Below are 113,208 nucleotides of genomic sequence, written 5' to 3'. Positions count from 1 at the left end.
CCGCGCTCGGCATTGAGATCGGCGACGACGACATTGGCGCCCTCCGCGGCGAGCGCGGTGGCGTAGGCCGCGCCGATGCCCTGTGCCGCGCCGGTGACGATCGCGGTGCGACCGGTGAAACGTGCCATGGTGATTCAGCTCCTGTGGATGGTGTGCGGTCAGGCGGGCGTGGCGACGAGCTTGGTCTCGAGGTATTCCTCGAAGCCGGCGACGCCCATCTCCCGGCCGATGCCGGAGTGCTTGTAGCCGCCGAACGGCGCGTCGGCGTGGTACCAGAGGCCGCCGTTGACACTCAACGTCCCCGTCCGCACGCCCGCGACCACGCGCTCGACGCGCTCGGGATCGGTGCCCCACACCGAACCCGACAGCCCGTAGGGCGATTCGTTGGCCAGCCGGATCGCGTCGTCGTCGCCGTCGTGCGGAATCACGACGAGCACCGGCCCGAAGATCTCCTCCTGGGCCACGGTCGCGGTGTTGGACAGTCCGCTGATGACGGTGGGTTCGACGAAGAATCCGCGTTCGCGATCGGCGGGCCTTCCGCCGCCGGTCTCGATCCGTCCGCCCTCGGCCTTCGCCAGCGCGAGGTAGCGCTCCACCCTGGCGCGCTGCTGCGCGGAAATGACCGGCCCGCAGACGGTTCCGGCGTTCGCCGGGTCGCCGGCGGCGAGCCCGGACAGCGTCGAGGCCGCGGCGGCGACGGCCGCGTCGTAGGAGGCCCGCGGTACCAGCAGCCGCGTGGTGAGCGCGCAGCCCTGGCCGGCGTGCACGGCCACGGTGAACGCGGTGTAGCTCGCGGCCGCCGCGATGTCGGCATCGTCGAGCACCACCGCCGCCGACTTGCCGCCGAGCTCGAGGAAGGTCCGCTTCAGGGTGGCCGAGGCGCTCGCCATCACCGCGCGGCCGGTCTTGGTCGACCCGGTGAAGGTGATCATGTCGACGCGGGGATCCTCGACGAGCCGCGCGCCGACACCGTGATCGGAGGAGGTGACGATGTTGAGCACGCCGGCGGGGATGTCGGTGTGTTCGACGATCAGCGGACCGAGCACGGCGGCGCACCACGGCGTGTCCGGCGCGGGCTTGAGCACGACCGTGTTGCCCGCCGCGAGCGCGGGCCCGAGCTTGGCCAGGTTGATCTGGTGCGGGAAGTTCCACGGCGTGATCGCGCCGACGACGCCGACGGCCTCGCGCCGGATCACCCGGCGACTGGCGACGCCCATCAGCTCCCTGGTGCCGAGATCCGTTTCCCACGCGTAGTTCTCGGCGAGATCGGCGGCATAGGACAGGTCGGCGATCGGGCCTTCCAGCTGCGGTCCGCTGGTGAGCATCACCGGGGCGCCGACCTCGGCGATCGTGAGCTCGCGCAGTTCTTCGAGGTGCTCGCCCATGACGTCGCGCAGCTGGCGCAGGCAGCGGGCGCGGAACGCCGGGTCGCGCGACCAGTCGGTCTCGTCGAAGGCCGTGCGGGCCGCGCCGATCGCGGCATCCATGTCCGCGGCGGAGGCGTCGGCGGCGTAGCCGAGGACTTCCTCGGTGGCCGGGTTGATCGTCGCGAAGACGCCGGAACCGCCGGGGGTCAGCTTGCCGCCGATCAGCAGGGGCGTGCCGTCGGCGGGGACGAGGCCGTTCATAGCAATGCTCCGATACTTGTCTGGACAGGTGTACGGAATATAGTTCGGGTTCCGGAACGGGCGCAAGGAAATCGGCGCCATTTGTCCGAACATCAGTCTGTAGTAGCATCCAGACACATGTCCGAAATCGCGCCTACCGGCATCGAAGCAACCCGACGACGCTTGACCGAGAAACAGGCCGATACCGTGGACCGCCTGACCGCCGCGGCGCTCGAGGTGCTGTCCCGCGAGGGCTACTCGGGCACGACGATCCGACTCGTCGCCGCCGCGGCGAGCGTGGGGACCGCCACCGCGTACACGTACTTCTCCTCCAAGGAACACCTGATCTCCGAGGTGTTCTGGCGCCGCCTGGTCGCCATGCCACCGCTGGACGAGAGCGCGGCCGACCCGACCTCGCGCGTGGTCGCCGTGCTGCGGCAGGTCTCGATGCTGGTGGCCGACGAACCCGCGCTGGCCGGCGCGGTCAGCAGCGCGCTGCTCGGCGACGATCCGGACGTGCGGCATCTGCGCCTGCGCATCGGCACCGAGATCCGCCACCGGCTCGCCGACGCGCTCGGTACCCGCGACCCGGAACAGCTGGCGGCACTGGAACTGCTGTACTCCGGCGCCCTGCTCCAGGGCGGCATGGGCCTGCTGTCGTATGCCGAGGTGGCCGATCTACTCGAAGCCTGCGCGCGCCGCCTGCTGGCCGATCCCGTGGCCTGACCGCCCACGATCGACGGAAAACCTTGTCCGGGGCGCGACACCCGTAGTACTGTCCAGACACATGTCCATCAATCGTCTGGACATCATTCCGGGAAGGATTCCCCATGACGCTGGCCATTCCGCGGCGCGTGTCCGGAGGCGAGGAAGACCACGGACATCTCACCGAGTTCCGCACCGACCCGATCGCCTTGATGCGCCGCGTACGCGCCGAATGCGGCGATGTCGGCACCTTCGAACTCGCCGGGCGCACCGTCGTGCTGCTCTCCGGCGCCGAAGCCAACGAATTCTTCTTCCGGGCCGGTGACGACGACCTCGATCAGGGCGCCGCCTACCCGTTCATGAAGCCGATCTTCGGCGAGGGCGTCGTGTTCGACGCGCCACCCGAACGCCGCAAGGAGATGCTGCACAATCAGGCCCTGCGCGCCGACCACATGCGCGGGCACGCGAGCACCATCGCCCGCGAGGTCGACCGGATGATCGCCGGCTGGGACGACGAGGGCGAGATCGACCTGCTCGAGTTCTTCGCCGAGCTGACCATCTACACCTCCTCGGCCTGCCTGATCGGTGTTAAGTTCCGCGATCAGCTCGATGCCCGGTTCGCGCACCTCTATCACGAACTCGAGCAGGGCACCGACGCGCTCGCCTATGTCGATCCGTACGCGCCGATCGAGAGTTTCGCCCGTCGCGACGCCGCGCGCGCCGCACTGGTGGAGCTGGTGCAGGCGATCATGGATCAGCGCGCGGCCGCGCCGCCGCCGGGCAAGGGCGAGCGCGACATGCTCGACGTCCTGATGTCGGTCCCCGACGAGAACGGCGCGCCGCGCTTTCCCGCGACCGAGATCACCGGCATCTTCATCTCGATGATGTTCGCCGGCCACCACACCACCTCGGGCACCGCGGCCTGGACCGTCATCGAACTGCTGCGCCATCCCGAACTGCTGCACGCCGTGCGGACCGAGCTCGACGAGCTGTTCGCCGACGGCGCCGAGGTGAGTCACCATGCGCTGCGCCAGATCCCGCGGCTGGAGGCCGCGCTGAAGGAGACGCTGCGCCTGCACCCGCCGCTGATCGTGCTCATGCGGGTCGCGCGCGGGGAGTTCGAGGTGTGCGGGCACAGGATCTCCCCCGGGGACATGGTGGCCGCGACACCCGCGGTGTCCAACCGGATCCCGGAGGACTTCCCCGATCCCGACGCCTTCGATCCCGGCCGCTATCTCGATCCGCGCCAGGACGACATCGTCAACCGGTGGACCTGGATCCCGTTCGGCGCGGGCAGGCACCGCTGCGTCGGAGCGCCGTTCGCGCTCATGCAGCTCAAGGCGATCTTCTCGATCCTGCTGCGGGACTGGGAGTTCGAACTCGCGCAGCCGTCGGACACCTATCGCAACGACCACTCGAAGATGGTCGTCCAGCTGCAACAGCCCTGCCGCGTCCGTTACCGTCGCAGGCAGCGCTGAACACCGAGGGCACCCGGCCGTCGGCATCGCCAGGAGGAACCGTGTCAGCGCCGTCGATACCCAGCGGATTCGATTTCACCGATCCCGCGCTGTGGGAAACCCGCAACCCCGTCCAGGAATTCGCCGAATTGCGCCGCACCGCGCCGGTGTGGTGGAACGCGCAGACCGACGCCCAGTCGGGCGGCTTCCGCGACGGCGGCTACTGGGTGGTCTCCAAACACGAGGACATCAAGGAGATCTCCCGCAATCCCGAGCTGTTCTCCTCGCAACGCAAGGGCTCGGTCATCCGGCTGCCCGGTGAGGTGACGCCCGAGCAGATCGAGCTCACGAGCGCGCTGCTGCTCAATATGGACCCGCCCAAGCACACCAAGATCCGGCGCATCGTCTCGAAGGGCTTCACCCCGCGCGCGGTGGAGGGCTTGCGCGCGGCGCTGACCGAGCGGGCGCACGACATCGTGCACACGGCCGCGCGGGCCGGCGGCGGCGACTTCGTGGAGCAGGTGGCGTGCGAGCTGCCCCTGCAGGCCATCGCCGAACTGATCGGTGTGCCGCAGGAGGATCGGCGCAAGCTGTTCGACTGGTCGAATCAGATGCTCAACTACGACGACCCCGAATACGGCGACGCCACCACCACCGACGCGTCCTCGGCCGCCGCGATGGACATCCTCGGCTATGCCTGGAACATGGCCGAGCAGCGCCGTGCCGAGCCGCGCGAGGACATCGTCAGCCGCCTCGTGCACGCCGATCTCGACGGCGCGGCGCTCGGCTCGGACGAGTTCGGGTTCTTCGTCATCTTGCTCGCGGTCGCGGGCAACGAGACCACCCGCAACGCCATCACCCACGGCATGAAGGCCTTCGTCGACCACCCGGAGCAATGGGAGCTCTATCGCACGCGGCGGCCGAGCACCGCGCCCGACGAGATCGTGCGGTGGGCGACGCCGGTGACGGTGTTCCAGCGCACCGCCACCGCCGACACCGAGCTCGGGGGACAGCGGATCCGGGCCGGTGACCGGTTCGGCTTGTTCTACAGCTCGGCCAATTTCGACGAGGACGCCTTCGCCGATCCGTTCCGCTTCGACATCCTGCGCGATCCCAATCCGCATCTGGGTTTCGGCGGCACCGGCGCGCATTTCTGCGTGGGCGCGAACCTGGCGCGGCTCGAGATCGATCTGATCTTCCACGCCATCGCGGAGGTGATGCCGACGCTGTCGCAGGTGACGGAGCCGCAGCGGTTGCGCTCGGGCTGGATCAACGGCATCAAGCATTGGCAGGTCGACTACGGAACCGGGGTGTCGTGATGCGGATCGCGTTGCTGTCGTATCGGAGCAAGGCCCACTGCGGCGGGCAGGGCGTGTACGTCCGGTATCTGAGTCAGGGTCTCGTCGACCTCGGCCACGAGGTGGAGGTGTTCTCGGGGCAGCCCTATCCCGAGGACCTGGACCCGCGCGTGCGGTCGACCGAGGTGCCCAGCCTTGACCTCTACCGCGACGACGACCCGTTCCGCACCCCGCATCCGCGCGAGATCCGCGACCGGATCGACCTGCTCGAGCTCGCCACCATGTGGACGGCGGGCTTCCCGGAGCCGCGGACCTTCAGCCTGCGTGCCGCCAGGCTGCTGGCCGCGCGCGTCGCGGATTTCGATGTGGTGCACGACAATCAGTGCCTGGGCTACGGTCTGCTCGACATCGCCGAGGTGCTGCCGCTCGTGGCCACGGTCCACCATCCGATCACCCGCGATCGCGCGGTGGACCTGGCCGCGACGCCGTGGCGGCGGCGGCCCTTCGTGTGGCGCTGGTACGGGTTCCTCGGCATGCAGCAGCGGGTGGCCAGGCGGATTCCGGATCTCATCACGGTGTCCACCTCGTCCGCCGACGACATCGCCGCGGACTTCGGGGTGGCGCCGGAGCAGCTGCGGACGGTGCCGCTCGGCGTGGACACCGCGTTGTTCCGGCCGCGCGCGGCCCCGCGGGTGCCCGGCCGGATCGTGGCGGTCGCCAGTGCCGACAAGCCGCTCAAGGGGATCGCGCACCTGCTGCACGCGCTGGCCCGGCTGCGTCACGGGCACGAGGTCGAGCTCCGGCTGGTCGCCAAGCTCGAGCCGAACGGCCCGACCGAGAAACTCATCGCCGAGCTGGGCCTCGCCGATGTCGTCACCCCCATCGGCGGAATGAGCGACGAGGAGCTGGCCGCGCTGCTGGCTTCGGCGGAGATCGCGTGTATTCCCTCGATGTACGAAGGGTTTTCGCTGCCCGCCGTCGAGGCGATGGCCAGTGGCACGCCGCTGGTCGCCAGCCGGGCCGGCGCCCTGCCGGAGGTCGTCGGCGACTGCGCCGCCCTGATCGCGCCCGGTGACGTCGACGCGCTCACCGACGCCCTCGCCGCGCTGCTGCGCGATCCGGACCGGCGGCACCGGATGGGCGCCGACGGCAGGCGCCGCGCCCTCGACCTGTTCAGCTGGTCGGCCGTCGCAGCGCAGACGGTGGCCGTCTACGACCGGGCGATCGACCGGTTCCACTCCCCCGACTCTCCCGACCCTCAGGAGGCTTCATGCTGACCGTCGACTTCGATCGCCTGGGCGTCGGCCCCGGCACGCGCGTGATCGATGTCGGCTGTGGCGCGGGGCGCCACGCGTTCGAGGCCTACCGCCGCGGCGCCGACATCGTGGCATTCGATCAGAACGCCGACGATCTGGCCGGGGTGGACGCGATGTTCGAGGCGATGGCCGACGCGGGCGAGGCGCCGGAGTACGCCAAGGCCGAGGCCGTGCGCGGGGACGCGCTCGATCTGCCCTACGGCGACGGCGCGTTCGACGTGGTGATCGCCTCGGAGATCCTCGAGCACGTGCCCGCCGACGACCAGGCGATCGCCGAGCTCACGCGAGTAGTGAAACCCGGTGGCGCGCTGGCGGTCACGGTGCCGCGCTGGCTGCCCGAGCGGATCTGCTGGGCGCTGTCGGACGAGTACCACGCCAACGAGGGCGGCCACGTGCGGATCTATCGTGCCGACGAACTCCGCGACAAGATCACCGCGCACGGCCTGCACCCGGTGCATCAGGACTACGCGCACGCGCTGCACGCGCCGTACTGGTGGCTCAAGTGCGCGGTGGGCGTGCGCGATGACGACAATCCCCTGGTCCGCGCCTACCACCGGCTGCTGGTGTGGGACATGATGTCCGCCCCGGCCCTGACCCGGACGGCGGAGCGACTACTGAATCCACTCGTCGGCAAGTCCGTCGCGCTGTACTTCACGAAGCCGGCGGTGCCGCGGTGACCGGCGACCTGCCGGTCGTGCCCGGCGTGCTCTCGGCGCGCGATGTCCGCCGCACCGCCGAAACCATCGCCGCCGCACAGGAACCCGACGGCGCGATCCCGTGGTTCACCGGCGGCCACACCGACCCGTGGGATCACATCGAATCCGCGATGGCCCTCACGGTCGCGGGGATGTGGGAGCAGGCGCGCGAGGCCTACATCTGGTCGGCGAAATCGCAACGCGCCGACGGCTCGTGGCCGATGCAGCTCCGCGCGGGCCTGATCGAGAACCACGACGCCGACGCCAACTTCTGCGCCTACCTCGCCACCGGCGTGCTGCACGCGCTCACCGTCACCGGTGACACGGAGTTCGCGGCCGAGCTGTGGCCGACGGTGCGGGCGGGCATCGACTTCGTGCTCGGTCTGCAACAGGGCACGCACGGTGAGATCCACTGGTCCGCGAACGAATCGGGGACTTCCGGGGAGGCCTTGTTCACCGGTTGCTCGAGCATCTTTCACAGCCTGGGCTGTGCGGTGACCCTCGCCGAGCGGATGGGTGACCCCCGGCCGGACTGGGTCCGCGCGCGACGCAGGCTCGGGCACGCCCTGCGGCACCATCCGGAAGCTTTCCTCGACAAGAGCCGCTACTCCATGGACTGGTACTACCCCGTGCTCGGCGGAGCCCTGCGAGGCGAGGCCGCCCGCGCGCGCATCGCACGGCACTGGGACGAGTTCGTGGTCGCCGACCTGGGCATCCGCTGCGTGTCCGACGCACCGTGGGTCACCGGCGCCGAGACCTGCGAACTGGTGCTCGCGCTCGATGCCGTCGGCGACACCGCCGGGGCCAGCGCACTGTTCACGAACATGCAGCACCTGCGCGATCCCGACGGATCCTATTGGACCGGACTGGTTTTCACCGATGGCAAGCGCTGGCCGGAGGAGCGCACCACCTGGACCGCGGCCGCGGTGATCCTTGCCGCCGACGCGCTCAGCCGCACCACCGCCGCCAACGGCATCTTCCGCGACGCCGTCGCGGACTGAACCGTTCAGTTGCAGGCGGCGGTGCGCTGCAGAATCCGCAACGAACCCGTCACCGACAATTCGGCGAACTTGCCACTGTCGAGGGCCCGGCGGTAGATGTTGTACGGCGCGCGACCACCGTCGGCGGGATCGGGGAACACATCGTGGATGGCGAGCAGACCACCGCCGGCCACCCAGTGCACCCAGTCGTCGTAGTCCCGTTGCGCGGCCTCCTCGGTGTGGCCGCCGTCGATGAACAGCATGGTCAGCGGGACGCGCCAGATGCGGGCGGCGGCCGAGGACGGTCCGACGATGCCGATCACGGTGTCGGTGAGCCCGGCCCGGATCATGGTGCGGCGGAAGGCGGTCACCGTGTCGAAGACGCCGGTCTCGGGGTCGACGAGCCCGGTGTCGTGATACTCCCAGCCCGGCTGATGCTCCTCGGAACCGCGGTGATGGTCGACGGTGAACACCGTGGCGCCGGTTTCCCGCGCGGCCGCGCCGAGGTAGATCGCCGACTTGCCGCAGTAGGTACCGATCTCGAGGATCGTTCCCGTCCCCGCGTAGTCGCGGGCGGCGGCGTAGAGCGCGCGGCCCTCGTCGGCGGGCATGAAGCCGGTGGCCTGCTCGGCCATCGTGAACAGCGCACCGGTTTCGGCGGAGATCTCGTCGACGGGTCGTCCCATGCCTCACGCTAACACAGCGACTGGAATACAATCCGGACTACTGTCCAGCACCTCGCGGGACAGCGCCATCACAGGAGGAATCTCGATGAAGACCCGCCTCAACTGCCCGTGCGGCACCCAGATCAACGCGACCGACGAAGACGATCTGGTCGCGCAGACCCAGGCGCACCTGGCCGAGAACCACCCCGACCACGACTACACGCGCGACGAGATCCTCTTCATCGCCTACTGAGCCGGCTATTTCGCCGGCAAGGTGTGCTGCAGGCCGCCCACCTCGGTGATCTGCCAGCCCGCGGCGCGGTCGATGGTGAGTGAGTAGGTGACGGTGGTCGCGGCGCCCTGGGGATTCTGGGCGCTCGTGGACACCACCGTGAAATACGCGTTGACCTTGTAGATCCCGCCGGACTCCGAGGTGACGGTCGCCGAGAGCGGCGTGGCCGTCGAGGTCCACTGCAGCGGCAGCAGGATCTGTTCGAGCTGGGGTGCGGTGGCGTCGAACTTCGCCGCCAGCTGCGGTGACGTCCCGGCGCGCAGGCGACCGAACCACGCGGCGACATCACGGTAGTCGATCGTCGAGGCGCCGACGCCGTAGTCGGTCGCGATCCGCTCGGCGTGCCGGTCGTCGGCCGCGCGGGCGTCGCGGTCGGCGATCGTCGATCTGGCCGAGAAGTACAAGGCGGCGAAGGTGACCGTCGCGACGGCGAGTACCCCGATGGTGGCGGCCACCAGCACGCTGGAGATGCGGAGGGACACCGTGCGCGGCGGCCGCTGGGCGGGCTCGGTGGTGGTGGGTTCCGCTGTCGCTGTGCTCATGCGCTTCCTTCACTGGCTATCTGACGGCGATGCGGAATCGCACGGTGCCGTCCGGGTCCACGCTCCGCAGGGCTTGGTCGATCAGGGTGCTGAGGTCGATCGCCGGCGCGCGGTACACCGCGTCGGTGACCACCGGGCCGAGGATCTGCTCGAGTGGCGCGATGCTCGGGCCGATCTCGGCGATCAGGTCGTTGAGGCGGGCCAGGAACGGCACGAGCCCGTCACCGGTGACGTAGTCGGTGAGCGGCCTGCTCTCCACCAGCGCCGAGCCCGATTCGACGATCGCGCTGAGCGTGACGCCGAACTCGCCGAACTTCGGTCCCGCGGCGCCCAGCGACGGTCCGAGCCAGGCCATGTCGCCGCCGAGGGCCTGGATGTCGGCGAACAGCCGCCGGACGAGGTCGGTGCGGCTGAGCAGCGTCGCCGCCAGCAGATTCGAGGACCGCTGCAGCGTCCGCATGGCCGTCTCGGTGTCGGTGAGCGCGCGGTCGAAGGTGTCGACCAGGCGCGCGATCGCCTCGGGCCGGACCTGCGCGAGCAGCTCGACCAGTTTCGCCGACAGCGCGGTGATGCTCATCGGCACGTGGATCCGGTCGGCCGGAACGACCTGTCCGTCTTCGAGATACGGCCCGGCGCCGGAGTTGGGAGCGAACGCGAGGTAGGGCTCGCCGAGCGCCGAGAGCTGTTCGATCCGGATGTCGCTGGCGAGCGGGACGCGATGGCGGCTGTCGATGCTCAGCCGCACCCGCACGCCACCGGCCTGTTTGCGCACGGAGTCGACCTGTCCGACCCGCAGTCCCGCCAGCAGGACCGGCGCGCGCGGTCCCAGCCCGCCGGAGGTGTCCAGATCCATCTCGACGGCGAGGAAGCGCTGCCGCGGGTCGAAGCCGAGCACCCCGACCGACATGTACCCGACACCGAGGAGCAGCACCGCCGCGATCGCCGACAGTGACAGTGCCGCACGCGGATTCATCGCACTGCCCCGATCATCCGCAGGGTGTCGACGATGCGGCCGGTGCGCTCGGCCGCGCTGATCGTGCTCGGGCCGAGGCCGACGTCGACGAGGTCCACCTTCGCACCGCGGGCGCCGAAGGGCACCAGCTTCGTGTTGATCAGGTCGACGAGGGTCTTCATGTTCGAGGGCGCCGAGGTGTCGAGCGGGCTGCTGCCGAACAACACGGGCACCACCGCGCGGGTGGTGGCGTCGAGCGAGGCGAGCAGCGGCCCGAGCCACTGCGCACTGGGGGCGACCGGACCGAGCGCGGTGAGCACGAAGATGACGCCGATCTGCGCGTTGACGGCGTCGGTGGTGTGGTCGACGCCGTAGGGCGTGAGGAGTTCGTCGAGCATGGGCAGGTTCTGCCGCATGCCTTCCTCGACCGTGGCCTCCATGCCGTCGAGCACGGCGTCGACCGAATCCAGGTTCGCGCCGAGGTCGGTCAGGTCGGCGCCGACCACGCCGGCGATCCGGGCCGTGTCGCGCGGATCCGCGGGCATGAGCCCGTTCGCCGTGCGGATGATGGTCTGGAAATCGGTGACGGCGCCGCTGCCGAGGAAGGTCGACAGGCTCGCCAGGATGTCCTCGATCGGCGGGGCCTGGGTGGTGTCGGCCAGCGGGATGGTCGCGCCGTCGGCGAGGGTGGCGCCGCTCGGCTCGGTGGGTTCGGTCAGGGCGATGTGGACGTCGCCGAGCGGGGTCTCCTGGCGCAGGACGGCGGTGGTGCCGACCGGCAACCGCACCGATTGCCGGATCTCGACATCGGCCACGGCGTATCCGGGTCGGGCGGCCTGGTCGGTGGTCGCGGCGACCGGGTCGACCAGGGTGACCCCGGTGAGCCTGCCCACCCGCACGCCCGCGGCGATCACCTTGGCGCCCTGGGGCAGATTGAGGACATCGGCGAACTCGATGCGCAGTCGGTAGGCCGGTCCGCCCGTTCCCGTTCCGGGGACCGGGAGGTCAGCGGGCCGGAACCCACAGCCGGTGCCCGCCACCATGATCAGGAGAACAAGCAGTCCGTGGACGGTTCCACGGCGCAGTCGGGTCATCGGGCGCTCACCCCCGCGAGGAGAACCGGCAGCGCCGGAATCGTCATGGTGCCGTCGGCGGCCGCCGCGCACCCCTGCCCGGTGACGGCGCGCACCGCCTCGCAGATCCCGGCCGAGTCCTGTTGGGGCAAGGCAATTCTCGGTGGCGCGTAGCCGATCGTCAGCTGCCCGCTGGCCGGGTCGACCGCACCCGCGAATCCGGTGGCGAGCGCGGGAGTCATGGCGATCACCTCGGCCAGCGAGGCGACGCCCGCCGCGATCATCCTGGACAGGTCGGGCACGGATTCCAGGGCGCGCAGCGCGGGCGAGCCGAACATCATGACCACGTCGTTGAGCTGGGGCAGCAGGTCGGCGAGGGTCGCGACGATCTGGATGATGGGCGGGAAGGCGATCGTGACGATGTCGTCGAAGGTCTGCGGCAGCCCCGCGACGGTGGTCTCCACCTGCGCCCACCCGCCGCGCGCCCGCTGGGCGAGTTCGGCGAGCGCGTCGAGCAGCTGCCCGAGGTGACCGATGGCCGCGTCCGGGGCGGCCAGCGCCCGGCTCAGTGCCAGGATCATGTCGTTGAGCTGCTGGCCGGTGCCCGCCGTCGCCGCGTCGATGGCGTCGAGCCCGGCGCCGAGCGCGCCGCGCTGCGCCGGGTCACCCGCGCCGTTGAGCTGATCGGCGAGGCCGGCGAGCGCGTCGAAGGTCTGCGACAAGCTCTTGGGCGTCAGCGTTCTGGTGATGCAGGCTCCCGGCGACCACCCTGGTCCCGCCGGTTCGGCGCCGATGAGTTCGAGGCGGCGATCGGCGATCAAGGTGTCGCTGACGGTGACCGCACCCACGTCGGGCGGGAGCTTGCGATCGGCGCGCACGGTGAAGTCGACCCGCGCGGTCGCGCCGACGACGGTGATCGCGGTGACCCGGCCGACGGGTACGCCGAGCACCGTCACCGCACTGCCCTCGTAGAGCCCGATGCTGTCGGGCATGTCGGCGCAGTAGCCGCGCGTCGCCGGATGGGGCGTGCTCCATCGCAGGCCGAGGGCACCCGCCAGGACCAGCGTGAGGACCACCGCGGCCGACATCAGTCCGCGCGCACCGAGTAGCGCTTTCATCAACATCCCCCACCCGGCAACGGAATACACACCGAGGGCGCCGGGATGGTCGCGCCGGACTGGTCGACGTCGATCCCGCCACCGGGCGCCAGCAACGGCGCCACCCGCTGCTGCAGGGCGCGCACGGCGTCCAGCAGCGCGCCGAGCCGCCCGCCCAGTTGTTCGAGCGCGGGAATCGCGTCGGCCAGCGGTTGCGCGCGCTGCTTCAGCGAGGCGTCCCAGGCCCGGCCCAGCGGCGTGAAGTCCCGCAGGACCACCGCCAGGTCCCGCAGGGACTGCGCCACCTGCACCTTGTTGGTCTGGATGATCTGCTCGAGCGTGCCGAGGGTGATCAGCAGCTTCGCCAGCACGTCGGCGTTCGCGTCGAGCGCGGTCAGGTATTCGTCGGCGATCGCCAGGGTGCGCGAGATGTCGGCGTTCTGCTCGTCCAGGAGGCCGACCAGATCTCCGGCCGCCCGCACGGCCGAGCGGACAGCGTCGGGACTCTTCTCGATCGAGGTGGACATGGCCGCCAGATCCCGGCGCACCGTGCTGCCGTCGATCCGCCGCACCGGTTCCACCGCGTCCTGGAAGGCCTGGGTCAGGTTGTACGGCACGATGACTCGCTCGCGCGGGATGACGGCGTCGCCGAGGGGGCGGGTCCCGGCCGGGAGCACGGCGACGTAGTAGCCGCCGACGAAGGTCAGCATCCGGATGTCGAGAGTCGTCTGATCGCCGAGGAAGGCGTCGGCGGCGACGGTGAAGTCCATTCGCACCCGGTCGGCCAGCAGCGTCAGTGCGGTGACCTTGCCGACGGGGATGCCGGCGAGGCGCACATCGTCACCGGGGCGGACCGACCCGGCCTGGGTCAGGTCGGCGGAATAGGCGCGCTCGGGCGAGGTTCCGGTGACGTACACCGCGCCGATCCCGACGAGCAGGACCACGGCGGCGCAGATGCCCGCGATCCCCCAGCGCAGGTCGCCGGCGCGAGGATCGCGCGTGGGACGCCGGAACCCGAACGCGCGCAGCGCTATCGGTGACACAGGACCACCCCCTGTCCGGCCAGCAGTACCCCCAGCGGTTCGGGTGCCTGGGTGGCGCCGTGCGAACAGACCAGGCCGGGCCCGGTCGCCGGAACGGCCTGGGCCAGCGCCTGGATCAACCCCGGCAGGTCGTCGAACGCGGCGACCGCGTCGACGGGGTCGGGGAAGGCACCACGCAGTGCGGCATCGAGGTCACGGCCGGGCTCACCGGTCACGCCGAGCACGGTGAGCATGCTGCGCAGCGGCTGCAGCACGGCCGGGATGCCGACCGCGAAATCGACCAGCCCGGGCAGTTTCTCGGTGATGGTGATGAACAGGTTGGTGAGATTGGTCAGCAGCGTCATCGCGTTGCCCGACTTGCCACCGAGGTGGTCGGCGACCTGGGCGAGGTTCGCGGCCAGTGTCGACAGCACGGCTTGCCGGTCGGAGGCGTGCCTGCTCAAGGTGTCGATCGCGGCCATGGCCTGGCCCAGGCCCGTGCCGTCGCCCTCGACGACGGCGAGGATGCTGGTCGCGAAACGGTTCAGGTCGTCGGGCGAGAGTTGCGCCAGCACGGGCTGCAGGCCCTTGAACAGCCGGGTGATGTCGAAGTCGGGCACCGTCTCCGCCGTGCCGAACACCGCGGCCGGGTCGCGGCGGTCGCCGAGCTCGGCCGGCTGCCGGATCTCCAGATACCGGAATCCGGTGAGGTTCTGGTAGCGGATCGCGATCGTGGTGCCGGTGTAGAGCGTCCGCTCCCGCAGCACCGTGAAGCGGACCCGCGCCAGCGCGCCGTCCAGTTCGACCGCGCGCACCTTGCCGACCTGCACCCCGTAGAGGCGCACGTCGTCGCCGGTGCGCAGACCGTTCGCGTCGGTGAACAGCGCTGTGTAGGTGTGGGTTTCACCGTCCACCGGACGTTCGATCACCCGCAGCACGCCGACGAGCACGATCCCCATCAGCGCCGTCGCCACCACCACCCGCAGCAGCAGGCCCCGTGTCGTCATCGGCGGCCTCCCTGTCCGAGCAGCCCGGCCAGCGGTCCGGCCAGGCCCGGTACGCCGTCCAGGTCGACCGCGGCGCGCAGGACCGGGCCCTGCGGGGTGTCGACGAAGGCGTTGTCGAGACGGCCGAGCAGCTCGCCGAGTTCGCCGCCGGTGCGCTCCGGCGTGCTGACCGAGCCCGCCACCTGGTCGAGGACGAGGGTGGTCATCGGCAGCAGCCCGCCGAAATGCTGCCGGGAGGTGGTCAGCAGCTCGGTCACCGTCGGCAGCAGCTGGTACTGGATGTCGGAGAACATCCGGCCGAACTTCTCGAGATTCTCCGGGGTTCCGAGGTAGTCGTTGGAGTATTCGGCGTAGAGCAGGGTCAGGCTCCCGGTCAGCATCGGCGGCAGACCGGTCAGCGCGGAACCGAACTGGTCGAACAGCAGCGACGGTGGCAGCCGCTGGGTTTCGGTGAACGAGCGCACCGTCGCGCCGATGGCCTCCAGCAGCGGGGTGAAGGCGGCGAGATCACGCGAGATCGTGCCGAGCAGGTCGGCGAGTTTCGGGGTGAGCACCTGATCGGTGAGCGCGCCGGTCGAGGTCAGCAGGGCCGAGAGGGTGGCGTCGCGCACGCGCTCGGCGTCGCGGCCCGTCAGGTCGACCGTCGCGCCCTCCGCCAGCGGAACGCCGCCGTCGCCGGGATGGAGCTCGACGGCGCTGATGCCGAAGAGGCTGCCCGGCGCGTAGTCCACCGTGAGCGCGTCCGACAGCCCGAACAGTTGAGAACCGCTCAGCGTCAGCCCGATTCGCTGGGTTCCGCGCCCGGCGGTGTCGATCGTCTCGACCGAGCCGACGCGGACACCGTCGAGCCGCACGTCGGTGCCCGGTGCGACGCCCGCGCCGACCTGCCCGACGAGCAGGGCGACACGGATCTCGTCGGCGGGTCGGTCCTCGGGCACCGCGCGCCAGACGGCGAGGCCGAGCACCGCCACCACGACGGCGATCGTGCCGAGCAGCCGGGCGCGACGCGGCCCGACCTCGGTGCCGGGCAGAGTGTAGGCAGGCATGGCATCACCCGGTGAAGGTCACGGGAGATCGGAATCCCCACAGCACGATGGTGGCGACCATGTCGAGGGCGATGATCGACACCAGGCTGGCGCGGATCGCGCGCCCCGACCCGATGCCGACACCCTCGGGGCCGCCGGTGGCGAAATAGCCCTGGTAGCAATGGATCAGCACGACGGCCACCGCGAAGACCATCACCTTCACGGTGGCGGCGAACACGTCCCAGCCCACCACGAACTGATCGAAGTAGTGGTCGTAGGTCCCCGACGGGGTGCCGTGGATCGTGGTGACGATCAGCGCGCACGAGGCATAGCTGAGGATCAGCGCGACGACGAAAGCCGGCGCGACGGCGATGATCCCGGCGATCACCCGGGTCGTCACGACGAACGGCACCGACCGGATGCCCAGCGATTCGAGCGCGTCGATCTCCTCGGAGATGCGCATGGACCCGATCTCGGCGGTCATCCGGCATCCGGCCTGCGCGGCGAACCCGATCCCGGCCGCGATCGGCGCGAGTTCGCGGGTCACGCCGAACGCCGAGATCAGGCCGCTGAGCTGGCCGAGCGAGAGCAGATTCAGCGCGCTGAAGGCCTCGATGCCGATGGAGGCGCCCATCGCCGCGCCGAGCAACAGCATCAGCGGCACCACCCCACCCCCGATGATCACCGAGCCACGACCCCAGGTCATGTCCGTCACCATGGTGATCGTCTGCCGTCGATAGCGCAGCAGGGTGTACGGCACCGAGGACAGCACCTGCCAGCCGAAACCGAGCGCGAAGCCCAGGGAATCGATCGGGCCGAACGGACGCACGCGAGCCCGCCGCAGCCGCCCCACCCAGCGCAGGCCGACCGGATAGTACGGGGCCGCCGTCATCACGCCATCCTCACCGGGAAGAACATCGTGACCACCTGGGTGATCACGGTGTTCAGCACGACCGCGGCCGCGATGGACATCACCACCGCCGCGTTGACGCCGTCGGCGACGCCGCGCGGCCCGCCGGTGGCCTCTAGCCCGCGCTGGCAGGCGATGACGACGACGAGGAACCCGAAGATCAGCGCCTTGATCAGCGAGACCCACAGGTCGATCGGCGTGGTGAAGGAGCCGAACGACTGCCAGTAGCTGCCGGGCGTGACCTCGAGCGCCGCCACCGCGACCACGAATCCGGACGCGACGCCGACACAGATGATCAGGATGTTGAGCAGCGGCGCCACCAGCATCATCGCGGCGATCCGCGGCACGACCAGCCGGCGGACCGGGTCGACCCCCATCACCCGCAGCGCGTCGACCTCTTCGCGGATGGTGCGCGCGCCCAGGTCGGCGGCGATGGCGGCCGCGCCGGCCCCACCGAGCAGCATCGCGGTGGCCATCGGCGCGCCCTGTTTGATGACGCCGAGTCCGCCGGCCGCGCCGATCATCGAATCGGCGCCGAGTTCGGACACGATATTGCCGACTTGCGCGGAAACGATGACGCCGAACGGAATGGCCATCAAAATACTCGGCACCACGGTCACCCGGATAAGAAACCAAGCCTGGGCGAGTGTTTCGTGAATCTGGAATCGGCCGCGAAAGGCATCCGCGGTGCCCAGTGCGATGGCGCTCGCGCCGATACGCAACGCGCGTCCGAGCGTGGCCACGCTGGAAAGGACCGTGACGGAGAAATTCTGGCGCAGAATGCGCGCGGCGCCGGCCTGGTCCGCACCCCCGTCGGGCGGTGCGAGTTCGCCGTCAACCCGTGCCATGCGGGTGACCGTACCATATGATCTAGACCACATTCCAGACACTGTTCCAGATTCATGACCAGCTTTTCGGCCCCCCGCGGAAGCGTCAGCGAGGGCCCCTTGCCGAGGCTTGAATATGTTCCGCACCAGCATCTTTGGCCACACCGAAGGAGGACGGCAATCGACGGAAGGAGACCCGGATCGTCGGCGAAAACGTTGTGCGGGGCGCATGTCGGTGGTACCGTCCAGACACATGTCCAGCTATGTGTCTCCCTCGGGTCGCTACCGTCCCGATGCTGTCGGGGACGTCCGATCGGAACCGGGGTGTTCGCGATGACCAGCGCCGCTGTCGAGCCCGTGCGCTTCGATCCGTACGATTACCGATTCCACGAGGATCCGTACCCGACATATCACCGGTTGCGGACCGAGGCGCCGCTTTACCACAATCCGGATCTCGATTTCTGGGCGCTGTCGCGCCATTCCGATGTGATCGCGGCATTCCGGGACAATCACCGGCTCTCGAGCGCGAATGGGGTGTCGCTCGATCCGGCGGCCTGGGGACCGCACGCGCACCGCGTCATGTCGTTCCTGGCGATGGACGATCCACGGCACATGCGCATGCGCAGGCTCGTCTACAAGGGCTTCACCCCGAAACGGGTGGCCGAGATGGAAGACCGCATCCGCGAGATCACCCTCGAACACCTCGAACCGGCGCTCGCGCGTGGGCGTTTCGATTGGATCGACGAGGTCGCGGGCAAGCTGCCGATGGATGTCATCTCCGAGCTGATGGGCGTGCCCGAGGCCGACCGCGCGGAGATCCGGCGCCTGGCGGACCTGGTGGTGCACCGGGAGGAAGGCGTCCTCGACGTGCCCGTCGAGGCGATCGAGTCCTCGATCACGTTGTACGGCTACTACGCCGACATGGTCGCCCAGCGCCGCGCCGCGCCCCGCGACGACCTCACCTCGGCCCTGCTCGAGGCCGAGATCGACGACGACACCCTCACCGACGAGGAGATCATCGGCTTCATGTTCCTGATGGTCGTCGCCGGCAACGAGACGACCACCAAGCTGCTCGGCAACGCGCTCTACTGGGCGGGCGCCGACCCCGCCGAATACGCGAAGGTCGCCGCCGACCCCGACCTGGTCGCGGACTGGGTGGAGGAGACGCTGCGCTACGACACCTCCAGCCAGATCGTCGCGCGCACCGCCACGGCCGACCTGGACTACCACGGCGGCACCATTCCGGCCGGAGCCAAGGTGCTGCTGCTGATCGGCTCGGCGAACCGGGATCCGGCGGCGTTCGCCGACGGCGACAGCTACCGGATCGACCGCAACGACGGCGGCGCGCTCGCCAGTTTCGGTGCGGGCGTGCACTTCTGCCTCGGCGCGCACCTGGCCCGGCTCGAGGCGACCGTCGTGCTCGGCGAGTTCGCGCGGCGCGTCGCGCGCTACGAGGTCGACCACGGCGGCATCGAACGCGTGCACTCGACCAATGTCCGTGGCTTCGCCCAACTCCCGATCACCGTAGAGGTCCGCTAGTGCCCCGATTCGAACCCCATCCCGACCGCAGGCCCGCGCTGGTGGCGGGTGCGTCCTCCGGTATCGGCGCCGCGACGGCCGTCGCGCTGGCCGCGCTCGGTCACCCGGTGGCGCTGGGCGCGCGCCGCGCAGACCGCTGCGAGGAGCTCGCCGCCAAGATCAGGGCCGACGGCGGTGACGCCTTCGCGCACCCGCTCGACGTCACCGATCCGGCGTCCGTCGACGCGTTCGTGACCGCCGCGGAAGCGGCGCTCGGTCCCACCGAGATCCTCGTCTCCGGTGCGGGCGACATCGAATTCGCGCTGGTGGGCGAGATGGATCCGGAGCGGTTCCTGCACCAGGTGCAGGTGCACCTGGTCGGCGCGCAACGCCTGATCCACCGGGTGCTGCCCGGCATGACCGCGCGACGCCGCGGCGATCTCGTGGTCATCAGCTCCGACTGCGCCGACAATCCGCGCCCGCGCAGCGGCGCCTACAGCGCGGCCAAGAACGGACTCGAAGCGATGGTCGGGCAGCTGCGAATGGAGTTGGAGGGCAGCGGAATCCGGGCCTCGCTGGTGCGGCCGGGCCCCACGCTGACCGGCATGGGCATGGACTCGACACCCGAGGTCGTCGGTCCGCTGCTGCAGGACTGGAAGGACTGGGGGTTCGCCCGGCACCCGTACATGCTCAAGCCCGAGCACCTGGCCGACGCGGTCGCGACCGTGGTCTCGGTGCCGCGCGGCGCGCACATGGTGCTGGTCGAGGTGCAGCCGGAGGCGCCGCTGCGGCCGCTGCCCGCCGGAGACGGGAGCGCGTCATGAGAATCGTGGTCGACGCCGACCTGTGCCAGGGGCACGCGGCGTGCCAGGACGAGGCACCCGCGGTGTTCTCGGTGCCCAAGCACGGCACGGTCGAGATCACCGACCCCACCCCCGACCCCGCGGAACACGACGCCGTCCGCGCGGCGATCCGCTGGTGTCCCACCCGAGCGTTGTCGATCGTCGACGGAGACGATGCCGACTCCACACCGAAAGGCACAGACTGATGGCAGGTTTCGAGCGCGCCGAACTCGACGAGATGGTCCGGCGCTGGGTCGTGGAGAACCAGCGGTGCGAGGAGAAGGGCGACTGGAAGCCCCTCGCCGAGATGTACACCGTCGACGCCACCTACGGCTGGAACTACGGGCCCAAGCAGGAATTCATGGCGGTCGGCCGGGAGGAGATCCGCGACCTGGCCCTCGGACAGGAGATGGCCGGGCTCGAAGGCTGGACCTATCCGTATCAGGAGTTCGTGGTCGACGAGCGCAGCGGCACCGTCATCGGGTTCTGGAAGCAGATCAACGAGCGCACCCGCGCCGACGGCAGGCACTACTCGCCCGAGGGCATCGGCGGCAGCTGGTTCCGGTACGGCGGCGAATTCCAATGGTCCTGGCAGCGCGACTTCTTCGACTTCGGCAATGTCTCCGCGATGTTCCTGGACATGATCACCGACAACGCGCTCTCCGCCGGGATGCAGCAGCGCATCGAACGCTCGGTCTCGCGCGATCCGCTGCCCGGCTGGTATCGCGTCGGCGAAGCACCGGCGTCGCTGTGGTGACACCGGTGAGCCGGTTCGCGGCGCTGACCCGGGAACAGCTGGCCGCGCTGATCCCGGAGTTGCTGCTGTGCGGTCACCTGATCGACCGCTCCGGCATGGCGCACACCATCGCCGCGTTCGGCCGGGCGGGGATGACCGAGGTCGCCATCGAGGAATGGCAGCTGGCCAGCCCCGTCTACACCCGCCGGATGCGGCGCGCGCTCGGCATCACCGGCGACGGCGTGGAGACCATCTTCAAAGGGCTGCAACTCGACATCGGGGCGCCGCCGCAGTTCATGGACTTCCGTTTCCGGGTCGACGACCACGATCACGGCCAGTTCTGGCTCGACCACTGCGGCGCGCTCGCCGATGTCGAGCCGATGGGCGAGGAATTCGTGGTGGCCATGTGCCACGACATCGAGGACCCCACCTTCGACGCGACAGCGCTGGCCACGAACCCGCACGCCCAGGTGCGCCCCGTGCACCGGCCGCCGCGCGAGCCCGCGGACCGTACTCCGGTGTGCGCGTGGACCGTTGTCATCGATCCCGCCCACGTGCCGCCACCGGTCCCCCGCCTGGCGCCGGTCCTGGCGGAATCCGCGGCCGCAGGCCTGGACCTGGCGGCGATCGATCCCGCCGAGGAGGGCAGGGGCGACTACACCGGACCGCTGCTCAGCGATCTGCGCTTCGCCGACTTCTCGCACTCGGCCCTGCGGCGGATGGCCGACGAGATCTGCCTGCAGCAGCATCTGCTGACGCTCGGCTTCCTGCTGGCGATCCGCGAACGCGCCGATGCCGAGACCGCGCTCGCCATCGGACGCAAACAGTTCACCGGGATCGCCGGGCTCACCTCCGAGCGGCTCGCCCGCTGCCTGCGCCTCGGCGACGATCCGGCCGATCTGGCGGCGGTCTTGCGGGTCCATCCCGCACTGAACCCGCTGGGCTACACCGGAATCGCGATAGAGACGACCGATTCCACGGTGCGCGTGCGGTTTCCGGCCGCGAGCGGCGCGCTCACCGACGGCGCGTGGCCCACCCTGCTGACACCGGCGGACCTGCGTCCGCTCGACGCGCTGATCCGCGGGGTGAACCCCCGCTTCGCCGCCCGGGTCGGCACGGTCGACGAGCACGGCTGGACCGCCGAGATCGAGCTGGCCGACCAGCCGTTCCGCGAGGCGTCGGAGGTGGCGGTGACCCGCTTCAGCACCGGCGCGAGCTTCGTTTTCGCCGACCGCGGCACCCCCTTGCCGCTCACCGTCGTGTGAGCGGATCGCCGAGAGATGGACTGACATGGCCACTACCTTCGCCGACCTGTTCGAGCACTCCGTCGACGCGATGCCCGACCGGGTGGCGCTGATCCAGGGCGAGCGCCGCACGACCTACCGCGAGCTCGACATCCGGGCCAATCGGCTGGCGAGCCAGTTGACCGCCCTCGGCGTGGGGCACGGGACCCACGTCGGCTTCCAGATGCACAACAGCATCGAGACCATGGAGACCCTGATCGCCTGCTTCAAGGTGCGGGCGGTCCCGATCAACGTCAACTACCGGTACGGGCCCGCCGAGCTGGCCTACGTCTACGACAACGCCGATCTCGACGTGCTGGTCCATCACGCGAGCTACGCCGACTCGGTCCGGGCGGCCCTCGCGCGCGCCCCGAGGGTGCGGCGGTCGATCTGCGTCGACGACGACCGATTCCTCGGTGCGCCCGATTCCGGCGCCCTGGCCTACGAGACCCTCGTCGAGACGGGAAAGCCGTTCCGTCCCACCGTGACCCGCAGCGCCGACGACCTGTTCATGATGTACACCGGCGGCACCACCGGCATGCCGAAGGGCGTGATGTGGCGCCAGGAGGACATGTGGCGGGTCCTGGGCGGCGGCGTCGACTTCTACAGCGGCGAGCCGGTGCGCGACGAATACCAGCAGTCCGAGGCGGGCGCCGCGGCGGTGCCCGCCACCTGGTTCGTGCTGCCGCCGCTGATCCACGCCGCGGCGATGATGCCCACCTTCACCGCGCTGTGGTCGGGCAACGCGGTGATGTTCGAACCGCGCTTCGATCCGGCCCGGGTGTGGCGGGCGGTCGAGGCCCAGCGGCCGCACGTCCTGGTGATCACCGGCGACGCGATGGCCCGGCCCCTGCTCGACGCGTTCGACGAGCGCCCGGTGGACGCGTCGTCGCTGCTGGTGATCGCCTCCGGGGCGGCGCTGCTGTCACAGCCGGTGAAGAACGCGCTGCTGGAGAAGTTCCCCACCACGATGGTCTCGGACTCGATCGGCTCGTCCGAGACCGGCTTCGGCGGTATCGGTTTCGCACAGAAGGACGACAACCCGGCCCGTGGACCCCGGGTGCAGACCGGGCGCGGCGCGGTGGTGGTCGACGCGGACGGCAGGCCGGTCGGCCCCGGCGAGGAGGGCTGGCTGGCCAAGACCGGATCGGTGCCGCTGGGCTACTACAAGGACCCCGAACGCACCGAGCGGCTGTTCAAGACCGTCGACGGCGCGCGTGTCGTGGTCACCGACGACCGCGCCCGCGCCGAGGAGGACGGGTCGATCACCCTGATCGGCCGGGGCAACATGGTGATCAACACCGGCGGCGAGAAGGTGTTCCCCGAGGAGGTCGAAGCCGTCGTCAAGGCCCACGAGGCCGTCTACGACGCCGTCGTGGTCGGGGTGCCGCACCCGCGCTGGGGCCATCAGGTCGGCGCGGTGATCTCGGCACATCCCGGCCGGTCGGTGGACTTCACCGCCCTGCGCACGCACACCCGCGCTCATCTCGCGGGATACAAAGTGCCCAAGCAGATCTGGGTGGTGGACAGCGTCTCGCGCTCGCCCAGCGGCAAGCCCGACTACCGGTGGGCCAAGGAGCAGGTGGCCGCACGCGCGGCCGACCACGCGGCCGACTGACGCCCCGGTGTGCCATCATCGACTAGAACGAGTTCTAGAAATGTCGCGAGGAGGCGAGCGTGGGTACTGTGCGATCGGTGCGGACGGGGCCGTTCCTCGTGCCCGCCGTGGACGAGATCCCCGGCGGCCGGATGCTCGAGCTCCCCGGCCGTGGGCGGACCTACGTCGTCGACATCCCCGGCCCGCCGGACGCGCCGGTGCTCGTCCTGCTACACGGCACCGCGTGTACCGCCGCGCTGAACTGGTTCCCGGCGCTGGAGACCCTCAGCGAGCACTACCGCGTCGTGCTGTTCGATCAGCGCTGGCACGGGCGCGGCATCCAGTCGCCGCGGTTCCGGCTCGAGGACTGCGCCGACGACGTGGTCGCGGTCGCCGACGCGCTGGGCGTGGATCGTTTCGTCTGCGTGGGCTATTCGCTGGGCGGCATCGTGTCGCTGCTCACCGCGCACCGGCATCCGGACCGGGTCGCCGGGCTGGTGCTGTGCGCGACGCCGTACCGCTTCCAGGAGAAGTGGCGTGAGCGGGCGTTCCATCGCGGATTCGCCTCGGTGGCCGAGGCGCTGGGCGAGTATCCGTACCGACGGGCCCGGCGGCTGACGCGCGCTCTGCCGGAAGTGCCGCCCGCGCTGGTGCCGGGACAGTTGCGCCGCTGGGCGATGGGCGAATTCCGCAGTACGAGCGGGTGGGCGCTGGCTCCGGTGCTCGCCGAGATCGGGACCTTCGACGCCACGTCGTGGCTGCCGGAGCTGCGGATGCCGACGGCGGTGGTCATCACGACCAAGGACCGGGCGATCCCGGTGTATCGGCAGATCGAGCTCGCCGCCGCGATCCCAGGGGCGAGTGTTCATCCGGTCGCGGCCGGCCACGCGGCGTGCGCTGTCGCGCCGCACCGGTTCGTTCCGGTACTGGCCGACGCGTGCCGCGCGGTCCTCACGCGGCGGTAGGTGCCTGACCTGTTCGACGCCGGTGGCGAACAGGTCGGTCGGGGCGAGTGGTCAGCCCTTGGCGCGAGCCGCGGCCAGCAGCTCGTCGATCACGGTGGGCACGGCGGCCGCGAGCGCGTCGACGTCGGGGACCAGATCACGGCAGGCGATGAAGCCGAAATCCAGGTCGCCACAGTTGGACAGCACGGTGACGGTGAGCCCCGCCCCGTGGAAGACCGGACCGAACGGATACATGCCGTCGACCCGCACGCCGAGGAAGTACAGCGGCATCGGCGGGCCCGGCACGTTGGAGACCACCAGGTTGTGCACGACCGGGTGCCGTTCGGCCAGCTTCAGCGACGAGTACACGCGGGAGGCGAGCCGGAAGGTGTTGGGCGGGGCGTACTTCGACCAGTCCTGCAGGAAGTCGGCGCCGATCAGGTCGTGTTCGGCCTTGGCCTCCCGGTTCGCCACGGCCAGCGTCTCGAGCCGTTCCACCGGATCGGCGAGATCGGTACCGAGGCGGCAGAACAGCGTCGAGACCTTGTTGATCCCCTCGGTGTGCCGGGTGGTCTCGTGCACCGACACCGGGACCGAGGCGATCAGCGAACGGTCGGGCAGCGCGTCATGATCGGCGAGGTAGCGCCGCAGCACGCCACCGACGACGGTGAGCACGACATCGTTGACCTTCACCCCGAACGCGGCCTTGATCTCCTTGATCGCGCCCAGGTCGGTCTTGGTGAACGAGATCGACCGCGCCGGGGTGATGGCCTGATTGAACGGCGTGCGCGGCGCGGAGAACGGCAGTTCCATTCCCGCCTGATCGTTGCGCCGCCGCTGCGCGAAACCGGCGACCATCCCGAGCGTCTTGGGCACCATGCCGAGCATGCCCGCCCTCGCTGGAAAGCGGACGGCCGCGCGCGCGGCGAGCTCGAGATCGCTCGGCACCGGTTCCGGGGTCCACGGCTCGGGTTCCGGGCGCGTCAGTCCGGGTTCCAGATCGCACAGGTGCATCATCATGTTCGTTCCGGTGATGCCGTCGACGGCCGAATGGTGGTACTTGCACAGCACCGCCACCTTGCCGTCGTCGAGGCCCTCCACCACCGACATCTCCCACAGCGGCCGGTTCCGGTCCATCGGGGTGCTCGCGATCTCGCCGAGCAGCTCGGCGAGATCGTCCATGCCGACCGGCGCGGGCAGTTCGACCCGGCGGAGATGGTTGTCGATGTCGAAATCGGCGTCGTCGACCCAGATCGGATGGTCCAGGTTGAACGGCACCTCGTGCACGCGGCGGCGCAGGTGTGGAATGAGCGGCAATCGCCTGCCGAGCTCGGCGCGGACGTTGTCGAAGGAGTAGGGCTGGTCGGCCGGGTCGAGAATCAGCAGTGCGCAGACGTGTAAATGCTGGGTGTCGGTCTCCAGATAGAGGAAGCTGGCATCCAGTCCGGTGAGTCGTTCCATAGCGGAATCTTACTAGAACACGTTCTAGTTTTGCTCGCCGAGCGGGCGTAACGCGACGACGCTCACAACTGGTACGCCGGTGCCGCCCAGGGGACTACGCCGCCCGCTCGTTCGTGTGCGCGAGAACCGCGGTGGCCAGTTCGCCCAGCACATCGCGGGGCAGAGTGTGACCCATGCCCGCGATCATCGACAGGCGCGCATTCGGGATCCGCTCGGCGATGAGCGCACCGTGACCCGGCTTCACCGGCTCGCATGTTCCTTCGACGACCAATGTGGGCGCCTCGATCCGGGGCAGCGCGTCCACCGGCTCGAAGTCGGGCGCGACGGCCGCGGCAAGCCGGTGATTGGCCACCGCGGACAGGTCGCGGGCGCGATCATGGATCCGCTCCTGCAGCGCGCGGGCCGCGTCCTCGTCGAACGGCAACTCGTCGCCGTGCAGCAGGCGCTGTTCGGCCACCATGCCCTTGATCCTCGCTTCCCGATCCGTCGGTTGCGGCGCGGCCATCAGGGTGCGATAGAAGGCGACGAACTCCGGCGTCGGCTCGGGCAGCGCACCCGCCGGCTGCGGCTCACCGAGCAGCGCCCGCATCAGCACCTGCCCCTCACCGGCACCCAGCGGCGACGATCCGATGACCGTCAGCGAGCGGACGCGCTCCGGCCGCTCGGCGGCGACGAACTGTCCGAGCAGCCCACCCGCCGAATGACACACCAGGTGCGCGCTGTCCATGCCGTGCGCGTCGAGCACGCGGTAGACGTCGTCCTTGATGTCGTGCCAGGTGTAGGGCGCCGCCGCGAAGTCGATCGTGTCCGACTGCCCGGTGTCGCGGTGGTCGTAGCGCACCACCCGTCGCCCACCGGCCACCAACCGCTCCACGAACTCCTCCGGCCACAGGATGCCCTGCGACATCGAGCCCATGATCAGCAGGATCGGCACGTCCGTCGCGGCACCGAATTCCTCGCTCCAGATGTTCACGTTTCGCATCGCGTCTCCCGCCGCCGTTGACCACTCCGTATGTAGTGATCAGAACGTAGTACTACACACGGAGTGGTGTCAAGCGCGAGATTGCCCCGGGACCACATCTACCCGGACAGCGCGTCCGCTGATTTCCTGGCCGGCTCGGGGTCCTCGGACCCGACCCATGCCGGCGGATCGAGGACAGTCGGTGACGGATCGACCGGCGGCCATGTCGTCCACGCGGCGGCCGAGCCGTGCCCTGCGAAGGATTTTCCCCAGTTCCACATCGTTGCGCTCCTCCCCCGAGCTGCTGTGCGGTATCACCAGGCTAGGCACCTTTTTCGCAGCGCACCAATGATTTTCGGTGCGCACCACCGCCGCACCGGCCGACCGACGAGGCTTCAGCCGTTCAGGAATCGCAGCAGCTCGGCGGTGACGACCTCCGGGTTCTCCTCGACGAGCCAGTGGCCCGCGCGCGGAACGTCCACGGCGCGGACGATGTTCGTCATCCGCGTGGCCGCGGTCGCGCGGACCGGATCGAGCTGACCCTGCGCCGTCATGAGCAGCGTCGGGATGTCCGTCGGCGCGGAGTCGATCGTGTCGCGGACGTCGCGGTCGAGCGTCCGGTACAGCTCGAAGCCGCCGGTGAGGCTCTCGGGTTCACCGTAGGTGCGCGCATACTCGTCGATGTCGGCGTCGGTGAACGGGGAGGTCCGCGCCGTTCCACCGAAAGCCGTTCCACCGAAGGAGACTTGGGGGTAGAACAGCGAAAGGTACTCGCGCACATCGTCGGCGACCACCGCTTCGGGGACCTCGCGCTGCGCATGGAAGGCGATGTGCCAGCTCATCGAACGGTAGGTGGCCGCGTCGACCGCGGGGCCGGGAAGCGGGAGGTCGAGGTAGCCGAGCCGGGCCGTGTCGGCGGGGAACCGGCTGGCGTACTGGTAGGCCACGGCGGCGCCGAAGTCGTGGCCGATGATCCGCGCGTCGCGTATGCCCAGCCGCTCGGCGACGAGAGCGTGGACATAGCGAGCCAGCGTGGCCTTGCTGTAGTCCGTCGGCGCGCCTGTGCTGTCGCCGAGTCCGGGCAGGTCGATGGCGTAGACAGTGTGCTTCTCGGCGAGCGCGGGCATGATCGGCCACCAGCCGTACCAGGTCTGCGGCCAGCCGTGCAGCAGGACGACCGGCGAGCCACTACCGCCGGTCACATAGTGCATCCGCACGCCGTCGACGTCGGCGAACTCGTGCCGGAAGGTCTGGTCGAACGCGGGGTCCCCGTGGGTCACCCGCGCGTACGCGGGCACCTCTTCCGCCGCGGTGGTGACGCAGGCCGCGGAACAGAGGGCGAGCAGGGCGACGAGGGCGGCGATTCCCGCCGCACGGACAGATCGAAGGGCGATGATCATCGGTTCTTCCTGGGGGTCGACAGCGGAGTCCGGGCCGCAAGCGTCACCCAGAACGAGCTGAAATGGCAAGATTTGTTGCCGATTCAGCAATTCGACGCTTTTCGCGGTATTCGCGAATGCCGTTGGGCGGGCGCGATGTTCGACAGGGGTTCAGCCTGTAGGGTTCGGTGATCGTTCCGGGAGGACCACCACCGCATGACGCAGTTTCAGCATCGAATCGACGCGATGACCGACGACTCGGGATTCCTCGGCCTCGTCGACCCGCACGCGTACACGTCGTTCGTGGGCGAGGACTGGACTCTGGAGTCGCTCTTCGAACGCGTCGAATCGGAGATGCGGCAGCGGAGGGTGCTGCTCTGGGGAACCGGCGGCGAGGAGCAGTGGCGGATCGACGTGTCGGATTCGCCGGTGGATCCGCGGCTACCGGTTCTCAGGCAGGTCGCCGGCCCCATCACCGTCACCCGCGGCGAGCTGGTCGTGGTCAATCTGGACACGGTCACCATGGCCGCCCAGTTCGCGGACTCCGCCGTGGACGACGACAAGGACATCTACGGTTCCGGGATCACCCTCCCCAACGGCGACTACCTCTGCACCATCAGTCAACTCACCGATCCCGAAGAGGAACGCACCCACGAAGGCCCCGACTTCCACCTCCAGCTGATGGCTGGGCGAACCGCACCATGGCTCGGCGTGCCATGGTCCGAACCGTGACGCTCGCGCTCGAGGCCTTGCTCACCCGCTGAAGCCCGCGCGATACAGATCGCGGAGCAGGGCGATCTCCGCGCCGTGGTGCAGCAGTTCACGGTGGGTGTGCAGAACGATCCCCGCGGTGGACCACTCGGACAGCATGCTGTCCGGTGGTCCCGCGGGTTCCGCCAGCCCCTCGTCACCGAGGCCACCGACACCCTCGATCCACGACCGGTACGCGTCGTCGAGTTGGCGCAGCGCGTCGGCGGCCGTACCGGCGTAGCGGTACGTCGCGAAGTCGACGGGTGGATGGCCGAAACGCTGCAGCCCCGCCTCGAGCAGAAAAGTCACGTGGCCCAGCCGCCACGCGATGGTGGTGACCGGCGCGGGCTCGGGCGGCGGGACGGCGAAGTCACTGGCGAACCCGTCGGCGACCGGGCGGACGGTCCACATGCCGGGGACCGGTTCCCAGAAGAACTCCGCGTCGGTCAGACCCTCGAAGCGAGGCCGCAGCTGCCGGGTCCAGTGCAGGTCGATTTGGCCTCGTATCTCGGCGTTCCAATCGATGCTCACCGCGTAGACCCTGTCGGGTGGGGCGGGTCCTGCCAACCGATTTTGGCGCGGTTACCGCGGCGCGGGCATACTGTGAGTGGCGGCCGTGTACACCTCCGGCCCGGGCGACGGGTCCCCGTCGGTCTGGTAACGCCCCATCCGCGGGAACCGCGATCGAACGCCCGGCGCCTTCCCGTCGTTCCCCATCAGACGTCTCGGCTGGATTCGCCGAGCGATCACCATTTCGCGAACAAACCCTCGGCCGATGACGCCATCGGCCTGCTACCCACGCCATCGATCGGAGTGAAAGTTCATGGGTACCACCAGGATCACCGACGGCAGCGAGCGCGCGCTGCTCGAGAACACGCTCGACCGCAATCGCGAGGCGCTCGTGGCGACCCTGCGCGGGCTGTCCGAGCAGGACGCGCGCCGGCGGCTCGTCACATCGTTGACGACCCCGATCTCGCTGCTCAAGCACGCCGCCGCGGCGGAGCGGATCTGGTTCCAGCGGTTCTGGGCGGGGCTCGACGCGTCCGAGTGCGACGGATATTCGGAGCGGGACGAAGGGACCTTCGCGGTCGCCGACGAGGAGACGGTCGCCGAGGTGATCGCCGAGTACGAGCGCGCCGGGCGGCGGTCGAGAGAGATCGCGGCCCGCTTCGCCCTCGACGACACCATCGACATTCCGGGCGAAGGCACCGTGAGCATGCGATGGACGCTGCTCGCCATGATCGAGGAATTCGCCAGGCACGCGGGGCACGGGGACATCCTGCGCGAACAGATCGACCGGACGACGTCCTGATCTCCTAGGGTGGCGGTAGTCGGTGTCGACGCTCGATATCAGGAGGATCCGGTGGCACGCGAACTGGTTTACACGGGCTTCATGTCGCTCGACGGTGTGGTCGATTCGCCAGGCGGCACCGCCGAGGGGCACCGCAGCGGCGGGTGGGTGATGCAGACCGAGTTCGTCCCCGAGGCGTTCTCACTCAAGGGCGAGGAGCTCGCCGACACCACCGCGCTGATGTTCGGCCGCCGCAGCTACGAGGCCTTCGCGCCGATCTGGCGTGACTCCGAGGATCACGCGGCCTACAAGGACCTGCCCAAATACGTGGTGTCGTCGTCGCTTTCCGACGATGACCTGATCGACGGCTGGGGCGAGATCACGATCCTGCGCGGCACCGAGGACGTCGCCGCGCTCAAGCGGACCGAGGGCGGCGCCGTCTACATCCACGGCAGCGCCGAACTGGCCAGGGGCCTGGCCGACGCCGACCTGATCGACCGCTACAACCTGCTGGTCTTCCCGGTGCTGCTCGGCGCGGGCAAAAGCCTGTTCAGTCACACTGATCGCCCCAAACAACAACTGCGCCTGCGCGATTCGGACAGCTACCGCAACGGTGTCACCAAACTGATCTACGACGTCGAGCACTGAGCGGCGCGTCAGCTCTCCGCGGCCGCGGTGATCTCGTCCAGCGACACACCCTTGGTCTCGGGCACCCGCCGATAGCAGAACACCAGCGACAGCGCCGAGACCGCCGCGAAGATCAGGAACATCGCCGAGGCACCCCACCGCTCGCCCAGTGGCGGGAACACCAGGGAGACAACGAAGTTGCCCGCCCAGATGATGAAGGTGGTGATGCTCATCGCGGTCGCGCGGATCGGCGCGGGAAAGATCTCCGACAGCAGCAGCCAGGTCGGCACGCCGACACCGACCTGGAACGACGAGATGTAGACGACCATCAGGGCCAACAGGATGTACCCGGTGGTGGAATTCTGTGTCATCCGCTCCACGAAGGCCATGCCGAGCAACGCGACGATCATGACTGCCAAGCCGAGGAACATGAGCGGCCGGCGCCCTCTCCGGTCGATCAGCGTCATGCCGATGAGCACGCCGAGCACCGCCCCGACGCCGATGCCGATCGAGGACGTGACCGCGGCGTTGTCGCCCATTCCGGCCGCCGTCAGCGTGGACGGCGCGTAGTACACCACGGTGTTGACGCCGACGAATTGCTGAATCACGGCCAGCCCGCACCCGGTGATGAACAGCGCGCGCACCTTCGGTTTCCTCAATTGCGCGCCGAGGCTTTGTTTCACCGCCGCGTCGGCGGCCGCGGAGTGTTCGATCTGCTGAATCGTCGGCTCGACATTTTCCGGATAATAGGAGCGGCGCAGCACCTTTCTGGCGTCGTCCTCCCGCCCTTTTTCCAGATACCAACGCGGCGAATCCGGCATGAAATACATGCCGGCCACGAGCGCGACCGCGGGAATCACCGCCATCGCCAGCATGAGCCGCCAATTCCCGGTCGGCGCGAGCGCCGCGTTGATGACGTAGGCCAGCAACTGCCCGCCGGCGATGGCCAGACTGTTCATCGACACGAGCCGACCACGATAGGTGGCGGGCGCGATCTCCGAGACGTACATCGGGACGACGAGCGAGGCGGTGCCGACCGCGACGCCGAGGAACAGCCGCGTGATGATCATGGCGGTGGGTCCGGGTGAGAGCGCCTGAGCCAGCCCCGCGACGAAGAACAGCACGCCGGCGAACAGCAGGGTGGCGCGCCTGCCCCAGCGATCGGCCATCCACCCACCGGTGATCGAGCCGATCGCCGCGCCCACCAGAAGCGAACTCGTGATGACACCGACCTGGGTCTGACTGAGGCCGAAGTCGGGTGTGAGGAAGACGAGCACGCCCGAGATGACGCCGGTGTCGTACCCGAACAGCGCCCCGCCGAGCGCGGCGATCCCGACGACGGTGAGGACGAATTTCTTGATTCTCGCGCGCTGGGCCACGCGTTCCGGTGAATCGTCCGGCGGCACCGGCGGCTCGGTCACCGGCGACACCGCGACCCGTTTCGTGTCCTCACGCACCACGCCCGTCGGCCGCACCGGCGAATCGCCGTTCGGCCGGATGAGATGGTCGGCCGGACCGCGGCCGCCACGCACCGACGGAATCAATCGGGGGGAATCGGTCATGTCCACACCTCCGCCGAACGGGTGCACCTCGATTCCTGCACTGTAATGGAGCGACCGCATCATCGGGTAACTCGATATTCGCCCGGAACTCGACCGCGCGGGGATCGACACCTATTTGGCGGTCATATCGTGACCATTGACGAGCCCGAATGCGCCATCCTGGAAGCACCGGCAGCCCGCGGTTGCCGGTCTTGCGGAGCGCGACACGGCGGAGATCGCCGATTGCCCGCCGCCACAGTTACCTATCAGCTATTTTCGCCGGGTGGCGACACTCATGATGCCGAGCGACCTCGACGCACCAGCCCTCTCCGTCGATCCAGCCGACGCGGTCGGCTGTTCGTACCACTGCGCCGATCGATATGTGGTGGGGCGGGAGAAGATTCGGGAATTCGCCCGCGCGGTGCAGGACGGTCATCAGGCCCACTGGAGCGAGTCCGCAGCCGGAGAGCTGGGCCATCCCGGCCTCGTGGCGCCACCCACGTTCACCTCCGTTCCGGCGTTCCTGGCGCAGATCGCGATGTTCGACCATGTCGCGCACGGATACGACATGAGCCAGATCATGCAGACCGACTACGTCGTGGCCTTCGGCAAACCCGTTGTCGCGGGGGACGAATTGACGTTCGCGGTGCATTTCGAATCGTTCCGGCGCGCTTTCGGCGGCGACATCTTCCGGTTCCGCTGCGAGGCCGTCGACGGCCACGGCGAGCTGTGCCTGACCACCTGGACCACGTTCGTCGGCAGACCCGACGTGGACACCTCGGCCGCCAGGGCCTGCGCGCACGTGATGATGCAGAACGTGCGTCAGGCGGCTCCCGCCCGACGAGCACACGCGCCGGCGGAAGCGCCACGCGAACCGCGGATCACCGCCGTTGCCAGAGGGCACATTCCGGCCGACGCGATCGCGGTCGGTGACGAACTCCCTACGCGCACAGCCACTCTCACCCCGGGTGATCTTGTCAACTACGCCGGCGTCGCGGGCGACCCGAACCCCATCCACTGGAGTCGCGATGCCGCCGCGGCGGCGGGGCTGAAAGCGCCTGTGGCCCAGGGCATGCTGACGATCGGCCTCGGCGCGGCCTTCCTCACCGCCTGGACTCGCGACCCCGGCGCCCTGCGGGAGTACGCGGTCCGTCTGACGAGCCCGGTCTACGTCGACGACGCGGGCGGGTCGATCGAGTTCACCGGCAGGGTGAAATCCGTCGACCGCGAGCGCCGCACCGCCACCGTGGCCCTGGCCGCGCACAGCGCGGGCAAGAAGATCTTCGGCCGCGCCACCGCGACGATCGGCCTCGGCGACTAGCCGGGCGCGGCGGAACCCGCGCGGGGAGACGACTGATCGCCGCGCGGCGGGACGCCGTCCATGATCTCGGTCCACCAGGTGTCGAGCGGGCTGGGTTCGGGCCAGACGACGGCGGGTTCGGCGGGAATGGTGAGGGGATGTCGATCGGTGGTGTGCATGGCGGTCCTCGGATGCCGGGTCGAACGGTGGCCGGACCGTCGCGGTCCGGCCACCTGGTCGAATAACTCCCTGGGGACTGATCAGGCGTTGATCGCCTGTGGCTCGCGGTGCCGCGAGATCTCGATCTTGCGGGGCTTGGCCCGCTCCGCGACCGGGATCGACAGTCGCAGGACGCCGTCGCGATAGTCGGCGCGGATTTGCTCGGTGTCCAGGCTCTCGCCGAGGAACAGCTGCCGGCTGAACACACCGCGCGGACGTTCCGCGGCGATCATGGACCGGTCGGCGTCGATCTCCGCGCGCGAGGCGCGCACGGTCACCACATTGCGTTCGACATCGAGATCCAGCGAATCCGGGTCCATTCCCGGCAGATCGAATTCGACGATGAACTCGTCACCGTCGCGCCAGGCGTCCATGGGCATGGCCGCCGGACGAGCCGCTGTGCCGAACACCTGCTGTGTCACGCGATCCAGCTCTCGGAACGGATCGGTACGCATCAACATGGTCGCCACCTCCAACTCACTCCTATCTCGGTAGGCTCCAAATCAGATAACCTGTGTCATCTGACATAGATATTATCTAGCACTCTACCTAGGAGAGTGCAAGTGTCGGAGACAAGTAACCTGACAGGAGAAGTACGGGAAGCGAAGAGAGGAACAGATGGTCTCCCCCTCCGACGGCCTGCCGACAGCCGGGCAGGCCGTGTACGCGATCTCGGTCGCCGCCGAGCTGGCCGGGATCGGTGTCCAGACGTTGCGCCTCTACGAGCAGCACGGCCTGATCACGCCGGCCCGCAGCGCCGGTGGCACGCGGCGATACAGCGGTGACGACCTGACCCGCCTGCATCGCATCACCACGCTCACCGGCGAGGGCGTCAACCTGACCGCGGTCGCCCGCATCCTCGAACTCGAGGACACGGTCGCCGCGCTGCGCGCCGAACGCGACCGGCTCCGCGCGCGCGGAAAGTAGCGCGCTAGGCGGGGAGTTCGATCAGCTCGGCCAGGCGCGCACGGTGGTGACCGGCGGTGCCGAAGGCGATCTGGTCGGCCTTGGCCCGCTTGAGGTACAGGTGCGCCGGATGCTCCCAGGTCATGCCCATGCCGCCGTGCAGCTGCACCGCTTCCTCCGCGGCGTGGACCGCGACCTCGCCGCAGTAGGCCTGGGCGACGCTCGCCGCCACGGGGAGGTCGGCGTCGTCCGCCGCGAGCGTGGCCGCGGCGTACCTGGCCGCGGCGGCGGCCGATTCGATCTCGGTGTAGAGGTCGGCGAGCCGGTGTTTGATCGCCTGGAAGCCGCCGACGACGCGCCCGAACTGGCGACGTTCCTTCAGGTAGGCGACCGTGTCCTCCAGACACCACCTGGCCACGCCGTACTGTTCGGAGGCCAGCAGCGCCGCACCGGCGGTGAGCGCACGGCGCACCGCGTCGGCGCCGTCGCCCGCCACGCGCCGCGCGGGGGCCGCGCGCAGCGTCAGATCCGCCAGGTGACGGCTCATGTCCAGGGAGACGACCGGCGCGAGTTCGGCGTCGGCAGCCGCGACCGCGTAGAGCGCGATGCCGTCGGGCCCGGCGGCGGGCACCAGCAGGACATCGGCTTCGAGCGCGCCCGCGACACTGGTCACCGTGCCGCTGAGCGAGCCGTCGGCGCCGAGGGTGAGGGCGGGAATCGGCTCGTCCGGCGCCAGCGACAGCGGCACCGCCAGCGCCGCGGTCCGCTCCCCCGCCGCGAGCGCGCCGAGCAGCGGATCGGCGGCGCCGAGCAGGGCGGTGGTGGCGACGACCGCGCTGGTGAGGAACGGCACCGGCGCGGCGAACCGGCCCAGTTCCTCGAGCACCACGGCGGCCTCGCGGGCCGAAGCGCCCGCGCCACCGAGCTCCTCGGGGACGAGCAGGCCCGCCAGGCCGAGGTCGACGGCGATGTTCTTCCAGAGCCCGGCGACCAGCGCGCGGTCGCCGTCGTAGAGCGCGGTGACCGCGGCGGGTGCGCAGTGCGCGGTCAGGACCGCGGAGACCACGCCGCGCAGCTCGTCCTCGACCTCGGTGTAGACCAGGTTCAGGTCGTTCATCGCGCGACCTCCTTCCAGGGACGGTCCTTGTCGGCCCGCGGTTCGGCGGGCAGGCCGAGGACTCGCTCGGCGACGATGTTGCGCAGGATCTCCGAGGTGCCGCCCTCGATCGAGTTGCCCTTGGCCCGCAGGTAGCGGTAGCCGGCGTCGCGCCCGTTGAAGTCGACGGACTCGGGCCGCACCATGGTCCAGTCGGAGTAGCGCAGGCCCTGCGCCCCCAGGAGTTCGAGCTCGAGGCCGGACAGCTGCTGCGCGCACTTGGCGAAGATCAGTTTCATGGCCGAACCCTCCGGGCCCGGCATCCCCTTGGCCAGCTTCTGCTGCAGGCGCGCGCCGGTCAGCCGGGCGACCTCGGCGTCGACCCACAGCCGCAGCAGCCGGTCGTGCAGTTCCGGGGTGCGCCGTTCGGGGTTCGCGCGCCAGGTGCGGGCGACCACGCCGATCATGCCGTCCTCACGCGCGGAGTCCTTGCCGCCGATGGCGACCCGCTCGGTGTTGAGCGTGGTGTTGGCCACGCGCCAGCCGTCGCCCTCGGCGCCGAGACGCTGCGTGTCGGGCACCCTGGCGTCGGTGAGGAAGACCTCGTTGAACTCGGCCTCCCCGGTGATCTGGCGCAGCGGGCGCACCTCCACCCCGGGCTGGGTCATGTCGATGAGGAAGAACGTCATGCCGCGGTGCTTGGGGATCGCGGCGTCGGTGCGGGCCAGCAGGATCGCGAACTGCGCCAGATGCGCGCTCGAGGTCCACACCTTCTGGCCGTTGACGACCCACTCGTCGCCGTCGCGAACCGCACGGGTGCTCACATTGGCCAGATCGGAACCGGCGCCCGGCTCACTGAACAGCTGGCACCAGATCTCCTCGCCGGTCCACAGCGGACGCAGGAACCGCCGCTTCTGCTCCTCGGTGCCGCAGGCGAGGATCGTCGGGCCCGCCATCCCGAGCCCGATGACATTGGCACTCGGATTGTTGTCCGGCGCACCGGCTTCGGCGAACAGGCGGTCGACCTCGGGCTGCCGGCCGCGCGACAGGCCGAGCCCGCCGAACCCGACCGGGAAGTACACCCAGGCCAGTCCGGCGTCGTAGCGGGCGCGCAGGAAGTCGAGGCGGTCGGTGGCGGCCGGGTCGTTGGCCGCGAGGAATTCCTCGATCCGCCCGGTCAAGTCGTCGAGGGTCATCGCGTCTCCCGCTGCCTGCTCAGCTCGCTCTTGGCGAGCGCGTTCTTGTGGACCTCGTCCGGGCCGTCGGCGAAGCGCAACGTCCGGATGCCGGCGTAGGCCGCCGCGAGCGGGAAGTCCTGGGACAGTCCGCCCGCGCCGTGGACCTGGATGGCCTTGTCCAGAATCCACTGCACGGTCGACGGGGTGGCGATCTTGATCGCCTGGATCTCGGTGTGCGCGCCCTTGTTCCCGACCGTGTCCATCAACCAGGCGGTCTTGAGCACCAAGAGCCGCAACTGTTCGAGCTTGACCCGCGACTCGGCGATCCAGTCGCGGATCACTCCTTGCTCCGCGAGTGGCTTGCCGAACGCGACACGCTGCTCGGCCCGGGCGCACATCAGCTCGACGGCCCGTTCGGCGATGCCGATCGCGCGCATGCAGTGGTGGATCCGGCCGGGCCCGAGACGGGCCTGGGCGATGGCGAAACCGGCGCCCTCGCCGCCGATCAGGTTGGCCGCGGGCACCCGGACATCGGTGAACGACAGCTCGGCGTGACCGCCGTGGTCGTGGTCGTCGTAGCCGAAAACCTCCATGCCGCGCTGGATTTCCAGGCCGGGAGTGTCGCGGGGAACCAGGATCATCGACTGCTGACGGTGCCGGCCGGCCGCGGGATCGGTCTTGCCCATGACGATGAAGATCTGGCAGTTGGGGTTCATGGCCCCGGTGATCCACCACTTGCGGCCGTTGAGGACGTAGTCGTCGCCGTCGCGTTCGATCCTGGTGGCGATGTTCGTGGCGTCCGACGACGCGACATCGGGTTCGGTCATCGCGAAGGCCGAGCGGATCCGCCCGTCCAGCAACGGTTCCAGCCACCGCTCGCGCTGGTGCTCGTCGCCGAAGAGCGCGAGCACCTCCATGTTGCCGGTGTCTGGCGCGGCGCAGTTGAGCACGGCGGGCGCCAGATGCGCACTGCGGCCAGTGATCTCGGCCAGCGGCGCGTACTGGGCATTGGTCAGGCCCGCGCCGTGTTCGCCGGGCAGGAACAGATTCCACAGCCCGCGGCGGCGAGCCTCGGCGCGCAGCTCGGCCAGCACGGGCACCGAGTCCCAGGCCCAGCGGTCGTCGAGCTGGGCGAGCTGCGCGGCGAACACGGATTCGGCCGGATAGATGTGGCTGTCCATGAAATCCAGCAGCGTGGCGCGCAATTCCTCGGTGCGCGCGTCGTAGGCGAAGTCCATCAGCGATGCTCCTTCAAGGCGGTACGGCCGGTGTCGAGCAGGGGTTCGACCGCGTCACCGAGCGCGTCGAAACCCGCGCCGACGGTCTGCCCGCGCAGGAAGCGGTAGTGGATGCCCTCGATGATCACGGCCAGTTTGAACGCGGCGAGGCCGAGGTAGAAGCCGAACCGGGACATGTCGCGGTCGCTGCGCGCGGTGTAGCGCGCGATGATCTCGTCCTCGGACAGGAAACCCGGGGCCGAGGTCGCGTCGGCGACGACGGCGTTGCGCCCGAGCTGGGCGGCCAGCCGTCCGTAGACGACCATCAACGCCAGGTCGGTGAGCGGATCACCGAGAGTGGCCATCTCCCAGTCGATCACGGCCGCCGGGCGGTCCCGGTCGTCGACGAGCACATTGTCGAGCCGGTAGTCGCCGTGCACGATCCCCACGGTCGATTCGGCCGGTACGTCGGCGGCCAGCAGCGCGTGCAGTTCGTCGGCCAGGGGCAGGTCACGGGTGCGCGAGGCGTCGAGCTGCTTCTTCCAGCGACTCACCTGGCGGGTGAGGAAGCCCTCCGGCCTGCCGAAATCGGCGAGCCCGACCGCGGCGGGGTCGACGGCGTGCAGGTCGGCGAGGGTGTCGACCAGTGCGGCCGACATCGCCTGTGTGCGTTCCGATCCCAGTTCGGCCAGTTCGGCGGCATGCCGGTACGGCCGTCCCGCGACCAGCTCCATCACATAGAACGGCGCGCCGATGACCTCGGCGTCCTCGCACAGCGCGTACATGGCGGGGACCGGCACCGAGGTCTGCCGCAGGGCCGCCATCACCCGGTACTCGCGCGCCATGTCGTGCGCGGTCGCCAGGACGTGGCCCAGCGGCGGCCTGCGCACGATCCAGGACGACGCGCCGTCACTCACCGTGTAGGTGAGGTTGGACCTGCCGCCCGCCAGCACTCGTCCGGTGAGGTCGGCGCCGACGCCGGGAACGGCCGCGCGCAGCCACGGACCGAGGCGGTCGAGGTCGAGCCCGGGCAGCTCGGTGCCGGTCGCCATCACGCCACCACGAGCGAGACGGTCTCGACCACGCAGACCGGCTTGTCGCCGCCCTCGCGCTCGATCACGACCTTCGCGGTGACCAGGTGCCCGCCCGCCCCCGGCGTGACCGAGACGAGCTCGACCCCGGCGCGCACCTTCGACCCGACCGGAACCGGCGCCGGGAAGCGAAGCTTGTTGGATCCGTAGTTGACGCCCATCTTGACGCCGTCGATCCGGTAGATCTCCGAGACCAGCATCGGCACCAGCGACAGGGTGAGGTAGCCGTGCGCGATGGTGGTGCCGAACGGCCCCTGCGCGGCCTTCTCGGTGTCGACGTGGATCCACTGGTGGTCACCGGTCGCCTCGGCGAAGGTGTTCACCTGGTCCTGGGTGATCGCGTGCCACTCCGAGTATCCGAGATGCGTGCCGACCACGGCTTCGAGCTCGGCCAGGCCGTCGAATGTCCTCATGCCTTGGGACCTCCGGCCACGTAGAGCACCTGTCCGGAGACGAACCCGGCGCCCTCGCTGACGAAGAACGACACGGCGTGCGCGATGTCGTCGGGCACACCGGTGCGCGCGACCGGGATCTCCTTGGCCGCGAAGGCTTTGAAGTCCTCGAACGGGACGCCGATGCGCGCGGCCGTGGCCGCGGTCATCTCGGTCTCGATGAAACCGGGCGCGATCGCGTTGGCGGTGACGCCGAACTTGCCGAGTTCCAGGGCCAGAGTCTTGGTGAAGCCCTGCACGCCGGCCTTGGCGGCGGAGTAGTTGGCCTGGCCGCGGTTGCCCAGCGCCGAGGTGCTCGACAGGTTGACGATGCGGCCGAACTCGGCCTCGGTCATGTACTTCTGGGCCGCGCGCGTCATCAGGAAGGCGCCGCGCAGATGCACGTTCATGACGAGGTCCCAGTCCTCGACGCTCATCTTGAACAGCATGTTGTCGCGGATGACCCCGGCGTTGTTGACCAGCACGGTCGGCGCGCCGAGCTCGGCGGCGACGCGCTCCACGGCCGCCTGGACAGCGGCTTCGTCGGCCACGTCGGCGCCGATCGCGACGGCGCGGCCACCGGCGGCCTCGATCTCCTCGACGACCGGCTTACAGGCGGCCTCGTCGAGGTCGACGACCGCGACGGCCAGCCCGTCGGCGGCCAGGCGGCGGGCCACGCCCGCACCGATGCCACGGGCCGCGCCGGTGACGATGGCGGTTCTGGTGGTGCTCATGGAATTCTCCTCTTGGGGATGGTGGTTCAGACGCCGCCGGTCAGCGTGACGCCGCCGTCGACGACGAGCAACTGGCCGGTGATCCACGCGGCGTCGGCGGAGAGCAGGAATGTCACCGCGCCGGCTACATCCTCGGGCACACCCAGCCGCTTCAGGGGGTAAGCGCTGGAAACTTCCTGCTCACGGCCTTCGTAGAGCGCGGTGGCGAACCTGGTCTTCACCACGGCGGGCGCCACCGCGTTGACGCGGATGTCCGGACCGAGCTCCACCGCCAGTTCCTGGGTGAGGTAGGTCAGCATCGCCTTGCTGGCGCCGTAGAAACCGATGCCGGGCGCGGGCTTGATCCCCGCCACCGACGACACGTTCACCACGGCACCGCCGTGCTCGCCCATCCACGCCTTGTGCGCCTGCTGGGTCCAGGCCAGCGCGGCCAGGCAGTTGACCTCGACGATCTTGCGCGCCGCGGCCAGGTCCAGGTCGATCATCGGCCCGTACACCGGGTTGATGCCGGTGTTGTTGACCAGCAGATCGGCGCTGCCGAACGTCGCGATCGCCTGGGCGAGCGTGTCTTCCTGATGCGCGGCATCGTCGGAGGGCCCGGCCACGCCGAGCGCGTACTCGGGACCGCCGAGCTGCGCGACCGCCTCGTCCAGGGCGTCCTTCTTGCGGGCGGTGATGACGACCTTCGCGCCGTCCTCGACCAGCCGCTGCGCGATGCCGAGCCCGATACCCCGGCTGGCGCCGGTGACGATCGCGGTCTTGCCCGCGAACCGGCCGGTCACGACAGCCGCTCCAGCACCATGGCCATACCCTGGCCGCCACCGACACACATCGTCTCCAACCCGAACTGCTTGTCGTGGAAGCGCAGCGAGTTGATCAGGGTGCTGGTGATGCGGGCACCGGTCATGCCGAACGGATGACCCACGGCGATCGCGCCGCCGTTGACGTTGAGCTTGTCCTCGGGAATGCCGAGTTCGCGGGCCGAGCCGAGCACCTGGACGGCGAACGCCTCGTTGATCTCGACCAGGTCGATGTCGTCGATGGTGAGACCGGCACGACGCAGCGCCTGCTTCGACGCCTCGATCGGGCCCAGGCCCATGATCTCCGGCGACAGCCCGGACACCCCGGTGCTGACGACCCGCGCAAGCGGTACCAGGCCGAGGTCCCTGGCCTTGGTGTCGGACATGATCACCAGCGCGGCCGCGCCGTCGTTGAGCGCGCAGCAGTTGCCCGCGGTCACGGTGCCGTCGGGCCGGAAGACCGGCTTCAGCTGGCTCACCGCCTCGAGCGTGACCCCCGCGCGGGGGCCGTCATCGGCGCTGACCACCGTGCCGTCGGGCAGCGTCACCGGGGTGATGTCGGTGGCCCAGAAACCGTTCGCGATGGCCTTCTCGGCCAGATTCTGCGAGCGCACACCGAACGCGTCCTGCTCGGCGCGGGTGATCCCGGTGTACTGGGCGACGTTCTCCGCGGTCTGCCCCATGGCGATGTACACATCCGGGAGCGAGGCGTTGGCGCGCGGGTCGGCCCACGGCGCGGCGCCGCCCTCGGCCCGCTGCGCCGTGCGCGCCACGGCGTCGGCGAAGACCGGGTTCTGGGTGTCGGGCAGGCCGTCGGCGTTGCCCTTGGTGAAGCGGCTGACGGTCTCGACGCCGGCGGAGATGAACACGTCGCCCTCGCCGGCCTTGATGGCGTGCAAGGCCATCCGGGTGGTCTGCAGGCTCGACGAACAGTAGCGGTTGACGGTCGTGCCGGGCACGGCGTCGAGTCCGGCCAGTACCGCGACCACCCTGGCGATGTTGAACCCGGATTCGCCCGCGGGCTGCCCGCAGCCGAGGACGAGGTCCTCGACCTCGGCCGGGTTCAGATTCGGCACCTGGGCCAGCGCCGCGCGCACCATCTGGACGGTGAGGTCGTCGGGGCGCATGTCCTTGAGCGAGCCCTTGCCCGCTCGACCTATCGGGGATCGCGCGGCGGCGACGATCACGGCTTCCGGCATGGAAACTCCTTTGGTAACTAAGCGCTTGCTTAGGTGTATGGTGCAGGAGATCACACCCGACCGTCAAGGGGTGCACTGTGACCCAGTCGTGTAATCCACGTCACCCACGCCCGCTGCGGGGCCGGCGCGTACCGCGCGGGATAATGGCCCCTGACATGACCGAGACCACCGAACCCCGCGGCGACGCGACCCGAGCCCGGCTCCTGGAAGCCGCCGTCGCGGCCTTCGCCGACAAGGGCTTCAACGGCACCACCACGCGCGACATCGCCTCGGCCGCGGGGATGAGCCCGGCGGCGGTGTACGTCCACCACAAGTCCAAAGAGGAACTGCTGTACCTGATCTCGCGGTCGGGTCACGAGGTGACGCTGAACCTCGTCATCGAGGCGGCGGGCTCGGATCCCGATCCGGTGACCGCGCTGCGCAACGTGATCCGCGCCTTCGCCGCCCACCACGCGCGCGGTCACACCAGCGCCCGCATCGTCAACTACGAGCTGGCCGCGTTGACGCCCGAACACCACGCCGAGATCCGCGCGATCCGCCAGCAGATCGACCGGGAGATCCGCGATCTGGTCGAGCGCGGTGTCGCCACCGGCGCCTTCGACGTGCCCGACACGCGGATGGCCGCGGTGGCACTGCTCTCGCTCGGCATCGACATCGCGCGGTGGTATCGCGACGAGGGCGCGTGGAGTCCCGAGGACATCGGCGACGCCTACGCCGAGATGGCGTTGCGGATCGTCGGCGCCCGCTGACGGTCCGTCCGGCCCTGTCGCGGACGGCGCGTGGATGGCACACCCCGTCCTGGTCGCTGATCCACGAGGCCATTCACGGTGCGCTGCCGCGGGATCGGTCACGCAACGATCGGGTGGGCCGGCTGCTGGCGGTGCTGCACGGTTCGCCGTTCGCGATGCTCGAGGTCAGGCAACTCGGTGCGGTCGCCCGCCGGTTCCGCGGCCCGATCCCCCTGCGCTGAACGGTTTCTCGCCGCTCAGCGGGCGGCCGAGCCCAGGGCGCCGACGATCGGGTCGTAGGCCCAGTTGAGCATGCGTTCGGCGTCGGCCTTGGCCTCGGCGCTGCTGTGGTCGGAGCTGTGCAGGACCACGCCGATCAGCGGGATGCCCGCGCGCACGGTCTCGAACAGCAGGCAGTGGCCCGCGGCGTTGGTGTTGCCGGTCTTGATGCCGATGGTGCCCGGGTATTCGAGCAGCAGGCGGTTGGTGGTCTGCCAGTGGTGCTCGCGGTTGGCCGGCCCGGCGGGGACGTGGAACTCGCGGGAACCGACGATCTCCCGGAAGGCGGGCAGGTTCATGGCGCGCACGCCGAGCGCGACGAGATCGGCCGGGGTGGAGAAGGTGGCGTGGTCGTGCGGGTACGGCAGGCCACTGGGGTCGGCGAAGTGGGTGTTGGCCAGACCCATGACCCGCGCGGTGTCGTTCATCCTGGCCAGGAAGCCGCCCTGACCTGGACCGTACGACTCGGCCAGCGCGTAGGCGGCGTCGCAGCCGGAGGGCAGCAGCAGCGCGTTGAGCAGCTGCCTGCCGGTGAGCACCTCGCCGGCCACCAGGCCCGCGGTGCTGCCGCTGTGCCCGGCGCAGTACCCGGCGGCTTCCTGGGGCACGGTCACCGGACGGTCGAGGTCGCCGCTGACGATCACGACCACGGCGGTCATCACCTTGGCGATGCTGGCGATCGGGACGCGGGTGTGCGCCTCGCGCGACCACAGCACCGTGCCGGTGACACCGTCGGCGAGCGCGGCGCCCGGGGCCAGCAGCCCCTCGGGTCCGGCCGCGGTCCACGGGAGCTGCGTGTGCCCGACGCCGGGCGAGGGAGCCGCGGCGGCGACGCCGTGACCAGCCGAGACGAGCAGAACACCGGCGACGACAGCGTGCAACACCCTGGCAAATGTCCGCATGGCGACATTCTGTCCTACGACTCCCCCGACCTGCGGGATTTGGCCGTGCCGATTCCCGCGCGTGGTCGTTCCGGAGCGCGCCGCCGTCTGCGAGACTGGCGGGGTGAGCGATGCCGGAGCGGGAAGCTATGTCGAGGCCGGGGAGTTCCGCCGCGACACCAACTACATCACCACGCGGATCACCGCCGACGGTCGCGACGGGTACCCCGTCGAACCCGACCGGTACCGGCTCGTCGCCGCGCGTGCGTGTCCGTGGGCCAATCGGACGCTGATCGTGCGCAGGTTGCTCGGCTTGGAACCGGTTCTGTCGCTGGGCCTGTGCGGACCGACCCACGACAAGCTCAGCTGGACTTTCGATCTCGACCCCGGCGAGGTCGACCCGGTTCTCGGCATCCACCACTTGCGCGACGCCTACCTGGCCAGGTACCCCGACTATCCGCGCGGAATCACCGTGCCCGCCGTCGTCGACATCCCGACCGGGCAGGTCGTCACCAACGACTACGCCCAGATCACCCTGGACTTCTCGACCGAGTGGACCGACTATCACCGCCCCGGCGCGCCGCAGCTGTATCCGGAGCACCTGCGCGGACAGATCGACGAGATCAATCGAGAGGTGTTCCGCGACATCAACAACGGCGTCTACCGGTGCGGTTTCGCCGGGGCGCAGGATGCCTACGACGCCGCCTACGCCCGGCTGTTCGCCGCGCTGGACCGCGTCGCGGAGCGGCTCGCCACGCAGCGGTATCTCGTCGGCGACACGATCACCGAGGCCGATGTGCGGCTGTTCACCACGCTGGTCCGGTTCGATCCGGTCTACCACGGCCACTTCAAGTGCAACCGCGCCAAACTCGCCGAGATGCCGGTGCTGTGGGCCTACGCCCGCGACCTGTTCCAGACGCCCGGCTTCGGTGACACCATCGACTTCGGCCAGATCAAGGAGCACTACTACGTGGTGCACCGCGACATCAATCCCACCGGCATCGTGCCGGCCGGACCCGACCTGTCGAACTGGCTGACCCCGCATCACCGCGAGGAGCTGGGCGGGCGCCCCTTCGGCGACGGCACTCCCCCGCCGCCCCCGGTGGTGACCGAACGCGTTCCCGCGATCGGCTGAGTCAGCGCTGGCGCCAGCTCAGCGGACCCGGCAGGTCGACGCTGTTCTTCCTGGTGCGGGAGTTCCAGGTCCACGGCCCGATCTTGATCCCCCACGAGGACAGGCCGGACTGGGTGAAATTGAACGTCAGCGGGCCGAAGGACTTGCGCTGACGGAACCTGATGGGCATACCGAGCCTTCCTGAATCGCTCCCCCAGGGTAACCGATCCGACTGTGGCGCATGCCCTTCACGCAGCCGTGATTATCTTTCCGAACAGGGGGCATGCCGTCGGAAGGACCCTTTTCGCCCGCAACGACAGGAGCCCGCGATGAACGACCCCGAGGAACGGTTCCCCGACCACGCCAGGACCATCCGCCCGCACGCGGGCGAGTCGATCGAGGATGTGCGCAACTGGCCCGGCCTGATCCTCGCCGGCATCGGCCTGGTGCTGCTCGCCCTCACCCTCACCGCTGCCGGATACGGCTTCGAGGGCTGGGCGATCATCGCCGGGATCGCCTGTGCGGTGTGCCTGCTGGCGGGCATCGGGCTGGTCGTGGCCGAACATCGGCGGGTGCAGAACCGCGCCGACGCGCAGTCCCCCCGACGTCAGTGAGGTGAGCCGGGGCCGAGGACGCGGCGATGGCGGGTGAGCCCCATCGTCACCGGATAGCCACCGCGCACCGGGTCGAAGGACTCACCCGCCACCGTCGGTCTTTCGGTGATGGCCGAGAGTACGCGCCAGCCCAGGCTCGCCCCGTCGATCGGGCGCGAGGTGAGGCAGACGGCGCTGAGCCGCATCCGCAGGCGGAACTCGTCGGCGGTGAGGTGCACGTGCAGCTGCGCGTCCGGCGTCGCGGCGAGCAACAGACCGGTGGCGGCCTCGTCGAGGGCGACCACGATGTCGTCGATCTCGCCGGCGGTGAAATGCGCGGTCTCCGCGAAGGTTTCGGCGATCTTGCGCACGAGCGCGAGCCGCCTCAGGTCTGCCTCGACTCGGAGGTGGATCGCCGGCGCTGCGGCCGAGACCACGATGAGCCGGTCCATCGAATCCACGAGGTCTCCTCCCCGCTGGTGGCGTCAGGAGAGTGCACCCTGCGCCTACCCGGGGGCGGCCGACCGAAACAATTCACTCGGTCGAGGCCTCGTCGACGCTGGTGTAGTACCGGAACAGCGGCCGCACTCCGACCAGGTCGAGCGCCCGCTGGACCTGCTGCCCGCCGCCGACGAGCCGCAGGTCGACCCCGCGCATTCCGATGGTCCGCTTCGCGGTGGCCAGCGACGCGGCCACCCGGATGCTCAGGAACGCGGTCCGCCGCAGATCCAGGATCACCACGCGAGCGCCGGAGTTGAGCGCGCCGTCGAGCAGCACCTGGAATTCGTCGCGGCGCGCCTCGTCGAGTTCACTGCCCCCGAGCAGCACCCAGCAGCCCGGACCCGTCCTGGTGTGGATGCCCAGCACCGGCTCGCCGTTCGGCGTGGTGGAGCGGCGGTACCAGCGCAGCCGACTCGTGTGTCGGCGATCGGTGGCTGCGGTCATCGGGTCTCCTGTGCGCACCGGGAACGTCCGGTTCGCCGGAACCCGGCTACGTCGAACCGAGCCCGGACACGAAACCGGGGTCGGCTGGAGTCTCAACCTGACCCAAGTCTCGCACGGGATCCCCCTGCTGTCACGCCGAGGTGACCGGCTCCGGTTCGGCGAGTGCCTGTTCCCGCAGGGAGGTCAGCGTCCGCGCGAGGATGCGCGAGACCTGCATCTGCGAGACGCCGAGCTTGGCCGCGATCTCGCTCTGGGTCATGTTCTCGTAGAACCGCATGATCAGGACCTCGCGCTCCTCCTCGGGCAGCGCGGCGATCAGCGGACGTACCGCGATCGCGTCCTCGGTGAGCTGATAGCAGGGTTCCTCGACACCGAGGGTCTCGGTGAGCGCGGGGGTCGCGTTGTCGCGGTCGTCGTCGGTGATGCCGTCGATGGAATTGGTCTGGTAGCCGTTGCCCGCGACGAGTGTCCTGGTGACTTCCACGAGGTCGACGTCGAGCTCCTCCGCCAGTTCGCGCGCGTTCGGGATGCGCCCGAGCCGCTGCGAGAGCTCCTCGGTGGCGGGGCCGATCCGCAGCTGGATCTCCTTGAGCCTGCGCGGAACGTGCACCGCCCAGGTGCGGTCACGGAAATGCCTGCGCACCTCGCCCATGATCGTCGGAATGGCGAAGGAGAGGAACGAGGACCCACGGGTCACGTCGTAACGGTCCACGGCGAGCACCAGCCCTACGCGGGCGGTCTGCTCCAGGTCGTCGAATTGTTCCCCGCGTCCGGTGAATTTGCGGGCGATGTGATCGGCCAGCGGCAGGCACAGGCTGATGACCTGTGCGCGCAGTTCGTCGTAGTTCGCGTCATCGGGTGAGGTGAGCCGCAGCTTCTCGAACCAGGGCTCGATGTTGTCGTAGCTGTCGCCCTGTGAATGTGTCCTTGCTTCTGTCCTTGCTTCTGTCATCGCCGGGTGCCTCGCTTTCCTGGCGGAGAGGGTCGGATGACCAAGGGGTACCCAACGGGAACCGATCCGATACCTCCGGCTGCCCCGCGAGGTCAGGCGGTCAGGATGCGGCGGGCCCCTGGAACCGCCGGATCCAGCCGAAGGCGACCGTGGTCGGAAAGCCGTCCAGGGCCGGGTCGAACTCGGCGTATTCGGTGCGCAAGGCGTCGGTCAGGGTGGCCACGACGTGCCAGCCGAACGCGTCCTCGTCGATGGCCTCCGGCGAGCGGGCCACCGTCCCGACCCTGGCACCCAGCGTGCCGTCGCCCACCGTGAAGGCGCAGTCGACCAGCGCGTCCGGCGCCGCGACCAGCACCAGCGCGGTCACCACCTCGTCGAGGGCCAACAGCAGGTCGGTCACCTCGTCGAGGGCGAAGCCGCCGATCAGCAGGATCGTCTCGGCCAGCGCGTGCGCCATGGTGAGCTGGTCCAGCTCCGCGGGCACCTGGAACCCGACGGTTCGCGTCCTGGGTGCGGTGTCGCGATCATCTGCCCACACGACGCCTCCCAGCTTCACCTCCACCGATCGCAGGCAGGTTACCCGGCGCGGTGGCCGCCATTCGTTTCCGGTCACTCATCGGGGGTTGCCGGTGGATTCCGGCTCATCCGGCGGTGTGCCCCGGAATTTCCGGACCAGCACCACCACCGCGACGACGATGACGAGTGCGATCAGCACGAGGATTTCCATATGCGCCGCTTACCCCAACCAGCCTGGGTCAATCGTTGTTTGGCTTCAGGAAATCGCGGTAGTCCCCCGTGGACGGCCATTCCTCGACGGGAGGTTCCACCGATGGGTTTTCCCGAACAACAGCAGAACGTGCCAGGTATCCAGTCGGCGATGACGCCGGTGCCGGATTGCGGCGAGGAAAGCTATCGCGGCTCGGGAAAGCTCACCGGGAAGGCCACGGTGATCACCGGGGCCGACAGCGGCATCGGCCGCGCGGTGGCCATCGCGTTCGCCAGGGAGGGCGCCGATGTGCTGATCTCCTATCTCGACGAGGACAGCGACGCCCAGGAAGTGGCCGATTGGGTGACCAAGGCGGGTCAGCGGGCGGTGCTGATGCCGGGTGACGTGTCCGATCCGGAGCACTGCCGCGCGATCATCGCGCGGGCCGTGGCGGAATTCGGCACCGTCGACGTCCTGGTCAGCAACGCGGCCTATCAGATGACCCACACGGATCTGGCCGAGATCAGCGACGCGGAGTTCGCCTATACGTTCGAGGTGAACGTGGCCGCCTATTTCCATCTGGTGCAGGCGGCGGTGCCGCACATGCGGCCCGGTTCCTCGATCATCGGTAGTTCTTCGGTCAATTCCGACATGCCCAACCCGACGCTGGCGCCGTATGCCGCGACCAAGGCCGCGATCGCGAACCTGTCGGCGAGTCTGGCGCAGATGCTCGGCGACAAGGGCATCAGGGTGAACAGTGTCGCGCCGGGCCCGATCTGGACACCGCTGATTCCGTCGACCATGCCGCCGGAGAAGGTGGCGTCCTTCGGCGACAACACTCCGCTCGGCCGCGCCGGTCAGCCCGCCGAGCTCGCCCCCGCGTACGTCCTGCTCGCCGCCGACGACGGCAGCTACATCTCCGGCGCCCGGCTCGCGGTCACCGGCGGCAGGCCCATTCTCTGAAGGGAGAACACATGAGCGACAGCGACATCCCTCCCGAATACACCCGTCCGCCGACTCCGCCCGACGAGGATCCCGACCGGCCGTGCGAGCAGGCCGGTCCAGCCCCGGATCAGGAGGGGCCGGAGCTGCGCGGTCCGACCGGCGCCCCGATTCCCGGCGACGCGAGCGTGCGCGCGCAACAGGGCCCCGCGCTGACCACCGCACAGGGACTCGGCGTGGCCGACACCGATCACGCGCTCAAGGCGGGCCCCCGCGGTCCGGTCCTGTTGCAGGACATCCATTTACGCGAGAAGATCACCCACTTCGATCACGAACGGATTCCGGAGCGGGTGGTGCACGCGCGCGGAGTGGGCGCGCACGGCGTGTTCGTGGCGAACGGCGCCGCCGCGGAACTGACCAGGGCGAAATTCCTCGGCGCCGACGTGCGGACGCCGGTGTTCGTCCGGTTCTCGACGGTGCTCGGCTCGCGCGGGTCGGCCGATACGGTGCGTGACACCCGTGGTTTCGCGACGAAGTTCTACACCGACGAGGGCGTCTACGATCTGGTCGGCAACAACATCCCGGTCTTCTTCATCCAGGAGGCGATCAAGTTCCCGGATGTGATCCACGCGGGAAAACCGCACCCGGACAGGGAGATTCCGCAGGCGCAGTCGGCGCACGACACGTTCTGGGATTTCGTGACCCTGCATTCGGAGGCGACCGCGCACACCTTCTGGAACATGTCCGACCGGGCGCTGCCGCGCTCGCTGCGGATGATGGAGGGATTCGGGGTGCACACCTTCCGGCTCGTCGCCGCCGACGGCACGACGAGTCTGGTGAAATTCCATTGGAAGCCCCGCCTCGGCGTGCATTCGATGCTGTGGGAGGAAACGCAGCTGACCGCCGGATTCGATCCGGATTTCCATCGTCGCGACCTCGCCGACAGCATCGAGGCCGGATACACCCCGGAATGGGATCTCGGGGTCCAGGTGTTCCCGGATACGCCGGAGCACGTCTTCGAGGGTATCGATCTGCTGGATCCCACGAAGATCGTGCCGGAGGAGATCGCGCCGGTGCGGGTGATCGGAACCATGCGCCTCACCGCCAATCCGGTGAACTTCTTCGCCGAGACCGAGCAGGTGGCGTTCTGCCCGAGCCATCTGGTGCCGGGCATCGAGGTGACCGATGATCCGCTGTTGCAGGGCAGGCTGTTCTCCTATCTCGACACCCAGATCAGCAGGCTGGGCGGGCCCAATTTCGCTCAGCTGCCGATCAACACCCCGCACACCGCGATCAACGACATGTTCCGCGACGGCATGCACCAGAGCGCGGTACATCCGGGAATCGCGCCGTACAAACCGAATTCGCTGGGCGGCGGCTGCCCGTACGCGGCGAGTTTCGCCGATCAGGCCTATGAGGAAACACCGACGCCCATCCCGCCGCCCGCCGCCACGCTGCGCACCTCGGCCGACAGCGCCGAGGCCGAGGTCTCCTTCGCCGATCACTTCTCGCAGCCGCGGATGTTCTATCGCAGCCTCACCGCCGGGGAGCGGCAGCATCTGGCCGACGCGTTCGCGTTCGAGCTCGGCAAGTGTTCGGAGCAGGCGATCCGGGCGCGCGGCGTGCAGATGCTGGCGAATGTCGACGGGGATCTGGCCGGGTACGTCGCCGGGCAGCTCGGCCTCGACACTCCGGCGGCCACCGTCGAAACCCGCGAGCTGGCGCCGAGTCCCGCACTGTCGCAACGACACGGCGCCTTTCCGGTGGACGGCCGTACGGTCGCGGTGCTGGTGGACGACACCGCCACCGAGGCGGCGATCGCGGAGGTGCGCGAGGCCTTGACGGGGGCACGGGTCCGGCCGCTGCTGGTGGCCGCACGGGCCGGGACGATGGGCGCGGTGCCGGTGGACCGCACCTTCGCCACCATGCGCTCGATCGAGTTCGACGGGTTGGTGCTGCTCGGCGGGCCGGTCGACCCGCGCGTCGACGTGCTGATCGCCGAGATGTGGCGGCACGGCAAGGCGATCGCCGCGATCGGCACGGCCGCGTCGCTGCTGCATCGCAACGGCGTGGACCCGGACGCGCCGGGGGTGACGGTGGGCGACGCGGGCATCGCCACCGACCGCTTGCTCACCCATCTCGGCGAACATCGCGCCTGGGCGCGGATCGAACCCGCGTCCTGAGCGCCGGACACCAGGAGGTCGATCCCATGGATCACAGCAGAGCGCCGCTCGTCGCCGCCGTGGCGGAGTACCACGATCTCGGCCGCTACGGTTTCACCCCGCCCGGGCACCGGCAGGGCCGCGGGGTCGACGGGCGGGTGCTCGCGGCACTGGGCGCCGACGCGTTCGCCTCGGACATCCTCGCCGCGCCCGGGCTCGACGATCGGCTGGCCCGCGGTGAAGTGCTTTCCGAGGCAGAGGAACTCATGGCCGACGCGGTCGGCGCGGAGGCCGCGTTCTTCTCCACCTGCGGCAGTTCGCTGTCGGTGAAGGCGGCGATGCTCGCGGTGGCGGGCGGGAACGACGGCGGCCTGCTGGTCGCCAGGGACAGCCACAAGTCGATCGTGGCCGGGCTGATCTTCTCAGGGCTACGCCCCCGCTGGATCACCCCGCGCTGGGATGCCGAGCGGCACTTCTCCCATCCGCCGTCACCGGAGCAGGTGGAACAGGCGTGGCGCGAGCACCCCGACGCGGCGGGCGCGCTCATCGTGAGCCCGAGCCCGTACGGCACCTGCGCGGATCTGCGCGGCATCGCCGAGGTGTGTCACGCACGCGGCAAACCGCTCATCGTCGACGAGGCGTGGGGCGCGCATCTGCCGTTCCACCCCGACCTGCCCACCTGGGCGATGGATGTGGGCGCCGATGTCTGTGTGGTGAGCGTGCACAAGATGGGCATGGGGTTCGAGCAGGGATCGGTGTTCCACGTCCAGGGCGATCTGGTGGATCCGCAGCGGTTGCGCCGCTGCGCCGACCTGCTGATGACGACCAGCCCGAACGTGCTGATCTACACCGCGCTCGACGGATGGCGCAGGCAGATGGTCGAATTCGGGCACGATCTGCTCGGCGACGCGCTGGCACTGGCCAAGCGCGCCAGGGCCGATCTGGACGAGATCGGCGGCTGCGAGGTGATGCACGACGTCCTGCTGGGTGTAGAGGCCTCCCACGACCTGGACCTGCTGCAGGTGCTCGTCGACGTCTCCGGAACGGGCGCCACCGGCTACGACGCCGCCGACTGGCTGCGCGCGCACCGCAACATCGACCTCGGGCTCAGCGACCACCGGCGCGTGCTGGCGACCCTGTCCTGCGCCGACGACAACACGACCGTCGACGCGCTGGTGGACGGCCTGGCGCTGTGGCGGGCGGGACTGCGCGACCCGTCGCCGCCCGAGATCCGGCTGCCCGCGCCGGAGGACTTGCAGCTGGACACGGTGATGCTGCCGCGCGACGCGTTCTTCGCCCCCACCCAGGCAGTGCCCGCCGAGTCGGCGGCGGGCCGGATCGCCGCCGAGCAGCTCACCCCGTACCCGCCCGGGATCCCGGTGATCGTGCCGGGTGAACGCATCGACGCGGCCGTCGTGGAGTACCTGCGCACCGGGCTGGCGGCCGGGATGAACGTGCCCGACGCGAGCGATCCGACCCTGGAGACGATCCGGGTCGTCGCGTGAATCCTGTTTGCCCCCGGCGGGTCCGGGTAACGCCGTCGTGGGTCCCCCAGACGGCCCACGGTCACCACGTGACCGAGCAGCTGACGGGAAGGAATGCCATGAGCTTGGCGGACAAGGCGAAGAACAAGGCCGAGGAGCTCGCCGGTAAGGCCAAGGAAGCCGCCGGCAAGGCCACCGACGATCGCGACCTCGAGAACGAGGGCCGCGGCGAACAGGCCAAGTCGAACCTGAAGGACGCCGGCGAGAAGGTGAAGGACGCCTTCCGCGACTGACCGGCGCGCAGGGGCGGGCGGTGCTGTACCGCCCGCCCCGCGGCGTGTCCGGGGCCGGGTCAGGGCCCCTGCGGCTCCGGGAGGGACAGGGTGGCCAGCGCGATGACCAGGGCGATCGCGGCGACCGCGGCCATCATGGTGATGCTGCCGGTGAGGGTGTGGGAGCGGAAGAAGAGGGTGGTCAGGACGGTGAGGCCGACGGCGTTGCCGATCTGTTCGACGGTGGGCAGCACACCGGAGGCTTCGGCCATGTGGTCGGGGGTGAGTCCGGAGAGCATGATCGGCTGGAGCTGGATGCCGAAGACGCCGACGCCGACGCCGGACAGGAAGACCGGGCCCGCCGTGAGCAGCGCGCTCATCGCACCGGAGGTCAGGGACAGGTAGACCGCTCCGGCCGCGAGACACCCGCCGTAGAGCGCCATTCCGGCCGCGAGGGCCCGAATACCCCAGCGCCGCACCAGGATCAGTGAGGCGAGCGCGCCGGTTCCCGCGCCGAGGGCGAACAGCGTCATCACCAGGCCGGTTACCAGCGGCGTGTAGCCGAGCACGTCCTGCATGGTGACGGAGGCGGCGAAGACGAAGGCCGTGAACAGGCCGAAGAAGGCGCCGACGAGGACCGACCCGAGCCGGAACCGCCGGTCGGTGAACAGGTCGAGCCGGATCAGCGGATCGGTGCGCCGCCGCTGGTGGACAACGAAAACCGCGGTCAGCGCGAGCCCGGCGCCGATCAGCACGATCAGCCCGAATCGCCAGCCGTGCTGCTGGATCTCGGCGAGGGCGTAGATGAGCGCGAACAGTCCGGCCGCCGAGAGCACGGCGCCGCCGAGGTCGAGTTTCCTGCTGCCGCCGGAGCGGCCGACGTGCAGGAAGCGCCATGCCAGGGCGAACGCGAACATCCCGATGGGCAGGTTGATCAGGAAGACCGAGCGCCACCCCCACCCGCCGAGATCCAGGGTGAGCAGCACGCCGCCGACGATCGGCCCGAGCATCCCGGCGAAGCCCGCGACGCCGCCGTAGAGCGCGAACACCAGCGGATGACGCTCGCGCGGAAACCCGGCGGTGAGAATGGCGATCGTCTGCGCCGCCATCCCTGCGCCTGCCGCGCCCTGCACGACCCGGGCGAGCACGAGTTCGGTGGCGTCACCGGCGATTCCGCACCACAGCGACGCCGCCGTGAACGCGGCGACCGAGGCCAGGAACATCGTCCGCCGCCCCACCATCGCGCCGATCCTGGCGGCGGTGAGCAGGGTGCAGGCGAAGGCCAGCGAGTAGCCGGAGACGACCAGCAGCTGCGCCGAGCGCGACGCGCCGAGATCCGCCGTGAGCTCCGGGAGCGCGGTGTTGACGATCGTCACGTCGATCATCTGCATGAACACCGCGATCAGGCAGGCCGCGAACGCCAGCCACGCCGCGTACTCCGCGCGCACCTGCGCCCGCACGGTCGCGATGCTCATGCGCTGAGCTCCATGACCGCGCGCGGGGCGCTCAGCGACAGCTGGGTGGGAAAACTCATCCGCACGAGCCGATGCGGAGCCTCCTGCTCGAAATGCGCGACGAACGGCGGCAGGACGCTGCCGATCACCTTGTCCAGCAGGGAGTTCACCTGCGCGAATCCCGGCCGCATCCGCACCTGCCAGCAGGGCACGCTGCCGGCCGGGACCTCGACGGTGCTCTTCTTCTCCACGCGCGCGAGCAACGGCCAGTGCACCGAGAACGCCAGCCACACGCTCACCGTCTCCACCAGGCCCTCGGTGAAGTCGAGGCCGCGCAGCAGCGTCAGGCCACCGGCGATCGGCATCACGTTCAGCGGGAACGGCGCGGGCAGACCGCCGAACTGGAGGTGCACGGTGTCGACGAAGTTCGCCTCCTCACGCGAGACCACGGTCGGCCCGCACCGCGTTTCCGCGCGGTACTGTTCGGCCCGCAAGCGGCCGCCGATCCGGCCGAAGCGCTGTTCGATGGTCATGGCCAGGTCGGTGTCGCTCAACGCGCGCCCGTGCGGGCGGGTGTCGAGCGTGGTGCGGTAGCCGCCCTTCTCACGGGTGACCAGGTGGGTCATCTCGAATCCCGGTGCCTCGCCGAGGAGTCCGACGGTGTAGACCGACTTCTCGCCGTCGGGGATGAACGGATCACGGAACGCGGTCTGCACTACTGGTCCTCCTGGTCGGGTGTGGCGGCGATGGCCAGGAACATCGCTCGCACGGCGGCGAGATAGCGCTCCACCGAGTCGTGCGCGACGGCGGTGTCGGGGAAGATGACGCTCAGCGACGTCCCGCTCGGCAGCCGGTTGATCCAGATCAGCGCCTCCTCCGACGCGGCCCGGTTCGCGTACACCCCGGCGCCGATCTCGTCGAAGAATTCGTGGCCGACGAAGTCGCGGGCGTCGATGAACGAGATCATCGGGGTCACCCAGCCGGGCTCGGCCTTGATCTCCGAGTCGGCCGGGAGCAGGTCGAGCACCCGGTGGAAAGACGTGGGCGCCAACAGGAGACCGTTCTCGTAGGCGCGCTGGGCGAGGCCGAGCACCCGCGTGGCGGGCGTGCGCGGGCCGAGGGGGAAGGCCACCGGCACCAACGTGACGTACCAGCCCACGGAGGCGTTCTCGGCCGCCGAGGTGCGCGTGCTGATGGGCGTCATGCCGAAGTAGTAGTCGGCGCCGGTGAGTTCGCGTTCGGCCAGCGCGGCCGCGGCGAAGGCGCCGCCGACGAACTCCGCGCCGTGTGCCCGGCAGACCGACTCGAACCGTTCGCCCGCCTCGGGGTCGAGCAAGGTGATGCTGCGGTGGGCGCTGCGGTGGTAGCCGTCGGAGCTCTTGCCGAGGTCGAGCGGGAACGCGGGGAGCCTGTTGTCGTTGCCGCGCACCAGTTCCAGCCACTTGCGTACGCCCGGGGACGTGAGGGTCAGCCGGTCGCTGTGCGCGCGCTCGGCGACGCAGTAGTCCAGATAGCTCGCTGCGGGCGCGGGCGGCTCGGCCTCCGCCCACAGCTGCGCCGCGTACAGCTGGGCGAAGTCGGCGGCCGAGAGGTACTGGCCGAGCCCGTCGGTGTGCAGGTGGTCGACGGCGAGGTAGACGGTGGTCGTCTCGCCGTGCTCGATGGCGCCGAAGGTGAAGCAGTCCCAGTCGAACGGGCCCGGCGTGGTCTTCTCGACGTGGGTGCGGATCGCCGCGGGGTCGTCGATGTGGCCGTAGTCGATCGGCTGGAAGTCGACGGCCTCGGCCGGGACGAGGTGGCGGCGCACCGTGCCGCCGGCGTCGATGTCGAACCAGGTGCGGAAGGTGTCGTGGCGCAACAGGAACGCGTTGATGACCCTGGTCATCGCGTCGCGATCCAGCTCGGCCGTGGGCAGCCGGGCGGTGACCAGGCACAGTCCGGAGAACCGGAAGTCCGCCCCGGCGTGCCGGTCGGCCAGGCGCAGGTACTGCTCCTGCTGCAGCGAGGGCGGCGCCGGGTGGACCGGCGCCGTCGCCGCGAGCCGGGTGGATTCCGGGGTGGCGAACCAGGTCACCAATCTGCCTGGCGCAGGCTCCCATTCGTCGATGAGTCCGAAGTCGACCACAGTGCTCGCCTTTCCGCGTCGTCAGTGGGCCGCGACCAGCGGCTGCTCGCGCGGCGGGGCATCGGCCGCGTCGCCGTGCCGCTCGGTTTCCGGAAGGGGCTGGGCGGCCACCGGTTCGGACGCGAGCACCAGCTCGGCCACCTTCGGGCCCGCCTGCTCGAGGCTGAAGGAGCGGCCCATCTGCAGCGACATGAGGTCGATGCCGAGGGTCTTGGTGACGCGGGCGCCCAGTTCCACCGCCATGAGCGAGTCGAGACCGAGTTCGGGAACGGGGATGGTCATGTCGATGGACTCGACGGGAACCCCCATCACCACGGCCAGTTCCTCGGCCATCTTGCGGGCGATGTGCGGGCCCCGCCGGGCCTCCTCCATGGCGGCCAGTTCCGCGCGCAGCCTGGCCAGTTCGGAGGTGTCCTTGGCGGAGGCCTTGGCCAGGTCGATGGTGCGGCCGGTGCGCGTCAGCTGGGGGAAGGTGCCGGTCAGCTTGGCCCAGTCGGTGGGGATGATCGCCGCGCGGGTCGCGCCCAGGCGCAGGGTCTGTTCCAGGTAGGCCGTGGCATCGGACATGTCGATCGGTCCGAAACCCACCAGGTCCAGGTACTTCTCGGCGGTCTCGTCGGCGGCCATGCCCCCGGTCGCGCCGGACAGGTGCCCCCAGCCGACGCACAGCGCCCGCTCCCCCGCCCTGCTCCACTGTTCGGCCAGCGCCTCCACGGCGACATTGGCCGCGCAGTAGTTGTACTGGCCGTAGATGCCGTACATCGACCCGCCCGAGGAGCACAGCACGAACATGTCCAGGGTGATCCCGGCGTCGGCGACGGCCTGGTGCACGATCCGCGCGCCGTGCACCTTGGGCCGGTACACCCGGTCGAGTTCGTCGAACGACATGGCGCCGATGCGGTTGTCGGCCACGGCGCCCGCGGCGTGGAAGACACCGCGCAACGGGCGCTGCGGGTCGTTGGCCCTGGCGATCACGCCGGCCACGGCCGCGGCGTCGGTGACGTCGGCGAGTTCCTCGACCACCTCCACGCCCACGGTGCGCCAGGCCTCGAGCTGCCGACGGGCCTCCTCGGTCCTGGCGCCGCCGCGCCCCACCAGGACCAGCCGCCGCGCGCCGCGCAGGGCCAGCCAGCGGCCGATCGCCATCCCGAAACCGCCGAAGCCACCGGTGACGAGATAGGTGGCGGCACCGTCGATCTCGACGTCGGGCAGCGCGGGCCGCACGGCCGGCTCGGGGGTGTCGATCCGCAGGGCGATGCGCGCCAGCCGCGAGGAACGCAGGGTCTCCTCGAAGGCCTTGCTCACCTCCTCGGTGTCGAACATCTGGTACGGCAGCGGGGTGTAGGTGCCCTCGGTGACCTTCTCGAACACCCGCTCGAGCAGCCGCGCGAGGCGTTGCGGCCGCACCGCGACCAGGCGGTCCAGATCCATCGAGTAGTAGGCCAGGTTCTTGTCGAAGTTGGCCAGTTCCAGCAGGCCGCCGGTGTAGATGTCGGCCTTGCCGACCTCGACGATGCGGCCGAATTCCGCGGCGGCGTGGAAGTTCTGGCGCAGGACCTCCCCCGGCGCGCTGCTGATGATCACGTCGGCGCCGACGCCGTCGGTCAGCGCGAGCACGTCGTCGACGAAATTGAGCGACCGCGAGTGCACCACATGATCGGCGCCCATGGCCAGCACGTGCGCCCGGCGCTCCGCGCTGCCCGCGGCCCCGATGATGCGCGCGCCGTGCGCCTTGGCGACCTGGATCGCAGCCGTGCCGACCCCGCCCGCGGCGCCGTGGATGAGCACGGTCTCCCCCGGTTGCAGCCGGGCCAGGTCGAGCAGCGCGTACTCGGCGGTCCCGAAGGCGATGGTGCTGGTGCAGTGCCCGGGGTCGGTGCCGGGCGGCAGGCTGACGACGAGCTGTCGATCGACCACGGCGTAGCGCCGCATCATGCCCTTCGCGGCGACGGCGACGAGGTCACCGACCGCGACATCGTCGACCCCGGCACCGACCCGCACGACCGTGCCGACGCCTTCCATGCCGGGCACCGTGCCGAAGTAGGTCGGCGCGAGTTCCCGTTCGCCGAGCAGTCCGATGATCTTGAGCGGGTCCTTGTAGTTCAGGCCGATGACCTGCATCCGCACCTCGACCTCGCCCGGTCCCGGCGCCGTCCGCGGGCACTGCCGCCAGGCCAGTTGCGACAGCAACCGGGTGCGCGGGGTGTCGAGAGTGAAGTTGGCCTCGGGGTCGGTCAGCGGTTCGGCGGTGTCGAGCTGTTCGAGTCGCTCGGCGAGCGGCTTGGTGACCACCGGCGCCCAGCGCTTGCCGTCGCGCAGCACCACCTCGTCGCAGTGGTCGTGGGAGAAGGCGCCCGGCACCGCGAGTTCGGCGACGACATCGGCGAGCGGGGTGGTGGGGTCGGTGTCGACGAGGCGCCAGCGCAGCGCGGTCTGTTCGTTGAGCAGCACCCGCCGCGCGCCGGCCAGCGCCGCCTGGCGCGAGTCGGGCGCCTCGGCGCTGTCCGGCAGGACGCAGGCCCGCTCGGTCACCAGGGTGACGTGCGCGGCGCCGTCGCCGAAGACCGATTGCGGCGCACCGCCTTCCACGGGCGGGTTGGCGAATTCGTCGATGGTCACCGCGATCCGTTTCAGCGCCCACAGGAACGCGAGGTCGTCGGTCACCTCGCCGGCCACCACGCACACGTGCAGCCGTTCCTCGCCGCGGCGCGCGTCGCGCAGGCGGGTGAGCAGGCCCTGTTCGAGCGCGGGGTCGGCCGGATGCGCGACGTAGACCTGCGCCGTCGGCAGGGCGGTCGCCAGGTCGACGGTCAGGCGGCTCTCGCCGAGTTCCACGATGAGCAGCGCGGCCTGGCCCGCGTCGGCGAGCGCGGCCGGGTCGATCGGCTCGCGTTCCACCATGGTCTCGGTGTAGTAGAAGTCGGCCATGCGGTGCAGCGGATCGTCGCCGGGCTTGAGCGCGCCGATCTGGAGACCGGTGAGCCGGGCGACGAGATTTCGCTCGGCGTCGAGCAGATCCACGTCCGCGCGCAGGCGGGCCTTCGGGTCGCGGCGCGCGATCACGGTGACGGTCTCGGGCAGGGCGGCGAGCAGGCGCACGGCGGCGACGCCGACCGGCACCATCACGCCCTCGTTGATCCGCTCGTCGGCGAAGAGCATGGCGGCACACTGCATCGCGGCGTCGACGACGGCGGGGTGGGCGAGGTGGCCCGAGTCCGCGGCGATGGCGCCGTCGACCGTCGCGACCACCACATCCTTGCCGACCCGCACGGAGGTGACCCGCCGGAACGACGGCCCGTACTGCAGCCCCGCCGCCGCGAGGCCGGTGTAGAACATGGCCGGGTCGACGTCGACGCCGACCTCGATGTCCGGGACCTCCACCGGGATCTGCTCGTGACTGCCCGTGAGGGTGCGCCCGGAGGCGTGCACGGTCCACGCGGTGCCGGTGGCGCTGCGCGACCTGATCAGGAACCGGCCGCTGGCCTCCTCCACGCTCATCGCCACCAGCGGCACATCGGGCGCGCCCATGATCAGCGGGGCGACGAACCGCACCTGTTCCAGCGCGACCTGGGTGGTGCCGATGCGCGACGCCGTCGCGCTGAGCGCCGCGTCCAGATACGCCGCGCCCGGCATGATCTTCACCCCGTTGACGACATGGTCGGACAGCCATGGCAGCAGCTCGGTGCCGACCTGCAGCAGCCATTCCGGCCTGCCCTCCACGTCGGGGTCACCGAGCATGGCGTAGCCGCCGGGTGTGCCGAGCCGGGCCTGTTCGAACAGCGGCAGCGCGTTGTGCAGGCGGGTCCGTTGCCACGGATAGCGTGGCAGCGGCAGGTGCGGGGTCGCCTGCCGGTCGGCGGGGAACAGCCGTGCGAGATCGAGCACGCCGGCCGCGTGCAGGCCGATCAGGGTGCGGCGCATGCTCGCCGCGTCGGGCTGTTCGCGGTCCAGTGTGGCGACGGTCGTGCCCTGGACGTCGGCGTCGAGCAGCGCCTCGCGGATGTTGCCCGACAGGACCGGATGCGGACCGACCTCGAGGAAGATCCGGCTGCCCGCCGCGACGAGGCGGCTGATCGCGTCGAAGAAGCGCACAGGCTGACGGACATTCGCCCACCAGTAGCCGGCGTCCCAGACCTGCTCGGTGACCTGCTCGCCGGTCACCGTCGAGTACAGCGGCACCGTCGGCGGCCGCGGGGTGAGATCGGCGAGCGCGGCGCGCAACGCGTCTTCGATCGGGCCCATCAGCCGACTGTGATATGGCACCTCGACCCGCAGGCGGCGGGCGAAAACACCGTCCTCGGTGAGCTTTTCGGCGATCTCGTCCAGCCGATCGACGTCGCCGGACAGCGTCACCGCGCCGGGGCTGTTGATCGCGGCGATGTCCACCCGCGCGTCGTCGGCGACCAGGTCGCGCGCCTGGTCGCGGGTCAACCCGACCGCGAGCATGCCGCCGGTCCCGGCGGTGGTGGCCTGCAGCCGGGCGCGGTGGCAGGCCACGCGGACCGCGTCGCGCAGCGACAGCATGCCGCTCACATAGGCCGCCGTCACCTCGCCGACACTGTGGCCGACGATGGCGGCGGGCGTGATGCCCAGCGCGGCGAGCTCACGCACCAGCCCCACCTGGACCAGGAAGTTCGCCCGCTGCGCCACCTCGGTCCGGGTGACCCGTGACTCGGCCTCGGGGCGCCGCAGCTCCTCGATGATCGACCACCCCGCGACCGCGCGGAACTCCGCGTCGACCTCCTCGGCCGCGGTCGCGAACGCGCCGCCCGCGTCCAGCAGTTCGCGGCCCATCCGCCAGTGCTGCGGGCCCATGCCCGAGAACACGAACACCGGTTCCGCCGCGGCGGAGACGATCACGCGCGAGGCGTCGCGTCCCTCGCCCGCCGCGTACTTGCGCAGCTCCCCCACCAGGTCGGGGGTGTTCGCGCCGAGCAGCATGCCGGTACGGAACGGATGGTGGGCCATCCGCGTCCACGCCGCCTCGGCCAGATGATCGGGATCGGCGCCTGCGGCGAGCAGATCGGCGAACCGGCCCGCCAGTGCGCGCACCGCGGCGGTGCTGCGCGCGGACAGGGGCAGGATCCCCAGGTGATCGCCGGTCCGCGCGGCCTCGGGGGTAGCGCTGTATTCGGTCAGGATGGCGTGCGCGTTGGTGCCGCCGTAGCCGAACCCGTTGACCGCCACCGACATCGGGCCCGCGTCGGGCGGCAGTGGCTGGGCCTCGGTCTGTACGTGCAGGCCGAGTTCGTCGAACGGGATGTCCGGATTGGGGGTGTCGAGCCAGCCCTGCGGCGGCAGTGTGCGATGGCTGATCGCCAGCGCCGCCTTGATCACGCTGGCGACGCCGGCCGCGGCCTCGGTATGGCCCAGGGTGGCCTTCACCGAGCCCACCCCGACCGTGCCCGTCCGCCCCGAGGCGGCGCCGAAAACCCGCCCGAGCGCGCGCAATTCGACGGGATCGCCGACCAGGGTGCCGGTGCCGTGCGCCTCGAGATAGGTGATCTCCTCGGCCGCCAGTCCCGAGCGCGCGCAGACCGCCCGGGCGAGCGCCTCCTGAGAGTCGACATTGGGCACGGTGATCGCGGTGGTGCGGCCGTCCTGATTCGACCCGGTGGCCTTGACGACGGCGTAGATCCGGTCGCCGTCGCGGACCGCGTCGTCGAGCTTCTTCAGCACCACCATGCCCGCGCCCTCGCCGCGGCCGTAGCCGTCGGCACTCGCGTCGAAGGATTTGCAGCGCCCGTCGGTGGCGAGGAAGCCGCCCTTGCACATCAGGACGAAGGTCTCCGGCTGCAGCATCACATTCACGCCGCCGGCGAGGGCGACGCGGCAGTCGTCGTTGGCCAGCGCCTGACAGGCCAGGTGGAACGCGACCAGCGACGACGAGCACGCGGTGTCGACGGTGATCGCGGGCCCGACCAGGTTGAGCGCGTAGGCGATCCGGTTCGACAGCATGGTGTAGGAGGCGCTGGCCGGGGTGTGCATGTCGGTGTGGAACAGGGCGGGGCCGACCACGCCGATCACGGACTGATCGACCACGAACCCGCCGACGTACACGCCGACCTGGCTGCCTGCCGCGCGGCCCGCGATCCCGGCGTCGTCGAGCGCTTCCCAGGTGACCTCGAGCATGAGGCGCTGCTGCGGATCGAGGACAGTGGCCTCGCGCGGGGAGATACCGAAGAAATCGGGGTCGAATTCCCACGGGTCGGTGGTCATGAAGGCGCCGCGCTTGGTGTACATGCGTCCGGGGGTGCGCGGTTCGGGATCGTAGTAACGGCGGAAGTCCCAGCGGTCCGCCGGAATGTCGACGACCCCGTCCCGCTTGTCGACGACGAAATCCCAGAATGTCTCCGGCGAATCGATGCCGCCCGCGAACCGACATCCGATGCCAACAATCGCAATATCCGACACGCAATTTCCTCCCGGCGCCACAGCCACATTCCGCGCGGTCTCCCGCTGTCGACCGCTGTGCCAAACGTAGGAGCACACCGCGACGGCGTCGGCCCGAACTCCGACGTCTGGAAACTCCGACGAGCCCCGGCGCGAAGTGTTGTGAAGGTGCCCAATCGGGTCGCCGCGACCGCGAAAGGTAAGGATCACAACGGAATCCGCGCACCGTTGTGACCGGCCGGAACCTTGCGTTTTCCCGGTCGTCGCCCGCGGAACTCCTGACATGTTCGACCCGACCAACCAGCGAGAAGGCGGGAGGCGAGCGTGTTCGCCGAGTTGACACAGTGGGCCGATTTCGTGGTGCGCCGGCGCTACCTGGTGATCGTGGTGATGGTGACCGGATTACTCGCCCTCGGTTCCTACGGCCTCGGTCTCGGCGGCGCGGTGAGTTCGAGCGGCTGGGACGATCCGTCCTCGGAATCGGTGCGCGCGGCGCAATTACGGGACCGGGCATTCGGGCGTGATCACAGTGGCGACGTGATTCTGCTGTTCCACGCCCCGGAAGGCGCGACGGTCGACGATGCCGCGTTCGCGGCGAATATCGTGTCGCATTTGAACAGCCTGCCGGTGCGATTCCCGGACGAGATCGATCGGATCAACGGCGCGTATTGGCCCACCGACACCGGGCTGGCCATGCCCGAGGTCTTCGGCACGCCGGATCGCCGCCACGCCTTCGCCTCGGTCGCCGTCAGCGGCACCGACGCCACCACCCAGATGCGCCACTTCCGTGAGATCGCCGACGCGCTGCGCCTGCCCGGGGTGGACATGGAGATCGCGGGTGGGCAGCCGGTCGCCGGCGCGCTGAACGACACCATGGCCCAGGATCAGCGGCGGGTGGAGCTGTTCGCCATCCCCGCGGTGGCGCTGCTGCTGTTCTTCCTGTTCGGCGGCGTGGTCGCGGCGGCGCTGCCGCTGATCGTCGGCGGGCTCACCATGCTCGGCGCGTGGGGTCTGCTGCGGCTGCTCACGACCGTGGTCGAGGTGAATTCGTTCGTGTCGCCGGTGGTGTCGATGATCGGGCTCGGCCTGGCCATCGACTACGGGCTGTTCGTGCTGAGCCGGTTCCGGGAGGAACTGGCCGCGGGCCGCGAGGTCGACGACGCGGTGCGCCGGGCGATGGCGACCGCGGGACGCACGGTGCTGTTCTCGGCGACCGTCGTCGCGGTGGCGGCCGCCGGGATCCTGGTGTTCCCGCAGGGGTTCCTGCGGTCGTTCGCCTACGGCGCGATCATCACCCTCACGCTGGCGGCGCTGACCTCGATCACCGTGCTGCCCGCCCTGCTCGCGGTGCTGGGCCGCCGGGTGGACCGGTTCGGCGTGGACTGGTTCCGGCGCGTCGCCGCCCCGGCGGCGGCGCGCGACAACCGCTGGGGACGGCTGTCGGGCGCGGTGATGAAAAGGCCACTGGCCGTGGCGCTTCCGGTGTGTCTGGGGCTGCTGCTGCTCATCCTGCCGGTGCAGCACCTGGCGTTCGGGTCCATCAGCGAGCGGTTCCTGCCGCCGGAACATCCGAACCGCGTCGCGCAGGAGCATTTCGACGAGTTGTTCCCGCTGCGCCAGATCGATCCGATCGATCTGGTCGTCGTCACCTTCGACCCCGCCGCCGCCGACCGCGTGCTGGCCGCGGCCAATCACGCACCGGGCCTGGCCGCGCCGTTCCCCGCGATGATGCAGTCGCCGTTCCAGCCGCAGGTGCTCACCTCCCAGACCGTGCTGGCCTCGGCGCGCGATGTCGAGGCGACCGTCGGCTATCTGCGGTCGATGCCCGTGCCCAGCGGCACGACCCTGCTGGTCGGTGGGCAGCCCGCGGTGGAGAAGGACAGCATCGACGCGCTCGTGCGCAGGCTGCCGCTGATGATCACCCTGGTGTTCCTGGCCACCACGGCACTGCTGGCCTTGACCTTCGGCTCACTGGTGCTGCCGCTCAAGGCCGCCGCGCTCAACCTGCTCGGACTCGGCGCGACGCTGGGCGTGCTCACCTGGGTGTTCGTCGAGGGACACGGCGCCGGCCTCATCGGGTTCACCCCACAACCGATCATGTCGCTGATCCTGGTGATGATCGTGTCGGTGATCTACGGGCTGTCCACCGATTACGAGGTGTTCCTGCTCTCGCGCATCGTGGAAGCGCGCGCGGCGGGCGCGAGCACGACCGAGGCGGTGCGGGCCGGGGTGGCCCAGACCGGGCGCATCATCAGCGCGGCGGCGTTGATCCTGCTGGTCGTCACGGGAGCGTTCGCGTTCTCGGACCTGCTGATGATGCAGTACATCGCGTTCGGGCTGGTGACGGCGCTGCTCATCGACGCGACCGTCCTGCGGGTGGTGCTGGTCCCGGCGACCATGCGGCTGCTCGGGGACGCCTGCTGGTGGGCACCGTCCTGGCTGCCACGCGCGCGACGCCGCGCCGCCCCGGTCGCTGACCCCTTGTCCCGCAAGGGATCCGAGTCGCGGAGGACCTCATGACCTTCCGCTCCGACCTGCCCGAAGTGCGCGCGGTCCCCGTGCCCGTCCTGCCGTCGTTCGCGTGGCGGGAGGTGAGCGCGGTCGCCGGGGTCGCGGGGGCGCTGTTCCTCGCGCGCCTGGACCGCTACCAGATCGGCGGGGACGAACTGTATTTCGTCGCCGCGGGGCACCGGCCCTCGGCCGGCTACGCCGACCAGGGACCGCTGGTGCCGCTGCTGGCCGGGCTCGCCGATCTGCTCGCCCCGGGATCGGTGGTCGCGCTGCGGCTGCCCGCGCTGGCGTGCACGGTGCTGGCCATCGTGCTCAGCGCCGTCCTGGCCAGGGAGTTCGGCGGTGGGCGATGGCCGCAGACGATCGCCGCGCTCGCCTACGCGACGACCCCGATGGCGGTGATGCAGTCGGCGATGCTGAGCACCTTCGCCCTCGACATCACCCTGACCGCGGCGGTGGTGTGGCTGCTGATCCGCTGGGTGCGCACGCGCCAGGACGTCCTGCTGTTCGCGGCGGGCGCGGTGGCGGCCGTCGACTTCCAGGTGAAGTGGCTGATCCCGATCGTGTGGGCGGGGTTGACGTTCGGTGTGCTGCTGTTCGGTCCGCGCTCCATGCTGCGGGCGCCCCTGTGGTGGGCCGGGTCCGGAGTGCTCGCCGTGTCGGCGGTGCCGATGCTGCTGTGGCAGCACCGCAACGGCTGGCCGCAGCTGCCGATGGGCGCGGTCGTGCGCGAGGAGCAGCTGGCCACGGCCGGGCTGCTCGCCATGCCGTGGACGATGATCCAGGTGACCGGCGCGCTGGGCTTGCTGCTGCTGGCCGGCATGTGGGGTGGCCTGCGTTCGCCGCGGTTCCGGCCGTATCACTTCCTGATCCCGATGATCGCGATCGGGCTCGGCGGGGTGGTGCTGGGTGGACTGCGCCCCTACTTCGTGGCCGGGGCCTTTCCCGGGCTGTTCGCCGCCGGCGCCGTGTATCTCACCGAACCAGGGATGACCCGGCGGCTGCGGATCCTCGGCGGCTCGCTGTTCGCGGTGGCGACGGCGATCTGCCTCGCCCTGGTCCTCGCCCTGCCGTTCCCGCAGTCCCGGCTCACCACGCCGACCGAGCGCTACTCGCAGATCCACACGCGCAGTGTGTATTTCGGACCGAGCGGGTGGCAGGAGCTGGTGTCGACCGTCGACGCCGTCCGGCGCCGGCTGCCGCCGGAGACCCGCGCCGGCACGGTCATCGTGACCCAGAACTATTGGCAGGCGGCGGCACTCGAGTACTTCGGCACCGAGCTCGACCTGCCCGCGGTGTTCAGCCCGAACCGCGGGTACGGCTACTTCGGCGCGCCGCCCGACAGCGCGACGACGGTGCTCTACCTCGGCGTCGACGGCCCGGACATCGGACTGGACAACGGGTTCGGTGAGACGACGCCGCTCGCCCGGGTCGACGACGAACTCGGCTTCCCCGGCGTGAACCGGGGTGTGGGGGTGTGGTTGTGCCGGGAACCCGTCGCACCGTGGTCGGCGCGGTGGCCCGGCCTGCGGACCCTGCCGCTGGTCGACGGGACGGTGCGGGTCACCGGTTGAGCGCGGCCTCGAGCATCGGCCACGACCGGTGCAGGTCCTGTTCCCAGTAGCCCCAGGAGTGGGTCCCGCTGGGGCGCAGGTCGAAGGTCGCCGGAATCTCCAGCTCCCGCAGCCGGTCCCGCAATTGCACGGCGCACAGGTTGGCCACCGCGTCCAGGACGCCGCCGATGAGCAGCTGATCGGCCAGTTTCACCGGATTGTGCTGGATGCCCGGCCCGTCGAGGGTGTCCAGGGAGCCCGGCCAGCCGTTGCCCGTCGCCACGTAGACCGCGGTCCCCCGCAGTTCGGCGGCGCGCAGGTACGGATCGTTGGCGGCCCAGCGCGGATCGGTGGGCGCCCCCCACATGTTGAGCGGATTGCCCTGCCGCCCGATCACTACCGCGTCGACCAGCGCCTGCCCGGCGGGATCGCTGGTGCGCACGCAGCCGCTGTAGGCGGCCACCGCGCGGAAGGCGCCCGGCGCCTCGATGGCCAGCTGGAAGACCGCGGCGCTGGCCATCGACAGCCCGGCGACCGCGTTGGCGCCGGTGCCGTGGAAAGCCGAATCGATCACCGGCGGCAGCTCTTCGGTGAGAAAGGTGGTCCAGCGGTGCCTGCCGAGGCGCGGGTCGTCGGCGAGCCAGTCGGTGTAGAAGCTGGCGCCGCCACCGACCGGCATCACCACGGTGACCTGCTCGTCGGCGAGGAACTCCTCGACATCGGTCTTGGTGAGCCAGTTGCTGCCGTCGGTGTAGCGACCGGTGTCCGTGCCGCCGTCGACGCCGTTGAGCAGGTACAGCACCGGCGCGGGCCGCGAACTGTCCACCGCCGGAAGCACTTCCACGTCGATGGCGCGCCCCATCGCCTGCGAGTGCACGGTGATGTCGACCAGGCGGCCGAGTCCTTGGCGCGCGGTGACCAGGCGCGACCCGTTGTCGGCGGGCCGGGCGGTGGCCATGGCGCGCACCGGGATCGGCGCGTCGACCGGAACCGCGGGCGCCGCCGCGGCGACCCCGCCGCAGAAGCCGAGGACCGCGACGACGGCCAGCACGGCCGCGCGCGGGAGATCGATAGCCATGTCCGGGAAGGTAGGTCGGAACCGCGCTGGTCGCGGCGGGACCCGGCGAGTCTGGGCACCTTCCCATGACCGCCGGAACGCGGCTGGTTCCTGCCACAACCACCCGCGGCCGAAAAGTGAGTATCGGCTTCCAAAAGAGCCGCCGCGCGTTCACCCGCTCCCGGGAACGAGGTTGTTCACGCAGGTAGAAGGGTTGATTTCACCGTCTTCACGCGGCTGAAAAGAAAAGTAGAAGGTGAGCAGTCGCTCAACCTACAGTCGTCCGAACAGAGAACGAGGAGGAGTCGACGATGACGATCCACCTGGACGGCCCACCGACCACGCTGCCGCTGCGCGATGTTCGGATCCACCCCGATCGGCTGATCGGCCGACGCACCGAGGACCACGCCGTGTCCCGGTCTCTGCCCGTCGACGCGGTCGCCGGCGACAGCGTCGCCACGATGTGCGTCGACGTCGTGCGCAGCGCGCTCGACGGCCACGACACCACCGAGAAGATGACCAGGGTCGCGATCGCCGCCGCGGGCTGGGCGCACGACGGCGTCCCGATCGACACCATCCTGCACGCGTTCCACGAGGGGCTGCGGCGCGCCCTGGATCTCGTCGCCGCCCGGCGCGACGACGCGAGCCTGCTCGACGGGTTCCGCACCGCCGTGTCCACCTCGGACCTGTTGTGCACCACCGTGACCCGCGCCTACATCCGGGAGCACCGCGAGGTCGCCGGCGAGCACCACACCGCCGTGCACACCCTCGCCTCGGCGCTGCTGGCCGGTCAGCCGACGGCCACGACGGCCCGTGAGTCCGGAATCGCGGTCGCCGAGGCGTATTCGGTGCTGGCCCTGTGGATCCAAGAGCATCCCGACGAGCGCGACACCAGGATGAACGGCGCCGTCGTGGCCCGGCGCAAGTTGCGCCGGGTGCAGACAGCCCTCGCGCAACGCTGTGGTGAGCGGGCGCTGGCGCTGCTCTCGGTCGACGGCGGCACGCTGCTGATCCCGGCCGATCTGCTGGCCGACGACGAACTCGACGCGCTGGTGGACTCGCTCGCGCGGGCGGCCAGGGTTGACATCATGGCGGCGCTGGTGCCCGCCCGCACGGCGGAGATCCCGGCGGCGGCCGAGCGCGCGCACGAACTGCTCGACATGGTCGAGCGGCTCGACTCCGCGCCCGGCCTGTACCGGTTCACCGATCTGGCCCTGGAATACCAGCTCACCCGGCCCGGTCCGGGGCGCGCGGAGCTCGGTGAGCTGCTGCGCCCGCTCGACGACCATCCCGAGCTGTACGAGACCCTGCGGGTGCACATCGCCAACAACATGAACCGGCAGCGCACCGCCCGGCTGCTGCACATCCACACCAACACCGTGGACTACCGCATCCGCCGCGTCGCCCAGCTCACCGGCGTCGATCCCACCCAGTGCTCGGGGCTGTGGCAGTTGCGCTCGGCGATGATCGCGCGCAGCTTCCACACCCGGCCACCGCGCCGCCGCTCGCGTCCCGCCGAGCAGGGCGCGCGTCAGCTCACGGGAACCGCCTCCTGATCGCCGCGGCGATCTCGGCCGGGGCGTTCTCCTGGACGAAATGCCCCGCGTCCGGCAACTCGACCACCTCGAGGTCGGTGAACGCGGCCCGGACGCGGGGCAGGCAGTCGGCGGGCCGGAACACCCTGTCCCGCATCCCCCACACCGCCAGCGCCGGCTTGTGCCCGAGCGTGGCGGGCACCTCCGTGGCCAGGCGCGCCAGCAGCGGTCCCGCGGCACGGATCTCCCCCGGTGTCACGGCGAGCGCCTGCCGCGCCGCCGGATCGGGCTGCACGCCACGATAGTGGTCGGCTTCGGCCGCGCTGAGCTCGCGGCGCAGGTCCTTCAGCAGGACCTGTTCGACGAGGAAGTTGCGTTCGAGGATCCGGCGGCGCATCGGCGCGGTGCTCATGATCGCGCTGAAGGCGCGGTTCACCTTCGCCGTCACCGGCCAGAACACCGTGTTGCCAAGGACGATTCCCCGGATGCGCTCGGCCCGGGCGGTGGCGGCGCCGAGCCCGATGGGCCCGCCCCAGTCCTGGCCCATCACGACGACGTCGTCGAGGCCCAGGTGATCCATCAGCTCGCCGAGAACCGCGGTGTGCTCGGCGATCGTATAGCCGAATCCGGCCGGGCGCTCCGACAGCCCGAAGCCGAGCTGGTCGACCGCGACGCACCGGTAGCCGTCCCGCAGGTCCCGCACCAGGTGCCGGTAGAGAAAGCTCCACGACGGCGCGCCGTGGCAGAACAGCAGCGCCGGCCCGGCGCCCTCGTCGATGTAGTGCACCCGGCCCGCGGACGAGTCGAACCAGCGTGAGTCGAACGGATACAGGTCCCTGTCGGGAACGAAATCGATCGTCATCATGCCCCTCCCTCCCCTCGACCCTAGTGCCCTTCGCGCCGGCGCGGGTTGTCGGGTTACACGTGGTGGCGACAGCCACGTCGTACCTTGGCGCAGAACAATTTCCATCGCCGCCCGGCCCGGCGCCCGCGCCCTATCGTCAGCAGTCATGGCAGATCCCACCGCCGATCGGCACGGCACCGGACCCGATCGCACCTCCCTCATCGTCTCGATCGCGATCCAGGTCGAACTGGCGCTGCTCGGTCGACCCGGCACGACCACCCACCTGCTCATGGACCGGCTGGCCGCCGCCGCGGGCGGGTGTGCGGCGCAGGGCATCCCGTTCGAGCGGGTCGACGGCGACGCTCAGGAGGCGCTGACCCTCGCGGCTCCCGACATCGGGGCCGAGTTGCTGGGTGAGCTGCGCGCCACCGTCACCGCGGCGCTGGCGCGGGGGTACCGCGGCGAGGATCCGGCCGTGGAGGTCTAGCGCCCGGCCGCTCGCCAGGCGGCGATCTCGCGGCCCAGCTCGGTGCTCGGGGCCTCGTCGTAGAGCCATTCGCGGGCCAGCCGGTGCCAGTTGCTGGTCGCCTCGATCTGGCCGAGCGCGGTGAGGGTGAACAGGTCGGCGCGGCGGGAGAACACGTGCTGGGGCGGCAGCAGCAGGTGCCGGACGTCGTGGTGCTCGGTGGCGCGCGGATCGGTCGCGAGCACCACGGCGCTGGTCGCGATCTCCGGGGTGACGGTGACCTCCTCGTCGAGCAGATGCCAGCCGGTCACCGACCACACGTACTCCAGGCAGTCCTGCGCGCTCACCGGCCCCCGCGGGTCGACGATGCCGTGTTCGGTCCACAGCCGGTACACCTCGTCGGCGCGGAAATCCGCTGCCGCGCAGAGCACCTGGCGCTCCAGCTCCAGATGCGCGCGGTCGATCGTGTTGTAGAGGCCGAAGTCGACGAAGCCGACGCGGCCGTCCTCGGCGAGCAGGATGTTGCCCGGATGCGGGTCGGCGCAGTACTCGCCGTCGACGAACATGCCGGTGATGTAGAACCGGTACACCAGCTCGCCGATGCGATCCCGATCGGCCGCGGGCAGCGCGCGGATCTGCTGGAACGCCCTGCCTTCGACGAAGTCGGTGACCAGCACGTTGTCGGTGCAGAATTCGCCGATGCTGTCCGGCACCGTGATCAGCGGGTGGCCGCGATAACGGTCCGCGACCCGGTGCTGGGTGCGGGCTTCGCGCCGGTAGTCCAGTTCGGCCGTGATGTTCCTGGCGATCTCGTCGAGCACATCGGTGTCGGCGGCGGTGGGCAGGAACGATTTCCACAGTCCGCTGAAGAACTGCAGGTTACGCATGTCGGCCCGCACGGCCTTGTCGACGCCGGGATACTTCACCTTCACCGCGACCAGCCGTCCGTCGTGCAGGCGGGCCCGGTACACCTGGCCGATCGAGGCCGAGGCCACCGGTTCCGGATCGAAATCGGCGAACACCCCGCCCAGGCGGCCGAGGTCGGCCTCGATGACCGCCTTCATCTCGGCGAAGGGCACCTGCGGCGCGCTGTCGAGCAGTTCGGCCAGCTTCACCCGGAACATCTCGCGATAGTCCTCGGGGATCAGGTCCAGATCCAGCACCGACACCATCTGGCCCAGCTTCATCGCCGCGCCCTTCATGCCGCCGAGCACCGTGACGATCTGCTGCGCGGCCCGCAGCGAGGACCGCTGCGCCAGCACCGAGCGGGCCTGCTCCGTGCGCCCGATCATCGCCAGGCGGGTCCCCACTCCTCGCGCGGCCTGCCCGGCCGCCAGACGTCCCAGCCTGGTCCCCCGCGAGACCCGTCCCGTCGGTACCCGTCGCTCCGCCACATTCCCTCCTCGCGTCGGACCCACATTCTGCCGCCGCACGGACCGATCGGTATCACTTCGGGCAGGTTTCTGTGACCGGTCACGCCGGCTCAGGGCGCCGCGCTCTCGCGGGCGGCGACTTCGGCGGCCAGCCAGGTGCCCATCATGCGGGCGGTCATGGCGATGGCGTCGACCCGTTCCCGCTCCGACACCTCGTCGGCCGCGGCCCGCACCACCGCGGCGAAGCCGGTGTTGATGAAGACGAAGGCGACGGTGTCGAGGTAGCGATCGTCGGCCGGGCCGAGCCCCTGGATGAGCACGACCTTGACGATCAGCCGCAGTCGTTGTTCGAACTGCGGCAGCCCGGTGCTGTAGAACTGCACGCCGCCGATCAGCGCGCGCAGCAGCGCCGAGTTCGCCACCAGGATGTCGGCGAAGATCGCCAGGATCTCGCTGACGATCCCCGCGCAGTACTCGGCCGTGACCTCCGTGCGCGGTCCGGCGAATTCGAAGGCGCGCGCGGTGAATCCGCGTTCCAGATCGGCGAGCAGGCGGTCGAGCAGTTCGTCGACGATCACCGATCGATCCGCGAAGTAGCGGTAGAGCGTGCCGATGCTGACGCCCGCCTCGGCGGCGATGCGGTTGGTCGAGGTCTGCTCGACGCCGTGCGCGCCGAACAACTCGGCGGCGGTGTCGAGGATGTGATCACGGGTCTCCCGCGCCCGGTCCTGGGAGGGCTGTCGCCGCACCTGGCCGGACTGCTTCCGTCTGTTCGTCGTTCTGGGCGGCACCGAAACCTCCAAACCAGCGCCCGGGGAGCTGAAGCGTCCCCCACCCTAGGAGACCCGCGGCGGTGACGGAGCCGGTCCGGTGGGTCGGATGTCGCGGGATTGTCGCCGGTGACATGGCCCGCGCCGAAGCCGCTGTGAACCCGCTCGAGAACCGCGGGCTGGTCAGCCGAAGACGGCGATGAGGCGTCGGCTGCGGGCGGCCATCGCCTCGGCGCTCTCCTCGGGATGACGCTGCCACCAGGACACCATCGCGCCGACCATGCCCATCCAGACCTCGGCCATGGCGGACAGGTCGGCCGGGTCGGTGACGCCGCGGGCCATCAGGACCGCGGCCGATCCCCTGGCGGCCTGTTCGGCGATGCGGCGCCGCGCGGCACGGGCGGCCTCGGCGGCGGGTCCGTCGGCCGGGTGGGTGCGATCGGTCAGCACGTTCCACTGGTAGGGCCGCTCGGCCAGCACCCCGAAGATCGCGACCAGGGTCGCCTCGGCCATGGCCAGTTCCGGCGGGCCGGCCAGGACCGGTTCGACGGCATCGGCGATGTCCTCGCCCACGCGCGTCACACAGGCCGAGTAGAGGCCGTCCTTGGTCCCGAAATACGAGTACACCAACGGTTTCGAGACACCGACGCGTTCGGCGACCACACCGAGCGAGAGCCCCGCGTAGCCCACGTGCGCGATCTGCTCGGCCGCGGCGGCCAGGATCTGTGCCTCACGCTGCGCACGCGGCATCCCCTTGGTCCCCACGGTTCGCGGCATGCGGTTGGCCTCTCCTCGCCCGTCCACGCGGCAGCCGGAACCGCCGCTGTACAACCGGTAATTTACCAAGACCCGGCATTCGTTCAATTCCCGCGCGACCTCATCACCCACGATCACGAAGACCATGTCGACATCGGCCGAGTCGCCTCGGCCCTCACCAGGAATCCGAGCAGCCGCGTGCTGGCGCCGGCCGGCGTCGTGGACAAGCTGGCCGAGGCGGGCGCGGAGACCGGGCGACTCGAGGTCGCCACGGCGGACGCGCCCTTCGAGAGCGCGGGCGTGACAGTGCGGTCGATCGTGGGTGAGCACGCCGCGATCCACTCCTCGCTGCCCGAGTCGCCGAATGTCGCCTATCTGATCGACGGCCGGATCCTGCATCCCGGTGACGCGTTTCCCGCGCTGCCCGACAGCACCCTCCTGGACGTGCTGTTCCTGCCGGTGAGCGGGCCGTGGATGCGCTACGCCGACGCCGTGGACTACGTCACCGCGACGCGGCCGGGTCTGGTCGTGCCGATTCACGACGGCGACCTCAACGAGATGGGCCGCACCCTGACCGACCAGCTCGCCGGACTCCTGCCCGAGGGCATCCGCTACCAACGCCTCGACAGCGGCACGCCTGTCACGGTCTGAGCGTCGGCCTGGTCCCCGCGCCGAGCAACGGCACCGCACGAGACCTATCGGCGCCGAACGTGATTCGTCGACGCGTCGATGAGGATCGGGAGCAGAGCCTTCGCGTTGACCATGTGGTTCTGGCCGGAGAGGGCGCGGTAGGTCGCGCGAGGGATGGCGGCGGCCAGCATGCGGGCGACCTCGTCCAGGCCCGGCGGGTTCTTCTCCCCCACGAGCACCTGGACCGGCAGGTCGATCGCGGTGAAGCGGTGTACCGGTGGGAGGTCCTCGGTGAGGGCGATGTCGTAGCGCAGGGTCGGGGCGAGGGCCTTCATCGTGCGCCAGCCGGGCATTAGCGGCAGCAGGGCGACGAAGGCGCGCGGCATGCCGATGCCGCGCAGGAACGCCTTCAGCGCCCGGCCGTGCGCGCCCTCGTCGAGCAGCGCGGCCACCCGCGCCGCCAGCCGGGCGTAGGAATCGCGCTCGGCCGCGTCGTGCACATAGGAGGCGTCGTAGACGACGACCGCGTCGACCTTGTGCGGCAACCGGACCGCGGCCTCGAGCGCCAAGGCGGCGCCGGAGGAGTGACCGTAGAGGATCGCGTGCCCGCCCGCGGCGTCGATGATCGCCTCGATGTCGTCGACCTCGCGGTCCACCGACCAGGGCGCGGTGTCGCCGCTGTCGCCGCGGCCGCGCCGATCCCAGTGGTGGACGGTGAACGCGGTGGCGAACACCCTGGCGTCGGCGGCGACCGGCCGGAACCGCCGGAAGCAGGTCGCGCCGGTGATCGGCACCAGCGCGGGCCCCGCGCCGAGCACGTCGTAGGCGAGGGTGGTGCCGTCCTTCGACCGGACAGTGGGCATCGTCGGTTCTCCCTTCGACCGGACCCGACGGCCGGTCTACCCGCTAGGACGGGTCCGGGCGGGCGAACTCATCGGCGCCGCTCAGCCGAGCTTGGCGCTGTGGGTGCCCGCGCGCCGTCCGGAGAACACGCAATCGGCCAGCGAAAGACCGCTGACGTAGGAGTTCGCGCAGATTCCGACCGCCGCCCGCCCGGCCGCGTAGAGCCCGGGGATGACGCCACCCTCCTCGGCGCGCACGGCGCCGGTGTCCTCGTCGACGAGCAGGCCGCCGAGGGTGAGCATGGGCATCGGATAGGTGAGGCGGGCGGTGAACGAGATGTCCAGGAGCGCGACGGGTCCGGCGCCGATCGGGCGGCGCAGATCGGCGGGCTTGCCGAAGGGGTCGGGCAGGTTCCTGGCGATGGCCTCGTTGTGCGCGTCCACGGTGGCGCGCAGGGCCGCGGCGTCGATGCCCGCGCGGGCGGCGACGTCCTCCACCGACCCACCCGCGACGCGGCCGAAACGCAGCAGCCGTTCGGTCTGCATCCGCTGGAACCACACCGACTGCGGCCCGATCTGCGCGCGCGCCTGCGCCTCCAGCGCGGCGTCGACGAGCAGCCAGGCCCGGTGGCCGGGCGCGGCGGCGATGGCGGCGCCCAGCGCCGCCCCGTAGCGGGATTCGTCGATCATGCGCTCGCCCAGCGCGTTCACCGCGATCGCGCCGAACATCGCGCTCGGCGGCGCGATGAACCGCCAGGTCGACAGCGCGTCCATCTTGCCGGTCGCCGCGCCGATGTCGGCGGCCATGGTGATGCCGCTGCCGTCGTCGCCCGCGGTGCCGAGCGGCAGGCCCTGCGCCCACGGATAGCCCGGCGCGTGCTCGGCCACCATCGCGCCGTTGGCGATGAACCCGCCCGTGGTGAGCACGACCCCCGAGCTCGCGTGGATCCGCACGCGGGTGCCGTGCCTGCGCTCGATCCGCGCCAGCAGCAGCTCCATCGCGGCGCGCAGACCCTGGTGGTACACACCGGGTTTGGCGGAGACGCGGGCCAGCGCGGCGAAGCGGCGGCGCACCAGCGCGGGCGCGCCGTCGAGGGTGACGGCCTCGACCCCGATGACCCGACCGTCCTCCACCACGAGACCCGTTGCCCTGGTACCGGTTCGGACGTGGACCCCGTGCCGGGCCGCCGACGCGGCGAGCGGCCCGAACAGCGCCTTGCCCGAGACGCCGGGACCGTGCGTGCGGTGCCCGCGCTGGCGCGGGGTCGCGAGTTCCCGGTAGCCGCCGGAGTTCTCGCTGCCGGAGTAGTAGAGGTAGTAGTCGTCGGTCGGGTACGAGGTCTTGTACGGGCACAGCGACGGCTGGAACGGCACGCCGTGACCGGAGAGCCAGTCGATCATCGCCGGGGATTCCTCGCAGAACCGGCGCAGGGTCTCGGCGCTCACCGCGTCACCGACCTCGGCGCGCAGGTAGGCGAGCATGTTCTCGACATCGTCGTCGACGCCGGCGGCCCGCTGCACCCAGGTGCCGCCGCCCGCGTACACGATGCCGCCGGACAACGTGGTCGCGCCGCCGCCGAGGTAGCGGTCGAGCGCGAGGACGTCCGCCCCGGCCTCGCACGCGGCCAGCGCCGCGCTCACTCCCGCGCCGCCGTATCCGACGACGACGACATCGGCTGCACAATCCCTGGTCCGCACTGACCTCCACCTTTCGAGCGGCCGCACTGGGGAGGCCACCCGAAAGAAACTATAACGTGTTCTAGAAATTCACCCGGCGATCCGATCACCTAGGTCAGGCCACGCACCCGGTCGATCTGCGCCTGCTGAACCGCGCGCGCGGTCGTCAGGAAGTCGTCGATCACGGCCAACTCGGCCGGACCGTAGCGCGCGAGCGCCTCGGCGCCGGCCCGGCCCACCGGCACGAAGATCTCCGCCTCGGCGGCACGAGCCTCGTCGGTGGCCTCGACGAGAACGCGACGACGATTGCCCGGGTCGCGGGTGCGCGCGACCAGGCTCACGCGTTCCAACCGGTCGATGACGGTGGTGGTGGCCGCCGGACTGAGCTTGAGCGCGGCACTGAGCTCACCAGCCGGCAGCGGACCGGTGGCCAGCACGATGTCGAGGCAGCGCAGGTCGGTGCGGTTGAGGGCGAGACGCGCCGCCGCGACCTCGTCGAAGGCGTCGAAGCTCTGCTGCAGCAGCCGGATACCCAGGAGGATCTCGCCGAGATCTACATCTTTCGACATTCTAAACTTTCGGTTATCGTAACTTTCGTTGGTCGAATTCATCGTAGCCCGAAAAGGAAGCCGCCATGCGCACCACCACCGATCCCACCGCGAGCACCGTCGCCCCGCTGCGCGCCACCTCCACCGCGACACAGGTCGTCACCGCCGCGCCGGATCCTGCCGACGACGTCGCCCTCGCCGCCCTCTTCGACGACTTCCTGCGCGCCTGGACCGCGGGCGACGCCGCCGCGTTCGGCGCGCTGTTCACCGCGGACTCCGACTACGTCTCCTACGACGGCAGCGTCGCCAGGGGCAGACCCGCGCACCAGCACAATCACGACCAGCTCTTCCGTGGTGTGCTGACCGGCTCGGCGCTGGTCGGCGACCTGGAATCGGTGCGCCATCTCGCGCCAGGCGTGGCGCTTCTGCACGGCACCGGTTCGGTGCTGATGCCGTGGCGGTCACGCCTGCCGCGGCGACGACTCTCCCGGCAGACCATCGTGGCGGTCCGCACCGCGCACGGCTGGAAGATCGACGCCATCCACAACGGCCGTGTGCGCCCGATCGGCATCCCGGCCCCGGACTCCCCGCCCGCCAGGATGTCGCGGCTGCTGACGCGGATCGCCCGGGCGCTCGGCCTTGGTCGCGCCTGAGAATCGCCGCGCGCGGCGGGCTACAGTGAGCCGTCAGCACCCCGCCGCGACGAGAGCGAGGACAGCGCGTGGACGGCCGGTCCGCACTCCCCTCCGACGACGAGCTGGTGCGACGGCTGCGCCGCGGTGATGAAGCCGCGTTCGCCCTCGTCCTGTCCGCCTGGTCGGGATCGATGCTGCGGCTGGCGAGGTCGTTCGTGGCCACGCCGGCCTCGGCCGAGGAGGTCGTGCAGGACACCTGGCTCGCGGTCGTGCGCGGGATCGACGGCTTCGAGGGCCGCTCCTCGGTCAAGACCTGGGTGTTCCGCATCCTGGTCAACACCGCGAAAAAGCGTGGCATCAGGGAACATCGGACCATCCCGTTCGGCAGCCTGCTCCCCGAGGACGACGGCCCCACCGTCGATCCCGACCGCTTCCGCCCCGCGGGCGACCCGTATCCGGGACACTGGCGGCCCGGCGAGCAGCCGCAGCGCTGGTCCGACCCCGAGGACGCCGCCGAACGCGGTGAGATCGGCGCGGTGATCGCCCTGGCCATGGCCGAACTCCCCGCCCGCGGCCGCGTCGTGCTCACCCTGCGCGACGCGGAGGGTTATACCGCCGACGAGGTCTGCGCACTGCTCGGCCTCTCCGCGGGAAACCAGCGGGTGATCCTGCACCGGGCCCGCGCGGCCGTCCGGGCCCGGCTCGAGGAGTACTACCGCGCGGCGGGCGAGCGCCGTACCCGCGTGGACCCGTGACGCGCAAGATGTCGATCTTGTTCGGAGTACGCGAAGGTTCGGCGCTTCCGCTGTGACCTGTCCCTGGTGCCCGCCGCAACGGCGTGCGCCGCACCGATTCCGCCTACCGTCGCCTGCAGGCACAGCAGGAAGGTGGCAGCGGGCGTGGTGGGTACCAAGGCGAAGCTGGAGGAACTGGTCGACATTCTGGCGATCGCGGCGGAGCCCGCGGGCGCGGCCGGTGTGGCCAAGCGGGAGAAGAAGGGCGTGCCGAGTGTGCGCGAGCGCCTGACCATGCTGCTCGACCCCGGCACCTTCCTCGAGACCGGCGCCCTGGCCAGGCAACCCGATCAGCCCGATGCCCTCTACGGCGACGGCCTCGTCACCGGCCGTGGCCTGATCGACGGCCGTCCGGTCGTGGTGATCGCCCACGATCAGACCGTGTACGGCGGGTCCGTCGGCGTCACCTCGGCGCGAAAGTTCATGCGCGCCTTGAAGCTCGCGTTCGACAGCGGCTGCCCCGTGGTGACCATCAACGATTCCGGTGGCGCGCGGATCCAGGACGCGGTCGGCTCCATCGCCTCGTTCGGCGACATCTCCCGCGTACTGGAGAAACTGTCCGGCTACGTGCCCCAGGTCTCGATCATCCTGGGCAAGTGCGCGGCGGGATCGGTGTACGGGCCGATCAACACCGATGTGCTCATCGGCACCAAGGACTCGTACATGTTCGTCACCGGCCCCGAGGTGATCAAGGCCGTCAACGGCGAGGACATCTCCGCCGAGCGGCTCGGCGGAGCGCAGGTACAGGCCGAGCGCGGCACCCTGCACCATGTCGCCGAGACCGAGAAGGACGCCTACGAGTGGGCCAGGGCCTACCTGAGCTACCTGCCGACGAGCTGCCTCGAGCCCCCGCTGATCGTCAATCCCGGCCTGGAACCGGAGGTCACCGCCACCGACCGCGAACTGGACGCGATCATCCCCGACTCCGATCGCGCCGGCTACGACATGCACGAGATCCTGCTGCGAATCTTCGACGACGGCGAATTCCACGAGATCAGGGCCGCGTTCGCGCCCAACCTGATCACCGGCTTCGCCCGGGTCGACGGCCACCCGGTCGGCGTCATCGCCAATCAGCCGCTGGTGCTCGGCGGCTCCATCGACGCCGCCTGCTCGGACAAGTCGACCTACTTCATCCGCCTCTGCGACGCCTTCAACATCCCGCTCGTGTTCGTCGTCGACACCCCGGGGGTGTTGCCGGGGCTCGACCAGGAGGACGCGGGGGTGATCATCCGGGGCGGCCGGGTGCCGCGCGCGATCATCGAGGCGACGGTGCCGATCATCAATCTCGTCGTCCGCAAGTCCTACGGCGGCGCCTACGGCATGATGGCGGCCCGCCAGGTCGGCGCCGACATCAGTTTCGCCTGGCCCACGGCCCGCATCGCGGTGATCGGCGCCGAGAGCGCCGTCGACCTCATCGGCAAACGTCAGCTGGCCGCGGTACCGGAGGAACACCGCGCCGCGGCCCGCGAATTCATGATCAACCAGTACAACGAGACGGTCGCCACGCCCTGGATCGCCGCCGAACGCGGCTACATCGACGCGGTCATCGAACCGTCGAGCACCCGGCTCGAGATCCGCCACGCGCTGCGGCTGCTGCGCGACAAACACCCGCTCACCCCGGAGTTCAACCCACGCAAACACCCGATCTACCCGATGTGACCCGGCGTCGGGTCGGCAACGGTTGGGCAACGCCGAGGCCACGATGCTTCTCCCCTCGCCCGCGGCGCGAAATGATCGAGGGAACCGGCACTTCCCGGCACGGCACTACGTGGAGGTACGAGCGATGTGGAATGCGATTGTTCAGATCTGTGGGTTCCTGATCATCGGCGCGGTGGTCGGTGTGCTCGCCAGGATGCTCAAGCCGGGTAAGGAGAACATGAGCATGGGGATGACCCTGGTGCTCGGGATGGCGGCCGCGCTCATCGCGGGTGTCGTCGCGAGCCTCATCGGCGTCGGCTCCATCACCGAGCTCAACTTCTGGGGCTTCGTGCTCGCCGTCATCGCCGCGGTCGTGTTGCTGTTCGCGGCCGAATCGATGGGCGCGCGCAAGCATCCCCCGGCGGCCTGATCCCCGCGTCACCCGAACCCCTCCGGCCACGGCCGGAGGGGTTTTTCCGCTGTCACGCCCGTTCTGCTGGCAGGATCTCCAGGTGTGAACACCGCGAATCTGACCCGTGCCGAGACCGCCGCGCGATCGGCCGCGGTCACCGTCCGTGACTACCGGGTCGAGCTCGACCTGTCCGGCGCGCGCGACCACGACCGCGCCGGCTTCACCACCACCACGACCGTCACCTTCGACGCCACCGGTGACCGGACCTGGCTCGACTTCCTCGGCCCCGCGGTGGAATCGGTGACCGTGAACGGCCAGGCGGTGCCCGTCGATTACGACGGCGCGCGGATCACCCTGCCGGGGCTGGCCGCGTCGAACGTGGTCGTCGTGCGCGCCACCGGCGCCTACAGCCGCTCGGGTGAGGGTCTGCACCGGTTCCGCGATCCCGTCGACGGCGAGACCTACCTCTACACCCAGTACGAACCCGCCGACGCGCGCCGGGTCTTCGCCTGCTTCGAGCAACCGGACATGAAGGCGCCGTTCATCTTCCAGGTGACCGCGCCGGTCACGTGGTCGGTGATGTCGAATCGGGCGGCCGTGGGGGTCGTGCGCCACGACGACCAGCAGACGGTCGAGTTCGCCCCCACCCTGCCGCTGTCCACCTACATCACCGCCATCGCCGCAGGCCCCTACCATCGCGTCGAATCCGTATGGCAGCGTGGCGAACTCACCATCCCGCTCGGCGTGCTCTGCCGCGCGTCGCTGGCCGGGTACCTGGACGCGGACACGATCCTCGAGGTCACGAAGCAGGGCCTGGACTTCTTCGCCGAACACTTCGACTACCCGTACCCGTGGGGCAAATACGACCAGATCTTCGTTCCCGAGTACAACCTGGGCGCCATGGAGAACCCGGGCCTGGTGACCTTCACCGAGGCCTACGTGTTCCGCGGCGCTGCCACCGCCGCCCAGTACGAGGGCAGGGCCAACACGATCCTGCACGAGATGGCGCACATGTGGTTCGGCGATCTCGTCACCATGGTCTGGTGGGACGACCTGTGGCTCAAGGAGTCCTTCGCCGACTACATGGGCGCGCTGGCCGGCGCGGAGGCCACCGAGTGGACCGACGCGTGGGTGGCGTTCGCGAACCGGCGCAAGGCGTGGGCGTACCTGCAGGACCAGCTGCCGACCACGCACCCGATCGTCGCCGACATCACCGATCTGGAGGCGGCCAAACTCAATTTCGACGGCATCACCTACGCCAAGGGCGCCAGCGTCCTCAAACAGCTCGTGGCCTACGTGGGACGGGCGGAGTTCTTCGCGGGCGTGCGCCGCTACTTCCGGACCAACGCGTTCGGCAACACCACCCTGGCCGATCTGCTCACCGAGTTGTCGGCGGAATCGGGCCGGGACCTGACGGGCTGGGCCGAGGCCTGGCTGCGGACCTCGGGGGTCTCGACGGTGTGGTTCGACGGCGCCGCGATCGTGCAGACCGAGCCGCGGCCGCACCGGCTCGACGTGGGGCTCTACGACTTCGACGACGCGGGCGCGCTCGTGCGCCGCGACCGCGTGGAACTCGAGCTGGCGGGCGAACGCACGCCGGTCACCCTGCCGCCCGCGCCCCTGCGGCTGCTCAACGACGGCGATCTCACCTACGCCAAGGTCCGCCTCGACGCCGAATCCCTGGCCACCGTGGAACGTTCGCTCGATCGCGTCACCGATCCGCTGGCGCGCGGATTGATCTGGTCGGCCCTGTGGAACGCCGCCAGGGACGGGGAACTGGCCGCCGAGCGCTATGTGGAGATGGCCCGCGCGTTCGCGCCCGCCGAACCCAACACCGCGCTGCTCTCGGCGGTACTGGCCAACGCCGCCTTCGCGATCGGCCATTACCTGCCGGCGCCGGCGCGGGACCGGTGGCGCGGCGACTGGCTCGAATCCTGCTGGGCGAGCATGTATTCCGCCGAACCTGGCTCGGGCGCCCAGCTCGCGTTCGCGCGCGCGAGCGCCCTCGCCGCCACCGTCGACGGCCGCCGCGCCGACGACATCGCCGCGATGCTGCGCGGCGAGCGCGCCGCGCCCGATGGCCTGCCGCTCGACCCCGACCTGCGCTGGCTGTGGTGGACCGCGCTGGCGGCCACCGGCGCGGCCACCGCCGCCGACCTGGACGCCGCACTCGCCGACGACGACACGGCTTCGGGCCGGACCGCCCACCGGCGCGCGCTCGCCGCCCGGCCCGACGGCCAGGTCAAGGCCGACGCGTGGACGACGGCACTCGGGGACACCACGCTCACCAACGATCACCTCGACGCGGTCATCGACGGCTTCCGCGCCGGGGCCCGCCGAGATCTGCTGGCCCGCTACGACTCCGACTACTTCGCCGCCCTGCGCACGATCTGGGACCACCGCAGCATCGAGATCGCCCGGCGCCTGGTGGTCGGGCTGTTCCCCGCGAGCGAGTCGCTCGAGCCCGTGGACGCCTGGCTCGCCGAGCACGCTGACGCGCCGGCGGCCTTGCGGCGCCTGGTGCTCGAGCAGCGCGACCACCTCGCCCGCGATCTGCGCGTGCGCGGTGACGCGCCGCTCGGCGCGGCGCCGGGTCAGGCGACCGCGGTCGCCTCCAGCTCCACCAGCTGACCGGGGACGGCGAGCCGGGTTACGCCCAGCATCGTCATCGCCGAGGCCACCCCGGCGGCGCCCAACCGCGCCCCCAGCACGCCGTAGTGCTGGAGGAGCAGGTCGACGTCGGTGGTGTACACCGCGAGCTTGACGACATTCGCCAGCGACATCCCGGCGCCGGCGAGCACGGCCTCGACATTGTCGAGACTGAGCGCCACCTGCGCGGCCATGTCACCCTCGTGCTGAGGCTTGCCGTCGGCGTCCATCGCGGTCTGCCCCGAGCAGTACAGCGTCCTGGTGTGTCCGGCGACCAGCTGGCCCTGGTCGAATCCCAGTTCGACCGACCAGGTCACGGGGTTGATCGCCGTCCGTTCCACAGCCACTTCGGCTCCCTTCGATCCGGCGCCCCACCGGCCCGATGGCCGATGTCGGTGACGCCGTGCCGGTGAGCCTGCCCGGCAATCACGACATCCTGTGTCGGGTATTTTCGCTAGAGTTCCGCGCATGCGCGCCGACCGATTGGTCTCGCTGGTACTGCTGCTGCGCCAGCGTGGCCGCCTCACCGCGACCGAACTGGCCGCCGAGCTCGAGGTGTCCACCCGGACCGTCCTGCGCGACATCGAGGCGCTGTCGACCGCGGGCGTTCCGGTGTACGCCGAACGCGGCAGGCACGGCGGCTTCGCGTTGCTGCCCGGGTTCCGCACCGAGCTCACCGGCCTCAACCACGACGAGGCCCTCGCCCTGCTCATCGCCGGATCACGGCGCGGCGCACAGGCTTTCGGCCTCGGCTCGGCGCTGGCCTCGGCGATGCTCAAGGTCGTCGACGCGCTGCCCGCGAGCTATCGCGAGACCGCCGCCGACGTCGCCGAGCGGCTGCTCATCGAACCCGAGACCGACCTGCTGTCGCGGCGCGTGGTCACCGAGGAGGTCCCCGGCGACGTGCTGGCCGAGATCCGGCGCGCGGTCTTCGCCGGGACCAAGCTGCGCATCCACTACGCGCCCGCGGGCCAGAGCGCGCGCTGGCGCACCGTCGACCCGATCGGCCTGGTGATCGTGCGTGATCGCGGCTACCTGCTGGCCACCCGGTCCGGCGCGGACCGCACCTACCTGCTCACCCGGGTCCGCGCGGCCGAAGCGCTCGACGAGGCGGCCCAGCGGCCGGACCGGGTGGACCTGGACCGCGCCTGGCAGGAACGTGGCGCGCGGTTCCGGGCAGGCGGGGACCAGCTCGCGGTGCGGGTCAGGGTGGCTCCCTCGCGGCGCGAGGAACTCGTCGGCACGGCGGTGACCGTCCACACCGAAGCGGTCGACCCGGACGGCTCGCTGCTCCTGGAGCTGTCGTTCCAGGACTTCCGACACGCCGAATGGGCGCTCTGGCAACTCGCCAGCGACGCCGAGGCTCTCGACCCACCCGCCCTGCGTGCGGCCCTGCGAGAGCGTGCCGCCGCGCTCGCCGACCGGTACGCGCCGTCGCCCTGAGGACGATCCAGCGTCCACGGAGTTATCCTCGACAGGAGGCGATCGCAGCAGCGCGTCGCCGCGAGGACGCACACCGAATCGAGCCGCCATGGCCGACATTCCGCCCACACAGCGCAGCTCCACCTCGGCGATCGTGGCGGAGCTGGCCGCCGAGGGTTTCGAGGACGCCGAGGAGATCGGGCGCGGCGGATTCGGCGTGGTGTACCGGTGTGCGCAACCCGATCTCGATCGGATCGTGGCCGTCAAGGTCCTCACCGCCGACCTCGATCCCGACGCACTGCAACGGTTCGTCCGCGAGCAGCAGGCGATGGGCAGGCTCTCCGGGCATCCGAACATCGTCGCCGTCTTCCACGCGGGCACCACGCACGGCGGGCACCCGTACCTGGTGATGCCGTACCACGCCCGCGGGTCCCTCGAGCAGCGGATCCACACCGCGGGCCCGCTGGACTGGTCGGCGACCCTGCGCCTGGGGGTGAAGATGGCGGGCGCGCTCGAGACCGCGCACCGCACCGGCATCCTGCACCGCGACGTGAAGCCGTCGAACATCCTGCTCAGCGACTACAACGAGCCCGAACTCACCGACTTCGGCATCGCCAGGATCCAGGGCGGGTTCCACACCACCACCGGCATCGTCACCGGTTCGCCGGCCTTCGCCGCACCCGAGGTGCTGCGCGGCGCACCGGCGACCGCCGCCGCCGATCTCTACGGCCTCGGCGCCACCCTGTTCTGCGCGCTGACCGGGCACGTCGCCTACGAGCGCCGAGTCGGCGAGCAGGTGCTGTCACAGTTCCTGCGGGTCTCCGCGCAGCCGGCGCCCGATCTCACCGAGGCCGACATCCCCGACGAGGTGCGCGCGATCATCGAACACACGATGGCCGCCGATCCCGCCGAGCGGCCGGCCAGCGCCGCCGAACTCGGCGCGGAACTCGTTGCGGCCCAGCGCAGTACCGGCGCGCCCGTCGACGTGCTGCGTGTGCCGACCACCCAGCGCTCGGGCGTCCTCGCCGCGCCGGTCCCCCGCCCGCACGAACGGACCACCGCGCCACCGACTCCCGCCACCAAGTACCGGCCGCCGACACCGGCCAGAGCCACCCTCGCCAGGAAACGGCTGCTCGAACAGCTGCGCACCAACGAACACGTCCGGCTCACCGCCATCCACGCCCCCAGCGGATTCGGCAAGACCACCCTGGCCGCCCAATGGCACGACGAACTGGTCGCCCACGGCGCCGCGGTGGCGTGGCTGACGGTCGACGAGGACGACGACAACGCGGCCTGGTTCCTCACCCACCTCGTCGAAGCCGTGCGCTCCGCGGTTCCCGACCTCGCCGAGCACCTCGCCGCGCTGCTGGACGCCGATCCGGGCGATCCGGCCCGCGCCGTCCTCACCGCCTTGGTCGACGGTCTGCACACCAGCGACCGGCGGGTGACGCTGATCCTCGACGACTGGCAGCGCGTCACCGGCTCGGCCTCGGTCGCCGCGGTCCGGTTCCTGCTCGAGCACGGCTGTCACCATCTGCCGCTGGTCCTCACGAGCACCACCCGCCTCGACCTCCCCGTGAGCCGGTTGCGCATCCACGGCGAACTCACCGAGATCGACGCCGCCACCCTGCGTTTCGACACCGACGAAGTCCGCGCCTTCCTCGCCGAGGCCGGGGGCGTGCACATGACCCCCGGCGAGATCACCGAACTCGCCAGGGCCACCGACGGCTGGATCGCCGCGCTGCAGCTGACCGTGCTCGCCCTGCGCGCCGGCGAGGACCCGGCGCACCTGCTCGACAGCCTCGCCGCGCACCCCGACATCGGCGCGTTCCTGGCCGAGAACGTGCTCGGGGCACTGGATCCCGACACCCTCGACTTCCTGATGACCACCTCCCTCTGCGAACGGATCTGCGGTGGGCTGGCGACCGCGCTCACCGGCCGCGCCGACGCGGCGGAACTGCTCGCCGACCTCGCCGACCGCGGTCTGTTCCTGCTGCCGTCGGGTCCGGACTGGTACCGCTATCACCAGCTGTTCGCCGGATACCTGTGCCGCAGGCTGGCCAAGGACCGGCCCGGCGAGATCGCCGGCCTCCGGCTGCGCGCGGCCGAGTGGTTCGCGCGCCACCATCTGCTCAACGACGCGGTCGAGCACGCGCTGGCCGCCGAGGACCCCGAGCGCGCGGCCGATTTCGTCGAGGACGGTGCGCGATACCTGCTCGAGCGGTCGAGAGTGGTGGTGCTGCAAGGCATTCTGGCCAAGCTGCCCGTGTCTGCGTGCCGGACCAGACCCCGGTTGCACCTGTTCAGCGTGTGGATCGACCTGCTCATGCGCCGACGGGTGGCCACCGCGGCCTCGCTCGCCCGCTTCGAGGCTGCGATGGCGACCGCCGAGCTCACCGAGGCCGAACGCACCGAGCTGCGCACCGAGGCCGATGTCGCGATCAGCGTCCGGGAGATGTTCGCCGACCGGGTCGCCGATCTGGACGGGCTGATCGCCGACGCCCTCGCGCGGCCGGAGGCCTTCCCGCCGCGCATCCCCGGCGTGGCCGCCAATATCGCGACCTTCGCCGCGATCCAGCGTTTCGACTACGACGCGGCACGCCGATGGCAGCTCTGGGCCACGCCGTATCACGAAGCCACCGGCCCGTTCCTCGCCGTCTACGGGCGCTGCTTCGCCGGTTTGGCCGCGCGGGAGCAACTCGACATCAGCGGCGCGGACGAACTGTTCACCAGCGCTCTCGACCACGCCACCGAGACCATGGGCGCCACCGCGCACGCGACCCGGCTGGCTTGCGCACTGCTCGGCGAATTACGCTATGAGACAGGCGATCTCGACCAGGCGACCGAGCTGCTCGAACGCAGCAGGGAACTCTCCGCCGAGGGCGGCGGCGGGGTCGACTTCATGCTGGCGACCTACGCGGTGGGGGCCAGGGCACGCACGCTGCGCGGCGACCGCGACGGCGCACGCGACCTGCTCGACGAGGGCAGCACCCACGCCGAACGACTCGAGCTCCCCCGGCTGGCCGCCCGCATGCACAACGAGCGGGTCCGCCTGGGCTTCGCCCTCGACCCCGGCGTGATCGCCGCGTTGCTGCGCGAACGCGAGATCCGGCGCGACGATGCCATCGGCACGCTCGTGGACGAGATCGACGAGGACTCCGCCGTCCGCCTGCTCATGGCCGAACCCGGCGCCGACGCGCACCGGCGCGCCGTCGAGCGGGCCGAGGCACTGCTCGCCGGCATCGACGCCGAACGCCGTCCGATGGCCGCGCTGCGGACGGGTTTCCTGCTCGGCAGCGCCCTGCGCCGCGCGGGCCGCGCGGCCGATGCCCAGCGCGTGCTCGCCCCGTTGACGCGCCGCTGCGCCCGGCTCGGGCTGGTGCGGCTGCCGCTGGACGCCGCCGCCCGATAGACACGCGCGCGGCCACCCCGGATTCCCGGAGTGGCCGCGCGCGCCGATTCCTAGCGGGCCAGGTGGGCCTCGATGGCCGCGATGATCCGCGGCCGCAGCTCGGCGACGCTCACGATGGCGTCGACCGAGCCGACCTCGACGGCGCGCTGGATGTTGTGCACGCGGTCGAATTCCGCGGCCACGTCGCCCAGCTTCTCCGCCCGCACCGAGGACCGGACCTCGTCCAGTTCCGCGGTGAGGGTGGCGCGATCGGTGCCGAACGCGTTGGCGGCCTGGGTCTCCAGGTCGCGCACGCGCTGGTCGGCGGCGGTCCTGGCGTTGACCTCACCGGCGAACACCACCGCGGCGGCGGGGGCGCCGCCGAGCACGGAGGCGAACGAGCCCTCCAGCGCCAGCACCGTCATGTTCGGGTTGAGCGCCTTGGAGAACACCACGAACGCGCCGCCGTGGTAGCGCGAGATCACGCAGAACACGATCGGGCCGTCGAAGTTGACGATGGCGCGGCCGATCTCGGCACCGTACTCGAGCTGCAGCTTGCGCATCGACTCCGGCGAGCCGTCGAAGCCGGACAGGTTGGCCAGCACCACCAGCGGACGGTTGCCGCTGGCCGCGTTGATCGCCCTGGCCGCCTTCTTCGACGAGCGCGGGAACAGCGTGCCCGCGGTGTAGGTGTCGGGACCGTCGGTCGAGGGGAAACCGCGACGCGCCACATTGCGCGACTCGATACCCAACAGGCACACCGGGATACCGCCGAGGTGCGCGTCGTGCACCACCGCGGTCTCGGCGTCGGCCATCCCGGCCCAGCGCTCCAGCACCGCGTGGTCCTGGTCGGCCAGCGCCTTCATCACGGTCCGGATGTCGAAGGGCTTCTTGCGATCCGGGTTCGCGCTCGCCGAGAAGATCTCGCCGACCGTGGCGAAGCTGCTGTCGGCCAGCACGTGCGGGAACGACGAGATGTCGCGGTCGACGGGGTCGACGGTGCTGGTCCGGCGCGGCGCCTGCTCGCCGGGGACGACATAGGTGTGCTCGTAGTGCGCCATGAGCACGTCGCGCGCGGCGGGCAGGTTCGGCGCCCAGTACTGGGCCTGACCGTTGGGGCCCATCACACGGTCGTAGCCGCCGATGCCGAAGTTGTCCTCGGCCGAGACGCCGCCGGAGAAGTCCAGCGACTGCTTGCCGGTGAGCACCATGGCCGACTCCGGCGTCATCACCAGCACGCCCTTGGTGTGCATCAGCATGGTGGCCTCGGCGTTCCAGTACGGCTGCGCGCCAACGTTGATGCCCGCGACCACGATGTTGATCTCGCCGCCGTCCTGGGTGAATTCGACGATCCGCTTGAGCGCGGCCGCGACCCAGTCCATGTTCTCGGTGCCCGACTCCATCGAGATGCGCGCGCCCGAGGACAGCGCGTACCACTCGAGCGGAACCCGCAGGCGGTCGGCCAGATCGAGCGCGGCGATCACGCGACGGCACTCGGGCTCCGACAGCGCGCCCAGCGACTTGGTCGGGTCGCCGAGCAGCAGCACGCGGGTGACGCCCTCGGGGTGACGCGGGGTCGGCGTGGTGACCACACCGGCGACGATCGCCGCGGTGTTGCGGCCCTTCGGCCGGTCCACCGGCACCAGGGTGTGCTCGGCGTCGAGGTCGTACTCGGTGAAATCGCCGAGCAGGCCGGTCAGTTCGTACGGGTAGACGGTGTTGCGCGCCGCGGCCCGCAGCACCTTCTGACGGTACTCGTCGACGGGCTCGACCGGCTCGTCGGTCGGCTCGCCGACCGTCACCGTGGAGCCGCCCGTGGCGTCGAAGCCGATCCGCACGGCGACCTTGGTGAGCTCGCCGGTCTTCGGATCGCGCTGGCGGGCGATCAGCAGGATCTCCTCGAGGCCCGCGCCCGCGGCGGTCGGCAGCACGTGGCCGCCGATCGTCTGGAGCTCCTCGCGGGTGACCTCCATCGGCGGCCAGATGTACATGACGATGCGGTTGGTGTTGAGCCGCTTGGCCGAGGGCCTGCCCGCCTGCGCGCGGCGGATCGAGTCGACGCAGGTGGCGATGGTGCTCTCCGCGGTGGGCAGAGCCAGCAGCCTGCCGTCCTGCTCACGCAGCGCCGCCAGGTCGCGGACCTGGGCGAAGGCGATGAGGCGGTCGTCGGAGGGGTTGCCCTTGGCGACGCACCGGAACAGGTAGACCTCCTCGTCGTCCGAGGACGGCAGGCGGGTCAGGTCGAACTTGCGCAGCCGCTCCATCTGCATCCGCTGCGCGATGTAGGGGTGCAGGCCGCGGATCAGGCGCTCCTCGGCCATGCCGGTGGCGGTGGGCCGGAAGGTGAAGTGGTGGTGCATGACCGCGCCGCCGCTGCCCGCGACGGTGGCGGTGATCCGGTGCACCTGCTGGGGCAGCTGCTGCGCGCCGAGGATCTCCTGCAGCGCGGCGGCCATCGCGTCGGTGTCCTCGGGCTGGGCCTCCCAGCTGACGTAGATGTCGGCGTCGATGGAGGCCCGGCCGCCGGCGAGGGTGCCGAGGCCGCTCAGGGTGGTGGCCAGCTCGTCGAAGCTCACGGCGGCGGAGACCAGGCTGGCGCCGTCGCGCTCGGCGACGACGAAGGTGCTGGGCCCGATCTTCTCGGTGTGCACCCCGGTGAGGCCCTTGTTGCCGTAGTAGCGGCGGGTCAGCACCTCGAGCATGACCGTGTGGTCCGGCTTGTTCCGTTCCAGGCGCTGGCCGAGCAGGCGCACCAGCGGTTCGGTGCTGCGCACCATGTCGGCGATGCGCTCGGCGCGATCGGCGGCGTCGGGATGCGCGTCCAGGTGGGTCAGGTGCCTGCGGACGTTGGTGTATACCCGGGCGCGGTTGCGGCGCAGCAGCGGCTGGCCGTACCAGCCGTAGACCAGGCCGCGGCACAGGTCCGCGATCACCGGGAAGCGCACCTGGGTGGCCACGACGAGCCGTTCCAGCGTCAGGCCGACCGGCTCGCGCAGCACCTGGTCCGGCATCGGTTCGCGCAGCCATTCGCGCAGCAGCGTGGTGACGACCTCGACGGTGTCCGACGGGCGCTGCTGGGCGAGGAAGATGCGGAACACCGCGGCTTCCAGGTCGGGGGTGCGATCCAGTTCGGTGACGCCGTAGTGGCCCAGCGCCGTGGCCAGCTTGGCGCGGTAGGACTCCGACACACCGGCCCGCTCGACATCGAGGCTCTGCAGGTAGGTGTGGAAGTACTCGCGGTCGCTGTGCACATGGCTCTGGCCGTGCTCGTCCTCGGCCGCGCGGTTGTGGCTGAGCGCGGCGAGATCGGCGAAGACCTGGACGAGCTCGAGCTCCTCGGCCAGCGGGCGGTGGTTGGCCGCGACGGAATCGCGCCGGGCGGCGAGGTAGTCGTCGAGGACGCGGCGCTCGTCGTGCGGGTCCACGTCGAAGCCGAGCAGCAGACTGCGCAGATCCTGCAGACCGCGGGCGAGCCGCTCGTGCGCCTGGCGCGGGGTCGGCTCGCCGGGCAGGTCGAGCTCGACGGTGCCCACGGCTTCGGCCTCGGTGGCCTCGTCGTCGTCGGCCAGCGGCTCCAGGCGCAGCAGTGCCGCACCGGTCTCGACCTGGGTGCCGACCGATACCGCGCACTCCTTGAGACGCGCGCGGAACGGCGCGCGCAGCACCGTCTCCATCTTCATGCTCTCGAGCACGAGCACCGCGGCGCCCGCCTCGACCTCGGCGCCGACCTCGACGGGCGTGCCGACCACCAGCGCGGGCGCGGGCGAGCGGACGACGCCACCCTCGTCGCGGCTGATGCGGTGGGTGACCCCGTCGACGTCGACCAGGTGGGTCGGGCCGTGCGTGCCGGTGATCAGCCGGTAGCGGGTGCCGTTGACGACGATCTGACCGGTGTGCAGGTCGAACCGCTCGAGATCCACGTCGGCGGTGACCAGCTCGGCGCCGGACTCGATGCCGACGCGGAAGCGGTGCGCGCCGATGCGGGCGACGCGGACGCGGTAGCTCGCGCCCCGCAGCTTCAGATCGAGCGGGCGGCCGCTCTCGTGCTGCACCTGCGGACGGCCGCCGGACGCGGTGGACAGCAGGCGGTGCTGTTCGGCCCGCTCGTCCTCCTCGTAGGCGTCGATGGCCGCGGCGGCGAGCGCGATGGCCGAGTGCCGGTGCGAGACCAGGCGGCCCTCGCCGCGCACGCGGTCGATCCAGCCGGTGTCGGCGCTGGCGTCGATCACCTCGGGCTGGTCGAGCAGGTCGAGCACGAAGCTCTTGTTGGTGGCGCCGCCCTCGATGACGACGCGGGTCTGCGCCATCGCGCGGCGCAGCCTGCCCAGCGCCTCGTCGCGGTCGCGGCCGTAGGCGATGATCTTGGCGATCATGGAATCGAAGTCGGCGGGGATGGTGTCGCCCTCGCTGACGCCGGTGTCGACGCGGATGCCGGGGCCCGCGGGCAGGTCGAGGCGCACGATGCGGCCGGGTGCCGGCGCGAAGTCGCGGTCGGGGTCCTCGGCGTTGAGCCTGGCCTCGATGGCGTGGCCGCGCTCGACCGGCGCCTCGCCGGTGAGCTTGTTGCCCGAGGCCACCGACAGCTGCGCCTGCACCAGGTCGAAACCGGTGGTGAGCTCGGTGATCGGGTGCTCGACCTGCAGGCGGGTGTTGACCTCGAGGAACGCGAACAGCTGCTCGCCCGGGTGGTACAGGAATTCGACGGTGGCGGCGCCGCAGTAGCCGACGGCGATCGCGAGACGCTCGGCGGAGGCCTTCAGTTCGGTGGCCTGCTCGGCGCTGAGCACCGGCGAGGCCGATTCCTCGATGACCTTCTGGTTGCGCCGCTGCACCGAGCAGTCGCGCACACCCAGCGCCCACGCGGTGCCCTGGCCGTCGGCGATGACCTGCACCTCGACGTGGCGGGCTCCGGTGACCAGGCGCTCGAGGAACACCACGCCGCTGCCGAAGGCGCGGGCGGCTTCCTGGCGGGTGCGCTCGTAGGCGTCGACGAGTTCGGCCTCGCTGGCGACCTTGCGGATGCCGCGGCCGCCGCCGCCCGCGGTCGCCTTGAGCATCAGCGGGTAGCCGATCTCGGCCGCGGCCGCGATGGCGTCCTCGACGGTGTCGACGCCGCCGCGGCTCCACGGCGCGACCGGAACGCCGACCTCTTCGGCGAGCAGCTTCGCGCCGATCTTGTCGCCGAGTTTGCGCATGGCCTCGGCGCTGGGGCCGATGAAGGTGACGCCGATGTGCTCGCACAGCTCGGCGAAGGCCGGGTCCTCGGCCACGAAGCCCCAGCCGACCCAGGCCGCGTCGGCCTTGGTGGCCACGAGCGCCTGCTCGAGCACCTTGAGGTCGAGGTACGGGCGCGCGGCGGCTGGGCCGAGGTCGTAGGAGATGTCGGCGGCGCGCACGAAGGTGGCGTTGCGGTCGACGTCGGTGTACAGGGCGACCGTTTCGATCGGTAGCCCGGTCGCCGCTGCCAGATCACGGACGGCGTGGATGAGCCGCATGGCGGCCTCACCCCGGTTGACGATGGCGATGCGGCTGAACACTCGCCGACTCCTTCCATTCCAAGGTCTTGCCCCCGGGCGGGTGCGATTGTCGAATTCGGTCCTGCGCAGTCTGCACTTATCTCACGTATAAGTGAACAGCGTTCGGGGGTTACCCGCACGTATCGATCAGATCACCCGGTAGACGGGGCATCCAGGACAGCACGGCGCGATTCAGCGGGCCGGGAAACGGAGGATCCGGTCGTCGCCGGGGTGGGGGTCGCCGCGGCCGTCGGTGTTGGAGGTGGTGAGCCAGAGGGCGCCGTCGGGCGCCACCTCGACCGTGCGGAGGCGGCCGTAGGTGTCGCCGAAGACGTCGCGGGGGTCGGTGAGGGCGGTGCCGGAGATCGTTGCCGTCCACAGCCGCGCACCGCGCAGTGCGGCCACGTAGAGGGTGTCCCCGGCGATGGCGATGCCCGAGGGCGAGGCCTCCGCGGTCGACCAGGTGAGCAGCGGGTCGGTGAATCCGCGGTCCGCGCCGCCCGTGCCCTCGACGGCGGGCCAGCCGTAGTTGCGGCCCGGTTCGACGAGGTTGATCTCGTCGAGGCGGTTCTGCCCGAACTCGGCGGCGAACAGTCTGCCGCTGCGGTCCCAGGCCAGGCCCTGCACATTGCGGTGACCGCTGCTGTAGACCGGGGAGCCCGGTGTCGGGTTGTCCGGCGCCGGAGCGCCGTTCGGGGTGAGCCGCAGGATCTTGCCGTTGGGACTGGCGGGGTCCTGGGCGAGTTCGCGCTCCCCCGCGTCGCCGGTGGCCACGTAAAGCATGCCGTCGGGTCCGAAGGCGATGCGGCCGCCATTGTGATTGCCCGCCTTCGCGATTCCCGCGAACACGACCTCCGGCGTCTCCCCCGGCCGGAACCGGACGACGCGATTGTCCTGCGCGGCCGTGAAATACGCGTAGACGGCTCGCGATTCGGCGTAGTCCGGCGCGACCGCGAGACCGAGCAAGCCGCCTTCGCCCCGTGCCGCGACGCCGGGTATCTCGGCGAACGGCTCCGGCGCCCGCCCCGGTGTCACCCGCAGCACGCGGCCGGAATCGCGCTCGGTCACCAGCGCCGCGCCGTCGGGCAGGAACGCCAGCCCCCACGGCACGTCGAGGCCGGTGGCCACCTCTTCCGGCTGATTCAGATCGGGCACACCACCGCGCGCACTGGGCACGGTGGTGGACGCGATGCCCGCCGTCGGCGTGGGCGATTCCGGATCGACCCCGCCGCAGCCGACGACCAGCACCGCCAGCGCGGCCGCTACCGCGAGGCGCTCGGACGAACGGGCCATGGGTATGCGCGTGCTCTCACTCCGTCATCGCCGGGCAGACCGCCCCAGCCTACCGAGGGGTCGTCGCCGTCGCCCCGAAAGCGGCCGCCACCTGCGCGCCGAGGTCTCCGAACGGCCCCGCGGTGTCCGTGGCGTAGACCCCGGCGCCGAGCAGGATGTCCAGCACGTTCTGCGCGTCGAGCAGTGCCGCGCGCTCTTCGGGCGTCGCTCCCGGCCGGTGCACGGGGTCGGGCGCGATGTTCGGATCGTCGAGTGGCTCGGGCTGCTCGCGGACCGCCGCGACGACACGGTGGAACAGCAGGCGGTTGTCCGGGTTGCTCGTCCCCGTGAGGAATCCGGTGATGTTGTCCGGGTCGATGGTGGCGGGCACCCCGAGCCGCACGATGACCATGTCCCGGCTGGGAATCACCACCAGGAACTGCCCGAGCGCCCCGGAGAAGGCGTAGGCATCGTAGGGCAGGCCGGGGAAGAGCCGGTGCGGATACTCCACCGGCATCGGCACGTTCACCCCGCGATAGGTCTCTCCCGCGTTGAGCCACCACAGGAATCCGTAGCCGCCGTTGGCCGGCGTGGGCGTCACCGCCTGCCGCAGGAACTCCGGATCGATCAGGCGCTGCCCGCCCCAGCTGCCCCCGCGCACCAGCATCTGCCCGATCCTGGCGAGATCGGCGGGGCGCATGGCCAGGCCGCCGGCCACCGAGGTCGTTCCGGCCCTGTCCCGCAACCACACCCAGTCGCCACGCTCGATGCCGAGCGGCGACATCACCTGTTCGTCCACGAAACGCTGGTAGTCGATGCCGGTGGTGATCTCGATGATCTTCGGCAGCAGGCTCAACACGGCTTGCGCGTACTGGAAGGTCGTGCCGGGCGCGAAACGGACCGGGCTCGACAGCGTCCGCTCGATGGCGTCGGTGGCGATCACCGCGATGTCGGCGGGCCAGCTGAAGTGCAGGCCCGTGGTCTGATTCAGCACCTGGCGCACGGTGATCGCGGCGTGCTCGGCATCGGCGGTGGGGAAGAACTCGCCGAGCGGATCGTCGAGGCCGAAGTAGCCCAGCGTCACCGCGCGCCCGACCGCGACCGCGGTGACCCCTTTGCTCGCGCTGAACAGCGGCATCGGCGCGTCGCCCGGCACGCCGTGGTCGGCGACCAGGCAGCCGTGCCGGTAGATCTGGATCGCGTGCGCCTTCGCCTGGACGCCGAACCGCATCGCCTCGTCCACGGCCGCCTGGTCCATCCCCACCTGCTCGGCGGTGGCCCGCGCAGGCGCCGCGCCGGGCGCGGGCTCGGCGCAGCGGAAATCCGGTGTGGCCGAAGCCGTCGGCGACACCGTGGCGGACAGCGCCACACCCAGAGCGAAGATCACGGGAGCACCCCGGCCGAGGATCATGGCCGCAGTATGCCGCACGCGCCACGGCTCGGCGCCGGATCCGGTAGCCCGGCACAGAGTTCGGCGAACTCCGCGGTGACCTGCCTCGAGGACCCGGCCGGCGCGCGAATCGGGCGACTACCGTCCGCGTCGACTCATCGAGCGGAGGAAGCCATGCACACATCACCTCATCGAATCACCCTGTGCGCCGCGGTGTCGGGCGCGCTGCTCGCCGGCACGCTGGCCGGTACGGTCGGCACCGGCGTCGCCACCGCGGCGGGCTGCGCCGACCTGCGGGTCGTGGCCGCGCGCGGCACCAACGAGCCCGGCGGCCTGTGGAGCAGGTTCCACCTCGGCACCGTGGTGGGCAACCCGGTGTACGCGGCGATCGACGAGGCCGTCGACGGCTCCACCGACGCTCACCGCGTCGACTATCCGGCCGACCTGAACCAGCCCGCGTCGGTGCAGGCGGGCAACCGCGATCTGGTCGAGCACGTGGTCGCACGGGCCGCCGCCTGCCCCGACCAGCGCTTCGTGCTGGTCGGGTACTCGCAGGGCGCCAATGTGGTGGCCAACTCGCTCGGGGTGAGCAGCGAGGGGGCCAAGGTCGGCGGGCCGATCGTGGCCACCCTGCCCGCCGAGCTCGCGCCCCGGATCGTCGCGGTCCTGTTGTTCGGCAACCCGATTCGCGAACTCGGCAGGGAGATCACCGGGACCTACGCCGACCGGACCTATGACGTCTGCAACGACAACGATCCGGTCTGCGACCCGGACGGCACCGACTGGAACGTGCACCTGCGGTACACCCGCCACGCCGGCACCGCCGCCGAATTCGTCCGTGCCCGAGTGTGATCCGCGCTCAGCGCAGCGTCACGGTGGTGGGCAGGGAGGCGAAGCCGCGGTTGTTGGAGGAGTGGATCCGCACCAGGTTGTCGGTGTCGATCTCGTAGTCGGCGACCGCGGCGACGATCTCCTGCATGGCCACCCGCAGTTCCAGCTGGGCCAGGTTCATGCCGAGGCAGTGGTGGCGGCCGGCCCCGAAGGACAGCGCGGCGCTGGTGTCGCGGTCGAGATCGAACACGTCCGGGTTCGCGAAGACCGTCTCGTCCCGATGCGCCGATCCGGTGAGCAGCAGGATCCTGGCGTCGGCGGGGATCTCCACCCCGTGCAGTTCCACCGGCGTCGTGGTCGTGCGTAGCTGCGCCTGGGTCGCCGGGTCGTAGCGCATCGACTCGGCGATCCAGTCGTCGATCCGGCCGTCGAAGGCGGCGCGCCGCTGGTCGGGGTGCAGCGCGGCGGCGTGCCAGGCATTGCCGAGAGTCAGCATGACGGTCTCGATCCCGGCGCCGACCAGTAGGATCAGCACGCCCACGATCTCCTCGGGGGTGAGCCGGTCGTCGCCCTCCGCGGCGTCGAGCAGGCCGGAGAGCAGATCGTCGGCGCGGTCGCGGCTGCGCGCGATGGTCAGCTCGGTGTAATAGCCCACCAGCGCGCCGATCGCCTGCATCGCCTCCGGGCGCAGATCGGTGGACTCCGCGTCGGTGTACATGATCTCCATGCCCAGCTTGCGCAGCAGCTCGCGATCCTGCTCCGGCACCCCGACCAGTTCGGAGATCACGTCGGTCGGGAACGGGCCGGCGAAGTCGGCGATCAGGTCGAAGCTGCCGCGCGCGAGCAGCGGTTGCAGTGTGCGCCGGGCGATCTCGCGCAGCCGCGGTTCCAGGCTCTGCACCCGCCGCTGGGTGAACGCCCGGACGACGAGCCCGCGCATCCTGGTGTGCTTGGGCGGGTCCATCGCCACGAAGGAGAAGAACTTCTCGGCCTGCGGTCCCCAGAAGGCCGGTTCCATCCGCAATCCGTTGGCACTGGAGAACCGGTCGGAATCACGCAGCGCGGCGTGGACGTCGGCGTGGCGCGACAACGCCCAGAAGTCGTCGGTGGTGTTGCGGTAGACAGGGGCCTCGCTGCGCAACCTGGCATAGTACGGGTACGGATCGGCGTGGACAGCGAAGTCATAAGGGCTGAACTGCAGGGGCATGGCACGACCGTAGCCGAGAGAAAGGACATGCGCCGTGGACTTCGAATCCGCTGCCGACCGGGTGGATGTCAGCAAACCGCACCCGGCCCGCCGATACGACTACTGGCTGGGTGGCAGCGCCAATTTCGAAGCGGACCGCGCGTCCGCCGACGCGGTCGCCGAGGCGTTCCCGTCCATCCATTTCGCCGTGCTGGAGAACCGGAGTTTCCTGCGCCGCGCGGTGCCCTATCTGGTGGAGACCGCCGGGATCCGCCAATTCCTCGACATCGGCACCGGACTGCCCACGGCGGGCAATGTGCACGAACTCGCGCAGGACGTCGCCCCGGACTCGCGGGTCGTCTACGTCGACAACGACCCGATCGTGCTCTACCACGCCCGCGAGCTGCTACAGAGCACACCCGAAGGCGCCACCGCCTACATCGACGCCGATCTGCGCGAGCCCGCCTCGATCCTCGCCCACCCGGCGCTGACCGGCACCCTCGACCTCGACCGGCCGGTGGCCCTGATGCTCTGCGCGGTACTGCATTTCCTCACCGACGCGATGCATCCCTACGACGTGGTGCGCGAACTCTGCGCGGCCCTGCCCTCGGGCAGCTACCTCACCATGACCCACGCCACCGACGACCATCTCTCCGTCGAGGACAAGGCGGCCAGCGTCGAGGCGAACGAACGCAGCGGTGTCCCGTTCCAGCTCCGCTCGACCGCCGAGTTCACCCGCTTCTTCGACGGCTTGGAGCTGGTCTGTCCCGGCATCGTCTCGGTGATCGAATGGCGCCCGACCGAATGGCGCCCACACCCCCGCAAGGAAGCGGTCTCGATGCTGGGAGCGGTCGCCCGTATCCCGTGACGGGGCACCGTCGCCGCGTAGAATCGGGGGCGATGATCTTCGCCGGCCCGGGAACCGGCGGGGTCTCGGGAGTGGCAGATGAGCGCACCGGACGCCTCCACATCGGGACAGCTGCCTCGGCGACTGCGCCTGTGGGTCACCGCTGGCGTGGTCTTCTTCGTCGCCCTGCTGGTACTGCCCCGCGTGAACCACGCCTATATCGACTGGTTGTGGTTCGGTGAGGTCGGCTATCGGCGCGTCTGGTCGACCGTGCTGCTCACCGAGGTGGTGCTGTTCGGCGCGGTCGCGGTGGTCGCGGGCGGTGTCGTGTTCCTCGCGATGTGGCTGGCCTACCGCGCGCGGCCGATCTTCCTGCCCGTCGCGCGTGCCGAGGATCCCGTCGCCGAGGTCAGGGCGGTGGTGCTGCGGTGGCCGCTGCGGCTCGGGGCCGGGGTCGCCGCCGGGATCGGGCTGCTGTGCGGGCTCGTCGGCCAGTCGCGCTGGGAGACGGTGCAGCTGTTCCTGCGCGGCGGGTCGTTCGGCCGGACCGACCCGCAGTTCGGTCACGACATCGGGTTCTACGTCTTCGACCTGCCGTTCTACCGGTGGCTGCTGAGCTGGGGCTTCGCCCTCGTCGTACTGGCCTTCCTGGTCTGCCTGGCCACCCACTATCTGTTCGGCGGCGTGCGGGTCGGGGGCGGCTCGCTCGGTCTCAGCGTGGCGGCCCGGGTCCAGCTGGCGATCCTGCTCGGGCTGTTCCTGGTACTCAAGGTGGCGGCGTACTGGCTCGACCGGTACCAGTTGCTGTCGAGCAGGCGCCGCGAGCCGACGTTCGCCGGCGCCGGGTACACCGACATCAACGCCGTGCTGCCCGCCCGCCTGGTGCTGTTCGCGATCGCGTTGGTCTGCGCCGCCGCGGTCTTGTCCGCCGTCGTACTGCGCGACCTGCGGATTCCGGCGATGGCGGGCGCGCTGTTGCTGCTGTCCTCGATCGTGGTGGGCGGGGTCTGGCCCCTGGCGGTCGAACAGTTCTCGGTGCGCCCCAACGCCGCCGACCGGGAGAGCCGCTACATCGAACGCAATATCGCGGCCACCCGGCAGGCCTACGGGCTCGGCGCCGATCGGGTGGAGTACGAGCCGTATCCGGGCGTCGGGTCGAAACAACCGCCGCAAGTTCCCGCCGACGCGACCACGATCGCCGACATCCGCCTGCTCGATCCGGCCGTGCTCTCACGCACCTTCACCCAGCAGCAGCAACTCAAGAACTTCTACAGCTTCCCCGATCACCTCGACCTGGACCGCTACCGGGTCGACGGCCGCCTGCGCGACTACGTGGTCGCCGCCAGGGAGCTGACCCCGGCGGCGTTGAGCGGCAACCAATCCCACTGGGTGAACCGCCACACCGTCTACACCCACGGCGACGGCTTCGTCGCCGCCCCGGCCAACCGTGTCAACGCCGCGGTGCGCGACGCCACCGCCGACAGTTCGGCAGGCAACAGCGGCTATCCCATCTACGCCGTCAGCGACATCGCCTCCCAGCACGCCGGGCACCAGGTGATCCCGGTCGACCAACCACGCATCTATTTCGGCGAGGTGATCGCCAGGACCGATCCCGACTACGCGATCGTCGGCGGCGGCACCGAGCCACGCGAATACGACACCGACGCCACCAAGTACACCTACTCCGGCGCCGGCGGCGTCCCGATCGGCAACTGGCTCAACCGTTTCGCCTTCGCCACCGCCTACACCGAGCGCAACATCCTCTTCGCCAGCGCGATCGGGCCCGAGTCGAAGATCATCTTCCACCGCGACCCGCGCGAACGGGTGGAACTGGTCGCGCCGTGGCTCACCGTCGACCGCAATCCGTATCCGGCGGTGGTCGACGGCCGCATCGTCTGGATCGTGGACGCCTACACGACGATCGACGGGTACCCCTACGCCGCACGCAGTGCGCTGGGCGCACCCGGCGTCGAGGGCGAGGAGATCTCCTACGCGCGCAATTCGGTCAAGGCCACCGTCGACGCCTACGACGGGACGGTCACGCTGTACCAGGTCGACGGGCAGGACCCGGTGCTGGCGGCGTGGATGCGGGTGTTCCCCGGCACGGTCGAACCCGAGTCGGCGATCAGCCCCGATCTGCGCGCGCACTTCCGGTACCCGGAGGACCTGTTCGTCGTCCAGCGCGACCTGCTCGCCCGCTATCACGTCGACGATCCGCGAGAGTTCTTCACCAACAACGCCTTCTGGTCGGTGCCCAGCGACCCGACGGTGGAGGCGAACCCGCAGCAGCCGCCGTACTACGTGTTGCTCGGCGACGCCGAGAACGCCGAGCCCTCCTTCCGGCTCACCAGCGCCATGGTCGGGTTCCGCCGGGAGTTCCTCTCCGCCTACATCTCCGTGCGCTCGGACCCCGACGGCTACGGCAGGTTCCATGTTCTGCAGCTGCCCACCGACACCCTCACCCAGGGACCGCAGCAGATCCAGAACTCGATGATCTCCGACACCCGGGTCGCCTCCGAGCGCACCCTGCTCGAGCGGTCGAACCAGATCCAGTACGGCAACCTGATCACATTGCCGATCGCCGACGGCGGGGTGCTCTATGTCGAACCGCTGTTCACCGAACGGATTTCGACCACGCCCAACGGGTCGACGTTCCCGCAGCTCGCGCGCGTACTGGTCAGCTACCGGGAGCCGGGGACCGGCGGGGTCAGGGTCGGCTACGCCCCCACCCTGACCGAAGCGCTCGACCAGGTCTTCGGCCCCGAGACCGGCGACATGGCGACCGCGCCCGGCGGTGGTCCCGGCGCGCCGCCCCCGCCGGGCCGTCCGCTGCCCGCTCCGGGTGAGCAGCCGGGGACCGCGGTTCCCCCGCTCGTCGACGACGCCGCGATCGCGCGCCTGCAGGCTGAGCTCGAGGCCGCGCGGGCGGCGCTGGAGCGGCTCCGACAGCAGCTCGACGTGCTGCGCCCGCCGCGCTGATCAACACCCTTCGAGCGTCGCGCGCGCGAGTTCGCCGACCACGTCGGTGACCTCGCGGCGCGTGCGCATGGCCCGCAGCTGGCGCCGAGCGCCGTTGCCGCGTTCGCGCAGGGCGGCGAGCTCGTCGGCGACGAATTCCCGGTCGCCGCAGGCGCGCAACGCGGGGTCGATCCGGTCGAGCAGTTCGCGCAGCAGTTCGCAGTGCGGGACGACGCTGCCGCGCACCGGGTGCAGCAGGTGGCCGTCGAGCCCGCTGTGCGCGGCGTTCCAGTACGCGGCGCGCAACACCTCCCCCGAGACCGTCGGCGCGGGCTCGCCCGGCTCGATCGCGTGCAGCGCCATCGCGACCGTGCCCCGGATCAGCGCGGCCAGCAGAGCCGATTCCGCCGCGGTGGCCGGGATGTCGCTCACCCGGATCTCCACGGTCGGAAACGATTCCGAGGGGCGGATGTCCCAATAGACCATCTTCTTGTCGAGGATGCTGCCGCTGGCGTGCATCATCGCCACCGTGGACTCGTACTCGGCGAGGGAGCCGAAGTACGGTGGCGGGCCCGCGCTCGGCCAGCGCCGCCACAGAATGCTGCGCCAGCTCGCGTAGCCGGTCTCCGAGCCACGGTAGATCGCCGAATTCGCGGTCAGCGCCAGCAGCACCGGCAGCCAGGGCCGCACGTGATTGCTGACCTGCACCGCGGTCTCGCGATCGGGCACCGCCACGTGGACATGGCAGCCGCACAGGCCCTGCTCGTGCGCGAGCATCCCGAAGGTGTGCGCGATCCGCTGGTAGCGGGGCGTGTCGGTCACCGGGTAGCCGTCGGGTACGGTCGGTGGGACCGCCACCGCCAGCAGCCGGGCGTCGTGCTCGGCGGCGCAGTCGGCGACCCGGCGCCGGGTCGTGCGCAGTTCGGTCAGCAGGTCCGCGATCCGGGTGTGCACGCCGGTGCTGGTCTCGACCTGGCAGCGCGTCAGTTCCAGCTGCAGGTCGATGCCGAGGTCACGGGCCGCCGCGGCGACCTGGGTGTTCTGCGGCGTGGGCGCGCCGGTCTCCGGGTCGGTGAGCAGGAACTCCTCTTCGACACCCACGGTCGGGACCCGCACGAGGTCACCCACAGCCACCTCCTCCACAGCTCGGACGCTACCCCCGTTCGGGTCGTGCCGACAGACCCCGTTCAGTCGCGGTGGTGGCGGGCCTCGTAGGCGATGCGCTCGGCCTCGGCGCGGCGCTGTTCGGCCGCGTCGGCCAGTTCGGGGTCGAGGCCGTGGCTGACCAGCCGGTGCCGCCGGTAGACGTAGGTGAGCGCGACGGTGAAGTAGACCAGCGGCAGGTACAGCAGCGCCATCATCGACAGCCCGATCCACAGCGGGCCCGGCACCAGCAGGAACAGGCACAACACCGGCACGACGGGCACGAGGAACCGCAGCAGGTAGCGGCGGGTGGCGCCGGGGCCGGTCAGGTCGGCCAGCACCCAGTCGGTCATCGACGGGGGCAGCGTGCCACCGGTGACGTAGCGCACGCGCTGCCAGAGGTTCGGGGTCGTGGCGTTCACAGGTGTTCCCTTTCCGTGGCCTGCCGCGCGGCCGCGTTCACCCGGCCGAGGACATCACGTAGTTCTTCCAGATCCGCCAGGCTCACACCGAGCCGGGCGACGACGGCGGGCGGGATCTGTTCGGCCTGCTCGCGCAGCGCCCGGCCCGCGTCGGTGAGGTCGATGAGCAGGGTGCGCTCGTCGTTCGGGTCGCGGCGGCGGGTGATGAGGCCGGCCGATTCGAGGCGCTTGAGCAGCGGCGAGAGGGTCGCCGAGTCGAGCTGGATCGCCTCGGCGACCGCCTTCACCGACATCGGCGCCTCGCCCCACAGGGCGAGCATCACCAGGTACTGCGGATGGGTGAGCCCCAGCGGTTCGAGCAGCGGCCGGTAGACCGCGAGCACCGAGCGGTTGGCCACCGCCAGCGCGAAGCACACCTGCCGATCCAGCCGCAGGGGATCGTCGAGTCGCTGTTCCACGAGTCCGCACCTTTCTTCGTCTCCACAGCATTATGCCACTAACAGTTAGTGCGTTAACTGTTAGTGGCATCACCGCGGACGAAGAGGGCCTCAGTCCTCGTCGACCAGCGGTTCTCCCGCGGCGGCGCGGCGCACCTTCTCGCGGCCGTTGTCCTCCTCGGTGCGCCCCTGGCGCCAGTAGCCGGTGAAGGTGATCGCCCGCTTGTCCACGCCACGCTCCCGGACGAGTTCACGCCGCACGAGCTTCACCAGATTCGCCTCACCGGAGATCCAGGCGTACGGCGCGCCGCCGGGAAGCGTTGCGGCACAGACCGCGTCGACCACGGCCGCGCCGTGCGGGCGCGCACCGCGGTGCACCCAGTCGATGCGCACGTCACCGCGGGTCTCGAACCGCTGTTCGTCGTCGGGGCCGGCCACCTCGATGTACGCGCGCAGCACGGCTCCGGTCGCCAGTCGTTCCACGATGGCCCCGATCGCGGGGATCGCCGTCTCGTCGCCGACGAGCAGCTGCCAGTCCGGGTCGGGCGGCGGGCAGTAGAGCGCGTGCGGCGGGCAGAGCACCCCGATCTCGTCGCCCGGCGCCGCCGCCGACGCCCAGTCCGAGGCCGGACCGGCGTGATCGGGATGCAGCGCGAAATCGATGTCGAGCTCACCGAGCTCCGGCCGCTGGGCCCGGACGGTATAGGTGCGCATCGGCGGCCGGACCTCGTCGGGCATGGCCAGATAGCGCTGATACCAGCTCATCACGCCGCCCTCGACCTCGATCGGCGGCGGCACCACGGGGCGCGTCTGGCCGGGCAGCGGGAAGAACACCTTCGTGTACTGATCCGGACCGGTATCGGCGAGCGCGGCGGCATCGGCACAGTCGAACGTGACCCGGACCATGCGCGGCGTCAGCCGCACCACCCGGCGCACCCGCATCGTCGCGTAGGCCATGGTCGGGCGTTGCACAGCAGCGGAAGTCATTAGGTAAGCCTAACCTAGATGTTGCCCCGCGGCCATGACGAGAAGGCGACGGAGCCACCGCCGGCTCACGCGTTCCGGCGTGCCGCTGGGCGTTCCGGGCGTCGCCACGGCGCACACTGGACCGATCGGTGCGGTTCGAACCGCGCACGGGTCACCCGTGATTCGCGACGAGGGAGCCGCCGACGACCTGCGGAAACAGCCGAGGCCGAGGCCGGATGAGGAGGTGGCGACGGTGGACACCCTCGCCCGTCAGCGCGACCAGCACACCTTGTTCGTCGTCATCGTCGGCATGTCGCTGACGTTCGTGGTCTTCGGATTCCTCGCCGATCCACCGGGCGCGGTGCTGCGCGGCATCGGCGACATCGTCTTCGCGCGCGATCTGATGATCACCGATTTCGTGGGCGTCGGCGGCCTCGGCGGCGCCTTCGTGCACGCGGGCGTGGTGACGTTGGTGGCCTGCGCGGTCTACCGGATCACCGGCGCCCCGGTGGACGGCGCGGCGGTGGCGTGCCTGCTGCTGGTGCTCGGGACCGCGCTGTACGGCAAGACCCTGCTGAACATCTGGCCGATCGTGGCCGGGGTGGCCCTGTACGCGTGGGTGCGCGGCGACCGACTGGCCGACCACGTCTCCACGGCCTTCTTCGCCACGGCGCTGTCGCCGATCTTCTCGGTGCTGGCCTTCGGTACGGCGCTGCCCGCCTGGGCCGGTCTCCCCCTCGCGGTGGGCACGTCCGTGCTGATCGGCTTCGTCGTGCCGCCGGTCGCGCGCAGGCTCTTCGACGCGCATGCCGGATTCACGCTGTACAACATGGGTTTCGTCGCCGGTGTCGTCGGCGCGGTCGTGGTCTCGGTCTACCGGGCGTTCGGGCTGGCGCCGCAGCCGGAGATGGTGTGGACCTCCGGCAACGACACCCCGTTGCTGATCCTGCTCGGCCTCATCCTGCTGGGCCTGCTCGCCGCGGCGTTCGCGCGGGACCGCGCGCCGTGGCGGCACTACGGCGCGCTGCTGCGCCGCGACGGCCGGGCGCCGTCGGACTTCCTCGACAGCGACGGCGCGGCCGCGGTGTTGCTGAACATGGCGGTGATCGGCGCGCTGGCGACCGGTTACGTGCTGGTCATCGGCGCGCACCTGAACGGTCCCGTGGTCGCCGGGATCCTCAGCGTGATCGGCTTCGGCGCCTGCGGCAAGCACGCGCTCAACATCGTCCCGATCGTCGTCGGTGTCGCGCTGGCCGGCCTGCTCAAGCCCTTCGAACTCACCGACCCCGGCCTGATCTGGGCCGCGCTGTACGGCACCTGCCTGGCGCCGATCGCGGGCCGGTTCGGGCCGCACTGGGGTGTGATCGCCGGCTTCTTCCACGCCTCGACCGCGCAGGTGACCGGCGCCGTGGTGGCGGGGCTCAATCTGTACGGCAACGGGTTCGCGGCCGGCTTCGTCGCCGCGGTGGTGGCGCCGGTCGCGGCGTTTCTGTCCCATCCGCGCCGCGACACCGCGACCGAGGACGAGCCGGTGCCCGCGGCCTGAATCAGAGCCGCCAGGCCCGCCACAGCGCCGCCAGCTCCGGTTCCACCACGTGCGCGGCGTCGCCGATCACCCGGCCGAGCGCACCGGGACCGGCCAGGTACGTCGCCGTCGGGACGGGCAGTTCCGCCGGCCGCTGCCCGAGAACGGCCACCGTACCGAGCACGCGGTGCCCGCCCAGGATGCCGGGAAGCTCGGGCACGGACAGCTCCAGCTCCTCCACCAGCAACGGCCGCCCGGCACAGGTGACCCGCTGACGCGCCCGCAGCACCCACCCGGCTCGCCGCTGCGGCCGAGCACCACAAGCTCGGAGATCGCCGCCCGCCCACCCTCGGCCAGCTCGATCCGCATCTCCCGCGTCAGATCCGCACCGGCCGCGACCACCAGCGGCGCGGCCTGCCACTCAGCACCCCGCCCTCGGCCACCACCGCACGCGCACACCAGCGCGCCGCACCGCCCCGCGCGTTGTAGGCGACGGTCCCGGAGGGTTCGACGAGCTCCAGCCGGACGCCCGCCCCGACTTCGAGCTCGAGCTCGACCCGGTCGCCCGCCACGAGCATCGCGCACCGGCCGACCAGCGCGATCCGAACCTGCCGTCCCCGCCGTTCCAGCACCCGCGGCACCAGGTAGTCGCCCGCGTCGAGCGCGGCGACGACGACCCCGGACCCGCTCGGCCGCACCGCGATCCGCGTCGCCCGCCCGCCCGGCCGACCGGCGGACGCCTCAGTGCGGGTGAACGTGCTCGTGGTCATGGTGATGGTGGTGCTCGTCGTGGTCCGCGTGCACGTGGGGCGCCATGGGGCCGGGGTCGGCGGGCACGTGCGCGCCCATGCGGTGGTCGGCCAGCACGCCGAGCACCCAGTCGACGAGCACGTCGACGCTGTCCTGGTCGCGTTGGCTCAGCGCGAGCACCGGCAACCCGCCGCGCACGGCCGACGCGTCCCGCACCATCTGCGCGGGATCGACCCCGACGTGCGGTCCGAGGTCGGTCTTGTTGACCACGAGCAGGTCCGCGCGCTCGATCCCCGGACCGCCCTTGCGCGCCACGTCTCCCCCACCGGCGACGTCGATGCAGAAGACCTGCGCGTCGACCAGGGCCGGGCTGAAGGTCGCGGTGAGGTTGTCACCGCCGCTCTCGACCAGGACCAGATCCAGTGGCGCGAACTGCCTTTCGAGATCCTCGACGGCGAGCAGGTTCGGCGTGACGTCGTCGCGGATCGCGGTGTGCGGGCACGCGCCGGTTTCCACCGCGACGATCCGCTCCACCGGAAGCACCCCCGCGGCACGCAGCAGGCGCGCGTCCTCGTCGGTGTAGATGTCGTTGGTCACGACCCCCATCCGCAGCTCGTCCGCCAGGCGCCGGCACAGGGTCGCGATGAGCGTGCTCTTGCCGGTGCCCACCGGTCCGGCCACGCCCAACCGCAACGCGCGCCGAGCCACCCCGTCGATCGTCTCAGGCATAGAAGATCCTCCTCTGTCGGTTCGCGTGTTCCAGGGACCACTGCTCGATCAGCGGCGCGGTGTACGCGGGCAGGTCGGCCGGATCGGTGACGGCCAGGTCGAGCCCGGCGAGCCGATCGACCGTCTCGGCGAGATCGAGCACGGGCTCGACCGGATCGACGGGGAGCAGCTTCGGCGCGGCGCAGGCGGCGGTCTGCAGGTCGTCGTAGAGCACGGTGCGCGCGGTCTGGCAGGCGTCGAGCCCGGCGACCGCGGCGACGACGCCGAAGGCCACCGGACGACACGGTGCCCGCAGCTCCGTCAGCGCGCGGATCGCCGGGTCCTCGGGCCACAGCCGACCGGCCAGCCGGGCCGTCCCGCGCCCCAGCTGCGCCGAGGCGGCTCGCAGCGCGGCGCTGGAGGTCCGTGCCGCGTAGGCGATCTCGATCTCGTCGAGGGTGACCGCACTCGACCCGGCCGCGACGCGGCGCGCGAGCACGGCCGTCGCCGCCTCGACCCGGCCGACCGTGTGCAGGCGCGCTTCCAGATAGCGCGGAATCAGCTCCGGCGCCAGGCCGGCCCGCAGCGCGGGCTCCAGCCCGGCCGAGTGCGCGTGCCCACCGGTGGGCAGCCGCCCGTCCGCCAGCAGCAAGCCGACCAGGCCCGTCAAAACAGCAGATACCGTTGGGCGAGAGGCAGTTCGACCGCGGGCTGCGGGCGCACCGGCTCGCCGTCGATCGCGACCACGAACGTCTCCGGGTCGACCTCGATGCGGGGCAGCGCGCTGTTGTTCGGCAGGTCCTTCTTGCCGACATCGCGGGTGGGGCGCATCGCGGCGAGCCTGCGGGTCAGGCCGAGGCGCTGCGCCAGCCCGTCCGCGAGGGCGACCGGCGCCACCCAGGTCGTGGACAGATGGGCCGCAGCAGCACGGTGACCGGCCAGCCCGGGCCGCATCAGCACCGGCTCGGGCGTGGTGATCGAGCCGTTCGGGTCGCCCAGCGGCGCGGCGACCACCGCGCCCGCCTTGATGACCGCCTCGGGCCTGATCCCGAAGAATGCCGGTTTCCACAGCACGAGATCGGCGATCTTGCCCGGCTCCACCGAGCCGACCTCGTGATCGACCCCGTGGGCGACCGCCGGGCAGATCGTGTACTTCGCGACACAGCGGCGGGCGCGCTCGTTGTCGGCGGGCAGTGCCGAATCACCGCGCCCGAACCGGGTTTTCATCACATGCGCGGTCTGCCAGGTGCGGCAGATCATCTCCCCGATGCGGCCCATCGCCTGCCCGTCGGTGGACATGATCGAAATCGCGCCGAGATCGTGCAGGATGTCCTCGGCGGCCATGGTGGTCGCGCGGATGCGCGACTCGGCGAAGGCCAGATCCTCGGGCACCTTCGGATTGAGCGCGTGACACACGATGAGCATGTCCAGGTGCTCGTCGACGGTGTTCACCGTGTGCGGCATCGTCGGATTCGTCGACGCGGGAAGCACATTCGGTTCCCCGGCGAGCACCATGATGTCGGGGGCGTGACCGCCGCCGGCACCCTCGGAGTGGAAGGCGTGGATGCCGCGACCCGCGATGGCCTCGATCGTCTCCCGCACGTAGCCGGTCTCGTTGAGGCTGTCGCTGTGCAGCGCGACCTGCAGACCGAACTCGTCGGCCGCACGCAGCGCCGCGTCGATCACCGGCGGCGCGGCGCCCCAGTCCTCGTGGATCTTGTAGCCGCCCGCCCCGGCCAGCGCGTCCTCGCGCAGCGCTCGCGCGCTGGTGGTGCTGCCCTTGCCGAACAGCAGGACGTTGACCGGCAATTCGTCGAGCGCGCGGTGGATCATCGCCAGCGACCAGGCGCCGGGGGTCACCGAGGTGGCCTTCGTGCCCTTCGTCGGTCCGGCGCCGCCGCCGATCAGCGTGGTCGTGCCGGTCGCGACGGCCTCGAGCACCTCGGTCTCGGAGATGAAGTGCACGTGGGTGTCCACCGCGCCCGCGGTGAGGATGCGCCCTTCGCCCGCGATGACATCGGTGCCGGGGCCGATCTCCATGCCGGGCTCGATGCCGTCCATGATCTCGCTGTTGCCCGCCCGGCCGACGGCGACGACGCGTCCGTCCCGGATGCCCACATCGGCCTTCACGATGCCCCAGTGGTCGAGCACGACGACATTGGTGATCACCACGTCGAGCGCGCCCTGCTCACGGCTGACCCGCCCCTGGCCCATCGCGTCGCGAATCGTCTTGCCGCCGCCGAAGACCACCGCGTCGTGCCGGTCGGTGCGGTCGTGTTCCACCTCGATCCAGAGATCGGTGTCGCCGAGCCGGATCTGGTCGCCGGTGGTGGGTCCGAACAGCTGCGCGGCGTCGGCGCGCGAGAGGGCCGTCATCGCCGCCCGCCGAATCTCGCGCAGGCCACGGTGCGGCTCACGCCCGGCTCGAACCGGATCGAGGTGCCCGCCGGGATGTCGAGGTGACATCCCTCGGTGGCGGCGCGGTCGAATTCCAGCGCCGCGTTCGCCTCGGGCAGGTGCAGATGCGAGCCGACCTGGATCGGCCGGTCACCGGTGTTCACCATGACGACGCTGACGTGCGCGCCGCGGTCACCACCGGGCAGCGGCTCGTCGCTGAGGCGGTACTCGCCGGGGATCATCGGATCGGCTCGGCGATCGTGACGAGCTTGCGTCCGTCCGGGAAGGTCGCTTCCACCTGGACGTCGCCGAGCATCTCCGGAATGCCCTCCATGACGTCCTCGCGGCTGAGGACGTGCCGTCCGGCGCTCATCACCTCGGCCACCGACATGCCGTCCCTGGCCCGTTCGATCGCCCAGCACGACAGCAGGGCCACCGCCTCGGGATGATTGAGTTTCACGCCGCGCTGCCTGCGGTCGCGCGCGACCATCCCGGCCACACTGAGCAGCAGCTTCTCCGTATCAGAGGGAGTCAGTCGCATATCGAGCTGTTCCGATCTCTGGGCGAAACATCGAGATTCACACAACACACGAACGGCCGAGCACTTCACAGACTGCGTACCGGCACTGTATCAACCGATTTCGCCGCCACCCGGGATTCGGCGGCCGGGGCCTCAGCGTGCCGGAACGCTCAGTGGTCGTCGTGATCCGGCAGCGCGAGGCCGGAGATCAGCTGTTCGACGACCGCGCGCGCCGCGGTCGTGTCGGCGGGTGCGTCGGTGGCGGCGAGGAACTGGGCCGCCTCGTCGAGCGCGCCGACGAGGATCAGGGCCAGCGGCCGCACCGGCTGCCGCCGGACCCGGCCCGCGGCCATGGCGCCGGCCAGCGCGTTCTCCACCAGGCCGATGGTGTGGCGCAGCTCGATCTCGCGCCACCGGCTCCAGCCGAGTACCGCGGGCGCGTCCAGCAGCGCGATCCGTCGCACGTCCGGCGCGGTGGAGGCCTCGAGCCAGGCCAGGCAGCCGACGATCAGGCTCGCGATCGGATCGGGGGCGCGCGCCGCGGCGACCGCGGTGGCGATGACCTCCACCAGATCGCGTTCGAGGTCCTCGAACACCGCCTCGAACAGGTCGCGCTTCTCGCTGAACTGGTGGTAGAGCGCGCCGCGGCTCACCCCGGCGGCCTCGGCGACCGCGATCGTGCTCACCGCGCCGTACCCGTGGCGCCCGAACAGGTCTCGTCCCGCGCGGATGACGGCGGTACGGGTCGAGGCCGAGCGTTCGGCTTGGGTGCGGCGGTCTGGGGTCATGGCGACGTAGAAGTCTAGGCCAGGACCGCCTTGACCGCCGTGCGCGCGTCCGGGAACATTCAGTCATCCTGTTTGTATCTTGGAAGGGGCTCCGGCCATGTCCGACGCCACCAAAGATCTCTTCGAGCGCTACCACGCCTGCTGGGCCGACCGCGACCCCGACCGCATCGTCGAATTGCACACGCCCGATTCGATTTTCCATCTGCACTCCGGCGGCAAGCCCGCGCGGGGGCGAGAGGAGATCCGCACCGCCGCCGCGGAGACCTTCGCCCTGGTCCCCGACCTGACCTTCACCCAGGTGAGCCTGCGGGTCGGCGACGATTTCTGGGTGGTGCAGTGGACGCTGTCGGGCACGTCGGTGACCGGCGGCGCGGTCGACGTGGACATCGCCGACGTGGTGTTCGTGGAGAACGGCGCGGTGCGCGAGAAGCACACCTACGTCGACGGC

Annotated in this window: 105 protein-coding genes (2 of these 105 running past the window's edge); 43 read left to right on the top strand and 62 right to left on the bottom strand. The window is 70.5% G+C overall.

The features are described 5' to 3' along the window. Positions 1 to 128 carry the 5' portion of an SDR family oxidoreductase gene (locus DFR69_RS30055; RefSeq protein WP_110041035.1) on the bottom strand. 622 nt of this gene lie to the left of the window's left edge, so only the first 128 of its 750 coding nucleotides appear in the window; the start codon lies at positions 126 to 128; the stop codon falls past the left edge of the window. 30 nt (positions 129 to 158) lie between these two features. Continuing rightward, positions 159 to 1,628: an aldehyde dehydrogenase gene (locus DFR69_RS30050; RefSeq protein ID WP_110041034.1), complete on the bottom strand. Its 1,470-nt coding sequence runs from the start codon at positions 1,626 to 1,628 to the stop codon at positions 159 to 161. 117 nt (positions 1,629 to 1,745) lie between these two features. Between DFR69_RS30050 and DFR69_RS30045 the strand changes: the two genes are divergently transcribed. The 6 genes from DFR69_RS30045 to DFR69_RS30020 all read left to right on the top strand — a co-directional run bounded on the left by DFR69_RS30045 (position 1,746) and on the right by DFR69_RS30020 (position 8,079). Then, positions 1,746 to 2,333: a TetR/AcrR family transcriptional regulator gene (locus DFR69_RS30045; RefSeq protein ID WP_110041033.1), complete on the top strand. Its 588-nt coding sequence runs from the start codon at positions 1,746 to 1,748 to the stop codon at positions 2,331 to 2,333. 104 nt (positions 2,334 to 2,437) lie between these two features. Then, positions 2,438 to 3,790 (top strand): cytochrome P450, encoded by a 1,353-nt coding sequence (locus tag DFR69_RS30040; protein WP_110041032.1) that lies wholly within the window; start codon positions 2,438 to 2,440, stop codon positions 3,788 to 3,790. 41 nt (positions 3,791 to 3,831) lie between these two features. Further along, positions 3,832 to 5,088: a cytochrome P450 gene (locus DFR69_RS30035; RefSeq protein WP_110041031.1), complete on the top strand. Its 1,257-nt coding sequence runs from the start codon at positions 3,832 to 3,834 to the stop codon at positions 5,086 to 5,088. After that, the gene (locus tag DFR69_RS30030; protein ID WP_110041030.1) at positions 5,088 to 6,344 is read left to right on the top strand and encodes a glycosyltransferase family 4 protein; all 1,257 of its coding nucleotides are present in this window, start codon (positions 5,088 to 5,090) and stop codon (positions 6,342 to 6,344) included. Before DFR69_RS30035 ends, DFR69_RS30030 begins: the two co-directional genes overlap by 1 nt. Beyond that, on the top strand, positions 6,338 to 7,060 hold the full coding sequence (locus DFR69_RS30025) for a class I SAM-dependent methyltransferase (protein WP_110041029.1): 723 nt from the start codon (positions 6,338 to 6,340) through the stop codon (positions 7,058 to 7,060). The genes DFR69_RS30030 and DFR69_RS30025 overlap by 7 nt, the downstream gene beginning before the upstream one ends. Then, on the top strand, positions 7,057 to 8,079 hold the full coding sequence (locus tag DFR69_RS30020; RefSeq protein WP_110041028.1) for a prenyltransferase: 1,023 nt from the start codon (positions 7,057 to 7,059) through the stop codon (positions 8,077 to 8,079). The genes DFR69_RS30025 and DFR69_RS30020 overlap by 4 nt, the downstream gene beginning before the upstream one ends. Before the next feature lie 5 nt (positions 8,080 to 8,084). Here DFR69_RS30020 and DFR69_RS30015 read toward each other — a convergent pair whose 3' ends face one another. Continuing rightward, the gene (locus tag DFR69_RS30015; protein ID WP_110041027.1) at positions 8,085 to 8,744 is read right to left on the bottom strand and encodes a class I SAM-dependent methyltransferase; all 660 of its coding nucleotides are present in this window, start codon (positions 8,742 to 8,744) and stop codon (positions 8,085 to 8,087) included. Positions 8,745 to 8,829: 85 nt separating this feature from the next. Here DFR69_RS30015 and DFR69_RS30010 point away from each other — a divergent pair, with 85 nt between their 5' ends. Beyond that, positions 8,830 to 8,976 carry a DUF1059 domain-containing protein gene (locus tag DFR69_RS30010; protein ID WP_110041026.1) on the top strand — a complete coding sequence of 49 codons (147 nt, stop codon included), beginning with the start codon at positions 8,830 to 8,832 and terminating at the stop codon, positions 8,974 to 8,976. A 5-nt stretch (positions 8,977 to 8,981) separates the two neighbouring features. Here the strand turns inward: DFR69_RS30010 and DFR69_RS30005 are convergent, their stop codons facing one another. Genes DFR69_RS30005 through DFR69_RS29965 form a run of 9 tightly spaced genes read right to left on the bottom strand, consistent with a single transcriptional unit; the run spans position 8,982 to position 17,524 of the window. After that, positions 8,982 to 9,557, bottom strand: a complete 576-nt coding sequence (locus DFR69_RS30005; protein WP_244198533.1) for a hypothetical protein — start codon at positions 9,555 to 9,557, stop codon at positions 8,982 to 8,984. 16 nt (positions 9,558 to 9,573) lie between these two features. After that, complete coding sequence (locus tag DFR69_RS30000; protein ID WP_110041025.1) at positions 9,574 to 10,530, bottom strand: MlaD family protein; 957 nt, start codon at positions 10,528 to 10,530, stop codon at positions 9,574 to 9,576. Then, positions 10,527 to 11,603 (bottom strand): MlaD family protein, encoded by a 1,077-nt coding sequence (locus DFR69_RS29995; RefSeq protein WP_244198532.1) that lies wholly within the window; start codon positions 11,601 to 11,603, stop codon positions 10,527 to 10,529. Before DFR69_RS29995 ends, DFR69_RS30000 begins: the two co-directional genes overlap by 4 nt. Next, on the bottom strand, positions 11,600 to 12,700 hold the full coding sequence (locus DFR69_RS29990) for an MlaD family protein (protein WP_244198531.1): 1,101 nt from the start codon (positions 12,698 to 12,700) through the stop codon (positions 11,600 to 11,602). Before DFR69_RS29990 ends, DFR69_RS29995 begins: the two co-directional genes overlap by 4 nt. Continuing rightward, positions 12,700 to 13,722: an MlaD family protein gene (locus DFR69_RS29985; protein WP_110041023.1), complete on the bottom strand. Its 1,023-nt coding sequence runs from the start codon at positions 13,720 to 13,722 to the stop codon at positions 12,700 to 12,702. The genes DFR69_RS29990 and DFR69_RS29985 overlap by 1 nt, the downstream gene beginning before the upstream one ends. Beyond that, complete coding sequence (locus DFR69_RS29980) at positions 13,710 to 14,708, bottom strand: MlaD family protein (protein WP_110041022.1); 999 nt, start codon at positions 14,706 to 14,708, stop codon at positions 13,710 to 13,712. Before DFR69_RS29980 ends, DFR69_RS29985 begins: the two co-directional genes overlap by 13 nt. Continuing rightward, on the bottom strand, positions 14,705 to 15,754 hold the full coding sequence (locus DFR69_RS29975; RefSeq protein ID WP_110041021.1) for an MlaD family protein: 1,050 nt from the start codon (positions 15,752 to 15,754) through the stop codon (positions 14,705 to 14,707). The genes DFR69_RS29980 and DFR69_RS29975 overlap by 4 nt, the downstream gene beginning before the upstream one ends. A 4-nt stretch (positions 15,755 to 15,758) precedes the next feature. Continuing rightward, complete coding sequence (locus DFR69_RS29970) at positions 15,759 to 16,625, bottom strand: ABC transporter permease (protein ID WP_110041020.1); 867 nt, start codon at positions 16,623 to 16,625, stop codon at positions 15,759 to 15,761. Further along, a complete protein-coding gene (locus DFR69_RS29965) occupies positions 16,625 to 17,524 on the bottom strand; it encodes an MlaE family ABC transporter permease (RefSeq protein WP_373867023.1) in 900 nt (299 codons plus the stop codon). Before DFR69_RS29965 ends, DFR69_RS29970 begins: the two co-directional genes overlap by 1 nt. Before the next feature lie 279 nt (positions 17,525 to 17,803). Here DFR69_RS29965 and DFR69_RS29960 point away from each other — a divergent pair, with 279 nt between their 5' ends. The 7 genes from DFR69_RS29960 to DFR69_RS29930 are packed head-to-tail and all read left to right on the top strand — an operon-like array spanning position 17,804 to position 24,411. Next, complete coding sequence (locus DFR69_RS29960) at positions 17,804 to 19,009, top strand: cytochrome P450 (protein WP_110041074.1); 1,206 nt, start codon at positions 17,804 to 17,806, stop codon at positions 19,007 to 19,009. Next, on the top strand, positions 19,009 to 19,812 hold the full coding sequence (locus DFR69_RS29955; protein WP_110041018.1) for an SDR family oxidoreductase: 804 nt from the start codon (positions 19,009 to 19,011) through the stop codon (positions 19,810 to 19,812). The genes DFR69_RS29960 and DFR69_RS29955 overlap by 1 nt, the downstream gene beginning before the upstream one ends. Further along, positions 19,809 to 20,036: a ferredoxin gene (locus tag DFR69_RS29950; protein ID WP_110041017.1), complete on the top strand. Its 228-nt coding sequence runs from the start codon at positions 19,809 to 19,811 to the stop codon at positions 20,034 to 20,036. The genes DFR69_RS29955 and DFR69_RS29950 overlap by 4 nt, the downstream gene beginning before the upstream one ends. Beyond that, the gene (locus DFR69_RS29945; RefSeq protein WP_110041016.1) at positions 20,036 to 20,587 is read left to right on the top strand and encodes a hypothetical protein; all 552 of its coding nucleotides are present in this window, start codon (positions 20,036 to 20,038) and stop codon (positions 20,585 to 20,587) included. Before DFR69_RS29950 ends, DFR69_RS29945 begins: the two co-directional genes overlap by 1 nt. Then, positions 20,581 to 21,831 (top strand): hypothetical protein, encoded by a 1,251-nt coding sequence (locus DFR69_RS29940; RefSeq protein ID WP_110041015.1) that lies wholly within the window; start codon positions 20,581 to 20,583, stop codon positions 21,829 to 21,831. The genes DFR69_RS29945 and DFR69_RS29940 overlap by 7 nt, the downstream gene beginning before the upstream one ends. A 25-nt stretch (positions 21,832 to 21,856) precedes the next feature. Beyond that, the gene (locus tag DFR69_RS29935; protein ID WP_110041014.1) at positions 21,857 to 23,467 is read left to right on the top strand and encodes an acyl-CoA synthetase; all 1,611 of its coding nucleotides are present in this window, start codon (positions 21,857 to 21,859) and stop codon (positions 23,465 to 23,467) included. Between the two features lie 59 nt (positions 23,468 to 23,526). Beyond that, positions 23,527 to 24,411, top strand: coding sequence for an alpha/beta fold hydrolase (locus tag DFR69_RS29930; protein ID WP_110041013.1), 885 nt, complete (start codon positions 23,527 to 23,529; stop codon positions 24,409 to 24,411). Between the two features lie 51 nt (positions 24,412 to 24,462). Here DFR69_RS29930 and DFR69_RS29925 read toward each other — a convergent pair whose 3' ends face one another. The 3 genes from DFR69_RS29925 to DFR69_RS29915 form a co-directional block, all read right to left on the bottom strand. Then, positions 24,463 to 25,851 (bottom strand): WS/DGAT/MGAT family O-acyltransferase, encoded by a 1,389-nt coding sequence (locus DFR69_RS29925; protein WP_110041012.1) that lies wholly within the window; start codon positions 25,849 to 25,851, stop codon positions 24,463 to 24,465. A 94-nt stretch (positions 25,852 to 25,945) separates the two neighbouring features. Then, a complete protein-coding gene (locus tag DFR69_RS29920) occupies positions 25,946 to 26,833 on the bottom strand; it encodes an alpha/beta fold hydrolase (protein ID WP_110041011.1) in 888 nt (295 codons plus the stop codon). 374 nt (positions 26,834 to 27,207) lie between these two features. After that, on the bottom strand, positions 27,208 to 28,212 hold the full coding sequence (locus DFR69_RS29915) for an alpha/beta fold hydrolase (protein WP_110041010.1): 1,005 nt from the start codon (positions 28,210 to 28,212) through the stop codon (positions 27,208 to 27,210). Between the two features lie 195 nt (positions 28,213 to 28,407). Between DFR69_RS29915 and DFR69_RS29910 the strand changes: the two genes are divergently transcribed. Continuing rightward, positions 28,408 to 28,923, top strand: a complete 516-nt coding sequence (locus DFR69_RS29910; protein WP_110041009.1) for a hypothetical protein — start codon at positions 28,408 to 28,410, stop codon at positions 28,921 to 28,923. Between the two features lie 21 nt (positions 28,924 to 28,944). On the opposite strand, the gene DFR69_RS29905 is transcribed toward DFR69_RS29910, so the two are convergent. Next, positions 28,945 to 29,466 (bottom strand): DinB family protein, encoded by a 522-nt coding sequence (locus DFR69_RS29905; protein ID WP_110041073.1) that lies wholly within the window; start codon positions 29,464 to 29,466, stop codon positions 28,945 to 28,947. A gap of 298 nt (positions 29,467 to 29,764) precedes the next feature. Here DFR69_RS29905 and DFR69_RS29900 point away from each other — a divergent pair, with 298 nt between their 5' ends. Further along, positions 29,765 to 30,253 (top strand): DinB family protein, encoded by a 489-nt coding sequence (locus DFR69_RS29900; protein WP_110041008.1) that lies wholly within the window; start codon positions 29,765 to 29,767, stop codon positions 30,251 to 30,253. A gap of 51 nt (positions 30,254 to 30,304) precedes the next feature. Then, complete coding sequence (locus tag DFR69_RS29895; protein WP_110041072.1) at positions 30,305 to 30,880, top strand: dihydrofolate reductase family protein; 576 nt, start codon at positions 30,305 to 30,307, stop codon at positions 30,878 to 30,880. A gap of 8 nt (positions 30,881 to 30,888) precedes the next feature. Here DFR69_RS29895 and DFR69_RS29890 read toward each other — a convergent pair whose 3' ends face one another. Continuing rightward, positions 30,889 to 32,421, bottom strand: a complete 1,533-nt coding sequence (locus tag DFR69_RS29890; RefSeq protein WP_110041071.1) for a sugar porter family MFS transporter — start codon at positions 32,419 to 32,421, stop codon at positions 30,889 to 30,891. A gap of 262 nt (positions 32,422 to 32,683) precedes the next feature. Between DFR69_RS29890 and DFR69_RS29885 the strand changes: the two genes are divergently transcribed. Further along, a complete protein-coding gene (locus DFR69_RS29885) occupies positions 32,684 to 33,721 on the top strand; it encodes a fused (3R)-hydroxyacyl-ACP dehydratase subunits HadA/HadB (RefSeq protein WP_244198530.1) in 1,038 nt (345 codons plus the stop codon). On the opposite strand, the gene DFR69_RS34685 is transcribed toward DFR69_RS29885, so the two are convergent. Both DFR69_RS34685 and DFR69_RS29880 read right to left on the bottom strand, forming a co-directional pair. Further along, entirely contained in the window at positions 33,718 to 33,879 is a 162-nt protein-coding gene (locus DFR69_RS34685) for a hypothetical protein (protein ID WP_167456457.1), read from the bottom strand. The genes DFR69_RS29885 and DFR69_RS34685 overlap by 4 nt on opposite strands. Before the next feature lie 81 nt (positions 33,880 to 33,960). Next, complete coding sequence (locus DFR69_RS29880) at positions 33,961 to 34,380, bottom strand: Hsp20/alpha crystallin family protein (protein ID WP_110041069.1); 420 nt, start codon at positions 34,378 to 34,380, stop codon at positions 33,961 to 33,963. Positions 34,381 to 34,537: 157 nt separating this feature from the next. Between DFR69_RS29880 and DFR69_RS29875 the strand changes: the two genes are divergently transcribed. Next, entirely contained in the window at positions 34,538 to 34,846 is a 309-nt protein-coding gene (locus tag DFR69_RS29875; RefSeq protein ID WP_110041007.1) for a MerR family transcriptional regulator, read from the top strand. Between the two features lie 4 nt (positions 34,847 to 34,850). Here DFR69_RS29875 and DFR69_RS29870 read toward each other — a convergent pair whose 3' ends face one another. The 8 genes from DFR69_RS29870 to DFR69_RS29835 are packed head-to-tail and all read right to left on the bottom strand — an operon-like array spanning position 34,851 to position 42,571. Beyond that, positions 34,851 to 35,942, bottom strand: coding sequence for an acyl-CoA dehydrogenase family protein (locus DFR69_RS29870; protein ID WP_110041006.1), 1,092 nt, complete (start codon positions 35,940 to 35,942; stop codon positions 34,851 to 34,853). Next, positions 35,939 to 37,117, bottom strand: coding sequence for an acyl-CoA dehydrogenase family protein (locus DFR69_RS29865; protein ID WP_110041005.1), 1,179 nt, complete (start codon positions 37,115 to 37,117; stop codon positions 35,939 to 35,941). The genes DFR69_RS29870 and DFR69_RS29865 overlap by 4 nt, the downstream gene beginning before the upstream one ends. After that, positions 37,114 to 38,337: an acyl-CoA dehydrogenase family protein gene (locus DFR69_RS29860; protein ID WP_110041004.1), complete on the bottom strand. Its 1,224-nt coding sequence runs from the start codon at positions 38,335 to 38,337 to the stop codon at positions 37,114 to 37,116. Before DFR69_RS29860 ends, DFR69_RS29865 begins: the two co-directional genes overlap by 4 nt. Continuing rightward, positions 38,337 to 39,368: a phosphotransferase family protein gene (locus DFR69_RS29855; RefSeq protein WP_110041003.1), complete on the bottom strand. Its 1,032-nt coding sequence runs from the start codon at positions 39,366 to 39,368 to the stop codon at positions 38,337 to 38,339. The genes DFR69_RS29860 and DFR69_RS29855 overlap by 1 nt, the downstream gene beginning before the upstream one ends. Further along, entirely contained in the window at positions 39,368 to 39,820 is a 453-nt protein-coding gene (locus DFR69_RS29850) for a MaoC family dehydratase (protein WP_110041002.1), read from the bottom strand. Before DFR69_RS29850 ends, DFR69_RS29855 begins: the two co-directional genes overlap by 1 nt. After that, positions 39,817 to 40,572: a 3-oxoacyl-ACP reductase FabG gene (fabG, locus tag DFR69_RS29845; protein WP_110041001.1), complete on the bottom strand. Its 756-nt coding sequence runs from the start codon at positions 40,570 to 40,572 to the stop codon at positions 39,817 to 39,819. The genes DFR69_RS29850 and fabG overlap by 4 nt, the downstream gene beginning before the upstream one ends. A gap of 26 nt (positions 40,573 to 40,598) precedes the next feature. Further along, positions 40,599 to 41,354 carry an SDR family oxidoreductase gene (locus tag DFR69_RS29840; protein WP_110041000.1) on the bottom strand — a complete coding sequence of 252 codons (756 nt, stop codon included), beginning with the start codon at positions 41,352 to 41,354 and terminating at the stop codon, positions 40,599 to 40,601. After that, a complete protein-coding gene (locus DFR69_RS29835; protein WP_110040999.1) occupies positions 41,351 to 42,571 on the bottom strand; it encodes an acetyl-CoA C-acetyltransferase in 1,221 nt (406 codons plus the stop codon). Before DFR69_RS29835 ends, DFR69_RS29840 begins: the two co-directional genes overlap by 4 nt. Positions 42,572 to 42,726: 155 nt before the next feature. Between DFR69_RS29835 and DFR69_RS29830 the strand changes: the two genes are divergently transcribed. Further along, on the top strand, positions 42,727 to 43,320 hold the full coding sequence (locus tag DFR69_RS29830) for a TetR/AcrR family transcriptional regulator (RefSeq protein WP_110040998.1): 594 nt from the start codon (positions 42,727 to 42,729) through the stop codon (positions 43,318 to 43,320). A 236-nt stretch (positions 43,321 to 43,556) separates the two neighbouring features. Here DFR69_RS29830 and DFR69_RS29825 read toward each other — a convergent pair whose 3' ends face one another. Next, on the bottom strand, positions 43,557 to 44,480 hold the full coding sequence (locus tag DFR69_RS29825) for a D-alanyl-D-alanine carboxypeptidase family protein (RefSeq protein WP_244198529.1): 924 nt from the start codon (positions 44,478 to 44,480) through the stop codon (positions 43,557 to 43,559). 103 nt (positions 44,481 to 44,583) lie between these two features. Between DFR69_RS29825 and DFR69_RS29820 the strand changes: the two genes are divergently transcribed. Next, positions 44,584 to 45,594, top strand: coding sequence for a glutathione S-transferase family protein (locus DFR69_RS29820; RefSeq protein ID WP_110040996.1), 1,011 nt, complete (start codon positions 44,584 to 44,586; stop codon positions 45,592 to 45,594). A gap of 1 nt (position 45,595) precedes the next feature. Here DFR69_RS29820 and DFR69_RS29815 read toward each other — a convergent pair whose 3' ends face one another. Beyond that, positions 45,596 to 45,763 carry a DUF4236 domain-containing protein gene (locus DFR69_RS29815; protein WP_110040995.1) on the bottom strand — a complete coding sequence of 56 codons (168 nt, stop codon included), beginning with the start codon at positions 45,761 to 45,763 and terminating at the stop codon, positions 45,596 to 45,598. 139 nt (positions 45,764 to 45,902) lie between these two features. Here DFR69_RS29815 and DFR69_RS29810 point away from each other — a divergent pair, with 139 nt between their 5' ends. Further along, positions 45,903 to 46,187 (top strand): hypothetical protein, encoded by a 285-nt coding sequence (locus tag DFR69_RS29810; protein ID WP_110040994.1) that lies wholly within the window; start codon positions 45,903 to 45,905, stop codon positions 46,185 to 46,187. On the opposite strand, the gene DFR69_RS29805 is transcribed toward DFR69_RS29810, so the two are convergent. From DFR69_RS29805 to DFR69_RS29790, 4 genes are all read right to left on the bottom strand, one after another. Beyond that, entirely contained in the window at positions 46,181 to 46,627 is a 447-nt protein-coding gene (locus tag DFR69_RS29805) for an ATP-binding protein (RefSeq protein WP_110040993.1), read from the bottom strand. The genes DFR69_RS29810 and DFR69_RS29805 overlap by 7 nt on opposite strands. 73 nt (positions 46,628 to 46,700) lie before the next feature. Beyond that, positions 46,701 to 47,111, bottom strand: a complete 411-nt coding sequence (locus DFR69_RS29800; protein ID WP_110040992.1) for an STAS domain-containing protein — start codon at positions 47,109 to 47,111, stop codon at positions 46,701 to 46,703. Positions 47,112 to 47,241: 130 nt separating this feature from the next. Next, the gene (locus tag DFR69_RS29795) at positions 47,242 to 48,063 is read right to left on the bottom strand and encodes an RNA polymerase sigma factor SigF (RefSeq protein WP_110040991.1); all 822 of its coding nucleotides are present in this window, start codon (positions 48,061 to 48,063) and stop codon (positions 47,242 to 47,244) included. A gap of 100 nt (positions 48,064 to 48,163) precedes the next feature. Continuing rightward, complete coding sequence (locus DFR69_RS29790; protein ID WP_110041068.1) at positions 48,164 to 48,601, bottom strand: anti-sigma factor; 438 nt, start codon at positions 48,599 to 48,601, stop codon at positions 48,164 to 48,166. Positions 48,602 to 48,892: 291 nt separating this feature from the next. Here DFR69_RS29790 and DFR69_RS29785 point away from each other — a divergent pair, with 291 nt between their 5' ends. From DFR69_RS29785 to DFR69_RS29770, 4 genes are all read left to right on the top strand, one after another. Then, a complete protein-coding gene (locus DFR69_RS29785) occupies positions 48,893 to 49,732 on the top strand; it encodes a glucose 1-dehydrogenase (protein ID WP_110040990.1) in 840 nt (279 codons plus the stop codon). 11 nt (positions 49,733 to 49,743) lie between these two features. Then, entirely contained in the window at positions 49,744 to 51,894 is a 2,151-nt protein-coding gene (locus tag DFR69_RS29780) for a catalase (RefSeq protein ID WP_110040989.1), read from the top strand. Between the two features lie 26 nt (positions 51,895 to 51,920). Further along, positions 51,921 to 53,378 (top strand): aminotransferase class I/II-fold pyridoxal phosphate-dependent enzyme, encoded by a 1,458-nt coding sequence (locus DFR69_RS29775; RefSeq protein ID WP_110040988.1) that lies wholly within the window; start codon positions 51,921 to 51,923, stop codon positions 53,376 to 53,378. Positions 53,379 to 53,476: 98 nt separating this feature from the next. Continuing rightward, entirely contained in the window at positions 53,477 to 53,650 is a 174-nt protein-coding gene (locus DFR69_RS29770) for a CsbD family protein (RefSeq protein ID WP_110040987.1), read from the top strand. A 59-nt stretch (positions 53,651 to 53,709) separates the two neighbouring features. Here the strand turns inward: DFR69_RS29770 and DFR69_RS29765 are convergent, their stop codons facing one another. The 4 genes from DFR69_RS29765 to DFR69_RS29750 are packed head-to-tail and all read right to left on the bottom strand — an operon-like array spanning position 53,710 to position 63,622. Further along, entirely contained in the window at positions 53,710 to 55,104 is a 1,395-nt protein-coding gene (locus DFR69_RS29765; protein WP_110040986.1) for an MFS transporter, read from the bottom strand. Continuing rightward, positions 55,101 to 55,799: a DUF3108 domain-containing protein gene (locus DFR69_RS29760; protein WP_110040985.1), complete on the bottom strand. Its 699-nt coding sequence runs from the start codon at positions 55,797 to 55,799 to the stop codon at positions 55,101 to 55,103. The genes DFR69_RS29765 and DFR69_RS29760 overlap by 4 nt, the downstream gene beginning before the upstream one ends. Further along, positions 55,799 to 57,208: a condensation domain-containing protein gene (locus DFR69_RS29755; RefSeq protein WP_110040984.1), complete on the bottom strand. Its 1,410-nt coding sequence runs from the start codon at positions 57,206 to 57,208 to the stop codon at positions 55,799 to 55,801. The genes DFR69_RS29760 and DFR69_RS29755 overlap by 1 nt, the downstream gene beginning before the upstream one ends. Before the next feature lie 21 nt (positions 57,209 to 57,229). Then, positions 57,230 to 63,622, bottom strand: a complete 6,393-nt coding sequence (locus tag DFR69_RS29750) for a type I polyketide synthase (protein WP_110040983.1) — start codon at positions 63,620 to 63,622, stop codon at positions 57,230 to 57,232. Between the two features lie 303 nt (positions 63,623 to 63,925). On the opposite strand from DFR69_RS29750, the gene DFR69_RS29745 reads away from it, so the two are divergent. Together DFR69_RS29745 and DFR69_RS29740 are read left to right on the top strand one after the other, a co-directional pair. After that, positions 63,926 to 66,121 carry an MMPL family transporter gene (locus tag DFR69_RS29745; RefSeq protein ID WP_110040982.1) on the top strand — a complete coding sequence of 732 codons (2,196 nt, stop codon included), beginning with the start codon at positions 63,926 to 63,928 and terminating at the stop codon, positions 66,119 to 66,121. Continuing rightward, positions 66,118 to 67,686: a glycosyltransferase family 39 protein gene (locus tag DFR69_RS29740; RefSeq protein ID WP_110040981.1), complete on the top strand. Its 1,569-nt coding sequence runs from the start codon at positions 66,118 to 66,120 to the stop codon at positions 67,684 to 67,686. Before DFR69_RS29745 ends, DFR69_RS29740 begins: the two co-directional genes overlap by 4 nt. Here DFR69_RS29740 and DFR69_RS29735 read toward each other — a convergent pair. Beyond that, complete coding sequence (locus DFR69_RS29735; RefSeq protein ID WP_110040980.1) at positions 67,676 to 68,743, bottom strand: alpha/beta hydrolase; 1,068 nt, start codon at positions 68,741 to 68,743, stop codon at positions 67,676 to 67,678. The two genes, DFR69_RS29740 and DFR69_RS29735, sit on opposite strands and share 11 nt — an antisense overlap. A 290-nt stretch (positions 68,744 to 69,033) precedes the next feature. Between DFR69_RS29735 and DFR69_RS29730 the strand changes: the two genes are divergently transcribed. After that, positions 69,034 to 70,278, top strand: coding sequence for a PucR family transcriptional regulator (locus DFR69_RS29730; RefSeq protein ID WP_110040979.1), 1,245 nt, complete (start codon positions 69,034 to 69,036; stop codon positions 70,276 to 70,278). Here DFR69_RS29730 and DFR69_RS29725 read toward each other — a convergent pair. Then, positions 70,259 to 71,119 carry a haloalkane dehalogenase gene (locus tag DFR69_RS29725; protein ID WP_110041067.1) on the bottom strand — a complete coding sequence of 287 codons (861 nt, stop codon included), beginning with the start codon at positions 71,117 to 71,119 and terminating at the stop codon, positions 70,259 to 70,261. The two genes, DFR69_RS29730 and DFR69_RS29725, sit on opposite strands and share 20 nt — an antisense overlap. 148 nt (positions 71,120 to 71,267) lie before the next feature. On the opposite strand from DFR69_RS29725, the gene DFR69_RS29720 reads away from it, so the two are divergent. Next, positions 71,268 to 71,588 carry a hypothetical protein gene (locus DFR69_RS29720; RefSeq protein ID WP_110040978.1) on the top strand — a complete coding sequence of 107 codons (321 nt, stop codon included), beginning with the start codon at positions 71,268 to 71,270 and terminating at the stop codon, positions 71,586 to 71,588. Here DFR69_RS29720 and DFR69_RS29715 read toward each other — a convergent pair. The 3 genes from DFR69_RS29715 to DFR69_RS29705 all read right to left on the bottom strand — a co-directional run bounded on the left by DFR69_RS29715 (position 71,585) and on the right by DFR69_RS29705 (position 74,487). After that, positions 71,585 to 72,961, bottom strand: a complete 1,377-nt coding sequence (locus DFR69_RS29715; RefSeq protein WP_110040977.1) for an ABC1 kinase family protein — start codon at positions 72,959 to 72,961, stop codon at positions 71,585 to 71,587. The two genes, DFR69_RS29720 and DFR69_RS29715, sit on opposite strands and share 4 nt — an antisense overlap. Positions 72,962 to 73,050: 89 nt before the next feature. After that, positions 73,051 to 73,689 carry a TetR/AcrR family transcriptional regulator gene (locus DFR69_RS29710; protein WP_244198528.1) on the bottom strand — a complete coding sequence of 213 codons (639 nt, stop codon included), beginning with the start codon at positions 73,687 to 73,689 and terminating at the stop codon, positions 73,051 to 73,053. A gap of 204 nt (positions 73,690 to 73,893) precedes the next feature. After that, entirely contained in the window at positions 73,894 to 74,487 is a 594-nt protein-coding gene (locus DFR69_RS29705) for a TetR/AcrR family transcriptional regulator (RefSeq protein WP_244198527.1), read from the bottom strand. On the opposite strand from DFR69_RS29705, the gene DFR69_RS29700 reads away from it, so the two are divergent. After that, a complete protein-coding gene (locus tag DFR69_RS29700) occupies positions 74,401 to 75,117 on the top strand; it encodes an MBL fold metallo-hydrolase (RefSeq protein WP_110041064.1) in 717 nt (238 codons plus the stop codon). The two genes, DFR69_RS29705 and DFR69_RS29700, sit on opposite strands and share 87 nt — an antisense overlap. Before the next feature lie 44 nt (positions 75,118 to 75,161). On the opposite strand, the gene DFR69_RS29695 is transcribed toward DFR69_RS29700, so the two are convergent. The 3 genes from DFR69_RS29695 to DFR69_RS29685 form a co-directional block, all read right to left on the bottom strand. Beyond that, the gene (locus DFR69_RS29695; protein WP_110040976.1) at positions 75,162 to 75,959 is read right to left on the bottom strand and encodes an alpha/beta fold hydrolase; all 798 of its coding nucleotides are present in this window, start codon (positions 75,957 to 75,959) and stop codon (positions 75,162 to 75,164) included. An 81-nt stretch (positions 75,960 to 76,040) separates the two neighbouring features. Then, positions 76,041 to 77,636 (bottom strand): FAD-binding protein, encoded by a 1,596-nt coding sequence (locus tag DFR69_RS29690; protein ID WP_110040975.1) that lies wholly within the window; start codon positions 77,634 to 77,636, stop codon positions 76,041 to 76,043. A gap of 89 nt (positions 77,637 to 77,725) precedes the next feature. Beyond that, entirely contained in the window at positions 77,726 to 78,184 is a 459-nt protein-coding gene (locus DFR69_RS29685) for a MarR family winged helix-turn-helix transcriptional regulator (RefSeq protein WP_110040974.1), read from the bottom strand. 65 nt (positions 78,185 to 78,249) lie between these two features. Here DFR69_RS29685 and DFR69_RS29680 point away from each other — a divergent pair, with 65 nt between their 5' ends. From DFR69_RS29680 to pepN, 5 genes are all read left to right on the top strand, one after another. Further along, positions 78,250 to 78,816, top strand: coding sequence for an SgcJ/EcaC family oxidoreductase (locus DFR69_RS29680; protein WP_110040973.1), 567 nt, complete (start codon positions 78,250 to 78,252; stop codon positions 78,814 to 78,816). Positions 78,817 to 78,884: 68 nt separating this feature from the next. Continuing rightward, entirely contained in the window at positions 78,885 to 79,553 is a 669-nt protein-coding gene (locus DFR69_RS29675) for an RNA polymerase sigma factor (protein ID WP_110040972.1), read from the top strand. Between the two features lie 144 nt (positions 79,554 to 79,697). Next, positions 79,698 to 81,251, top strand: coding sequence for an acyl-CoA carboxylase subunit beta (locus DFR69_RS29670; protein WP_110041063.1), 1,554 nt, complete (start codon positions 79,698 to 79,700; stop codon positions 81,249 to 81,251). A 124-nt stretch (positions 81,252 to 81,375) separates the two neighbouring features. Beyond that, complete coding sequence (locus tag DFR69_RS29665; RefSeq protein ID WP_208644070.1) at positions 81,376 to 81,660, top strand: GlsB/YeaQ/YmgE family stress response membrane protein; 285 nt, start codon at positions 81,376 to 81,378, stop codon at positions 81,658 to 81,660. An 84-nt stretch (positions 81,661 to 81,744) separates the two neighbouring features. Further along, a complete protein-coding gene (gene pepN, locus DFR69_RS29660; RefSeq protein WP_110040971.1) occupies positions 81,745 to 84,273 on the top strand; it encodes an aminopeptidase N in 2,529 nt (842 codons plus the stop codon). On the opposite strand, the gene DFR69_RS29655 is transcribed toward pepN, so the two are convergent. Next, positions 84,237 to 84,632: a RidA family protein gene (locus DFR69_RS29655; protein ID WP_110040970.1), complete on the bottom strand. Its 396-nt coding sequence runs from the start codon at positions 84,630 to 84,632 to the stop codon at positions 84,237 to 84,239. The two genes, pepN and DFR69_RS29655, sit on opposite strands and share 37 nt — an antisense overlap. A gap of 127 nt (positions 84,633 to 84,759) precedes the next feature. Between DFR69_RS29655 and DFR69_RS29650 the strand changes: the two genes are divergently transcribed. Further along, complete coding sequence (locus tag DFR69_RS29650) at positions 84,760 to 85,734, top strand: helix-turn-helix transcriptional regulator (RefSeq protein WP_110040969.1); 975 nt, start codon at positions 84,760 to 84,762, stop codon at positions 85,732 to 85,734. Positions 85,735 to 85,822: 88 nt separating this feature from the next. Beyond that, positions 85,823 to 89,125, top strand: a complete 3,303-nt coding sequence (locus DFR69_RS29645) for a serine/threonine-protein kinase (RefSeq protein WP_110040968.1) — start codon at positions 85,823 to 85,825, stop codon at positions 89,123 to 89,125. Positions 89,126 to 89,175: 50 nt separating this feature from the next. Here the strand turns inward: DFR69_RS29645 and DFR69_RS29640 are convergent, their stop codons facing one another. From DFR69_RS29640 to DFR69_RS29630, 3 genes are all read right to left on the bottom strand, one after another. Beyond that, a complete protein-coding gene (locus DFR69_RS29640) occupies positions 89,176 to 94,641 on the bottom strand; it encodes an ATP-binding protein (protein ID WP_110040967.1) in 5,466 nt (1,821 codons plus the stop codon). Positions 94,642 to 94,812: 171 nt separating this feature from the next. Next, a complete protein-coding gene (locus tag DFR69_RS29635) occupies positions 94,813 to 95,913 on the bottom strand; it encodes a PQQ-dependent sugar dehydrogenase (RefSeq protein WP_110040966.1) in 1,101 nt (366 codons plus the stop codon). A 49-nt stretch (positions 95,914 to 95,962) separates the two neighbouring features. Beyond that, entirely contained in the window at positions 95,963 to 97,279 is a 1,317-nt protein-coding gene (locus tag DFR69_RS29630; RefSeq protein WP_167456456.1) for a serine hydrolase domain-containing protein, read from the bottom strand. Between the two features lie 177 nt (positions 97,280 to 97,456). On the opposite strand from DFR69_RS29630, the gene DFR69_RS29625 reads away from it, so the two are divergent. Beyond that, entirely contained in the window at positions 97,457 to 98,134 is a 678-nt protein-coding gene (locus DFR69_RS29625; RefSeq protein ID WP_110040964.1) for a cutinase family protein, read from the top strand. Between the two features lie 7 nt (positions 98,135 to 98,141). On the opposite strand, the gene DFR69_RS29620 is transcribed toward DFR69_RS29625, so the two are convergent. Further along, positions 98,142 to 99,320 carry a cytochrome P450 gene (locus tag DFR69_RS29620; RefSeq protein WP_110040963.1) on the bottom strand — a complete coding sequence of 393 codons (1,179 nt, stop codon included), beginning with the start codon at positions 99,318 to 99,320 and terminating at the stop codon, positions 98,142 to 98,144. Positions 99,321 to 99,354: 34 nt separating this feature from the next. On the opposite strand from DFR69_RS29620, the gene DFR69_RS29615 reads away from it, so the two are divergent. Next, entirely contained in the window at positions 99,355 to 100,167 is an 813-nt protein-coding gene (locus tag DFR69_RS29615; RefSeq protein ID WP_167456455.1) for an SAM-dependent methyltransferase, read from the top strand. Positions 100,168 to 100,245: 78 nt separating this feature from the next. Next, positions 100,246 to 103,125 (top strand): UPF0182 family protein, encoded by a 2,880-nt coding sequence (locus DFR69_RS29610; RefSeq protein ID WP_110040962.1) that lies wholly within the window; start codon positions 100,246 to 100,248, stop codon positions 103,123 to 103,125. Here DFR69_RS29610 and DFR69_RS29605 read toward each other — a convergent pair whose 3' ends face one another. From DFR69_RS29605 to DFR69_RS29590, 4 genes are all read right to left on the bottom strand, one after another. Next, complete coding sequence (locus DFR69_RS29605) at positions 103,126 to 104,232, bottom strand: glutamate--cysteine ligase 2 (protein ID WP_244198526.1); 1,107 nt, start codon at positions 104,230 to 104,232, stop codon at positions 103,126 to 103,128. It lies immediately after the preceding gene. 59 nt (positions 104,233 to 104,291) lie between these two features. Beyond that, complete coding sequence (locus tag DFR69_RS29600) at positions 104,292 to 104,669, bottom strand: DUF5313 family protein (protein ID WP_110040961.1); 378 nt, start codon at positions 104,667 to 104,669, stop codon at positions 104,292 to 104,294. Beyond that, the gene (locus DFR69_RS29595) at positions 104,666 to 105,127 is read right to left on the bottom strand and encodes a MarR family winged helix-turn-helix transcriptional regulator (protein WP_110040960.1); all 462 of its coding nucleotides are present in this window, start codon (positions 105,125 to 105,127) and stop codon (positions 104,666 to 104,668) included. Before DFR69_RS29595 ends, DFR69_RS29600 begins: the two co-directional genes overlap by 4 nt. Before the next feature lie 90 nt (positions 105,128 to 105,217). Continuing rightward, positions 105,218 to 106,093: a siderophore-interacting protein gene (locus DFR69_RS29590; protein WP_244198525.1), complete on the bottom strand. Its 876-nt coding sequence runs from the start codon at positions 106,091 to 106,093 to the stop codon at positions 105,218 to 105,220. A 232-nt stretch (positions 106,094 to 106,325) separates the two neighbouring features. Between DFR69_RS29590 and DFR69_RS29585 the strand changes: the two genes are divergently transcribed. Beyond that, positions 106,326 to 107,618, top strand: a complete 1,293-nt coding sequence (locus DFR69_RS29585) for a DUF1576 domain-containing protein (protein ID WP_167456454.1) — start codon at positions 106,326 to 106,328, stop codon at positions 107,616 to 107,618. Between the two features lies 1 nt (position 107,619). On the opposite strand, the gene DFR69_RS29580 is transcribed toward DFR69_RS29585, so the two are convergent. The 8 genes from DFR69_RS29580 to DFR69_RS29545 form a co-directional block, all read right to left on the bottom strand. Continuing rightward, entirely contained in the window at positions 107,620 to 107,886 is a 267-nt protein-coding gene (locus DFR69_RS29580) for an urease accessory UreD/UreH family protein (RefSeq protein WP_110040957.1), read from the bottom strand. Between the two features lie 88 nt (positions 107,887 to 107,974). Beyond that, a complete protein-coding gene (locus DFR69_RS29575) occupies positions 107,975 to 108,367 on the bottom strand; it encodes an urease accessory UreD/UreH family protein (protein ID WP_110040956.1) in 393 nt (130 codons plus the stop codon). Next, a complete protein-coding gene (ureG, locus tag DFR69_RS29570) occupies positions 108,339 to 109,076 on the bottom strand; it encodes an urease accessory protein UreG (RefSeq protein WP_110040955.1) in 738 nt (245 codons plus the stop codon). Before ureG ends, DFR69_RS29575 begins: the two co-directional genes overlap by 29 nt. Next, on the bottom strand, positions 109,069 to 109,725 hold the full coding sequence (locus DFR69_RS29565; protein WP_244198524.1) for an urease accessory protein UreF: 657 nt from the start codon (positions 109,723 to 109,725) through the stop codon (positions 109,069 to 109,071). Before DFR69_RS29565 ends, ureG begins: the two co-directional genes overlap by 8 nt. Then, positions 109,722 to 111,431, bottom strand: a complete 1,710-nt coding sequence (locus DFR69_RS29560; protein WP_110040954.1) for an urease subunit alpha — start codon at positions 111,429 to 111,431, stop codon at positions 109,722 to 109,724. The genes DFR69_RS29565 and DFR69_RS29560 overlap by 4 nt, the downstream gene beginning before the upstream one ends. After that, complete coding sequence (gene ureB, locus DFR69_RS29555) at positions 111,428 to 111,694, bottom strand: urease subunit beta (protein WP_110040953.1); 267 nt, start codon at positions 111,692 to 111,694, stop codon at positions 111,428 to 111,430. The genes DFR69_RS29560 and ureB overlap by 4 nt, the downstream gene beginning before the upstream one ends. Next, complete coding sequence (locus tag DFR69_RS29550) at positions 111,691 to 111,993, bottom strand: urease subunit gamma (protein ID WP_110040952.1); 303 nt, start codon at positions 111,991 to 111,993, stop codon at positions 111,691 to 111,693. Before DFR69_RS29550 ends, ureB begins: the two co-directional genes overlap by 4 nt. 149 nt (positions 111,994 to 112,142) lie before the next feature. Next, positions 112,143 to 112,760: a TetR/AcrR family transcriptional regulator gene (locus DFR69_RS29545; protein ID WP_110040951.1), complete on the bottom strand. Its 618-nt coding sequence runs from the start codon at positions 112,758 to 112,760 to the stop codon at positions 112,143 to 112,145. A 97-nt stretch (positions 112,761 to 112,857) separates the two neighbouring features. Between DFR69_RS29545 and DFR69_RS29540 the strand changes: the two genes are divergently transcribed. After that, positions 112,858 to 113,208, top strand: the 5' portion of a protein-coding gene (locus DFR69_RS29540; protein ID WP_110040950.1) for a nuclear transport factor 2 family protein. 45 nt of this gene lie beyond the right edge of the window; only the first 351 of its 396 coding nucleotides appear in the window; its start codon is at positions 112,858 to 112,860; its stop codon lies beyond the right edge, outside the window.

Source organism: Nocardia neocaledoniensis, assembly GCF_003182135.1.
Lineage (GTDB): Bacteria > Actinomycetota > Actinomycetes > Mycobacteriales > Mycobacteriaceae > Nocardia > Nocardia neocaledoniensis.
This window is presented reverse-complemented; position numbering and strand designations above follow the sequence as displayed.

Excerpts from the sequence above, each read along its gene's own strand:
- DFR69_RS30050 (WP_110041034.1), bottom strand. The coding sequence starts at position 1,628 with ATGAACGGCCTCGTCCCCGCCGACGGCACGCCCCTGCTGATCGGCGGC.
- DFR69_RS30045 (WP_110041033.1), top strand. The coding sequence starts at position 1,746 with ATGTCCGAAATCGCGCCTACCGGCATCGAAGCAACCCGACGACGCTTG.
- DFR69_RS30040 (WP_110041032.1), top strand. The coding sequence starts at position 2,438 with ATGACGCTGGCCATTCCGCGGCGCGTGTCCGGAGGCGAGGAAGACCAC.
- DFR69_RS30030 (WP_110041030.1), top strand. The coding sequence starts at position 5,088 with ATGCGGATCGCGTTGCTGTCGTATCGGAGCAAGGCCCACTGCGGCGGG.
- DFR69_RS30025 (WP_110041029.1), top strand. The coding sequence starts at position 6,338 with ATGCTGACCGTCGACTTCGATCGCCTGGGCGTCGGCCCCGGCACGCGC.
- DFR69_RS30015 (WP_110041027.1), bottom strand. The coding sequence starts at position 8,744 with ATGGGACGACCCGTCGACGAGATCTCCGCCGAAACCGGTGCGCTGTTC.
- DFR69_RS30010 (WP_110041026.1), top strand. The coding sequence starts at position 8,830 with ATGAAGACCCGCCTCAACTGCCCGTGCGGCACCCAGATCAACGCGACC.
- DFR69_RS30005 (WP_244198533.1), bottom strand. The coding sequence starts at position 9,557 with ATGAGCACAGCGACAGCGGAACCCACCACCACCGAGCCCGCCCAGCGG.
- DFR69_RS30000 (WP_110041025.1), bottom strand. The coding sequence starts at position 10,530 with ATGAATCCGCGTGCGGCACTGTCACTGTCGGCGATCGCGGCGGTGCTG.
- DFR69_RS29995 (WP_244198532.1), bottom strand. The coding sequence starts at position 11,603 with ATGACCCGACTGCGCCGTGGAACCGTCCACGGACTGCTTGTTCTCCTG.
- DFR69_RS29990 (WP_244198531.1), bottom strand. The coding sequence starts at position 12,700 with ATGAAAGCGCTACTCGGTGCGCGCGGACTGATGTCGGCCGCGGTGGTC.
- DFR69_RS29980 (WP_110041022.1), bottom strand. The coding sequence starts at position 14,708 with ATGACGACACGGGGCCTGCTGCTGCGGGTGGTGGTGGCGACGGCGCTG.
- DFR69_RS29975 (WP_110041021.1), bottom strand. The coding sequence starts at position 15,754 with ATGCCTGCCTACACTCTGCCCGGCACCGAGGTCGGGCCGCGTCGCGCC.
- DFR69_RS29970 (WP_110041020.1), bottom strand. The coding sequence starts at position 16,625 with ATGACGGCGGCCCCGTACTATCCGGTCGGCCTGCGCTGGGTGGGGCGG.
- DFR69_RS29965 (WP_373867023.1), bottom strand. The coding sequence starts at position 17,524 with ATGTGGTCTAGATCATATGGTACGGTCACCCGCATGGCACGGGTTGAC.
- DFR69_RS29960 (WP_110041074.1), top strand. The coding sequence starts at position 17,804 with ATGACCAGCGCCGCTGTCGAGCCCGTGCGCTTCGATCCGTACGATTAC.
- DFR69_RS29950 (WP_110041017.1), top strand. The coding sequence starts at position 19,809 with ATGAGAATCGTGGTCGACGCCGACCTGTGCCAGGGGCACGCGGCGTGC.
- DFR69_RS29945 (WP_110041016.1), top strand. The coding sequence starts at position 20,036 with ATGGCAGGTTTCGAGCGCGCCGAACTCGACGAGATGGTCCGGCGCTGG.
- DFR69_RS29935 (WP_110041014.1), top strand. The coding sequence starts at position 21,857 with ATGGCCACTACCTTCGCCGACCTGTTCGAGCACTCCGTCGACGCGATG.
- DFR69_RS29925 (WP_110041012.1), bottom strand. The coding sequence starts at position 25,851 with ATGGAACGACTCACCGGACTGGATGCCAGCTTCCTCTATCTGGAGACC.
- DFR69_RS29920 (WP_110041011.1), bottom strand. The coding sequence starts at position 26,833 with ATGCGAAACGTGAACATCTGGAGCGAGGAATTCGGTGCCGCGACGGAC.
- DFR69_RS29915 (WP_110041010.1), bottom strand. The coding sequence starts at position 28,212 with ATGATCATCGCCCTTCGATCTGTCCGTGCGGCGGGAATCGCCGCCCTC.
- DFR69_RS29910 (WP_110041009.1), top strand. The coding sequence starts at position 28,408 with ATGACGCAGTTTCAGCATCGAATCGACGCGATGACCGACGACTCGGGA.
- DFR69_RS29900 (WP_110041008.1), top strand. The coding sequence starts at position 29,765 with ATGGGTACCACCAGGATCACCGACGGCAGCGAGCGCGCGCTGCTCGAG.
- DFR69_RS29890 (WP_110041071.1), bottom strand. The coding sequence starts at position 32,421 with ATGACCGATTCCCCCCGATTGATTCCGTCGGTGCGTGGCGGCCGCGGT.
- DFR69_RS34685 (WP_167456457.1), bottom strand. The coding sequence starts at position 33,879 with ATGCACACCACCGATCGACATCCCCTCACCATTCCCGCCGAACCCGCC.
- DFR69_RS29880 (WP_110041069.1), bottom strand. The coding sequence starts at position 34,380 with ATGTTGATGCGTACCGATCCGTTCCGAGAGCTGGATCGCGTGACACAG.
- DFR69_RS29875 (WP_110041007.1), top strand. The coding sequence starts at position 34,538 with ATGGTCTCCCCCTCCGACGGCCTGCCGACAGCCGGGCAGGCCGTGTAC.
- DFR69_RS29870 (WP_110041006.1), bottom strand. The coding sequence starts at position 35,942 with ATGAACGACCTGAACCTGGTCTACACCGAGGTCGAGGACGAGCTGCGC.
- DFR69_RS29865 (WP_110041005.1), bottom strand. The coding sequence starts at position 37,117 with ATGACCCTCGACGACTTGACCGGGCGGATCGAGGAATTCCTCGCGGCC.
- DFR69_RS29860 (WP_110041004.1), bottom strand. The coding sequence starts at position 38,337 with ATGGACTTCGCCTACGACGCGCGCACCGAGGAATTGCGCGCCACGCTG.
- DFR69_RS29855 (WP_110041003.1), bottom strand. The coding sequence starts at position 39,368 with ATGGCGACCGGCACCGAGCTGCCCGGGCTCGACCTCGACCGCCTCGGT.
- DFR69_RS29850 (WP_110041002.1), bottom strand. The coding sequence starts at position 39,820 with ATGAGGACATTCGACGGCCTGGCCGAGCTCGAAGCCGTGGTCGGCACG.
- fabG (WP_110041001.1), bottom strand. The coding sequence starts at position 40,572 with ATGAGCACCACCAGAACCGCCATCGTCACCGGCGCGGCCCGTGGCATC.
- DFR69_RS29835 (WP_110040999.1), bottom strand. The coding sequence starts at position 42,571 with ATGCCGGAAGCCGTGATCGTCGCCGCCGCGCGATCCCCGATAGGTCGA.
- DFR69_RS29830 (WP_110040998.1), top strand. The coding sequence starts at position 42,727 with ATGACCGAGACCACCGAACCCCGCGGCGACGCGACCCGAGCCCGGCTC.
- DFR69_RS29825 (WP_244198529.1), bottom strand. The coding sequence starts at position 44,480 with ATGCGGACATTTGCCAGGGTGTTGCACGCTGTCGTCGCCGGTGTTCTG.
- DFR69_RS29815 (WP_110040995.1), bottom strand. The coding sequence starts at position 45,763 with ATGCCCATCAGGTTCCGTCAGCGCAAGTCCTTCGGCCCGCTGACGTTC.
- DFR69_RS29810 (WP_110040994.1), top strand. The coding sequence starts at position 45,903 with ATGAACGACCCCGAGGAACGGTTCCCCGACCACGCCAGGACCATCCGC.
- DFR69_RS29800 (WP_110040992.1), bottom strand. The coding sequence starts at position 47,111 with ATGACCGCAGCCACCGATCGCCGACACACGAGTCGGCTGCGCTGGTAC.
- DFR69_RS29795 (WP_110040991.1), bottom strand. The coding sequence starts at position 48,063 with ATGACAGAAGCAAGGACAGAAGCAAGGACACATTCACAGGGCGACAGC.
- DFR69_RS29785 (WP_110040990.1), top strand. The coding sequence starts at position 48,893 with ATGGGTTTTCCCGAACAACAGCAGAACGTGCCAGGTATCCAGTCGGCG.
- DFR69_RS29780 (WP_110040989.1), top strand. The coding sequence starts at position 49,744 with ATGAGCGACAGCGACATCCCTCCCGAATACACCCGTCCGCCGACTCCG.
- DFR69_RS29775 (WP_110040988.1), top strand. The coding sequence starts at position 51,921 with ATGGATCACAGCAGAGCGCCGCTCGTCGCCGCCGTGGCGGAGTACCAC.
- DFR69_RS29770 (WP_110040987.1), top strand. The coding sequence starts at position 53,477 with ATGAGCTTGGCGGACAAGGCGAAGAACAAGGCCGAGGAGCTCGCCGGT.
- DFR69_RS29765 (WP_110040986.1), bottom strand. The coding sequence starts at position 55,104 with ATGAGCATCGCGACCGTGCGGGCGCAGGTGCGCGCGGAGTACGCGGCG.
- DFR69_RS29740 (WP_110040981.1), top strand. The coding sequence starts at position 66,118 with ATGACCTTCCGCTCCGACCTGCCCGAAGTGCGCGCGGTCCCCGTGCCC.
- DFR69_RS29735 (WP_110040980.1), bottom strand. The coding sequence starts at position 68,743 with ATGGCTATCGATCTCCCGCGCGCGGCCGTGCTGGCCGTCGTCGCGGTC.
- DFR69_RS29730 (WP_110040979.1), top strand. The coding sequence starts at position 69,034 with ATGACGATCCACCTGGACGGCCCACCGACCACGCTGCCGCTGCGCGAT.
- DFR69_RS29725 (WP_110041067.1), bottom strand. The coding sequence starts at position 71,119 with ATGACGATCGATTTCGTTCCCGACAGGGACCTGTATCCGTTCGACTCA.
- DFR69_RS29720 (WP_110040978.1), top strand. The coding sequence starts at position 71,268 with ATGGCAGATCCCACCGCCGATCGGCACGGCACCGGACCCGATCGCACC.
- DFR69_RS29705 (WP_244198527.1), bottom strand. The coding sequence starts at position 74,487 with ATGCCGCGAACCGTGGGGACCAAGGGGATGCCGCGTGCGCAGCGTGAG.
- DFR69_RS29695 (WP_110040976.1), bottom strand. The coding sequence starts at position 75,959 with ATGCCCACTGTCCGGTCGAAGGACGGCACCACCCTCGCCTACGACGTG.
- DFR69_RS29685 (WP_110040974.1), bottom strand. The coding sequence starts at position 78,184 with ATGTCGAAAGATGTAGATCTCGGCGAGATCCTCCTGGGTATCCGGCTG.
- DFR69_RS29680 (WP_110040973.1), top strand. The coding sequence starts at position 78,250 with ATGCGCACCACCACCGATCCCACCGCGAGCACCGTCGCCCCGCTGCGC.
- DFR69_RS29665 (WP_208644070.1), top strand. The coding sequence starts at position 81,376 with ATGTGGAATGCGATTGTTCAGATCTGTGGGTTCCTGATCATCGGCGCG.
- DFR69_RS29650 (WP_110040969.1), top strand. The coding sequence starts at position 84,760 with ATGCGCGCCGACCGATTGGTCTCGCTGGTACTGCTGCTGCGCCAGCGT.
- DFR69_RS29645 (WP_110040968.1), top strand. The coding sequence starts at position 85,823 with ATGGCCGACATTCCGCCCACACAGCGCAGCTCCACCTCGGCGATCGTG.
- DFR69_RS29635 (WP_110040966.1), bottom strand. The coding sequence starts at position 95,913 with ATGGCCCGTTCGTCCGAGCGCCTCGCGGTAGCGGCCGCGCTGGCGGTG.
- DFR69_RS29625 (WP_110040964.1), top strand. The coding sequence starts at position 97,457 with ATGCACACATCACCTCATCGAATCACCCTGTGCGCCGCGGTGTCGGGC.
- DFR69_RS29620 (WP_110040963.1), bottom strand. The coding sequence starts at position 99,320 with ATGCCCCTGCAGTTCAGCCCTTATGACTTCGCTGTCCACGCCGATCCG.
- DFR69_RS29610 (WP_110040962.1), top strand. The coding sequence starts at position 100,246 with ATGAGCGCACCGGACGCCTCCACATCGGGACAGCTGCCTCGGCGACTG.
- DFR69_RS29590 (WP_244198525.1), bottom strand. The coding sequence starts at position 106,093 with ATGACTTCCGCTGCTGTGCAACGCCCGACCATGGCCTACGCGACGATG.
- DFR69_RS29575 (WP_110040956.1), bottom strand. The coding sequence starts at position 108,367 with ATGACCACGAGCACGTTCACCCGCACTGAGGCGTCCGCCGGTCGGCCG.
- ureG (WP_110040955.1), bottom strand. The coding sequence starts at position 109,076 with ATGCCTGAGACGATCGACGGGGTGGCTCGGCGCGCGTTGCGGTTGGGC.
- DFR69_RS29560 (WP_110040954.1), bottom strand. The coding sequence starts at position 111,431 with ATGACGGCCCTCTCGCGCGCCGACGCCGCGCAGCTGTTCGGACCCACC.
- ureB (WP_110040953.1), bottom strand. The coding sequence starts at position 111,694 with ATGATCCCCGGCGAGTACCGCCTCAGCGACGAGCCGCTGCCCGGTGGT.
- DFR69_RS29550 (WP_110040952.1), bottom strand. The coding sequence starts at position 111,993 with ATGCGACTGACTCCCTCTGATACGGAGAAGCTGCTGCTCAGTGTGGCC.
- DFR69_RS29545 (WP_110040951.1), bottom strand. The coding sequence starts at position 112,760 with ATGACCCCAGACCGCCGCACCCAAGCCGAACGCTCGGCCTCGACCCGT.